General features: G+C 56.9%; 97 protein-coding genes and 1 tRNA gene (1 of these 98 cut by a window edge). 48 read left to right on the top strand and 50 right to left on the bottom strand.

From position 1 onward, the window contains the following. Together IEN85_RS07445 and IEN85_RS07440 are read left to right on the top strand one after the other, a co-directional pair. Window positions 1–438, top strand: the 3' portion of a protein-coding gene (locus tag IEN85_RS07445; protein ID WP_318186592.1) for a SanA/YdcF family protein. Its footprint begins 204 nt before the window's first position; only the last 438 of its 642 coding nucleotides appear in the window; the start codon falls outside the window, past its left edge; its stop codon occupies window positions 436–438. Between the two features lie 15 nt (window positions 439–453). After that, window positions 454–1140 carry a rhomboid family intramembrane serine protease gene (locus IEN85_RS07440; RefSeq protein ID WP_191616452.1) on the top strand — a complete coding sequence of 229 codons (687 nt, stop codon included), beginning with the start codon at window positions 454–456 and terminating at the stop codon, window positions 1138–1140. A 6-nt stretch (window positions 1141–1146) separates the two neighbouring features. Here IEN85_RS07440 and IEN85_RS07435 read toward each other — a convergent pair whose 3' ends face one another. After that, entirely contained in the window at window positions 1147–1575 is a 429-nt protein-coding gene (locus IEN85_RS07435; RefSeq protein ID WP_191616451.1) for an acyl-CoA thioesterase, read from the bottom strand. A gap of 79 nt (window positions 1576–1654) precedes the next feature. On the opposite strand from IEN85_RS07435, the gene IEN85_RS07430 reads away from it, so the two are divergent. After that, window positions 1655–1936, top strand: a complete 282-nt coding sequence (locus IEN85_RS07430; protein ID WP_191616450.1) for a DUF2103 domain-containing protein — start codon at window positions 1655–1657, stop codon at window positions 1934–1936. Window positions 1937–2109: 173 nt separating this feature from the next. Here IEN85_RS07430 and IEN85_RS07425 read toward each other — a convergent pair whose 3' ends face one another. Next, window positions 2110–2304 (bottom strand): cold-shock protein, encoded by a 195-nt coding sequence (locus tag IEN85_RS07425; protein ID WP_191616449.1) that lies wholly within the window; start codon window positions 2302–2304, stop codon window positions 2110–2112. Window positions 2305–2623: 319 nt separating this feature from the next. On the opposite strand from IEN85_RS07425, the gene IEN85_RS07420 reads away from it, so the two are divergent. Further along, window positions 2624–3403, top strand: coding sequence for a rhomboid family intramembrane serine protease (locus IEN85_RS07420; protein ID WP_309027118.1), 780 nt, complete (start codon window positions 2624–2626; stop codon window positions 3401–3403). A 41-nt stretch (window positions 3404–3444) separates the two neighbouring features. Here IEN85_RS07420 and IEN85_RS07415 read toward each other — a convergent pair whose 3' ends face one another. Genes IEN85_RS07415 through IEN85_RS07400 form a run of 5 tightly spaced genes read right to left on the bottom strand, consistent with a single transcriptional unit; the run spans window position 3445 to window position 9502 of the window. Next, window positions 3445–6687: an efflux RND transporter permease subunit gene (locus IEN85_RS07415; RefSeq protein WP_191616448.1), complete on the bottom strand. Its 3243-nt coding sequence runs from the start codon at window positions 6685–6687 to the stop codon at window positions 3445–3447. Between the two features lie 17 nt (window positions 6688–6704). Beyond that, window positions 6705–7751, bottom strand: a complete 1047-nt coding sequence (locus tag IEN85_RS07410) for an efflux RND transporter periplasmic adaptor subunit (RefSeq protein ID WP_191616447.1) — start codon at window positions 7749–7751, stop codon at window positions 6705–6707. Between the two features lie 26 nt (window positions 7752–7777). After that, complete coding sequence (locus tag IEN85_RS07405) at window positions 7778–9106, bottom strand: TolC family protein (RefSeq protein ID WP_224772500.1); 1329 nt, start codon at window positions 9104–9106, stop codon at window positions 7778–7780. Then, entirely contained in the window at window positions 9093–9281 is a 189-nt protein-coding gene (locus IEN85_RS24880) for a DUF6132 family protein (RefSeq protein WP_224772499.1), read from the bottom strand. The genes IEN85_RS07405 and IEN85_RS24880 overlap by 14 nt, the downstream gene beginning before the upstream one ends. Window positions 9282–9298: 17 nt before the next feature. Continuing rightward, the gene (locus tag IEN85_RS07400; protein ID WP_191616446.1) at window positions 9299–9502 is read right to left on the bottom strand and encodes a YgaP family membrane protein; all 204 of its coding nucleotides are present in this window, start codon (window positions 9500–9502) and stop codon (window positions 9299–9301) included. Between the two features lie 95 nt (window positions 9503–9597). Here IEN85_RS07400 and IEN85_RS07395 point away from each other — a divergent pair, with 95 nt between their 5' ends. Then, the gene (locus IEN85_RS07395; protein ID WP_224772498.1) at window positions 9598–9906 is read left to right on the top strand and encodes an ArsR/SmtB family transcription factor; all 309 of its coding nucleotides are present in this window, start codon (window positions 9598–9600) and stop codon (window positions 9904–9906) included. Window positions 9907–10012: 106 nt separating this feature from the next. On the opposite strand, the gene IEN85_RS24650 is transcribed toward IEN85_RS07395, so the two are convergent. The 3 genes from IEN85_RS24650 to IEN85_RS07380 form a co-directional block, all read right to left on the bottom strand. After that, window positions 10013–10378, bottom strand: coding sequence for an RNA recognition motif domain-containing protein (locus IEN85_RS24650; RefSeq protein ID WP_191616445.1), 366 nt, complete (start codon window positions 10376–10378; stop codon window positions 10013–10015). Window positions 10379–10559: 181 nt separating this feature from the next. Next, window positions 10560–11600 carry an RluA family pseudouridine synthase gene (locus tag IEN85_RS07385; RefSeq protein WP_191616444.1) on the bottom strand — a complete coding sequence of 347 codons (1041 nt, stop codon included), beginning with the start codon at window positions 11598–11600 and terminating at the stop codon, window positions 10560–10562. 51 nt (window positions 11601–11651) lie between these two features. Further along, complete coding sequence (locus IEN85_RS07380) at window positions 11652–12545, bottom strand: LysR family transcriptional regulator (protein ID WP_191616443.1); 894 nt, start codon at window positions 12543–12545, stop codon at window positions 11652–11654. A 142-nt stretch (window positions 12546–12687) separates the two neighbouring features. Between IEN85_RS07380 and ahpC the strand changes: the two genes are divergently transcribed. Further along, window positions 12688–13251, top strand: a complete 564-nt coding sequence (ahpC, locus tag IEN85_RS07375) for an alkyl hydroperoxide reductase subunit C (protein WP_191616442.1) — start codon at window positions 12688–12690, stop codon at window positions 13249–13251. A 186-nt stretch (window positions 13252–13437) separates the two neighbouring features. Continuing rightward, on the top strand, window positions 13438–15012 hold the full coding sequence (gene ahpF / locus IEN85_RS07370) for an alkyl hydroperoxide reductase subunit F (protein WP_191616441.1): 1575 nt from the start codon (window positions 13438–13440) through the stop codon (window positions 15010–15012). A gap of 173 nt (window positions 15013–15185) precedes the next feature. Here the strand turns inward: ahpF and IEN85_RS07365 are convergent, their stop codons facing one another. The 4 genes from IEN85_RS07365 to IEN85_RS07350 form a co-directional block, all read right to left on the bottom strand. Beyond that, window positions 15186–16217 carry a 3-deoxy-D-arabino-heptulosonate 7-phosphate synthase gene (locus tag IEN85_RS07365; RefSeq protein ID WP_191616440.1) on the bottom strand — a complete coding sequence of 344 codons (1032 nt, stop codon included), beginning with the start codon at window positions 16215–16217 and terminating at the stop codon, window positions 15186–15188. A 40-nt stretch (window positions 16218–16257) separates the two neighbouring features. Then, complete coding sequence (locus IEN85_RS07360) at window positions 16258–17076, bottom strand: class I SAM-dependent methyltransferase (protein WP_191616439.1); 819 nt, start codon at window positions 17074–17076, stop codon at window positions 16258–16260. 345 nt (window positions 17077–17421) lie between these two features. Further along, the gene (locus tag IEN85_RS07355) at window positions 17422–18471 is read right to left on the bottom strand and encodes a phytase (protein ID WP_191616438.1); all 1050 of its coding nucleotides are present in this window, start codon (window positions 18469–18471) and stop codon (window positions 17422–17424) included. 86 nt (window positions 18472–18557) lie between these two features. Continuing rightward, entirely contained in the window at window positions 18558–21383 is a 2826-nt protein-coding gene (locus tag IEN85_RS07350; RefSeq protein ID WP_191616437.1) for a TonB-dependent receptor, read from the bottom strand. A gap of 515 nt (window positions 21384–21898) precedes the next feature. Between IEN85_RS07350 and IEN85_RS07345 the strand changes: the two genes are divergently transcribed. Beyond that, window positions 21899–22528 carry a hypothetical protein gene (locus tag IEN85_RS07345; RefSeq protein WP_191616436.1) on the top strand — a complete coding sequence of 210 codons (630 nt, stop codon included), beginning with the start codon at window positions 21899–21901 and terminating at the stop codon, window positions 22526–22528. Here the strand turns inward: IEN85_RS07345 and IEN85_RS07340 are convergent. Continuing rightward, on the bottom strand, window positions 22518–23198 hold the full coding sequence (locus IEN85_RS07340) for an RNA polymerase sigma factor (protein ID WP_191616435.1): 681 nt from the start codon (window positions 23196–23198) through the stop codon (window positions 22518–22520). The genes IEN85_RS07345 and IEN85_RS07340 overlap by 11 nt on opposite strands. Further along, window positions 23191–23934: a hypothetical protein gene (locus IEN85_RS07335; RefSeq protein ID WP_191616434.1), complete on the bottom strand. Its 744-nt coding sequence runs from the start codon at window positions 23932–23934 to the stop codon at window positions 23191–23193. The genes IEN85_RS07340 and IEN85_RS07335 overlap by 8 nt, the downstream gene beginning before the upstream one ends. A 139-nt stretch (window positions 23935–24073) precedes the next feature. Between IEN85_RS07335 and IEN85_RS07330 the strand changes: the two genes are divergently transcribed. After that, the gene (locus tag IEN85_RS07330) at window positions 24074–24853 is read left to right on the top strand and encodes an energy transducer TonB (RefSeq protein ID WP_191616433.1); all 780 of its coding nucleotides are present in this window, start codon (window positions 24074–24076) and stop codon (window positions 24851–24853) included. A 123-nt stretch (window positions 24854–24976) separates the two neighbouring features. Next, complete coding sequence (locus tag IEN85_RS07325) at window positions 24977–25723, top strand: energy transducer TonB (protein ID WP_191616432.1); 747 nt, start codon at window positions 24977–24979, stop codon at window positions 25721–25723. Window positions 25724–25803: 80 nt separating this feature from the next. Here IEN85_RS07325 and gcvH read toward each other — a convergent pair whose 3' ends face one another. The 3 genes from gcvH to IEN85_RS07310 all read right to left on the bottom strand — a co-directional run bounded on the left by gcvH (window position 25804) and on the right by IEN85_RS07310 (window position 28291). Next, the gene (gene gcvH, locus IEN85_RS07320; protein WP_191616431.1) at window positions 25804–26187 is read right to left on the bottom strand and encodes a glycine cleavage system protein GcvH; all 384 of its coding nucleotides are present in this window, start codon (window positions 26185–26187) and stop codon (window positions 25804–25806) included. 100 nt (window positions 26188–26287) lie between these two features. Next, on the bottom strand, window positions 26288–27391 hold the full coding sequence (gene gcvT / locus IEN85_RS07315; protein ID WP_191616430.1) for a glycine cleavage system aminomethyltransferase GcvT: 1104 nt from the start codon (window positions 27389–27391) through the stop codon (window positions 26288–26290). 78 nt (window positions 27392–27469) lie between these two features. After that, window positions 27470–28291, bottom strand: a complete 822-nt coding sequence (locus IEN85_RS07310; RefSeq protein WP_191616429.1) for an MBL fold metallo-hydrolase — start codon at window positions 28289–28291, stop codon at window positions 27470–27472. A 74-nt stretch (window positions 28292–28365) separates the two neighbouring features. Between IEN85_RS07310 and IEN85_RS07305 the strand changes: the two genes are divergently transcribed. From IEN85_RS07305 to IEN85_RS07295, 3 genes are all read left to right on the top strand, one after another. Then, window positions 28366–28893: a GNAT family N-acetyltransferase gene (locus IEN85_RS07305; protein ID WP_191616428.1), complete on the top strand. Its 528-nt coding sequence runs from the start codon at window positions 28366–28368 to the stop codon at window positions 28891–28893. Window positions 28894–28983: 90 nt separating this feature from the next. Continuing rightward, window positions 28984–30837, top strand: coding sequence for a DNA topoisomerase IV subunit B (locus IEN85_RS07300; RefSeq protein ID WP_191616427.1), 1854 nt, complete (start codon window positions 28984–28986; stop codon window positions 30835–30837). A gap of 70 nt (window positions 30838–30907) precedes the next feature. Then, entirely contained in the window at window positions 30908–32947 is a 2040-nt protein-coding gene (locus IEN85_RS07295; RefSeq protein WP_191616426.1) for a DNA gyrase/topoisomerase IV subunit A, read from the top strand. Between the two features lie 180 nt (window positions 32948–33127). Here IEN85_RS07295 and IEN85_RS07290 read toward each other — a convergent pair whose 3' ends face one another. Then, window positions 33128–33985 (bottom strand): HDOD domain-containing protein, encoded by an 858-nt coding sequence (locus tag IEN85_RS07290; protein WP_191616425.1) that lies wholly within the window; start codon window positions 33983–33985, stop codon window positions 33128–33130. 331 nt (window positions 33986–34316) lie between these two features. Here IEN85_RS07290 and IEN85_RS07285 point away from each other — a divergent pair, with 331 nt between their 5' ends. Then, complete coding sequence (locus IEN85_RS07285; protein WP_191616424.1) at window positions 34317–34556, top strand: hypothetical protein; 240 nt, start codon at window positions 34317–34319, stop codon at window positions 34554–34556. Window positions 34557–34795: 239 nt separating this feature from the next. On the opposite strand, the gene IEN85_RS07280 is transcribed toward IEN85_RS07285, so the two are convergent. Continuing rightward, a complete protein-coding gene (locus tag IEN85_RS07280) occupies window positions 34796–35536 on the bottom strand; it encodes a M48 family metallopeptidase (protein ID WP_191616423.1) in 741 nt (246 codons plus the stop codon). A 68-nt stretch (window positions 35537–35604) separates the two neighbouring features. Here IEN85_RS07280 and IEN85_RS07275 point away from each other — a divergent pair, with 68 nt between their 5' ends. Continuing rightward, complete coding sequence (locus tag IEN85_RS07275; protein ID WP_191616422.1) at window positions 35605–36126, top strand: FKBP-type peptidyl-prolyl cis-trans isomerase; 522 nt, start codon at window positions 35605–35607, stop codon at window positions 36124–36126. Between the two features lie 111 nt (window positions 36127–36237). Here the strand turns inward: IEN85_RS07275 and IEN85_RS07270 are convergent, their stop codons facing one another. Then, on the bottom strand, window positions 36238–36849 hold the full coding sequence (locus tag IEN85_RS07270; protein WP_191616421.1) for an FKBP-type peptidyl-prolyl cis-trans isomerase: 612 nt from the start codon (window positions 36847–36849) through the stop codon (window positions 36238–36240). A gap of 103 nt (window positions 36850–36952) precedes the next feature. Between IEN85_RS07270 and IEN85_RS07265 the strand changes: the two genes are divergently transcribed. The 3 genes from IEN85_RS07265 to IEN85_RS07255 all read left to right on the top strand — a co-directional run bounded on the left by IEN85_RS07265 (window position 36953) and on the right by IEN85_RS07255 (window position 41490). Next, complete coding sequence (locus tag IEN85_RS07265; RefSeq protein WP_191616420.1) at window positions 36953–38593, top strand: NAD+ synthase; 1641 nt, start codon at window positions 36953–36955, stop codon at window positions 38591–38593. A gap of 36 nt (window positions 38594–38629) precedes the next feature. After that, complete coding sequence (hemL, locus tag IEN85_RS07260) at window positions 38630–39907, top strand: glutamate-1-semialdehyde 2,1-aminomutase (RefSeq protein ID WP_191616419.1); 1278 nt, start codon at window positions 38630–38632, stop codon at window positions 39905–39907. 197 nt (window positions 39908–40104) lie between these two features. After that, a complete protein-coding gene (locus IEN85_RS07255; RefSeq protein WP_191616418.1) occupies window positions 40105–41490 on the top strand; it encodes a Gfo/Idh/MocA family protein in 1386 nt (461 codons plus the stop codon). Window positions 41491–41501: 11 nt separating this feature from the next. On the opposite strand, the gene IEN85_RS07250 is transcribed toward IEN85_RS07255, so the two are convergent. Further along, on the bottom strand, window positions 41502–44828 hold the full coding sequence (locus IEN85_RS07250; RefSeq protein WP_191616417.1) for a ligand-binding sensor domain-containing protein: 3327 nt from the start codon (window positions 44826–44828) through the stop codon (window positions 41502–41504). A 155-nt stretch (window positions 44829–44983) separates the two neighbouring features. Next, window positions 44984–45817: a twin-arginine translocase subunit TatC gene (gene tatC / locus IEN85_RS07245; protein ID WP_191616416.1), complete on the bottom strand. Its 834-nt coding sequence runs from the start codon at window positions 45815–45817 to the stop codon at window positions 44984–44986. A gap of 213 nt (window positions 45818–46030) precedes the next feature. On the opposite strand from tatC, the gene ppdK reads away from it, so the two are divergent. The 4 genes from ppdK (at window position 46031) to IEN85_RS07225 (ending at window position 52463) form a co-directional block, all read left to right on the top strand. Further along, on the top strand, window positions 46031–48850 hold the full coding sequence (gene ppdK, locus IEN85_RS07240) for a pyruvate, phosphate dikinase (protein WP_191616415.1): 2820 nt from the start codon (window positions 46031–46033) through the stop codon (window positions 48848–48850). A 172-nt stretch (window positions 48851–49022) separates the two neighbouring features. After that, entirely contained in the window at window positions 49023–50303 is a 1281-nt protein-coding gene (hflX, locus tag IEN85_RS07235; protein ID WP_191616414.1) for a GTPase HflX, read from the top strand. 66 nt (window positions 50304–50369) lie between these two features. Next, window positions 50370–51755: an alkaline phosphatase PhoX gene (locus IEN85_RS07230; RefSeq protein ID WP_191616413.1), complete on the top strand. Its 1386-nt coding sequence runs from the start codon at window positions 50370–50372 to the stop codon at window positions 51753–51755. 12 nt (window positions 51756–51767) lie between these two features. After that, on the top strand, window positions 51768–52463 hold the full coding sequence (locus IEN85_RS07225) for a hypothetical protein (protein WP_191616412.1): 696 nt from the start codon (window positions 51768–51770) through the stop codon (window positions 52461–52463). A gap of 1 nt (window position 52464) precedes the next feature. On the opposite strand, the gene IEN85_RS07220 is transcribed toward IEN85_RS07225, so the two are convergent. The 3 genes from IEN85_RS07220 to IEN85_RS07210 all read right to left on the bottom strand — a co-directional run bounded on the left by IEN85_RS07220 (window position 52465) and on the right by IEN85_RS07210 (window position 54517). After that, on the bottom strand, window positions 52465–53037 hold the full coding sequence (locus IEN85_RS07220; RefSeq protein ID WP_191616411.1) for a GNAT family N-acetyltransferase: 573 nt from the start codon (window positions 53035–53037) through the stop codon (window positions 52465–52467). 104 nt (window positions 53038–53141) lie between these two features. Continuing rightward, complete coding sequence (locus IEN85_RS07215; protein WP_224772496.1) at window positions 53142–53591, bottom strand: MerC domain-containing protein; 450 nt, start codon at window positions 53589–53591, stop codon at window positions 53142–53144. 77 nt (window positions 53592–53668) lie between these two features. Beyond that, entirely contained in the window at window positions 53669–54517 is an 849-nt protein-coding gene (locus tag IEN85_RS07210) for a ParB/RepB/Spo0J family partition protein (RefSeq protein ID WP_191616409.1), read from the bottom strand. 155 nt (window positions 54518–54672) lie between these two features. On the opposite strand from IEN85_RS07210, the gene msrA reads away from it, so the two are divergent. From msrA to IEN85_RS07175, 7 genes are all read left to right on the top strand, one after another. Then, a complete protein-coding gene (gene msrA, locus IEN85_RS07205; protein ID WP_191616408.1) occupies window positions 54673–55260 on the top strand; it encodes a peptide-methionine (S)-S-oxide reductase MsrA in 588 nt (195 codons plus the stop codon). A 105-nt stretch (window positions 55261–55365) separates the two neighbouring features. Beyond that, on the top strand, window positions 55366–59085 hold the full coding sequence (locus IEN85_RS07200) for a hybrid sensor histidine kinase/response regulator (RefSeq protein WP_191616407.1): 3720 nt from the start codon (window positions 55366–55368) through the stop codon (window positions 59083–59085). A gap of 601 nt (window positions 59086–59686) precedes the next feature. Continuing rightward, window positions 59687–60892, top strand: a complete 1206-nt coding sequence (locus IEN85_RS07195; RefSeq protein WP_191616406.1) for a saccharopine dehydrogenase family protein — start codon at window positions 59687–59689, stop codon at window positions 60890–60892. Between the two features lie 102 nt (window positions 60893–60994). Then, window positions 60995–62158: a carboxynorspermidine decarboxylase gene (gene nspC, locus IEN85_RS07190; protein WP_191616405.1), complete on the top strand. Its 1164-nt coding sequence runs from the start codon at window positions 60995–60997 to the stop codon at window positions 62156–62158. 255 nt (window positions 62159–62413) lie between these two features. Then, window positions 62414–63181, top strand: a complete 768-nt coding sequence (locus tag IEN85_RS07185) for a hypothetical protein (protein ID WP_191616404.1) — start codon at window positions 62414–62416, stop codon at window positions 63179–63181. A gap of 128 nt (window positions 63182–63309) precedes the next feature. After that, window positions 63310–64197: an agmatinase gene (gene speB, locus IEN85_RS07180; RefSeq protein ID WP_191616403.1), complete on the top strand. Its 888-nt coding sequence runs from the start codon at window positions 63310–63312 to the stop codon at window positions 64195–64197. Window positions 64198–64260: 63 nt separating this feature from the next. After that, entirely contained in the window at window positions 64261–64869 is a 609-nt protein-coding gene (locus IEN85_RS07175; protein ID WP_191616402.1) for a peroxiredoxin-like family protein, read from the top strand. Between the two features lie 67 nt (window positions 64870–64936). On the opposite strand, the gene IEN85_RS07170 is transcribed toward IEN85_RS07175, so the two are convergent. The 9 genes from IEN85_RS07170 to ilvE all read right to left on the bottom strand — a co-directional run bounded on the left by IEN85_RS07170 (window position 64937) and on the right by ilvE (window position 78223). Then, entirely contained in the window at window positions 64937–65347 is a 411-nt protein-coding gene (locus tag IEN85_RS07170) for a hypothetical protein (RefSeq protein WP_191616401.1), read from the bottom strand. A gap of 41 nt (window positions 65348–65388) precedes the next feature. Continuing rightward, on the bottom strand, window positions 65389–67104 hold the full coding sequence (locus tag IEN85_RS07165) for a GspE/PulE family protein (protein ID WP_191616400.1): 1716 nt from the start codon (window positions 67102–67104) through the stop codon (window positions 65389–65391). A 6-nt stretch (window positions 67105–67110) separates the two neighbouring features. Next, the gene (locus IEN85_RS07160) at window positions 67111–67596 is read right to left on the bottom strand and encodes a hypothetical protein (protein ID WP_191616399.1); all 486 of its coding nucleotides are present in this window, start codon (window positions 67594–67596) and stop codon (window positions 67111–67113) included. A gap of 46 nt (window positions 67597–67642) precedes the next feature. Further along, window positions 67643–68701 (bottom strand): GTPase ObgE, encoded by a 1059-nt coding sequence (gene obgE / locus IEN85_RS07155; RefSeq protein ID WP_191616398.1) that lies wholly within the window; start codon window positions 68699–68701, stop codon window positions 67643–67645. 57 nt (window positions 68702–68758) lie between these two features. Then, on the bottom strand, window positions 68759–72799 hold the full coding sequence (locus IEN85_RS07150; protein WP_191616397.1) for a S8 family serine peptidase: 4041 nt from the start codon (window positions 72797–72799) through the stop codon (window positions 68759–68761). Between the two features lie 147 nt (window positions 72800–72946). Then, the gene (locus IEN85_RS07145; RefSeq protein ID WP_191616396.1) at window positions 72947–75451 is read right to left on the bottom strand and encodes an AAA family ATPase; all 2505 of its coding nucleotides are present in this window, start codon (window positions 75449–75451) and stop codon (window positions 72947–72949) included. A gap of 6 nt (window positions 75452–75457) precedes the next feature. After that, window positions 75458–76588, bottom strand: coding sequence for a protein arginine kinase (locus IEN85_RS07140; RefSeq protein ID WP_191616395.1), 1131 nt, complete (start codon window positions 76586–76588; stop codon window positions 75458–75460). Window positions 76589–76593: 5 nt separating this feature from the next. Further along, entirely contained in the window at window positions 76594–77103 is a 510-nt protein-coding gene (locus IEN85_RS07135; protein ID WP_191616394.1) for a UvrB/UvrC motif-containing protein, read from the bottom strand. A gap of 253 nt (window positions 77104–77356) precedes the next feature. Continuing rightward, window positions 77357–78223, bottom strand: a complete 867-nt coding sequence (gene ilvE, locus IEN85_RS07130; RefSeq protein WP_191616393.1) for a branched-chain-amino-acid transaminase — start codon at window positions 78221–78223, stop codon at window positions 77357–77359. Window positions 78224–78735: 512 nt separating this feature from the next. Here ilvE and IEN85_RS07125 point away from each other — a divergent pair. Beyond that, on the top strand, window positions 78736–79452 hold the full coding sequence (locus IEN85_RS07125; protein WP_191616392.1) for a type II secretion system protein: 717 nt from the start codon (window positions 78736–78738) through the stop codon (window positions 79450–79452). A 106-nt stretch (window positions 79453–79558) separates the two neighbouring features. Here the strand turns inward: IEN85_RS07125 and IEN85_RS07120 are convergent, their stop codons facing one another. After that, complete coding sequence (locus IEN85_RS07120) at window positions 79559–80212, bottom strand: endonuclease III domain-containing protein (RefSeq protein ID WP_191616391.1); 654 nt, start codon at window positions 80210–80212, stop codon at window positions 79559–79561. A 154-nt stretch (window positions 80213–80366) separates the two neighbouring features. On the opposite strand from IEN85_RS07120, the gene gcvP reads away from it, so the two are divergent. Further along, complete coding sequence (gcvP, locus tag IEN85_RS07115) at window positions 80367–83294, top strand: aminomethyl-transferring glycine dehydrogenase (RefSeq protein WP_191616390.1); 2928 nt, start codon at window positions 80367–80369, stop codon at window positions 83292–83294. A 108-nt stretch (window positions 83295–83402) separates the two neighbouring features. Here gcvP and IEN85_RS07110 read toward each other — a convergent pair whose 3' ends face one another. Further along, entirely contained in the window at window positions 83403–84287 is an 885-nt protein-coding gene (locus IEN85_RS07110; RefSeq protein WP_191616389.1) for an HDOD domain-containing protein, read from the bottom strand. Between the two features lie 257 nt (window positions 84288–84544). On the opposite strand from IEN85_RS07110, the gene IEN85_RS07105 reads away from it, so the two are divergent. The 10 genes from IEN85_RS07105 (at window position 84545) to IEN85_RS07060 (ending at window position 94335) form a co-directional block, all read left to right on the top strand. Next, entirely contained in the window at window positions 84545–85357 is an 813-nt protein-coding gene (locus IEN85_RS07105; RefSeq protein ID WP_191616388.1) for an alpha/beta hydrolase, read from the top strand. Window positions 85358–85380: 23 nt separating this feature from the next. Next, on the top strand, window positions 85381–86082 hold the full coding sequence (locus IEN85_RS07100) for a DUF445 domain-containing protein (RefSeq protein ID WP_191616387.1): 702 nt from the start codon (window positions 85381–85383) through the stop codon (window positions 86080–86082). A gap of 81 nt (window positions 86083–86163) precedes the next feature. After that, a complete protein-coding gene (locus IEN85_RS07095; RefSeq protein WP_191616386.1) occupies window positions 86164–87357 on the top strand; it encodes an outer membrane beta-barrel protein in 1194 nt (397 codons plus the stop codon). Between the two features lie 159 nt (window positions 87358–87516). After that, a complete protein-coding gene (locus tag IEN85_RS07090; protein ID WP_191616385.1) occupies window positions 87517–88167 on the top strand; it encodes a response regulator in 651 nt (216 codons plus the stop codon). Window positions 88168–88412: 245 nt separating this feature from the next. Then, window positions 88413–89060 (top strand): response regulator transcription factor, encoded by a 648-nt coding sequence (locus IEN85_RS07085; RefSeq protein ID WP_191616384.1) that lies wholly within the window; start codon window positions 88413–88415, stop codon window positions 89058–89060. Between the two features lie 35 nt (window positions 89061–89095). Then, window positions 89096–89512 (top strand): response regulator, encoded by a 417-nt coding sequence (locus tag IEN85_RS07080; RefSeq protein ID WP_191616383.1) that lies wholly within the window; start codon window positions 89096–89098, stop codon window positions 89510–89512. Between the two features lie 203 nt (window positions 89513–89715). After that, window positions 89716–89988 (top strand): 30S ribosomal protein S15, encoded by a 273-nt coding sequence (gene rpsO / locus IEN85_RS07075; RefSeq protein ID WP_191616382.1) that lies wholly within the window; start codon window positions 89716–89718, stop codon window positions 89986–89988. Window positions 89989–90274: 286 nt separating this feature from the next. Next, window positions 90275–92494, top strand: coding sequence for a polyribonucleotide nucleotidyltransferase (gene pnp / locus IEN85_RS07070; RefSeq protein ID WP_191616381.1), 2220 nt, complete (start codon window positions 90275–90277; stop codon window positions 92492–92494). A 100-nt stretch (window positions 92495–92594) separates the two neighbouring features. After that, window positions 92595–93365 carry a 5'/3'-nucleotidase SurE gene (gene surE / locus IEN85_RS07065; RefSeq protein ID WP_191616380.1) on the top strand — a complete coding sequence of 257 codons (771 nt, stop codon included), beginning with the start codon at window positions 92595–92597 and terminating at the stop codon, window positions 93363–93365. Between the two features lie 28 nt (window positions 93366–93393). Further along, window positions 93394–94335 (top strand): FkbM family methyltransferase, encoded by a 942-nt coding sequence (locus tag IEN85_RS07060; protein WP_191616379.1) that lies wholly within the window; start codon window positions 93394–93396, stop codon window positions 94333–94335. Here IEN85_RS07060 and IEN85_RS07055 read toward each other — a convergent pair. Further along, window positions 94315–94935 (bottom strand): hypothetical protein, encoded by a 621-nt coding sequence (locus IEN85_RS07055; RefSeq protein WP_191616378.1) that lies wholly within the window; start codon window positions 94933–94935, stop codon window positions 94315–94317. The two genes, IEN85_RS07060 and IEN85_RS07055, sit on opposite strands and share 21 nt — an antisense overlap. 252 nt (window positions 94936–95187) lie before the next feature. Here IEN85_RS07055 and IEN85_RS07050 point away from each other — a divergent pair, with 252 nt between their 5' ends. Beyond that, the gene (locus tag IEN85_RS07050) at window positions 95188–96339 is read left to right on the top strand and encodes a phosphoserine transaminase (protein ID WP_191616377.1); all 1152 of its coding nucleotides are present in this window, start codon (window positions 95188–95190) and stop codon (window positions 96337–96339) included. Window positions 96340–96405: 66 nt separating this feature from the next. Here the strand turns inward: IEN85_RS07050 and IEN85_RS07045 are convergent, their stop codons facing one another. From IEN85_RS07045 to IEN85_RS07025, 5 genes are read right to left on the bottom strand one after another with little or no spacing between them, the layout of a single operon-like run. Further along, complete coding sequence (locus IEN85_RS07045) at window positions 96406–97077, bottom strand: YoaK family protein (protein ID WP_191616376.1); 672 nt, start codon at window positions 97075–97077, stop codon at window positions 96406–96408. 3 nt (window positions 97078–97080) lie between these two features. Continuing rightward, window positions 97081–98550 carry an FAD-binding oxidoreductase gene (locus IEN85_RS07040; RefSeq protein ID WP_191616375.1) on the bottom strand — a complete coding sequence of 490 codons (1470 nt, stop codon included), beginning with the start codon at window positions 98548–98550 and terminating at the stop codon, window positions 97081–97083. A 42-nt stretch (window positions 98551–98592) separates the two neighbouring features. Then, window positions 98593–100113, bottom strand: coding sequence for a murein biosynthesis integral membrane protein MurJ (murJ, locus tag IEN85_RS07035; RefSeq protein ID WP_191616374.1), 1521 nt, complete (start codon window positions 100111–100113; stop codon window positions 98593–98595). Window positions 100114–100167: 54 nt separating this feature from the next. Then, window positions 100168–100845 carry a hypothetical protein gene (locus IEN85_RS07030; protein WP_191616373.1) on the bottom strand — a complete coding sequence of 226 codons (678 nt, stop codon included), beginning with the start codon at window positions 100843–100845 and terminating at the stop codon, window positions 100168–100170. Window positions 100846–100869: 24 nt separating this feature from the next. Beyond that, window positions 100870–101454 (bottom strand): DUF4013 domain-containing protein, encoded by a 585-nt coding sequence (locus IEN85_RS07025; RefSeq protein ID WP_191616372.1) that lies wholly within the window; start codon window positions 101452–101454, stop codon window positions 100870–100872. A 46-nt stretch (window positions 101455–101500) separates the two neighbouring features. Between IEN85_RS07025 and IEN85_RS07020 the strand changes: the two genes are divergently transcribed. From IEN85_RS07020 to IEN85_RS07010, 3 genes are all read left to right on the top strand, one after another. Beyond that, on the top strand, window positions 101501–102379 hold the full coding sequence (locus IEN85_RS07020; RefSeq protein ID WP_191616371.1) for a polyprenyl synthetase family protein: 879 nt from the start codon (window positions 101501–101503) through the stop codon (window positions 102377–102379). Between the two features lie 80 nt (window positions 102380–102459). Beyond that, complete coding sequence (locus tag IEN85_RS07015) at window positions 102460–103311, top strand: glycosyltransferase family 2 protein (RefSeq protein ID WP_191616370.1); 852 nt, start codon at window positions 102460–102462, stop codon at window positions 103309–103311. 83 nt (window positions 103312–103394) lie between these two features. Next, a complete protein-coding gene (locus IEN85_RS07010; protein ID WP_191616369.1) occupies window positions 103395–104594 on the top strand; it encodes an aminotransferase class I/II-fold pyridoxal phosphate-dependent enzyme in 1200 nt (399 codons plus the stop codon). A 39-nt stretch (window positions 104595–104633) separates the two neighbouring features. On the opposite strand, the gene IEN85_RS07005 is transcribed toward IEN85_RS07010, so the two are convergent. The 6 genes from IEN85_RS07005 to recN all read right to left on the bottom strand — a co-directional run bounded on the left by IEN85_RS07005 (window position 104634) and on the right by recN (window position 111998). Beyond that, complete coding sequence (locus tag IEN85_RS07005; protein ID WP_191616368.1) at window positions 104634–105725, bottom strand: glycosyltransferase; 1092 nt, start codon at window positions 105723–105725, stop codon at window positions 104634–104636. A gap of 154 nt (window positions 105726–105879) precedes the next feature. Continuing rightward, window positions 105880–106971, bottom strand: a complete 1092-nt coding sequence (locus tag IEN85_RS07000) for a hypothetical protein (RefSeq protein ID WP_191616367.1) — start codon at window positions 106969–106971, stop codon at window positions 105880–105882. Window positions 106972–107090: 119 nt separating this feature from the next. After that, entirely contained in the window at window positions 107091–108284 is a 1194-nt protein-coding gene (locus tag IEN85_RS06995) for a glycosyltransferase (protein ID WP_191616366.1), read from the bottom strand. A 35-nt stretch (window positions 108285–108319) separates the two neighbouring features. Then, window positions 108320–109498, bottom strand: a complete 1179-nt coding sequence (locus tag IEN85_RS06990) for a glycosyltransferase (protein WP_224772494.1) — start codon at window positions 109496–109498, stop codon at window positions 108320–108322. 23 nt (window positions 109499–109521) lie between these two features. Beyond that, window positions 109522–110331 (bottom strand): SDR family NAD(P)-dependent oxidoreductase, encoded by an 810-nt coding sequence (locus tag IEN85_RS06985; RefSeq protein ID WP_191616365.1) that lies wholly within the window; start codon window positions 110329–110331, stop codon window positions 109522–109524. A 5-nt stretch (window positions 110332–110336) separates the two neighbouring features. After that, window positions 110337–111998 carry a DNA repair protein RecN gene (recN, locus tag IEN85_RS06980; protein WP_191616364.1) on the bottom strand — a complete coding sequence of 554 codons (1662 nt, stop codon included), beginning with the start codon at window positions 111996–111998 and terminating at the stop codon, window positions 110337–110339. Between the two features lie 162 nt (window positions 111999–112160). Here recN and IEN85_RS06975 point away from each other — a divergent pair. The 3 genes from IEN85_RS06975 to IEN85_RS06965 all read left to right on the top strand — a co-directional run bounded on the left by IEN85_RS06975 (window position 112161) and on the right by IEN85_RS06965 (window position 114583). Continuing rightward, window positions 112161–112237: transfer RNA gene (locus tag IEN85_RS06975), tRNA-Val, on the top strand. 580 nt (window positions 112238–112817) lie between these two features. Then, window positions 112818–113909: a sensor histidine kinase gene (locus IEN85_RS06970; protein ID WP_191616363.1), complete on the top strand. Its 1092-nt coding sequence runs from the start codon at window positions 112818–112820 to the stop codon at window positions 113907–113909. After that, window positions 113906–114583, top strand: coding sequence for a response regulator (locus IEN85_RS06965; protein ID WP_191616362.1), 678 nt, complete (start codon window positions 113906–113908; stop codon window positions 114581–114583). Before IEN85_RS06970 ends, IEN85_RS06965 begins: the two co-directional genes overlap by 4 nt. Window positions 114584–115343: the final 760 nt, after the last annotated feature.

Below are 115343 nucleotides of genomic sequence, written 5' to 3'. Positions count from 1 at the left end.
CAAAACAGGATAAAGAAAGCAGCTGAGCTCTACCACTCGAGCCGCGTGCGCAAGCTCATTGTCAGCGGAGACAACTCACGAACCCACTACAACGAACCTGCCGACATGAAAGATGCACTCATAAAAAACGGAGTGCCCGAGGCAGACATTGTTTGCGACTACGCCGGCTTCAGTACACTCGACTCCATGATTCGCGCTCGCGAAGTCTTCGGGCAAACCCAGTTCATCGTCGTATCCCAAGAGTTCCACAACAAGCGAGCCGTGTACATCGCTCGCAGCAAAGGCTTCGAAGCTTACGGACTCAACGCCGCGGACGTTTCTGTCGCCCATTCAACCAAAACACTCCTCCGGGAAGAGCTTGCTCGCATAAAATCCGTCATCGATGTTTGGATACTTAAACGAAATCCCAAATTCCTAGGTCCGACAATCAAGATTTAGCCACCCATCCCGTCCATGAACGCCCCCGTCACTATCGCCATTTGCGCCATCACAGCCGTCGTCACGCAAATTGCCTTTTCCAGACCCGAAATCCTGCAACGTCTCCTCTTCAAGCCACGGGAAATCCTCGTCGACGGCCAATGGGACCGCATCCTTGCCAGCGCCTTGATCCACGCTGACTGGATGCACGCCGGCTTCAACCTCTTCGCTTTCTACTCCTTCGGCAGCGCTATCGAAATTCTCTACGGATGGAAAACCTTAGTAGCGGTCTACCTCTTTTCCGTAATGGGCGGCTCCCTCCTCTCCCTTTTCCTGCACCGCCACCACCAGTACGCAGCTCTCGGCGCCTCTGGCGGAGTCAGCGGCATCATCTTCTCCACCATCTTCCTCGTTCCAGGAACAGGAGTAAGCCTGTTATTCATCCCCATCGCCATTCCAGGCAACGCCTTCGCGCTGATCTACCTCCTTGGATCGTTTTGGGGACTGAGAAAGAAAGTCGGCAACATTGGACACGACGCCCACTTTGGCGGAGCCATCGTTGGCCTAGTATTCGCCTTCGCGATACAGCCTAGTTTCTGTCTCGCCGATCCCTTCTACTTCTGGGGCTCGGTCTGCGTCTCGCTCGCCTGTTTAGCGATCCTATTCCTGGATCCGACCAACTCGAGCGGGAAGCTGTTTCCTTCGCCCAAAAGCAGGAACTAGTTTCAACTACTTTTCATCACTCCGAAAGCGATCGAGAAAAGCCTCCGGCATGCGGATGGGCTTGCCACTGCTAGCGTCGAAGGCCGCCATCTCGGTCTTGGCCAACAGCAGCAGTTCGCCCCTCTGGTTGTATCCACGATAACAGAGATCGAAACGGGTGGGTCGAAGGTTCACGATCGTCATGTCCAAACGCAGCGTATCCGGATAAAAAGCCTGCTTCGTGTACTTAACGCCTAGCTCCGACAGGATCAGCCCGACCCCCTCCACGTCTTTCTCGGTGTAGCCGAAGTTCGCGAGAAACTGTACGCGCCCCTCATGCAAATACTCGACAAACACATTATTCGCCACGTGGTCCCCATAGTTGTGGTCTGTAATGCGAAACGGGATACAGGTTGAAAAGTCGACGCGGCCGAGGTTCTTGATTTCCTTAAACATAAGACTTCCATTCCAAGTTCGCGATCCCAGGCCAAACTGCAACTAGACAATTTCCGCCAAGCTCCTTTACTTCACCACCATGCCCTCGCGCGGTCGCCATCAAAGCACATCCAAAGAATGCCAGCACACCATCAAGAAAATTGAGGGGCTGCCGGGCGTCGTGGGCGTCATCATCGGCCGATCCTACGGCGGCAAGTCCCTAGGCGGCGGCAGTCGTACCGGAAGCGTCAAGATCCAACGAAAGCAACCTGGCGGCCTGAAGGCGGTGACTCAAACCGCCAAGGGCTTGCAGGAGCTCTTCATCCGCACCTCCACCGATGACAACGACGCCGTCATCGAAGCCATCGAAAAACTTCGCTAGGCATAAACAGCTGCGGCCATATTTTCCGAGGGGAAGCATCCCACCAGACACGAAAAACGAGAGAGGTATCCCTCTCTCGCTACTTGGTATTCGTAAATTCGATACCCTCAGAATCCCAGCGAACCAAAAGGCTCAATCGCAAACGCGAACTGGAACTCTATGGCAGAAGGCAGCTATACCTTCTGTACTTTAGTGGCGCAAGGGCCCTTGCGGCCTTCTCCGACCTCGAATTCGACGGTATCCCCCTCGTTGAGAGCATAACCGTCCGTCTCGGAGTGATGCACGAAAAGATCGTTGCCGCCTTCACTCTGCTGAATGAAGCCGTAGCCCTTTTCCTGATCAAACCACTTAATTGTTCCTTTTGACATATGTATTTATTGTATTCTCGGGTCGTCGACGCCCAAAGTGCTTCCTGAGAACCGCGACCCGCAGCAGAAGGTAGACCGCCTCTGCTCAATGTCTAAGGAATTCGGAAACAATCCCCACCTAGGTCCGTAAGCATTTAATGATTAACGTCTAACCGGTCCCCGCAAACCACCTTTTCGAGAATACGATGTGCCTGAGCGGGAAACGAGTGCTCGCAAAGGCAGTTTCGCTAGAGATCAGATCTTACATTTCCGGCTTTAAAAAACCGCCTGATTCCAACATCCCCTTGCTATCAAACGCTTACTGAAAGAATCGCCCGCCGTGGTCGCGCTGCTCGCGACCAACATCCTCGTCTTCGCCGTCAAATGGCTGCTCGCCCCCGAGGTCACTCCCGAGGAGCTCTACCCAGAGAACCCGCTCGATACCCTGCTCGCCCTCCACTTCCCCTACCATGCCGACTTCGGACTCTGGCAGTTTCTGAGCCATATGTTCATGCACGGCAACGAAGCTCACCTGCTCTTCAACATGGTCGGCATTTTCACCTTCGGCAGCCTTCTCGAACAGGTTTGGGGGACGAAGCGCTTCATCGTTTTCTACCTCTCCGCGGGGCTAGGCGCTGGACTCATCTACACCGGCCTCAACGTGTACGAGTTCGGGGAATACATCGACCACCTGAACGCCATTAACGTATCCGCAGAATCTATACACGCATTTCTAGTGGGCAAGCTAGAGCCCGCCGACATAACGAGGGCCCTTACGTACGACGAGCGGGTCGACTTCTATCTCATCTACAACGGCAGCATGCTCGGAGCCTCAGGAGCCCTCTACGGCATCCTCGTAGCCTTCGCAGTCCTATTCCCTAACGGCAAGATACTGCTTCTCTTTCTCCCAGTGCCCATCAAAGCCAAGTTCTTCGTGCCGGCTCTGATTCTCTTCGATCTCTTTTCGGAAATTACCGGCTTCGCCATTTTCGGGGGAGGCATTGCTCATACCGCCCATATCGGTGGAGCAATCATCGGTTTTGTTCTCATGATGTACTGGAAAAAGGACCTGCCTCCCTTGCCGGAGTGGGAAGAGGAGCACGAGGAGGAAGAGCGCTAAACGCTCGACGGTCGATTGGCCGCGGTCAGCCCCCACTTTGCTTATCGACGCCCCTTGGCGTGGCTCATGTAGTAGATCAGCGGCACCGCCAACGGGCTGATAACCAGCGATGCCAACGCCCCGAAGAGCAATGAAATGGCAAGCCCTTGGAAGATGGGGTCAGTCAAAATGACGACTCCCCCAACAACTACCGCCAATGCAGTCAACATCATGGGCCGAAAACGCACCGCGCCGCTTTCCACGCAAGCCTCCGCCAAACCGAGCCCATGGCTCAAGCGCAGTTCGATGAAATCCACCAGGATAATGGAATTACGCACCACGATACCGGCCCCTGCCATGAAGCCGATCATGGAAGTTGCCGAGAAGAACGCTCCCATTCCCCAATGAGCCGGCATGATTCCGACAAGGGAGAATGGGATCACCGTCATCACAATCAAGGGGGTCGTATAGTTTTTGAACCAGCCGACCATGAGCATGTAGATCAAGATCAATACCGCCCCGAAAGCGAGTCCCAGGTCCCTGAATACCTCGATGGTCACCTGCCACTCTCCGTCCCACTTCATGGCTGGCTGGAGGTCGCTGAACGGCATGGAAGCATTGTATAGAGCCACCGACTCTTCCGTTCCGCCGAAATCAGTGCCATTGAGCTTCGCAAGCTTCTTGTTCATCTCCAAGATAGCGTAAACCGGACTCTCAACCACGCCTGCGACGTCAGCCGTAACGTAGGTCACGTTCATCAGGTTCTTATGATAGATGTTTCGTTCTCCCTTCGTTTCCTGCACTGAAACCAGTTCGCGGAGCGGCACAAGAGGAGCCATCGGGTTCATTTCCGAACGCAATTCGAGCGCTAAAAGATCCTCCGCCCGTGCCCGAGCTTCCGGCGGCAACTCGAGCAAGACAGTAACGTCCTCCCGCTCCGCCTCGTCGTGCAAGAGGCCTACAGGGTAGCCTAGAGAACCAAGCTGAATCGCTCGCGCCACAGCCGCCTCCGTAATCCCGTGCAGCGCCGCCTTTTCCTCGTCGAGCACCAGAAGAGTCTTCGCTTGCTCCGCTTCCACGTACCAATCCACATCGACCACGCCTTCCGTGCTTTCGAAAATTTCCTTCACCGCAGTCGCTAACTTCAAGCGAGCCTCCGCGGTCGGTCCATAGATTTCCGCCACGAGAGTTTGCAGAACGGGCGGCCCCGGCGGAACTTCCGCCACCGCGAAAGACGCTCCATGCCTTTCCGCAATCGGTGTAAGTTTAGGACGAATACGCTTCGCGATGTCGTGGCTTTGCGCCTCCCGGTCGTGCTTCGGCAGCAGGTTTACTTGTATGTCTGCTACGTTCGGTCCACGCCGCATGAAGTAGTGACGCACCAATCCGTTGAAGTTAAAAGGCGACGCCGTGCCTACGTAAACTTGGTAGTCCTTCACCTCAGGTTCGTCTTTGAGAGCTGCGGCCATTTCCCGCGCGACTCGCGCCGTCTGCTCCAAAGTCGTGCCTTCCGGAGTATCAATGATCACCTGAAACTCAGACTTATTGTCGAAAGGCAACATCTTCACTTTAACTGCTCCAATGCCCACCAGAGCCATGGACCCGACAGTCAAGCCCGCAACAACCAACAAGAACGCCCACCGCCATAAACGATGCTTCAAAAGCGGGCGCATGACCCCAGCGTAGAGCCGCGTAAAAGCGTTGTCCGGCATCGAATCCTCGTCTTCCTGACCAGACTTTGTTCCATCATCTGAATACTCGTTTTGCTTTGCCTCGCTTTGGTGGCCACGCAATGCCTTCAGGGCCGCCCAAGGGGTCACTACGAAGGCAACCAGCAAGGAGAACAGCATCGCCGCGCTCGAGCCAACCGGTATCGGACGCATGTATGGCCCCATCAAACCGCTTACGAAGGCCATCGGCAAAACCGCAGCGATCACCGCCCAAGTAGCTAAAATCGTAGGATTGCCGACCTCGTCGACCGCCTCCACTGAGATCTCAACAAGCGACTTCTTCCGGCTTCCTGAGAGGCCCATGTGGCGCACTACGTTTTCCACCACAACAATCGCGTCATCGACCAAAATACCGATCGAGAAGATCAGGGCGAACAACGTGATCCGGTTTAGCGTGTATCCATAAAGGTAGAACACGAGCAAGGTAAGCCCTAGCGTCACAGGGATTGCGAGCAAGACTACCATCGACTCGCGCCAACCGAGAAAAAGCAAAATCAATACCGCAACCCCGAAAACTGCGATTCCCATGTGTAGGAGCAACTCATTGGACTTTTCGCTAGCGGTCGCCCCATAGTCTCGCGTTACCGCGACGTCGATGTCCGCTGGGATCAGACTCCCCTTGAGCGTATCCACTTTCTGCAACACTTCACTCACCACATCTACAGCGTTAGCGCCGGGCCGCTTTGCTATGCTCAGAGTAACTGCCGCCTCTTCTGCCCTCTCAGCCGATCCGAACAGCACGTAGTTGCCCGGTTCCTCAGCGGCGTCCACGATGGTCGCTACATCCCGCAAGTAAACCGGCCCCCCCTGCGATACACCTACCACGACGCGTCCGACATCGTCCGCGTTCCCAAAAAAGGAGCCCGTCTGCAGGAGCGTCTCCGTGTTGGCGCTGGAAAGCGATCCAGCATGAGCCTGAACGTTTGCCTGCTGCAGCATCGGTATCAGGTAGCTGACGGATAGATCGCGGGCCGCCAAGGCTTGAGCGTCAAGCTGCACGCGGACCTGCCTTTTCGTACCACCAATCAAGGTGGTTTCCGCAACTTGAGAAATCGGCTTTACCTCGTCCATGACTTGTGCCGCCACCCGCCGCAAGGTCAGGTGGTCGTAGACCTCGCTGTGAAAGGTCAAAGCGAGAACCGGCACATCGTCGATGCCACGCGGCTTCACTAGAGGAGGCGTCACCCCCTGGGGAATTCGGTCGAAGTTTGTCTGCAACTTTTGGTTGAGACGCACCAATGCCGCCTCCAAGTCAGTCCCCACCTTGAACCTCACGATCACCATAGCCCCGCCTGGGCTCGAGGTAGAATAGAGGTATTCCACGTCGGGAATTTCCCAGAGCAGTTGCTCCATGGGCCTCGTGACCCGATTCTCCACTTCCGCAGCGCTGGCCCCGGGCATTCCCACCATCACGTCGATCATGGGCACCTTGATCTGTGGCTCCTCCTCGCGAGGTAACATCAAAACCGCGAACACTCCAAGCAGCAGCGAGGCAACCACCGCTAAAGGTGTGAGCTTAGACTCGATAAACATGCCAGCCAACTTGCCAGCAAATCCGTATTTTTTTGTATCCATCTTTTGAAACGTTTCAGCTAGCGTTTCACGATGAGGGCTTGCCCCTCTCTCAAAGCAGACTCGCCGCCAACGACAACACGTTCACCAGCGTCAAGTCCGCCTAAAACCTCGATATCGCCATCGAGTCGAGCGCCGGTCTTGACGAGACGCAGCTGAGCGGCGCCCTCGTGCGCTACGAATACACGCTCCATCTGGCCCACACGTGAAACAGCTGATTCAGGTACCGTTACAACCCGTTTAGAAGGGCCCAAAACGACGAGCTTCGCAAACTGTCCTGAGCGGGCGGATACACCGCCGGGCAAAGAAAAGCGAGCCGTCACTGTGCGACTCGAAATATCGAATCCCGAGGAAACCTCCTTGAGTACGGCCTGGAGCTGCCCTTCGCTGGCGGGTAGGCTCACGGAATAGTACGCGCCTAGTTCCAATCGGCCAGCGAGAGACTCGGGAATCGATGCCTCCACTTCGTACCCCGCGTCTCCCTGAACCTCAAGCAAGGGCATGCCAGGAGCCGAAAGACTTCCTTCGTCCGAGTAGATGCGCGACACCGATCCGTCGAAGGGCGCCCTCAACTCAGTGTAACCGAGCATCACCTCGGCCTCTTGCAGCACCGCATTCGCGATGGTAACGCGATCTGTCAGGTTCTTAACCGTCTCCGACGTGCTGGCACCTTTTTCCAAGAGCGAACGCTCTCGCTCTAGATCTCGCTTGGATTGGGTCAATTGCGCCTGTGCCTGCAGGACCTTCGCCGAAATTTCTGCTGCTTCTATTCTCACCAAAAGGTCGCCCGCCCTTACATTCTGTCCAAGATCGACAGGAATCGAACGTATCGTTCCCATAACTTTAGGAGCGATTACAGCCCGCTCGCTAGCCCGAACCACACCGGTAATCGCAACTCGACCAGGCAATTCCACGCCATCCGCGACAGCCAGCTCGACGAGAGCGGCAGGCAATGCAGGAGGCGTTTCGACCGACGCTTCGCCTGCGCGCTTCGAGCAAGCTCCCATTCCCAAGAGAACCAATGCTCCCACGCTCAATAAAAATCCTTTATCCAAATTCGTCTTCATCCTTCGAAATAGTTTTAGCTGTAAGTTCAGTTCTGTATCGGAAATAGCCCTACTGCTTTGCGCAACTGGGCAATCGCTATCTTCAAATCGGCCAAGGCAATCGCTCGCCGCATGCGCGCCTCCATCAATCTCCCTTCCACTCCGATCAGCTCGGCAGTGAGCAAGGCCCCCGCCTCGAAACGAGAGCGGCTGAGCGAGGCGCTTTCCTCAGCTTGAGCAAGCGACAGCTCCGTGACCGCGACGCGCTCCTTGGCCAACTCTACAGCGAGTCGAGCCTGTTCGACTTCTAGTCCGATACCGAGTTCGGCTTTACGGATGTATTGCCGCAGCGCGGCCAACTGGGCTTCCGCTTGCTTCACCTTGGACGCCGTCCTACCGCCATCGAAGATATCGATGTTTACCGCAACCCCAGCCAACCAGGAATCTGCCCCTTTCTCCGTCTCCCAGCCTTGATCGTACTGGTAGCTCGCGAAGCCCATGACTTTTGGCCTGCCTCCCCCCGCTGCCAAAGAACGCATTGCTGAGGCAGCCTTTTCTCGCTCGCGCAGCGCTTGCAGCTCAGGGCGCCCTGAATAGTCGTACGTATCAGGTTCCAGGATACGGTTCACGCCGCTATCATCCAACGACAAAACAACCTCGCTTCCATCTGCCGGCAGACCGAGCACGAAAGCGAAACCGCGCTCTGCTAGACGCTTGAAGTGACGCGCCTGTGCAAGCTGCTCCTTGGTCTGAGCAAGTTGCACCTCTAAACTCAGCAAGTCGGACTTCAAAACCTGTCCCGCATCATAACGCAGTTGCGCATTGGATACAGCGGCCTCGTAAGCCTTCACTCCCGCTCGTACCGCCTCAACAGCTTCCGACGCTTTTCGAATATCCAGATAAGCTTTGACCGTTTGGGCGACGAGCGCCTGCCGTGCAGCCTCATCGTCAAAGGTCGCCGCGCTCAACCCAGCTTCGGCAGCTTTTTTGCCAGCGGCAACCTGGCCGCCCGCGTAAAGATTAAGGCCCACTACGGCGCTCGCGTTGAGATTATCGATCCTGCCCGGATTATTGAAGTCGAGGCCAAAATCAAAGGCGCGCTGGTTCAAAATGGAACCGAATGCCATCATTGGGCTGTCCGTCTGCATGTAACTGCTCTTCACCGACAGCTGAGGCATCCCGTAAGACCGAGCCTCCTCCAACATCGCTTCCGCCCCAGCAATGCGCGACTGGGCAACCTGGGCGTCCGGGCTGTTTTGCAAAGCCGTTTCTATGGCGGCCTGCAACGTCCACGGCTGGGTCTGAGGCAGGCCCGTGCTCGCGACTAAAAAGGCCATGCCGACCATCGTCATGTTCATTCTCTTAAGCTTCATCATTCTCTAAGCGCTCGGGCTTCCCAAAGCGTAAACCAAACCGATCGTCCCCCCCGTAAAGCGCGCCACGCCACCATGTCGCGGTCAGCGGACAAGCCCCCGAACTGCATTGGCCAAAATATCCCAGAACCGCCCCTAGCAGCAGTCCCAGTCCTATCGGCAGGAGATAGCGCAACATCTTCGTCCCCCGCTTCCCTACTCGAAGGCGCAACCACTCTTCATGCCCATCTTCTTGAGCATGAATGCCAAAGGGCAGATGCGCGTGAAGGCCGCTTGAAACATGTTGAGGCCGACGAACGCAGGAAGAATGAACCAGAACTGGTTTACCCAAACGCCCAACGCGACCCCGGCCAGGATCATCGTGCCTGCAAATGCGAAAACGATACGATCAATATTCATGAAGCTTTTCTAATTTAGATTTTTCTAATATTGCAAGCTTTACTTTAGAGTTTTCTAATATTTACTTGCAACCGACAGAGAGGAAACCTACCGAAATGCTCGAAGAAATCATGCCGACCGAAAAAGAAATAGCGTCACTGATGCGGGCAGTAGGCACGCTTAAGGCCATGGCCAATCCAAAGCGCCTCGCGATCCTTTGCCGGCTAGGCGAAGGAGAGGTCAGCGTTGGCAACCTGAGCGTCGAAGTCGAATTGAGCCAGTCCGCCCTCTCCCAACACCTGGCCAAGCTAAGGGAGCTCAGTCTGGTGGCGACTCGCCGAGACCAGCAAACCATCTACTACCGCCTCGATTCGCCGGAAATCGCCACCCTCATCGGCACCCTGCGCAAGCTTTACTGCGACTGAGGCATAGCCGGCCAAAGCGACTCGCGTCAAAAACCGGTACACAAAAAAGACTCCGTCCTGATCGGTACGGAGTCTTCGAAAATCTTTATTGGCTTTCGCTCAAAGCTTAGCGTCCACGACCGTATCCGCCGCCACCGCCGCGACGATCGCCACCGCGACCTCCGCCACCATAACCACCGCGGCCGCCGCCGCCGCCGCCGAAACCACGGCCACCACCGCCACTACGGGGAGCGCGAGGGGTTGCTTCGCGAACCGAGAGTTCGCGCCCGGCGATATCGCGGCCATTGAGGCCTTCGATTGCCGCTTTTGCCTGTTCGGCATCATCCATGGTCACGAATGCAAAGCCACGCGAACGTCCCGTTTCACGGTCAGTAATAATCTTCAGCTGCGAGATTGCGCCGAACTCTTCGAATGCGTCTTGCAGGTCGCCTTCAGTTGCGTCGAAGGAGATGTTTCCAACGTATATTTCCATATCTTTTGTATTTAGGCATCACTGTATTCGAAAAAGGGTAATTCGAACAGCGACGCCAAACCGGAAAACACCTCGGGACTCCCGAAACGAAATGGGCTCCCATAAACTAGCCACCCACAAGGCCCACTAATCCAGCAACAGCGAGCTAATTCGTGTCGAAGGAACAAATTTCAGCGAAAAATCACGACAGCTTGAGCGAAAGAGCCCCCAACAACTTGAGAAAATCTGGAGTCGGCGGCTCCACCCAAACCACTTGTTCGCCGGAACGAGGATGAATAAAGCCAAGTCGCTCGGCGTGAAGCATAGTACGTCGAGCGGAAATCAACGCACCTTCGAATCCGCGAACGTACACCTTCTCGCCTACGATCGGATGTCCAATCTCGCTCAGGTGAATTCGAATCTGGTGCGTGCGTCCAGTATCGATACGGCAAGCCACAAGCGATGCGTCGCCTACGCTTTGCACAAGGTGCAAGTGGGTAACGGCCCGTCTACCGAGCTCGTCCCCTTTTTTGTTCTTTGCGCCCTCCGCGACCGATCCGCGCAAACCATCCCCCGCGTCGCGAGCAATTCGCGTCTCGATGGTCTGAGCCTTCGGGCGACCGTGCACGATCGCCAAGTAACGACGTTCGATGGAATGGGAGCGAAACTGCTCCGAGAGAGCCTTCAAGGCAACATGGGTACGGGCAAAAACCACCAGTCCGCTCGTGTCCTTGTCGATACGATGCACGACCCCAAGACTGGCCCGATTGCTGGCCGCCTTCGGATCCTTGGCGCGCAAAAAGTCCAAGGCCAACCGGTCCAGCGTTTCCTCTTCCGGGCTTTCCGGATGCGGTACAGTCATCATCCCAGAAGGCTTGTTCAAAACAATGAGATCCTCGTCGTAATGCACGACAAGACGCGGATCGAGCTTGGGTTCCGCCCTTTGCTTAGGCTGGCTCATGCGGAGCTCGATACGCGTTCCTGCCGTTACCGGAAAGGATTGGTCAGCAACGCAATTCCCGTCGATAAACACCTTGCCCGTATCGATCCAAGCCCTCGCCTTCCCCCAAGGCAACTGGAAGTGCTGCTTCACCGTCTTGTCCAAACGAGCCCCATGGAGATCCTGGGAAATGAAACGGTCCGGCTGCCCCTCCGGCTTGGAATTGTCTGCTTTCTTTTCGATGGCGGAAATCTGGTGCCGGTCTCCCCCTCTGTCGAGCCCAGCGTTACCCCAATCCGCCAAGTTGCTTCCCGTGTCAAAACGTGGCCCTCGCGCCGTCCCGCGGCGCTTCGGTCAACGCTCCTTGACGAAGCCGTTGATACACTTCTCCAGCAATTTCATAAGCTGGCGAACGGAGTCGCTGAGGTAACGGTCCGGGTGATGCACCATGGAGATGTCTCGCCCGATCTTGGCATCCGAAATCTCCCGATAGCACAATCCCTCCGACAATGAGCCCAGCACCGACATCTTCGGCAGCAGGGAAACGCCTTGCCCGCTGTTCACGAGCTTGAGGATCGTGTCGATTTGAGCGCTTTCGAAGGAGGCCTTCGGACGCGTATCCGTATCTTGGATAAATTCGTTGATCTGGCGACCCGCGCAATGAATCTGGCTCAAGGGCAAAAACGGCTCCCGGCGCACGTCCGCCGCTAGCACGCGACGCTTCTTGGCCAAGGCATGACCCTTGGGCACAACCAAGACGAAAGGCTCGCGAGCGATCACCTTGACAAGGAGCCGCGGCTCCTCCACCGGGGTCGACATCAAGGCAAAGTCCAAGCTCCCATCGAGAATGCTGCCCAGCAAACCCTCCGTAAAATTTTCCTGCATGGTGAAAGGCGGTATGTCCGCCTGATTCGCATGGCTCACCACGTAGGGAATCAAGTAGGGAGCGATCGTCAAAGTCGCGCCGAAATGAGCCTCTCCTCCCGATACGACAGCATCCCTCATCTCGTCCAAGGTACTCTGGTGCAAGCGCAGCAACGACTCCGCCTTGCCCTCGAGCTGCTTGCCTACGTTGGTCAGGACGATGGTCCTACCTTGGCGGTGAAACAAGGGCCCGCCCAGCTCCGTTTCCAGCTTCTTGATCTGGATACTCAAGGCCGGTTGGGATACCCGGCACTCCTCCGCAGCGCGGGTAAAATTCCGATGCTTGGCCACTGAACTGAAGTACCTCAACTGCTGCAATTCCATAAATGCAGCTTATCGAAACCATATCTATTATATATTTCAACTATCTTCCTAGCGATGCTAGTATCCGCCTCATCCAAAAACGGAGCGCCCCAAAAACGGGCGTGACAAACCCAGCGAGAGGCCTCACCTCTGCAATCAATTTATGGCAAAGATCAACAGCACCATTCCTGAATTCAAAGCTCAAGCTTTCCACAACGGAGAGTTCGTAACCGTTTCTTCCGACGACGTGAAGGGCAAGTGGGCAGTCTTCTGCTTCTACCCAGCGGATTTCACCTTCGTTTGCCCAACGGAACTCGGCGACCTAGCTGACCACTACGAAGAGCTGCAAGCTGCTGGCGTTGAAGTGTATTCGGTTTCTACCGACACTCACTTCGTGCACAAGGCATGGCACGACGCCTCCGAAACCATCAACAAGATCAAGTTCCCGATGATCGGCGACCCGACCGGCGCCATCACCCGTGGATTCGACGTCATGATCGAAGAAGAAGGCCTCGCGTTGCGCGGCACGTTCGTTGTGAATCCAGAGGGTCAAATCAAGGTTGCTGAAGTGCACGACCTCGGAATCGGCCGCTCTGCCAAGGATCTCGTCCGCAAGGTCAAAGCTGCTCAGTACGTCGCTAACAACGACGGCCAGGTTTGCCCGGCAAAGTGGGAGCCAGGCGAAGAAACCCTCACGCCAAGCTTGGACCTCGTCGGCAAGATCTAAGCCGTATCCAATCTTTCCAAACAATCCCCTTCGCCTCCACGCGAGGGGGATTTTTTTCAGCCAAGCCAGTAGGGCTGTCGCTCGCGACACGCCGCGTTTCCTGACCTCTAAAGAGGCTGCGTGATACGGCGTCTCCCAAGCGTCATCTACTTGAACAGATTCCACAGAACGACCCGCATTTCGAAAATGAAGCTCACTCCGCAAATCATCGACACCCTTAAAGCCTACTCCGAGAAGCTCACCCGCTCGGTGCAGATCAAGCTCTTCGACGGCAAACACTCCAAGCGCCCCGAGCTCGTGGATATGCTCAAGCAAGTCGATTCCGTCTCGGACAAAATCGAGTTCATCTACAGCGAAACCGGATTCAACGTGCGCGAAGGCCTCACCTTCGAAATCCAGGCGGACCACAAGCCGACCGGCATCCGCTTCTCCGGCATCCCCGGCGGACACGAGTTCAACTCCTTCGTGCTCGCCTTCCTGCAAGCCGGCGGCATCCCCGTGAAGCTCGACGACAGCATCATCCGCCAAGTCGCAGCCATCGACACCGAGCTCAGCTTCGAAGTCATCGTTTCACTCGACTGCCACAACTGCCCCGACGTCGTCCAGACGCTCAACCAGTTCTCCATTATCAATCCGCTCATTTCTTGCGAGATGATCGACGGCGCCACCCACAAGAAATTCGCCGAAGAGCGAAACGTACAAGGCGTGCCCACCGTTTTCCTCAACCGAAAGCCCTTTTCGAGCGGACAGATCAACGCAGCAGAAATCTTGGAAAAGCTGAAGAAGATCGTCACCGTCGCTCCCGTGAGGGCAGTCGCCGACCACACGCTCTACGACGTCGCCGTGGTGGGAGGCGGTCCTGCGGCCGCCGCAGCTGCCATCTACACTGCCCGCAAAGGACTGAAGGTGCTCATGCTGGCCGAGAAGATCGGCGGACAAGTGGCCGATACCATGGGAATTGAGAATCTGATCGGCATCACCAAAACGACCGGTCCCGAGTTGACCAAGAACTTGCGCGCCCACGTTGAGGCCTACCCTGTCAAGATTCGCGAGGAAGTCCGCGTCGACGGCCTCAACAAACGAGACGACGGCGACTGGCAGCTCAGCCTAAGCAGCAAGGAGACGATCAAAAGCCGCTCCGTGATCCTCGCCACCGGGGCCAAATGGCGAGAGCTCGGCGTGCCTGGCGAAAAGGAAAACGTAGGCAAAGGCGTCGCCTACTGCCCTCACTGCGATGGGCCCTTTTTCAAGGGCAAAGACGTGGTGGTAGTGGGAGGCGGCAATTCCGGAGTCGAGGCGGCGCTCGACCTCGCCGGGATCGTCAAGTCCGTCACCGTCGTAGAATTTTTGGATACCCTGAAAGCGGACCAAGTATTGGTCGACCAACTACACGGTACCGCGAATGCCACCATCATTACCGGAACTGCTACAGAAAGCATCGAATCCGACGGCAAGAAGGTGACGTCCATGATCTTGAAGGACCGAGCCAGCGGAGAAACGCGCGAATACCCAACCGACGGGGTCTTCGTACAGATCGGCCTCGCTCCCAACAGCGCCTTCGCGAAAGAGGTGGTCGCAACCAACAAGTACGGCGAGATCGAAATCAACACGCGTTGCGAAACGAACCAAAGCGGCATCTTCGCAGCTGGAGACGTCACCACCGTTCCCTACAAGCAGATCGTTGTCTCGATGGGCGAAGGCGCCAAAGCCGGCCTGTCCGCCTTCGAATACCTGCTCAAGCAGGCCAAAACCGGGAAATAGCAAGAGCGTCCCAACCCGTAGCGCCGAGCTTCAGCCAGCGTCCTTGGAATTTGTATTTGTAGGGCTGTCGCTCGCGACACGCCGCGTTGCTTATGCATTGCGGAACGACGCGAGCGCCGACCCTACGAATTTTGCGCTGCGGTCGCGGGCCGACGCTCTACGCTACGCTTCCCTCACCCTCTCCTCAAATCCCAAATCGCTCGGCATTTCTTGGCCAGACGGGCAAAGGCTTCAGGCGTTATCGCTTGCTTGGGATCGTCTCCGAGTCCGCCCATGGGGTCGATGTTCGACTCGATACAGAGCCCGTCCGCCCCATAGGCAACTGCCGCCATGCTGCAGGCCTCCACGTAGGTCGACTTGCCAACGGAGTGAGACGGATCCACCACCACTGGAGCCCAAGTCCTTTCCTTGAGCAAGGGGGTGATGCTCTCGTCGGGATGGTTTCGATAGCCTTCGAGTCCGGGCAAAGTGCCGCGGGGACACAGGATCACGTTAGGGTTCCCGAACGTCACGATGTACTCGGCAGCCGAAATGAATTCGTTGACCGGTCCCAGATGGCGACCTCGCTTCAGGAGAACCACCGTGTCGCGACCCGCGATCTTTTTGCCTATTTGCCTCAACAAGGAATAGTTCAAGGCATTGCGGGTTCCCACTTGCAACATGTGCACGCCGGCATCCAGTGCGAGGTCCAACTGCTCCTCGTCCATCACCTCCGCGTTCACCGGCAAGCCGGTGCGGCGTGAAGCCTCCATCAGGATTTCCAAGGCTTTGGCGTCCCCTTGATACGAGTACGGATTGGTGCGCGGCTTCCAAACGCCTCCCCTGAGGGCCTGCACGCCGGCTTCCTTCAAGGCATCCGCAGTCTCGTAAAACTTGTTCGGCTGCTTCGGATCCACCGTACAGTGTCCGCCTATCAGCAGCAACTGCTTGCCAAGCTCGACTCCTCCAAAGACTACCCGATGGTTGTTCAATCCCGAGCGGATATCCAGAAGCTTGTGGGGAGACTGGATCTTATCGACGCGATCGACGTAAACGAGCCCCTCCAGCCGATTGATCATCAGCTCGTGTCGCTCGTCTCCAACTATCGCATACACGCTTTGCCCTGCCCCGTCGATCACTTGAATCGAGCAATCGAAATCCTGCACAATAGAGAGAATTTCCTTCAGTTGAGCATCGGTGAGCTTGGGCGCTTTAGGGATAATCATGAGCTAAGCCTAAGCGCCTTCCAGCCGATCTCAAATCGGACTACGCCTTTTCGAAAAGGTAAAACTCATATCGCTTCACTTCGCTGAAGCGCTTCGAGTCGAGCAAGGGAAGCTGATCCTCCATCTTCTTGATTTTCTTGCGCCCCAGCCATTTCACGAACTTGAAGCAAACGCTGTGCTTTTCGCGGAACCGCTCCGTGAACATGTCGGCTGCCATCAGGATACGATCTGCGATGAGCTTTCCCATGTCCAAGGTTTTGGCCGCTTCGCGAGTGATATCGCGTTGCTCCACGATCTGGTAGCCCTTCTCTTCAGCTGTCTTCAAAAAGGTCTCCCTGCAGTGTCCACTCTTGGAAAGGATCCCCGCATCGTGATCCACCACGAAATAATCGCAGACCATCAGGTGCCCGCCCGGCTTGAGGGCCAAGGCCGCATTCTCGAACACACGGTCTACCGGGATGTACTGGCAAGACTCGCTCATGATGATGCAGTCGTACTTGCCTGCCTCGGGCTCGAACTCCTCGAAGCGGTAGTGATGGAAGGGAACCTTCAGCTTCTCGGCAAAATAGCGCTTCTGGTTGCGGTCGGGAGACAGGCCTTCCACCTCGTAGCCCCGCTTTTGCAAGTTGACGCACATCTCGCCCGTACCACAGCCGACATCGAGAATCCTGGTGCTTCCCTCCGGAATGCTATCGAGTAAAAAGTTCTCGTAGCGTTCCTGCGCCTCTTTCAAGGCTTCGAACGTCAACTCGTCGTCGTCGTTCCATATTCCGTAGTGAAGACGCTCGAGACCGAGCACATCGCGATAAAACCTCAAGGCGGTATCGTTACTCGCCTTTTCGGACCGGGATTCTGCCATATATTTGGGGATAGTACGTTGTGGGGAGGAGTGCTGCAGGGCGAGGCCCCTACATGTGTTAGCTAATTTTCAAATAGACTAGCAGAAGCCATGCCTTGTAAAGGCTTTTCACCTAGGGCGCTCTCGAAAGAGTCGTTTCCCACAGGGGCCTTCCACCCTAAAACGATCTTCCACCTTCTTCGCTTCGGTAGCGGCAAAATGGCTTCACCTCACCTTCCGGTTTGCTCGAATTTAAGCAGGGAGCAGTTCATTCAAAACGAAGAAAGCCGTATCCTATCCAAGGATACGGCTCCGTAAAATCGCTTTTCACCTGATCGCCGAATCACGATCTCGCCTTAGCAAAGCTTACTCTCTGGTCTTCAGGCCTAGGCGCTTGAGAACCTCTCCCAAATCGAAAGCGGAGATCGCGCGATCGTTGTCGCAGGCGTAGAAAAGCCCGTGCGGGTAGCGTGGCGTAGCCTTCTGGCTTAGCCAAATGCCATCCGTGTTGAGCGTCCGCTCACCCGAAAAGCTTCCGCGGTACTCCAAGCTCTCACGATCGAAAACGTGGAACCAATTTTCAATTTTTCCTTGGTCCGTTACGATCCAGTAACCCGCCTTGGCCGAAACCTCGTACAGGGCGATGCCTTCTACCTGGTTCTTGAAAATCCCTTTCCCGAACGTCTTGCCGGTAAACTGGCCATCGAGGTCGTAGACCTTCACCTGCCGGCCCTTGCTATCATCTTCTAGCTCTTCAGCGACAAGAAGCCTGTTGTGGACGGGATCGCCAAAGACGGATTCGACCACATACAGACGGCCATCTCCCGACGTCGCCCCAAACGCCGTTTCCCATTCCGCATCCGCCGTGGAACCCGCCGTCTCCAAGAGGTAACGATTGATGCGATGGTTCAAGTCGCGGTCGGCTGGGATTTCCTCATCCGCCGTCTCGTAGTTGTCAGCCACATACACGGCATACTCGCCGCCACCGAGCGGTTGCACGTAAAGGCCATAAGGCTTACCTAACTGCTCTTCGCCAAAGGTCGCGATTCCTACCATCGTTGGAAGATACACAACTTGCACGCGGCGGTTGTCGCGCTCGACGACCAGCATGTAGTCATCGACAACCCAAACCCCATTGGGCCTGCTGAACTGCCCGAGCTCGGATCCCAAGCCCCCGAGGCGTTGCACCATCGCGCCGTTTTCCGCATCGAACACATTGACGGAATGCCCCGCCTTGCTGGTCGCAAAAAGCAAATTGCGGCCATCGGCAGCATGCCACACCGCGGGAGAGTCGATATTCTCCCTCGATTGATCGGTGGTGAAGAAGACTTCCTTTACCACTACTTTGTTCTCTTCCGCCTTGCTCGCAGCGAGAAGGCAAAAGCAGGCGCTAACTAATACTAACTTCTTTATCATTACTAAAAAAACAGAAAGGGCCGCCGCACGCGAACGAGGCATACGGCGGCAATTTTAAACGAAACGGTTGAACAAGCAGCTGCCGGCTAGTAGTGCCAGCGGAAGCCGATGTTCGAACTCCAACCATACTCCTCCACTTGGCCGTTGCGATCAGGGCCACCGTTGGGCGACTTGAGGAACACGCGGAATGGCTCGTCCGTGATGTTGAGGATTTCGGTGTAGAAGGTCCAATTGTCCGTAGCGCGGTAACGGAAGGTTACGTCGACCTGGCTGAAGTCGTCGACGTAGAGGTCCTCGAAGGCATTGCCACCGATGGCTTCGTCTTCACGCAAACGCTCGCTGCGCCAGTTCATGGCGACGCGACCGAAGAACTTGCCTTGCTCGTAAGTGAAGGCGAGATTTCCTACCGTATCGGACTGACCGATGAAGGGAATTTCCTCTCCTTCGCGGGTTGGGTAAGTCGCGTCACTGTCAAGGAACGTAATGTTTGCCATCAGTCCGAACGCTTCGAACGCGTCGCCAAAGATGCCGAGCTGCTGCTGGTAGGCCAGTTCCAGTCCCTTGATATCGCCGTCGCTTCCGTTACTAAACGTAGTTATTTCCTCGATACCAGTAAGTGATGGGTTTTCGTTCCAGAAACGCTCAAAGTACTCAGGGTCGTCTTCGCTGTTGTAGCTCTGCTCAAAGGAGAAATTCTCGATATCCTTGACGAAGACAGCGGCCGACACGACGCCTAGCGATGGCAGGTAGTACTCGACAGAAGCGTCCCAGTTAGTCGATTCCAAGGTTTCCAGATAAGGATTACCGATCTCCATTTCATCGCCGTCATCATTGATAAGGCGACGGAAAGCGGTGTCCCCAAATCCTGGGCGAGCCAAGGAGTTGGACCAAGAGGCGCGATAAACGAGATTCTCGGAAGCGTCGTAGCGGTACTGGAAGCTTGGGAGGAAGTTGTCGTAGTCTCGGCTCTCCATAATTGGAGTGCCTGCATCGGAATCTTCGATATACTCGAAGCCACGCGTCTCGAAGTCCGTTTGCTCGAAACGAGCGCCGGCGATGAAGCTAGACTTTCCGGCTGACCAGCCAGCCATTCCGTAAACGGCGAAGATGTCTTCTTCCGAATTCCAGTCGTCGAATACGCTGTCTTCAACGCTCCGGGAGGATTCGAAGGAATCTTCGCTGCCGAAAAACGCGGCGTTTACCTTGGCAGGGTCGATGCGCGGAGCCTTCAAGAAGGGATAGTCAGTGATCGCACCCTGCAAGTTCGCGAAGGAAAACGAATCCGGGCCATCCTCGTACTCGATCAGTTCCGCCTCGCTGCTCTTCTCCTTGGTACGCATACGGAGTCCGAACTTGACGTAGGCACGGTTGTCTCCTGAGAAATCGTAGCGTGCGTTGAGGGCTAGGTCGAGAGAGTCTTCTTCTCCGGACTCGTTGGTGAGCTCGACCTTATCGAACGCGTCGTATGTACCCGCTTCCAAAATGCTTGGGCCAGCGATCTGAGTGACTGCGAAGTCGTATGGATTGGTGAAGCTGTATTCGAAACTTACGTCGCCCTCCTCACGCTCGAAACGAGTCGAGGTTTCATTGGGACGCGTTTCCTCTCCCTTGGAGAGCCCAGCGAAGCCATCGAGCGTCCAGCTGTCGATCAGCTTTTCAAATCCAACGATTGCGCCAAAGACTTCCTGATCCTTTTCGCGTTGGCGCAGGCGACGGGCCAGACCCTCGACATTTTCTACCGTTCCAGCTCCAGCAGCGAGCGCGGTGAGCTCTCCGTCCTCGAATGGAATAATGGTACGATAACGGTTTTCCGTATCCGTGAAGTTGCTGTAGTTTGTTCTTACATACACCTTCGTCTCGTCGTCTGGACGCGTTTCGATAGTGGCAGTCAATCCCTTGCGCTCGCGCTTGATCTCGTACTCGCGGAACTGAACTTCGGCTGGAAAGTAGTGTGGCCCAATGTCGTCGTCCTGATCCCATGCATCCGCGACTTCGTAGTTGTGGGAGCCATACTCGCGGCTCTGGAAAGACGGAGCGACCAAGAAGCCCCACTTGCCGTTGTCCGAGATCCAAGAGGTTTCTCCATTGAACTTGTGGCTCCAGTCTCCGGTGATGTCGGAATAGGTCATCTGCAGGCCGGCCTGAGCTCCAAAAACGTCACCGTCGAATGGACTCTTCGTTTTGATGTTCACCTTACCGGCAATTCCTTCCGCATCCATATCCGGGGTCGGAACCTTGGTAACTTCGATTGAGGAAAGCATGTCAGAAGAGACAACGTCCAACGCTGTCGCTCGCTCACCGAGGTCGGCTCCAGCGAAAGCGGCGCCATCCAACTCGACGGAGGTAAAGGTATAGTTCAGGCCACGCAAAACGACGTAGCGGCCTTCGCCTTGGTCGCGATAGAGCGCAACACCGGGAACACGCTGCAAGGACTCGGCAGCGTTCTGGTCGGGGAAGTTGCCAATCTCGTCCGAAGCAACGATGTTGCTAAGGGAATCGGCAGCTCTCTGACGGTTCAAGGCGCGAGCGGAGCCCACCAGGGTACCCTCGACCCTGAACGAATCCAACTCAACGATTTCTCCACTGGAAAACTTAACGTCGGCGCGAACAGTTCCGCTAGCGGGAACTTCGACGTAGGTCTCCGTTGCGTCGTATCCAAGATAGGATACGCGAAGCATTTTTTCTCCAGCTGGAACGTTTGCCAAAACAAAGTTGCCTTGGTCGTCCGTGTAGGACTTCAGGTCGCTGTTGACGACTTGCACTAGAGCTCCTCCCAGAGCGAGATCAACGTATTCGTCAGTTACTCGACCAACGATTTTCGCGTTTTGCGAGTACGCTACGGTAGCCCCCACGCACAATACAGCGAGGAACTGCCAGAGGCCTCTAAATGTTATCGATGATGATGTTCTCATGTTCGTTGCAGAATAAGATAAGATAGAAAAGCCCATGTGCTGGTCGGGCTGTTTCGCCCTGTCAACCGAGCCAAGGCGTCTGCGCCGTTTCTTAACGTTCCCGCCTTATTTCCGTCACAAACCACACGATTCCGTCACGGCAGGCCCTCCCCCGGCCTCAAAAACAGCAACTTGAAACGACGCTGTCACCGCGGGCCAAAAGCCCCGCAAAGCAGCCTATCCTTTTCCATTCTCTTAGGGGCGTTCAACAAACGCGCTGAGCGCTTTCCGCAGAGCAAATGCCATCCCTCCCAGTTCTCGGGTGCCTTTCCCCGTATCCGCTACGCTTTTACACTCAGATTACCCCGGGAAGGATCGAATTAGCGCTTTTTTCAAACCTGAGCGGCACCGTTTTACCGCTACGAATGCCGTTACTAGAAGGTACGACCGCGTCGTGGATCGGCCTTGTTCTAGGCAGTTGCGCCATGAGCAGCCCCCAGCGACGAAGCGTCGATTTTCCAACCTAAGCTACATCAATGATAGTCGACTTGCCAAAACCCGGAGGCTTCGCCTCCCTCACCTCATCCAGCCCCAAGCTGGACTCAGTGCCGCTCGGCCGAGTCTTGCGCGGACTCGCCGATCGACTCTCAATCGAAGCTCCAGAATCGATAGACCAAACCCTGGAGCTTTTTCTGGACGAACACGAACGCTACGCTAACGCCACCCGTATCGCGAGTCTTTCAGCCGCTCATGCGCTCAAAGCCTGGGCCGCCGAGAGACTTCCTAGCATCGGACTGTCCTACGGCTTCACCAATCGCATCGAGCAAGAAACGATCAAGTCGAACCTGGACGAGACCGCTCCTCTCAAGCTGGTCGAATTCGCGGACGACCTCACGCTCATCGCTGGGTACTGCCGCCGGCTCGAGGAACTGAAGATTGAAGCGGCTCCGCACTCTCACGGCCTCTGCTTCCGCTTCTACTTCCGAGGCAGATGCTCCGACGAGTCGCGTGTACGCATCGAGGAGGAGAGCGTCGCCAAGCTACTGAACGAAGGCAACCGCGACAATTCCCTAAAGAAGCGCGTCTTCACCACCCAAACGCAGGTTGAGGCAGAATGCATCGTGTTGAGAAAGAAAGTGCGACTGGGCTTCAGCCCTACCCACTGAGCGAACAAGTAGCGGTGGAATACGTTTTCCGTACGGCTCCAGCCCTAGGCTGGGCCGTTTTTTTTTGAGTATTTCCGTCCCGGCCCAAGCTCTCGTCCAAGTGGAGCTTCAGCAGCTTGCGAGCTCGGTAGAGCCGCGTTTCCACGCCTCGAACCGAGCAGCCCACCACCTCCGAAATCTCTTTGTAGCTCAACTCCTGGTAGTGGTGCAGCAAGACCGCTGTTCGCAGGTCGTGAGGCAACTCAGCCACCGCGCGCTTGAGCGCGCGCAAGTCTTCGTCTCGCTCCATCGCGTCGATCGGAAGCTCGTCCTCCGCGGGCAAGACCTCCAGGAGCGACCTCCCAAAACCCTCTTTCTTGGACTCCTCCCCCTCTAAGGAAGTCTCAGGATGCCGCTTCCTCCAACGTGCCCGGTTCTTGCAAAGGTTGGCCGCAATCGTGAAAACCCAGGAAGAAAAGGGATAGCTGAAATTGTACTTCTTGCGCTTGGTAAAGACGCGCACGAAGGTCTCTTGCACGATGTCACGCGTCGCGAACTCGTTCTGCGTGTAGCGGTAGATGAAAGCGTACAGGGGCCGCTCCCACTTCTCTATGATCCGCTCCAACGCCTCGGGCGACCCTTGCAAAAGGTCCCGCATCAACTCCTGATCGTATGCCCCAGCGCTACGCATCAGTTGACCCTTCGCTCCCCAAGGAGCCATCCGGATAGAGAGACTGCAACAGCTTGCGATAACGAGCTTTCTGGGAAGGCTCGATCACAGCTTCGACCTTGCCCAACAACTCCGCCGTTAAGCGGGCCGACTGCTCGCTCAAGCGTTTTTGAGACTGGAGCAATTCGTACAACTCGAAGTAGTCGACCACGTCGTTCTTCATTCGCTTGCGGTCGAAGGCCCTGAACCTGCGATGGCTCTCCACTAGTTCGGCAAACAATTCGTCGAAGGCTACCTCGTAGTTGCTGTGCAAGGCGCTCACCTGCCGGTACTGGGGCTCGGTCAAATCGAGTTCGCCCTGCAACCAGCCCAGGCCAGCTAGGAGAACCGGCGCCACCGGAGACTTCCCGCTTCCTGGTCCGATTCCCTCGCTCGCGAATTGTTCCGCCCCCGTCATCGCCTGCAAGCGATAGATCGGATCGATCGACAAGCGATAACTGAAAGTGAGCTGCTCACCCGGGTCCTTGCCAGCGAGCGGCACGAATTGCGACAATCCCATTCCCGCGAGCACGAACAAAGCCGCGAAGCCCGCTGCGAGCCCGGGCCGCGAGAGCGCGTTGCCTATCCACTCCAAGGCAGTCCCTTTGCTTGCGGGACGCTCCGCTCTCGCCCGCACTCGGGCCGCAAGGTCCTCGTCCGGCCGGAAACGGTCGTGCCACCGTTGCATTAGTTTATCGATATGATCGTCTTCGGACATCGTCCATCTTGTTTGGGGCGCTGAAAGGTAAAACGCGCTGACAGCACACTCACATACCCTAGCGACAGAGGCAACCCTTCAGAAAATATGCCTTGAAGGGTTCTCCCGTTCCTTGGAGTAAGTCTAGTCCAGCAACTCAATGAATCGCCATCCGAAGAACGCATTGCTCTGTATCCTGCTGCTTTTGCAAGCCGGCCTCTTGGCTGAACCCGAGCAGGAAATCGTTCGCTACCGAGCCGATTCGCAGGCCCAGCTGGAGTTCCAAATCACCCAGACCAAAGACCCCATCTTTCCAAATTCGCTGAAGCTGAGAGGCTTCATGGAAGGAAACGCTACCTTCGCAATCTTCATCAACCAATTCGGGGAACTGGAAGATTTCCTCCTCGTCGAAGCGAGCCACATCGATTTCGCGAAGGCCGCGGAGAAAGCCATTCCAGACTGGCGCTTTTCCGTACCCCGCGTCGACGGGGAAGTTGCCGCCATCGCGAGCAAGATAAGGATCAACTTCGAACGCGGCAACGGCGTCGTGTACGAGACAATTGGATACGAACCGCTTCTACCGGGAAGCCAGCTCATAAAGCGCGATTCGGAAAGCTATCGCGTCTACACCTTGGACGAATTGGACAGCATCCCTATCCCCAGCTACATTGCAAAGCCGAGCTTCCACGACGAGATGCTTGAGGAACGCAACGTCGTAAACGCGGTGTTCCAGTTCTACATCGATACCGAAGGCAACGTTCGCATCCCTACCCTCAGGGAAGCGGACGACCTCGTGGACGAACGTCTTCTCCTCATTGCCCAGGAAGCCCTGCTGCAATGGAAGTTCGAACCCCCGATGCGAGACAATCGTCCCGTGGTGGCCAGAGCTGCCCAACCGTTTCGCTTCAAGAAAAAGGACAGCCGCCTCCCAGGAAGGTAGCCGGACCTACCCCGCGCCGATTTTCGATTTTGGGGAGCGATGAGCTGAAGTAGCAGCCGCCGCAACGGCGTAGACCTATTGGGCCCAGTTACATTCGATCAACCCTCGACCCAAAGGAATAAGATGAAATTGGCGAAGACATTTCTGCACGCCTGCCTGCTTCTAGCAGCCACCGTCCCCTCCACCAGCGGGAACCCCGGGCAACCGTTTTCGAAGTACCCCGGACTCGATCTGCAATTCAAAGTACTGAAGCTACCCCATTTTCCCCAATCCCTAGAGGAAGAAGGCTACTTGGAGGGCCAAGTGAGAGTTGCCCTCGATATCGACTATGCGGGCGAGCTGCGCGACTGGCTCGTACTGGAGTCCTCCCACCCTGCCTTCACCCAATCTCTCGAGCGCGTGATCGAGGACTGGAGGTTCACCGCCCCCTACCTAAACGGCGAGAACAAGTCCATCGTCACGGAACTGGGAATCCAGTTCCGCTCCGAAGGGAACGTCGTTAGCATGACTTCCGTGGCAAGCGCCCTCAATCGCCGCTTTAACGACTTGACCGGCTACGGCTCCCGCTACAGTGGACTATCAAGTATCAAGGATCTCGATACGCCGCCTTATCCGATTTCCCAAGAACCGCCTAGCGTTCCCGAGGAGCTAATCGAAAAGTATGATGGTTCGCGCGCCGTATTCACCTTCTACGTCGACGAAGCTGGACAGGTGAGAATTCCCGTGCTCAGCCAGACAGACGGCGATCCCGACGTTTTGATGCTGCTCGCGGCGCAGGACGCCATCGCTCAATGGCGATTCGAGCCCCCTACCCAAAACCGAAAGCCCGTAAAAATTCAGCTCTCGCAAACCTTCGTATTCAAAAAGTGAAACATCCTTGCGATTGAGCCAAAAAAAAAAGCCCGGAACGATTTATTTCGGGCTCATAAAATTTTTCGTAAGAGACGCTTCTAGTCCTTGGCAATCTCCTCGTAGGCCGCAGCGTCCAGCAACGCTTCGAGCGCATCCGGATTCGTAAGCTTGATTTTCAGGATCCACCCGTTCTCGTAGGGCGAGTTGTTCACGCTCTCCGGAGAATCTTGCAAATCCTCGTTCACCTCGACCACTTCCGCGTCCACCGGCATGTAGAGGTCCGAGGCCGCCTTGACAGACTCGACCACGCCGAAGCTTTCGCCGGCCTCGAAGCTGTCACCCACTTCCGGTACCTCCACGAAAGTGATATCGCCCAAGCTGTTTTGGGCAAAGTCCGTGATCCCGATGATCGCCTCGTCTCCTTCGAGGAGCTTTAGCCATTCGTGGTCTTTAGTGTACTTGAGGTCTGCTGGGATGCTCATTTTCGAAAGTCAGGTGTTTTAAGAAAATTAGAGAAGGTGCGAATCGAAGTGCCGCATCATCGACAGCGAACTGCCTGCCGACAAGTTTCAAATCCAGAAATCAGGCTTGCGGATTGAGCGGCAAAAACGGGGGTCGCGTGCGCTCGATGGGAAATACCTTTCCGCGGAGGTCAACCGCGAGCGCCTCGGATTTCGCCGCAGAGGCATCAACCAAAGCGGAACCGATCGCCTCGTTGAGGATTGGCGAAAAGGTTCCGGAAACCACCGTTCCCACTTTGGCCCCGTCCAAGACGATTTCCGTTCCTGGGCGAGCGATGCGCCGTCCGCCTGTCTTGAAGAAAACAACTTTCTTGTCTGCCCCTTGGGCCTTCTTTGCTTCGATTGCGGACCTGCCGATAAAATCTCCCTCTTTCTTGAGGCTCACGGTCCACATCAAATTCGCCTCCACCGGCCCGACTTCGTCGTCGATCTCGTGTCCGTAAAGTGAATACCCCGCCTCCAGACGCAAACTGTCTCGGGCGCCCAATCCAGCAAGAACCAATCCCTTGGAAGCGCCTGCATCCAGCAGCGTCTCCGCCAGCTCGGCCGCGCGCTCCGCCGCCACGAAGAGCTCCACTCCCACTTCGCCCGTGTAGCCAGTACGGCTCACGATGCAGGGCACTCCCCCGATTTCGCCTTCCACGAAACGATAGTAGCCCAAGTTCGAGAGGTCCACCGAGCTCAGTTCGTCGAGAATGCCAAAGGTTCGCGGCCCCTGCAGGGCGATTAGCCCGTATTGATCCGAAACATCCACCAGCGACACGTCGAAAGCTTCCGCCTTTTCGCTCAGCCATGCCAAGTCCTTGTCCACATTCGAGGCGTTCAAGCAAAGCAAGTAGGAACCTTCCTTTTTCCGGTAAACGAGCAGGTCGTCCACAACTCCGCCGCTCGGGTGGCACATCAAGCTGTAGAGCGCCTTCCCGTCTTCCATGCTGGATACGTCGTTGGTGAGGACGTAGTTCAGAAAGGCCTCGGCCCCCGGTCCTTCCACCGTCGCTTCGCCCATGTGGCTGACGTCAAACAGTCCAGCCGCTGTCCGAGTCGCCTTGTGCTCCTCCACGATGCTGGCGTACTGCACCGGCATTTCCCAGCCTGCGAAGTCTACCATACGCCCGCCGTGGGCAACGTTGAAATCGTAAAGAGGTGTACGCTTTGCGTCTGACATGCGCGTATCTAGGTTTCCACCGATTTCCAAGGCAAGGACGAACCGCGCCATCAAGCCAGCCCGACTCGATCCAGGTCTTTAAAAAGCGGCGAAACAGTTCATGCGACGCTCCTGCCCGACCGTGGTCAATGGACCATGTCCCGGCGCCAGGACAGTGTCTTCCGGCAGCTCCAAAATCCGTCGCAAGGACCTCAAGCCCGCCGCGTACGAAACGTTCGCCCCACCCATGGACCCGGCGAACAATGCGTCTCCCACTATCGCCAGTTCACGCCCCAGTCCGCCGACGGCGAAGCTCATCCCACCTTCGGTGTGGCCCGGAGTATCGAAGCCTCGCACCCGAAGCCTGCCCACCTCGATCTCGAAGCCATCGGCAATGGAATCGGTAGGAACCGAAACGCTGCCTTCCTTGCCGTTCAAGAAGGCGCGGGCCGCCGGCCAACGGTCAAGCAGGTCCTCCGCCGCATCCACATGGTCCCAATGCGAATGCGTCAGCACGAGGGCATGCATCTCCAGCTTTTTGGAATCCAGAAGCTCGAGGAGCGGATCCGCCCGGGTTCCCGTGTCGAAAACGATGGCCTGCTTGATCCTTTCGTCCCAGACGGCGAAAGCGTTTACCTGCCAGTCGTAAAACGGGGTGCTGGCCATGGCGAAACCTTGGAGTTGGGCAACCGGTTCCGGCTTCCACTCGCCCCTTCCCAACTGAAGCAATGCCTCCACGTTCAAGCCCAAGCCTTTGCCCAAAGCCTCGACCACCTCAGGGTCGAACTCTCCCCGTCGGGCCGCCCGGATCGCGTTTTCCGATACCCCGACTCGCTCGGCCAAAGCCTCCGTGCTGATCCCTTGCCCCTTCTGGGCCTTGCTCAAAACGTCGCTGAACTCGTCTTCTACCTGAAGAATCATAGGCCTGCGTTACCGTTAGGTTAATCTGCTTGCAAGCACCGACCGAGCCGCATCTTCTGTGCCGGATTCCCCATATGTTCGATATCGAATTCAAGAAACTCTCGAGCAGCGACCTGGAGAAGGTCTACGAAATCGACCGTTCCGAAAGCGTCGACACCATGTATCGCACTGCTGGCGACGAGCTCGAAGCCTATGACGATTCGATCGAAATTTCCACCGACCCAGCCATTTGGAAAAAGCTCTTGGTGTGGTGGAGAAGCGAACTAAAGGAGGGAGCCGAAGCATTTGGAGCCTTCGATGGCGAGACACTGACAGGCATCGCCATCATCAAGCACGGCATTCGCGAGGGCGTGGACCAGATCATCGCCATGTACGTTAGCGCCGAATACCGGCTCAGCGGAATTGCCCGCTCCCTTTACTTCGAACTGGAGGATTCCGCCAAGGCCGCCGGCGCCAAGCAACTCTTCGTCTGCACCGAGCCGACCGGCTCCGCAGTCGGCTTCTACCTTAGCCAAGGATTCCAATTCGACGCCGGATCCGCCTGTTCGATCGATCAGAACGAAGAGAGCGAGATCCCCATGGTGAAGCGCCTGAAGCGCTAGAAACCCCTGCGGACGCCTCGGAGGATTCCCCGAAAAAATCTCCGAATTCTCGCTTGAACTTGCGGGACCCTCCCGTTCCTATCTGCCGCGATGGCAGAATCGAACTACACCGAGTCGAGCATCAAGTCCCTTAGCCCCCGCGAACACATCCGCCTGAGACCAGGCATGTATATCGGCAAGCTCGGAGACGGCTCCTCTCCTGACGACGGCATTTACGTACTGATCAAAGAGATCATCGACAACTCGATCGACGAGCACACTTCCGGACACGGCAAGCGTATCGACATCACCATACAAGACGACGTCGTCACAGTCCGCGACTACGGCCGCGGCATCCCACTCGGCAAAGTCGTCGACTGCGTTTCCGAAATCAACACCGGCGCCAAGTACGACAGCGAGACCTTCCAGAAGTCGGTCGGCCTCAACGGAGTCGGTACCAAAGCCGTCAACTTCCTGTCCCAGACCTTTACCGCCGCCGCCTTCCGCGACGGCAAGACGAAGCGAGCCACCTTCGAGCTCGGGGAACTGGTCGAGGAAAGCCGCAAAGTCAAAACGGATGAAAAGGACGGCACCTACGTCGAGTTCGTTCCCGACGGAACCGTCTTCAAGAATTTCAAGTATCGCCTCGAATACGTCGAGGCCATGCTCTGGAACTACGCCTACCTCAACACCGGCCTCACTCTCAGCCTCAACGGCGAGACCTTCAAGTCCGAGAACGGCCTCAAGGACCTGCTCCAGGACAACCTCTCCGGCGACATTCTCTACCCCATCATCCACCTTAAGGGTGAGGACATCGAAGTGGCCATCACCCACGGCACCCACTATGGCGAAGAGTATTTCTCCTTCGTAAACGGCCAGCACACGACCATGGGCGGCACCCACCAGGCCGCCTTCCGCGAGGCCATCGTCAAAACGGTTCGCGAGTTCTTCAACAAGAACTACGATCCGGCCGACATCCGCACCTCAATCGTATCCGCCATTTCCATACGCGTCCAAGAGCCTGTCTTCGAGTCACAAACCAAGACCAAGCTCGGCTCGCAAAACGTCGCCCCCAAAGGCCAGTCCATCCGCAACTTCGTCAATACCTTCATCAAGAAGGAGCTCGACGACCACCTGCACCGCTACCCGGAAACCGCTAAGGCGATCCAGCAAAAGATCGTCGCCTCCGAAAAGGAGCGCAAGGAGCTCTCCGGCATCCGCAAGCTGGCCCGCGAAAAGGCCAAAAAGGTAAACCTGCACAACAAGAAGCTCCGCGACTGCCGCGCCCACTTCAACACCAAGCACAAGCAAGCCGAGGAAGCCACTCTCTTCATCGTGGAGGGCGACTCCGCGGGCGGCTCCATCACCAAGACCCGGGACGTCAACACCCAGGCCGTCTTCTCCCTCAAGGGCAAGCCGCTCAACGCCTTCGGCCTGAGCAAGAAGATCGTCTACCAAAACGACGAGTTCAACTGCCTGCAGTCCGCCCTCGATATCGAGGACGGACTCGATACCTTGCGCTACAACAAGGTCGTCATCGCCACCGACGCCGACGTGGACGGCATGCACATCCGCATGCTGCTGCTCACCTTCTTCCTGCAGTTTTTTCCCGACCTCATTCGCCAAGGGCACCTCTACATCTTGCAAACGCCGCTTTTCCGCGTTCGCAACAAGAAGAAAACGGTGTACTGCTACAACGAACAAGAGAAGGACCGGGCCCTGCAAAACCTCGGCAAAGCTGCGGAAATCACCCGATTTAAGGGACTCGGGGAAGCTTCTCCCGACGAGTTCGCGACCTTTATCGGACCGGACATGAAACTCGATCCCGTAACCATGGCGCACCTCCACAACATCGACGACCTGCTCACCTTCTACATGGGCAAGAACACCCCGCAACGCCAAGAGTTCATCATCGATAACCTCCACGTTGAGAAGGACGTCATCGAGACGGCCGAAGCGAGCTAGATTCAGGTAGGAGCGACCTTGGTCGCGAATCCACAGCCCAATCACCTACCACCACCCTCCTTTCCAAAGAATGTCCGACGACACCCAAGACCAACTAGACTTCGACAACGAACCAGAGGACGAATCCACCGAGATAGTCTCCGCCGAAACAGAGGAGAAGTCCGGCAATACCAAGGCTCCACTCGCCACTTCCTATCAGAACTGGTTCCTTGAATACGCCTCCTACGTCATTCTCGATCGTGCCGTACCCGCCCTCCTCGACGGACTCAAACCGGTGCAACGCCGTATCATGCACTCCCTCAAGGAGCTCGACGACGGCCGCTACAACAAAGTGGCCAACGTCGTCGGCCACTCCATGCGCTACCATCCGCACGGAGACGCCTCCATCTACTCCGCCATGGTGGGCATGGGCCAGCGCAACCTGCTCATCGACACCCAGGGTAACTGGGGCAACACCCTTACCGGGGACGGAGCGGCGGCCGCTCGTTACATCGAAGCTCGCCTCTCGCCCTTCGCCCGCGAAGTCGTCTTCAATCCCAAGACCACCGTGTGGCAACTCTCCTACGATGGCCGCAACAAGGAACCGACCAATCTTCCTGTTAAGTTCCCGCTACTCCTTTCCGAGGGAGCCGAAGGCATCGCCGTAGGCCTCGCCTGTAAAATACTTCCCCACAACTTCAACGAAATCATCGATGCAGCGATCGCCTACCTGAACAAGGAAGAGTTCGAGCTGTATCCAGATTTCGAAACCGGAGGAACCGCAGACTTCTCCAACTACAACGACGGACTCCGCGGTGGGCGCGTCTTGGTACGCGCCGTCTTCGAAAAGCTTTCCAAGTACCAGCTAGCCATTCGCGAGATTCCCTATGGTTGCACAACTGGCTCGCTAATCGATTCGATCATTTCCGCCAATTCCAAGGGAAAGATTAAGATCAAGAAGATCGAGGACAACACCTCTGACAAAGCTGAGATCATCATCACCCTGCCGCCAGGCACCGAGGCCGACGACGCGATCGACGCGCTCTACCTTTTCACGGACTGCCAAGTATCTATCGCTCCCAACGCCTGTATCATCCAGGATGATACACCGCAATTCATCGGCGTCAGCGAGATTCTCCGCCGCAGCGCCGAGAACGTCAAGGGCCTGCTCAAACGAGAGCTTGAGATCAAGCTAGCTGAGCTCGAGGAGAAGTGGCACTTCGACTCCCTCGAACGCATCTTCATCGAGGAGCGTATCTACCGTCGCATCGAAGAATGCGAGACTTGGGACGCCGTCATTTCGGAGATCCATAAGGGACTCGATCCATTCAAGTCCCAGCTCAAACGCGAAGTCACAGACGAGGATGTCACCCGCCTCACCGAGATCCGCATCAAGCGCATCTCCAAGTTCAACTCCTTCAAGGCAAACGAGGAGATCAAAAAGACCGAGAAGGAGATGCGAGCGACCAAGCGAAACTTGAAGTCGCTGACCAAGTTCGCCACCGCCTACTTCGAGGGGCTCAAGGAAAAGTATGGCAAGGGTCGCGAGCGCCGCACCCGTATCGACAATTTCGAGACGATCAAGGCAGCCGAAGTCGCGCTTCCCACCCAAAAGCTCTACGTCAACCGCGAAGACGGCTTCATCGGCTTCTCCCTCAAGAAGGACGAATTCCTATGCGAGGCCTCCCAGTTCGACGAGCTCATCGCCTTTTGCTCGGACGGAACCTTCCGCGTCTCCCGAGCCGCCGACAAGGTTTTCATGGGCAAGGACATCATACACGTCGACCTCTGGAAGAAAGGCGACGAGGAGACCATCTACGACATGGTCTACCGCGACGGCCCACGCGGGGCCTCGTACGTGAAGCGCTTCATCGTCAATGCAGTGACTCGCGACAAGGAATACGACCTGACCAAAGGGACCAAGGGCTCGAAAGTGCACTACTTCAAAGCCAATCCAGACGGCAAGACCAAGCCTATCAAGGTGCGGCTCACCCCGACCTGCAGCGCTCGCGTGAAGGAGTTCGACTTCGATCTCGGCGAGCTCATGGTGAAGGGCCGCGGCAGCAAGGGCAACGTGCTCACCAAGTACGCCGTCAAAAACATCCGCACCTTCTTCAGCACCGAGCTGTAGCTCGCGTATTGCAATGCTCTAGCCCGCGACCGCTTTACAGTACCCGCATTTTCCTTGCAGGGCTGTCGCTTGCGACACGCCGCGTCGCCACAGTTCCTGCATCACGGTGCGGCGCAAGCATCGACCTTACAGGCCCCAGCTTGGAGGTCACGAGCTAATGCTACCTGCGACCGTTTCCCCCTACTCTCCCATCGCCTTGAGAAGCAGCTTCAACTTTTCCGAGGAGGCGCCGGTAGCCGACTTCATTTGACCGCGGCTGATTCCCGCTGCCTCCAAGCTTTCCTCCTCCTCGCTCCAATAGCTGCTCTCGCCAGGCAAGGGCTTACCGATTTTTTCGGCCATCAAACCCGCCAAATTCAGCATGTAGGCGTAACGATTCGCATCCGGAGCCAAGTCAGGCTGGTAGTGGTAACGTATGCCAACCAACAAACGTTCGGGGAATCCCCATGACTCCATGACTCGTTCCACCATCTGCGAATTGGTAGCCCCAAAAACATCCTGCTCCCACATGAGCAGAGGAAGTCCAGCGTCGTGATCGTAAATAGGAGGCTTGGCATGGCTCTTGGCGCAGTGGTCAATCACGAGCTTGCCAAGGGACTTGAGCAGCCCCGCAGTGTAAGCGTCCGACCTATCCTCGCCATTTGCCGCAGCTAGCTGCTCCATGCACAAGCCGACCGCCAGGGCATTGTGCCAAATGGCGTCCCCAGCGACCTTGTAGGCGAGATTCCAATACTTGAAAACGCCTGCCACCGAAGCGACTCCGACAATACGATGCAGCTCCTGGAAACCGATGCGATTGATCCCTACCTCCAAGCTGTCGATCGGTTCTCCGGTATTAAAGTAAGGAGTATTGCAAAGCCGAAAAACGCGAGCCACCAGCGAAGGGTCCTTTTCCACCAGCCGGATCACATCGTTCATTTGCGTGTCCTTATCTTTCAGCATTCGGCCCAACTTAACGAAAATCTCCGGCGCTGCGGGAATCTTCAAAATGGCCGCCTTCATCTCCAGCGAGGTAATATGGTAGGTCTTGTCGATCATGCGTAGTGGTGGAAAGGACTATCCGTTAGTATCGGAATTAATCAGCCAATCGTAAGCGTGGAAGGACATTAAGTGGAACGCCCCTGGACCGGTCCTGAGGGGTATCAAACCGCCGATTCCTTGACATTCGATTAACATTTCGCCGTTCAGGAATCCAATCGAACGGGTCGACTCGTAAAAGGATTGTAAGGAAGGATCGAAAATCTGGATACAAAACGAACTTCACGCTTCTTTCACTGTCCAAGGACTTAACAAATCGATAAACATGGACGATACTGGGGGTAACGAAACCGACTGAGTTTCCCACACAACAAACGACAAGGAGGATACCATGACATTGTGCATCGACACGCAACTTACGCTGAGAGATCTAGAAACCTACATCAAGGTACAGCTAGACGACGCTCGCTATGCGCACATCAGCATGGACCCAGTTCTCGACATCATTCTGCATGCGAAAAAGCGGCTCGTCCGCGGCGACTACATGCCACGCGTCGTATCCGAATCGATGGTCAGCCTCGACGAGTACCTGATGCTGGCAACAGACTGCGAAACCGCCTGCATGATCTAGACTTTCAACGTATCGACTCAATCGATACGCCATATCAGCAAAGCAATCTATCAGCTCCGTTAGTCGGCCTTTAGCAATCAACCGGCAACGGGGCTTTTTCGTATCCAAACGGTTCAGTCGCCCCCCGTTTCATTGATGCCACTCGATGGCGAAACAGCGAGGAACACGCCAGTGATCGGGCGCATCTTCAAAAGGAACCATCACCCGCATCGTTCTCTAGGGTAAAAGGCAAGTGAGCCCTACCAGCTCAGCTCCTCCTGGTGGGCCTTGAGCCAAGCCTCGTGCCTGCGATAGCTTGGACACGCCGCTTCCACTAAAGCCCAAAACCGGGGCGAGTGGTCGAAACGCCTCATGTGCATCAGTTCGTGCACGATCACGTAGTCGCGGGTCGCTTCGCTCGCCAGAATCAGTCGCCAGTTCAAGGAAATCGTTCCGCTGGTCGAGCAGGAGCCCCAGCGCGTCTTCTGGTCGCGCACCACAACCTTTTTAACTCTTTTCTTGATCACTTCCCTCAGCTTCTCAGCGTATCGGAAGACGACTCTCGGAAACTCCTGCTTCGCCAGCTCGTGCAGATGAGCCTTCAGAGGACGAGCAAGGTCCATGCTTTCGTCGGCGATATATATTCGCTCCTTCGCAAAACACAGCACGGGGCGACCAAAATCCTTTTCGAGGCGCAGGGCCACCTGCTTGCCCCGAAACCAAATCAAGTCCCCGACTCTCAGTCCCGGCTTCAAGGTCGCTTCCTGCAGCAGCTTCAGAGCCAGCAAGCGTTGGTCTTCCAGCCACTCGCGGTTCTTGTTGGCGAACGCGAGGGCATCCCGCTCCGTACCCGTTCGTGGGACGGTCAAGACGATGTTACCTTCCTTGTCGACCTTCGCGAGGTAGCTCTTGGCGAGCGGATGGTTGCGAAAAACCACGTCCTTGCGCTTCAACGGAATCGTGGCTTCAAGAGGGAACTTGGCAGCGGCAAAAAGAGACATAGGGCTTGAGCGTGTCCAAAGACTTCGAATACGTTTTTATTTCAAAATGGAACAACCCTGAAAATCAAATGAAGATTATTTCAAAATTCACTTTCCTTGCCTCCGCGGCCACGGTCGCCCTTCTGGCCGGCTGCAGCAAGAACGACTCCCAAGTCGCCGACCTGGAAGAACGCGTCCGTTACCTCGAGTCTCAGGAGCCTACCCTCTCGCACGGTTTCCAAATCGAGGAAATCGGTAAGCTCTACCCGTCCGCAAAATCGACCGAGAGCGGACTCCACTACATCGTCGAGCAAGAAGGCGATGGCGAAACGCCCAGCAAAGGCCAAACGGTCACCGCCCACTACCACGGCACCCTGCTCAACGGCGATGTCTTCGACAGTTCAGTGGAACGCGGAAAGCCCTTCCAGTTTCCGGTCGGCATGGGCCGCGTCATCAAGGGTTGGGACGAAGCCTTCCTCGACATGAAGAAGGGCGAGAAGCGTAAGCTCATCCTGCCAGCCCAAATCGCCTACGGTCTGCGCGGCAGCCCTCCCGTCATCCCGCCCAATTCCGTCCTCGTCTTCGACGTAGAGCTCATAGATTTCAAGTAGAGCCTAGGCAGAGAGATGGGCCGGCCGCTCCGCGGGCGGCAACACAATTTCCAAACGCAAAAAGGACCGCCCACTAGGCGGTCCTTTTCATTTGAAATCTTCGGTGGCCAATTAGTGGCTGCAGCCGCAACCACCCTTGCCATGCTCATGATCGTGGGCGTGACCATGACCACCGCCGCAGCACTCGCCTTCGTCGGCAGCCGCCCGGGCAGATTCTTCGCTGCTGCATCCGCAGCCCCCGCCGCCACCGCCGCCGCAGCAACCGCCTGCGCTGTGGGCATGGCCGTGGGCGAGCTCTTCCTCGGTCGCGTCGCGCTTGCCGACCAGATCGACGGAGAAGACCAAGTCCTCTCCCGCAAGCGGATGGTTCGCGTCGAGCGTTACCTGGTCGCCTTCAACCTTGACCACGCGTACGATGGGAGCATGGCGGTCCTGCCCCGCTTGAAAGTAGTCGCCCACCTTTACCTGGTCGACTGGCAGCTGGGAAATATTGATCGTGTCGATCTGGGACTCGTCGCGGAAGCCGTAGCCCTTTTCTGGACGCACGATGACTTCCTCGCTCTTGCCTTCTTCCATCTTTAGAAGGCTCTCCTCGAGCCCTTCGATGATTTGGCCAACTCCGGAGAGGAACTCTAGAGGACGCCCTTCGGGAGACTGGTCCAAGACCTCGCCGGCCTTGTTGCGCAAGGTATAGTTGAAGCTGATGACTTGTTGTGTCGACATACTCCCCACGCAAAGTCTCCCTCCGCCGCTTGGCAACCTCTAAAAACGCCACCCCGCGCTTGCCCTTTCGCCCGCGTCTGTTCAAGTCTCTCGCCTTGCACCCATGAAGATCGGACTCGCGCAAATAAACACCACCGTTGGCGACCTCGCCGGAAATCAGAAACTTATCCTCGACGCCTACCAATCGCTCGTTTCGCAAGGAGCTGAACTCGTGGTGTTTCCCGAACTGGCCGTCTGCGGCTACCCGCCACGCGACCTCCTCTTCAAGCGCCGATTCGTGCCCGACCAGCTGGAAAGCCTACACGCCATCTCCAAGCAAATCGGGACCGCCCCCGCAGTCATCGGATTCGTCGACCCAAATCCCACGAAATCCGGACGCGACTTCTTCAACGCTGCCGCTTTCTGCTTCGACGGCGAGGTCCGGCAAACCGCGCGCAAGAGCCTGCTTCCCACTTACGACGTCTTCGACGAAGACCGCTACTTCGAACCGGCCGACCTTCCACTCGTCTTCGAATGGCAAGGCAAACGCCTCGGCATCACCATCTGCGAGGACATTTGGGGAAACACTGACGTCTCCCGCGAGCGCTACCCACATGCCCCAGTCGAGTACCTTAAAGAGCAGCAGCTCGACCTGCATCTCAATCTCTCCGCCAGCCCTTGGCACTGGGGCGGGAAAGGCGAACAAAGGGAAGGCCTCGTCTCCGGAGCCTCCAAGTCCTGCGGATGCCCCACCATCTACGTCAACGCGGTAGGCGGAAATGACGAACTTATCTTCGACGGACGGAGCATGGTTTCCGACTCCCAAGGCAACATCGTAGCCGGCCTGTCCGCTTTCGCCGCCGACCAAGCCGTCGTCGACCTCGGCGCCGCGGAGCCTCGCATCGCCAAGACCTTCCGACAAGACCTGCTCGACAACATCGAGCAAGCCCTCGTGCTCGGCCTGCGCGACTACGTTCACAAATCCGGCTTCAAAAAGGCCCTCATCGGCCTCTCCGGGGGAATCGACTCCGCCCTGGTCGCCGCCATCGCCGCCAAGGCTCTCGGACCGGAAAACGTCACCGGCGTCAGCCTCCCCTCCGCCATTTCTAGCGACCATTCCAAGAGCGACGCCAAGGAACTCGCCGAAAACCTCGGCATCGATTTCCACACCATCGCCATCGCCGACATCGTCTCCTCCGCGGAGGCAACCCTCGCCCCGCTCACCTCAGGCTACGGCCGCGACGTAACGGAAGAGAACATCCAAGCCCGTTCCCGCGGCCTACTCTTGATGGCGCTCTCCAACAAGCTCGGCGCCTTGCTGCTCACCACCGGCAACAAGTCCGAACTCGCTGTCGGCTACTGCACGCTCTACGGAGACATGTGCGGCGGACTCGCGGTGATCAGCGACCTGCCGAAGACCAAGGTATTCGAACTTTCGCGACACCTCAACCGCGACAAGCCCACCATCCCGGTCAACACCATCGAAAAGCCGCCCAGCGCGGAGCTTCGCCCCGACCAAAAGGATGAGGACAGCCTACCGCCCTACGACATCCTCGACGGCATCCTCGAAGGCTACGTGGAAAAAGGCATGTCCAGCAAGGAGCTAATCGAACAAGGCTACGACGCGGATGTAGTGAAAGACATGGTACGCAAGGTGGACCTGAACGAGTACAAGCGCAAGCAAGCCGCGCCCGGTCTCAAGCTCACCCCGCTCGCCTTCGGCGTCGGCCGCCGCATCCCCATCGTACAACGCTACGTCTCGTAAATAACCTTCATCCCCTTCTTCATCTTCCTCTTCACCATGTCTATATCATCCGACCTCTTCACCCGCGCCCAAGAACTCATCCCTGGCGGAGTCAATTCCCCCGTCCGCGCCTTCCGCTCCGTAGGCGGAGCCCCCTTCTTCACCAAGAAAGCGCACGGGGCTACCCTGACGACCGCGGACAACCAGGAACTGATCGACTTCGTCTGCACCTGGGGCCCCGCCATCCACGGCCACAACAACCCCGTCATCCGGGAAGCCATTTCCGACGCCCTCTTCAAAGGCACCAGCTTCGGCACGCCCAATCCCTACGAAGTCGAAATGGCGGAACTCATTATCAAGATGGTTCCCTCCGTAGAAAAGGTGCGTATGGTAAATTCGGGTACAGAGGCGACCATGACGGCCATCCGCCTCGCTCGCGGCTACACCCAGCGTAACAAGATCATCAAGTTCGCCGGTTGCTACCACGGCCATGTCGACAGTTTGCTGATCGCAGCCGGATCCGGAGCCCTCACCCTCGGAAAACCGGATTCCGCCGGCATCCCAGAAAGCCTTGCCCAAGAGACCATCGTGCTCCCCTTCAACGACCTCGCCAAGGTCAAGGAGGCTTTCGCCAACTACGGCGACGAGATTGCTGGCATCATCCTCGAACCCTTCCCCGCCAACGTCGGACTGATTTTCCCGCGAGAAGGCTACCTGCAAGGTTTGCGCGAACTCTGCACCAAGTACGGAAGCGTACTCATATTCGACGAGGTCATGACCGGCTTCCGCGTATCCGCCGGAGGCGTACAGCAGCACGTCGGCATCACTCCCGACATAACTACCCTCGGCAAAATCATCGGCGGCGGGCTACCGGTGGGCGCCCTAGGAGGCAAGGCGGAGATCATGGACCACCTCGCTCCGCTCGGTCCGGTCTACCAAGCGGGAACCCTCAGCGGGAATCCCCTCGCCATGGCCGCCGGCATCGCCTCGCTAAAGCTCCTGCTCGAAGGCGACGCCTATGCGACCCTCGACAAGATGGGCCAGCAAATCGCTTCCGCGATCAAGGCGACCGCCAAGGAAATCGGGCTGCCGCTCACCGTGCCGCAGGTCGGATCGATGTTCTGTGTCTACTTCAGCGAAAACACCGTTACCAACTTGGACGATGCCGTCGCAACCGACACCGAACGCTTCAACAAGTACTTCCACCGCTGCCTCGAAAAGGGAGTTTACCTGCCTCCTTCCAAATACGAGGCGAACTTCATTTCCACGGCCCACCAACAAGGCGCGATCGATCAGGCTACGGATATATTGACCGAAACCCTCAAGGAACTGTAGTCCGTTCCTCGTGCCGCCACTTGGACAGAACCTAGATTGATAGCACCCTTCTTTTGTATGAGGGCTGCCTCGACTCTATCGTGTTGAATCACGACTCCGGTCGCGCTAACAGAACTACAGAACCGTGAATGGGCTACTGCCCTCCGGCTCTTCCCCCTGTTCAGCCTCCGGGCCAACCCCTAACCCTAGGAAAAATCGTGGATCAATCTGGAATCAATCGCCGCAGCTTCGTCAAAGGAGCTACCTCAGCCGCTGGCCTCTTCGCTCTTCCCCGCTTCTCAATTGCGAAAAGCAAGAGCTCAGCTAACGGAAAACTGAATATCGCCTTCGTCGGGGTCGGCGGAAAAGGAGCATCGTCCATCGTGCCGCTGCGCGACGAAAATCTGGTCGCCTTCTGCGACGTGGATATGGGCAACGTGGAAGCCTCCTTCACCCACAAATGGACTCCGCCCATCTTCAAGGAGGTTGTTGACGAAGCCAACGAAATGGGGGCGAAGTGGTATTCGGACTACCGCAAGATGTTCGAGGAAATGGCCGACAAGATCGACGGCGTCGTGATCTCCACGCCCGACCACATGCACTACCCGATCGCCCGTAGCGCCTTGAATCTTGGCATCCATGTCTACTGCGAAAAGCCCCTAGTGCACACGGTGCAGGAGGCGCGCTGGATCGACGAAGCCGCCCGCAAGTCGGGACTCGTCACGCAGATGGGCAATCAAGGGCATTCCAATGCGGGCCAGAGACTCGCCCGCGAATGGCTACAGGCAGGAGTCCTCGGCGAAGTCAAAGAGGTAATCTCCTGGACCAACCGCCCGATTTGGCCGCAAGGCATCTCCGAGCCGGACCATTCCAAGATGATCCCCGTAAAACCTTCTACCCTCAATTGGGACGTCTGGCAAGGAGTGGCCCCCCGCCGCGCCTACGATCCCTCTATCTGCCCCTTCAACTGGCGCGGCATGTGGGACTACGGATGCGGCGCCGTAGGCGACATGGCTTGCCACATCATGGACGTCGCCTACTGGGGACTCGACCTCGGCATGCCCTCCAGCGTGGAAGCCATCACTACCAGCTTCAACGACTACAGCGCTCCTTCCTCCGCCGTGGTCACCTTCGAATTTCCACAGCGCGGAAAACTCGCTCCCGTCACCTACAAATGGTTCGAGGGCGGCTTGATACCTCCCATACCGAAGGGACTTGAAGCCTCCGTTTACGATGACAAAAGTGGCGGCACGATCATCATCGGATCGGAAGCCTATCTGTATTCAGATACTTATGGCAAGAACGTGCAGATCCTGCCAGATGCCAAGTTCGCGGAGCTCAAGTCAAGCCTGCCGCCTCGCACCATCCCGCGCGTAAAAGGCTCCCACCAAAAGAACTGGACAGACGGAATCCGCGGCGAACTGGTTCCGTGCTCGAATTTTGAATACGCATCCGGCCTGACAGAAATGGCTCTTCTCGGCAACGTGGCCATGCGAGCTCAACGCCGTATCGAATACGATGCCAAAGCCATGAAGATCACGAACGTGCCCGAAGCGAACCAGTACCTCAGCAAGGAGTACCCAGACGGCTGGATACTGAGCTAGGCTTCCATCCTCTAATCCTCAGCCTCTACGATCAGATCCTTGACAGGCACTCGCAAGAATACGCGAGTGCCTTTTCCTTCTTCGGACTCCAGCTTGATTTCACCACCGATCAAGTCCACCACTCGCTTGACCATTGCCAAGCCCAGCCCCGTCCCGCGGAAGAGCCGCTTTTGCGTCCCTCGAATCTTTCGGAAAAGCGTGAACACCTCGGCCAACTTGTTCTCCGGAATTCCGATCCCCGTATCCGAAACCTCGAAGAAAAGGGCCTGATCTTCCAGTCCGTAGCGGATCTCGACGACCCCCTCGTCCGTGAACTTGGCCGCATTGTCCAGCAGGTTCTTCAAGATTTGACCCACCCTGACTGGGTCCAAGGCTACCAATACCTTGGCCTTCGACTTCCCTTGGAAAGAGAGCTTGGCCTCAATCCCTTTTTTCTCGGCGAGCTGTAGTTCCTTGGCCAGATAGGCATGCCACTTCTGGAAGAAAGCATGGATATCGGTCGCTTCAGAACGCAATTCGCCGGGCGAGGTTTCGAGGATGGAAAGCTCGATGATGTCGTCGATGAGACGCGTCAACGTCTCGCCGTTTTGCTCTACGATACTCAAGTACTCCTTCTCCTCCTCTTCGTCGACATCGCTCGTGCGCAGGATGTTCACGAAGCCCATGATGGCGTTCATCGGGGTGCGAATCTCATGCGAGATATTTTCCAAGAAAGCCGTTTTCAAACGATCCGCCTCCTCCGCTCGCTCCTTGGCGACGACCAGTTCAGAAGTACGTTGCTCGACCAGTTCCTCCAAATTCTCCCGATGGTCAAGCAGCTCCATATTCTGGTCTTCCATCTGGGCTTTTTGCAACTCGAGTTCGCGGAGGGCGCGTTGCAAATCCCGCGTCTTCTCGTCAATCGAGACCTGCAGCAATGCCCGTTGGCGAGCAAGCCCCGCTGTTCGCAGCCTGAGAATGTACACGAACGCTAAAATCAATATCGCAACTACTCCCGCAAGGAACCAGTCCGTTTGCCAAAAAAACGGCAAGACCGTCACCGCAAGCGATACTCCCTCATCGTTCCGAATTCCATCGCTATTGCTTGCTCTCACTCGAAACACATATTTGCCCGGAACGATATTCGTATAAGAACAATCACTACGAGACCCATTGCGTACCCACTGTTCATCGAACCCCTCCAGACGGTATTCGTAGGAAACTCGACCGTCGCTAATGTAGTCCAAGGCGGCGAATCGAAAACCAAACGAGCTCACTCCCGCAGGAAACACGACTTCCTCACTAACCAAGGGAGAGGCCTTCAGAATCGCTCCTTGCTTGGTCTTCGGGTATACCGGCTCCCCATTTACATTGACTCCAGTGACCAGGACTTTGGGTGGAACAAGGTTCAGCTCTATGGACTCTGGCTTGAATCGGACGATTCCCTTTTCGCATCCCATCAGGAGGAATCCCTCATTGTCCAATATCGCTGCCCGCTCCGTGAACTCGTTGGACAAGAGACCGTCGCCTTTGAAAAAGGCCCTGAAGTTCTCCCCTTGGGCATCGAAGCGAGCCAGTCCCCCAGAGGTACCTACCCAAATTTCCCCCTCGAGCGACTCGACAACCGAACGGATCGAAACGCTGGGAAGCCCGTCTGCTCGCGTGTAGCTCTTGACGCTTTTGCGATCCTTGGAGAGCACTTTCAGGCCCTTTCTGGTGCCGATCCAAAGTTGGCCACGAGAGTCTTCACTCAAGCATACAATATGCTCGTCCAGCTCGCCCCCGAGCTCTGAATCGCCATCGGGCGGCCAGGCGACGAAAGCGTTGGCTCCCGGGAGCAAGACGCTGAGGCCTTCCGTGGTCCCTACCCATAAGCAGCCTTCAGCATCCAACAAAAAGTCCTCTCCCCAGTACCGTCCCAAGTTTTCGTAGCGACGAAAGGTCAAACGCTCTCGGTCAAAGTGGGCGATACCCACGCCATGCACATTGAGCCATAGGTTTTCTTCTCCATCGGGCAGGATCCCTCGAACGTCGATCCCAGGGATCCAGTCCGCGCGCGACTCGTCTGGCCGGTAGCGGATAAAAGAAGACGCTCCCGCCTCCAGAACGCTGAGTCCCCCGCGATTGCTGCCGATCCACATACGCCCGTCGCTCGTCTCCGCAATATCCCAGACCGTGCCTCTTCCTAAAGCGCCCGGGCTTTCCAAGTGGGCATCGAAGTACAGACTCTCACCCTTCTCGAAATCCAAGCGGTCGAGGCTCTCGTTGTGGTAGCCAACCCAAAGCCGCGATCGAGAGTCCTGGTACAAAGCGGTCACCTTTTGCTTGGAGAGCGACAACTCTCCTGCATCCGACGAATCGATGCTGCGAAACGCTTTGGTGTTCCTTACAATGCTCAAGCCACCTCTCGAAGTTCCAACCCAAAGGTTTCCCTGCCTGTCGTAGAGCATCGAATACACAGTGCCCGTCGGAATCGACTTCGGATCGTAACGGCTCCACTGATACGATCTCACAAATTCCCCCTCTCGCGAATACACGCTCAAACCAGCGGTCGTTCCCACCAGCACATAGCCACGCTCGTCGACCAATATCGTCCCCACCCGATCCGCATCCAAATTGTTCGATGGCAATTGCCTGTAGTCACCGGTTTCCGTATCCAATAACCAAACACCGTAACGCGTAGTGCCTGCCCATAGCGTACGCCCGTCATCGCCTAGGGCCAAAGCGGTGAAGTAGGTGTTAACCTCGTCCTCCAATATCGCGCTGGCATCGAAATCCCGCAGCAACTCGAACTCTCCCGAGTACTGCCGGATACCGAAGCGCCCGCCCACAAAAACACTTCCTGCGTCCGACACGAACGAGCAGCGAGCCCAATCCTCCTCCCCGCTACTGAGCTCCCTGAAACGTCCCGTGTCATCCAATTCGAGCAGCGCCCCATTCTGGTTCAAAATGTGAAGCCGACCGTCGCCTCGCTCGATGAAGAGAGCGACGCTGTAAAGGAAGCCATCCACCTCATGTTCGACAAAACGTTCCTGGCTGTAGTCATAGTGGATGACGCCACCTTCCATCCCCACCCATAGCCGCCCCCGAGAGTCCTCGAAGAAGCGATTCACCGCATTCTGTGGAATCCGGAAAGGCTCCTCCACATCCGATCGAAATTCAAGGAACCTCTCACCGTCGTAGCGGTAGATGCCTTCTCTCGTCCCGATCCAAACAAAACCGAAGGAATCTTGGTGCAGGGCAACCACCGCAATGCTGCCAAAGCCTTCGCTTTCCTCAAACCAATCGAAACGCAAGCCCTCCGGAGCCACCCGCCGCGCCTCGGCCCGTCCCTCCAGAATAGCGAGGACGCCGCCCAATAGGGTGCAGCAGGCTGGGAGAACGATTCTCCCTGCGACCCTTAACAGCCCTGCAAAAACACTCAACTGCACCCCGACAGTCTAGTGCCTTACGTGTTCGCGTCAATCGCCCGCGTACGGGTTCCAACCCACTTTCCGCGTCGCTGGCTCGCGGCCTAGTCGTCGTACTCCTCTTCCTCTTCCTGTTTCGCCCGCTTGCGCAGCAGCACTCCAGCTACAATCAAAGAGAGCTCGTAGAGAGCAATCATCGGCAAGGCCATCATGATCTGTGTGACAGGGTCCGGAGGAGTAAGCACCGCAGCCAGAATGAAGAAAATGATGATGAGGACACGGCGCAAGGAACGCAGCTTTTCGAGCGTAACGATATCCAGATAAACCAGCACGACCGCGATCAACGGGAATTGGAAGGAGACCCCCATCCCAAGCACGATCCAGGTGATGAACCCGAAATAGCTGTCCGGCGACCAAATGATCTGGAAGCCCATCATCTCGTTGAAGGCCATCGTCACCTGTATCGCTTTCGGGAGCAGTCCGAAGAACGCGAAAGCAGCGCCCGTTATGAACAGGAAGAAAGCGCTAGCCGTACCTGGCAGCAGCAGCTTCTTCTCCTTCTTGGTCAGCGCCGGAGCCAAGAACCTGCCGACATAGTACAAGAACACCGGCGACGCCACCGTCACGCCAATGAGCAAACCGATGTGTAACATGGCGGTGAATACGCCTGTCGGATTGCGAGTCGCCAAGCCAGCGAAGGTCTTCTGCTGCTCCAGCGTGTAGTTTTCGTACAGCGGATACATCAAGATGTCCTTGAAGTGCTGGATGAAGACAACCGTGACCACGAACGCGATGAAGAAGACAGCAAGCGGCTTGATCAGCGTCCAACGCAGCTCTTCGACATGGTCGAGAAATCCCATCTTCTTGGGGTCGTCCGCCCAATCGAAGTCTTCTTCGTCGGCTTCTTCTTCTGTTTCCTTGGGAACGATATCGCTCATTGCAGTCGCTTGAAAGCGGACCTTAATGCGCAAGTGATTCGCTGCGGGCAATCGCAAATCGCGTCGACTTGCCCTTCGCGCGAGCGTGCGCCTAAGCCGCATTCCCGTTGACACCCGCAGCAGCATCACTATGAGGAACCCCTTTTCGAAACTGGGAAGAGGCACTTACGCGTCTTTCACTCAACCACATCGCATAACCCAAGCTATCGAAGTATGGCATCCAAAACCACAGCGAAACGCGCAACCGCAGCTAAAAAGGCTGCACGCAAGCCCGCAAAAAAGGCAGCTAAGAAGGCTCCCCGTAAAGCAGCGGCAAAGAAGAACGTAAAGTACGTTTACTCGTTCGGTCAGCAGACCGACGGCGACGCTACTATGAGAAACCTCCTCGGCGGTAAGGGTGCGAACCTCGCCGAGATGGCCAACATCGGCCTCCCAGTTCCTCCAGGCTTCACCATCACCACCGAAGTCTGTACTTACTACTACGACAACGGACGCACTTACCCCGCTTCCCTCCAAGCCGAGATGGAAGACGCCGTCGCCAAGATGGAAAAGCAGATGGGCACCAAGTTCGGCGCCACCGACGGCATGCCGCTTCTCGTAGCGGTACGCTCCGGCGCTCGCGACTCCATGCCAGGCATGATGGACACCATCCTCAACCTCGGCCTCAACGACGAGTCCGTCGAAGCGCTCACCAAGGCGACTGACAATCCACGCTTCGCATGGGACTGCTACCGCCGCTTCATCCAGATGTACGGAGACGTGGTTCTCGGCGTACAAGCTGGACCGAACGAAGACGTAGAGCCTTTCGAAGCTGTCATCCACGCCTTCAAGCACGAAGTGTACGGCAAGGACGTCATCGACTCCTCCCTCACCGCCGAAGACCAGCAGGAACTCGTCAAGCGCTTCAAGCAGCTCGTCAAGGACCGCACCGGCAAGGGCTTCCCGAACGATCCTTGGGATCAGCTCCGCGGAGCAGCCGGCGCTGTATTCGGTTCTTGGATGAACGACCGCGCTATCGTTTACCGCCAGAAGTACGGCATCCCTGCCGAGTGGGGTACAGCCGTTAACGTTCAGGCCATGGTATTCGGCAACACCGGCGAAACCTCCGGTTCCGGCGTTGCCTTCACCCGTAACCCTGCCAACGGCGAAAACGAATTCTACGGCGAATTCCTCGTCAACGCTCAGGGTGAGGACGTGGTCGCTGGCGTTCGTACTCCAGAGCCTGTCGCCAAGCTCGAGGAAGTCATGCCGAAATCCTACAAGGAGCTGCTCAAGGTTCGCAAGAAGCTCGAGAAGCACTTCAAGGACGTGCAGGACGTCGAGTTCACCATCCAGGAAGGCAAGCTCTACATGCTGCAGACTCGTAACGGCAAGCGCACCGCCGCCGCCGCGCTCAAGTTCTCCATCGACATGGTTAAGGAGCGCCTCATCAACTGGGAAACTGCGGTTCTCCGCAACCCAGCTGACCAGCTCGACCAACTGCTCGCCCCGATCTTCGATGCAGCCGACGTCAAGAAGGCCAAGCTCCTCGCTACCGGTCTCCCAGCAGGTCCAGGCGCCGCTTCCGGCAAGATCTACTTCAACGCTGAGCGCGCGGTTGACGCGGAAGCTCGCGGCGAAAAGGTCCTCCTCACTCGCGTTGAAACCTCTCCTGAAGACCTCCGCGGAATGATCGCGGCGGAAGGTATCCTCACCGCTCGCGGTGGCGTATCTTCCCACGCAGCTCTCGTTGCTCGCCAAATGGGTAAGGTTTGTGTGTGTGGCGCTGGCGAACTCCAGATCGACTACGACAAGAAGACCCTCACTGTTGGTAAGAACGTCTTCAAGGAAGGCGACTTCCTCTCCATCGACGGAACCACCGGCCAAGTATTCGCTGGCGAGATCAAGGCTGCTCCTTCCGAAATCATCGACGGTCTCATCAACGGCAAGAAGGCTGCCCAGAAGACTGAGAAGTACCAGAGCTACATCAAGCTCATGGAGTGGTGCTCGAAGGCGACTCGCCTCCAAGTCCGCACCAACGCCGACACGCCAGAGCAAACCAAGAACGCGATCGCGTTCGGCGCCTCCGGTATCGGTCTGACTCGTACAGAGCACATGTTCTTCGAAGGCGACCGCATCGACGCCATGCGCGAAATGATCCTCGCCGACTCCCTCGAAGGACGCCAGAAGGCTCTCAAGAAGCTCCTTCCTTACCAGCGCAAGGACTTCGCGGGCATCTTCAAGGCGCTCAAGGGCCTCCCAGCAACCATCCGTTTGCTCGATCCTCCACTCCACGAGTTCCTTCCTCACACCAAGGAACAGCAGATGGACCTCGCTCGCACCCTTGGCATCAAGGTCGAGAAGATCATGCAGCGCGTCGCCGACCTCCACGAGTTCAACCCAATGCTTGGTTTCCGTGGTTGCCGTCTCGCGATCAGCTACCCAGAAATCGCAGAGATGCAGGCCCGCGCGATCTTCGAAGCGGCTGCTCAGTGCGAGAAGAAGGGCATCAAGGCCACCCCGGAAGTCATGATCCCGCTCGTCGGCTTCAAGAAGGAGCTCGATATCCAAACCGAGATCGTTCACCGCGTCGCCAAGGAAGTCCAAGAGAAGAAGGGCGTGAAGCTCTCTTACACAGTTGGTACTATGATCGAAGTTCCACGTGGCGCTCTCACAGCTGACGAAATCGCTCAGACTGCAGAGTTCTTCTCCTTCGGAACCAACGACCTCACTCAGACCTGCCTCGGCATGTCCCGTGACGACACTGGTTCCTTCCTCGGAAAGTACCAGGAAGTTGAGATCCTCAAGGCCAACCCATTCGCGTCCATCGACCAAACTGGCGTCGGCCAGCTCGTCGAGACTGCGATCGAAAAGGGCCGCAAGACTCGCCCAGGCATCAAGCTCGGCATCTGCGGCGAGCACGGTGGCGACCCAGCATCCGTCAAGTTCTGCCACAACGCTGGCCTGACTTACGTATCCTGCTCGCCATTCCGCGTACCTGTCGCACGCCTCGCCGCCGCGCAAGCAGCGATCCTCGAGAAGCGCGCCAAGTAAGTGATCAACGTATCCGATAATTAGTTACACAGCCCTGCTTCCGACACCCGGAGGCAGGGCTTTTCATTTTCCTTGTAGGAGCGAGCTTGCTCGCGAAAATCCACGCAAAATCGCGAGCAAGCTCGCTCCTATCGCCCGGGCCATAACACCCGCGCCCCGGAACCCAGACAGAATGTTCGATCTCGAAGATAACAGAAAAAAAGTACAACGCGCCCTGCTCGTCGGCATCCAAGATTCCAAGATGAGCAGCGAAGACGCGGAGCGCCTGCTCGACGAGCTGCAAGAGCTCACCGCCAACCTCGACATCCCCACCGTCGATCGCGTCGTGGTGAAGCTGCGCAAGGCCCATCCCGCCTTCCTACTCGGCACTGGCAAAGTGCAGGAACTCATCGCCCACGCCAAGGAACTCGAGGCCGACGTCATCATATTCGATGACGAACTGACCCCCGCTCAGCAGCGCAACTGGGAGGCGGAGTCCAAGATCACCGTCATCGACCGCCAGGAGATCATCATCGATATCTTCTCCGAACGAGCCCACACCAAGGAAGCCGCCCTCCAGGTTGCGCTCGCCCGCATGGAGTACTCCCTCCCTCGCCTGCGCCGCGCCTGGACTCACCTTTCCCGCCAACGAGGCGGCGGCACCGGAGCCCGCGGCCAAGGCGAAACCCAGCTCGAAGCCGACTCCCGCATGGTTCGCGACCGCATCGCCGTGACCAAGAAGGAACTCAAAGAAGTGATCCAGCACCGCCACGTGCAGCGAGCCAAGCGCCTGCGCAAGCCCGTTCCGACCGTAGCCATCGTCGGATACACCAATGCCGGAAAGTCTTCGCTTCTTAACACCATGACCGACTCCGACGTGTTGGCTGAGGACAAGCTTTTCGCCACCCTCGATCCCACCACCCGTCGCCTCGAACTCGACAACAGCCAGCATGTGCTCGTCACCGACACGGTCGGCTTCGTACGTCGCCTTCCGCACCGTCTAGTGGAAGCCTTCAAGGCAACCCTCGAAGAAGCAGTTGTAGCGGATTTGCTGATACACGTGGTCGACGTTACCAATCCGGACGCCGAGAAGCACTTCGAGACCACCATGGAAGTCCTCAAGGAGATCGAAGCCGACAAGAATCCCATGCTGGTGGTTTTCAATAAAATCGACGCGCTGGAAGACCAAAGCGACAGGGAACGCTTCCTCTTTACCCACAAGGACGCCCTCTACATCAGCGCCAACACCGGCGAAGGCGTGTCCGAACTGAAGGCTGCCATCGCCCACCATTTAAACGCCAAGTACAAGTCGACCCAACTGCTTATCCCTCACGAACGCTACGACGTCATATCAAAGCTTCACACTAGCGGCGGAATTCGCGAACAGACTACAGATGACGACGGCGTCCACATCGAGGGCATCTTTCCACCAGCCCTATCTGGGCTCATCGCGCCTTTTGTTTTGAAGCGTTAACAATTGTCGTCAAAACGTAGCATTACAAAAATCGACTCCCAAGATACCCCAACATAGACAGGCCCCATGTCATCCCGAACAACACGTAGAGACTTCATCAAGGACACTGCCCTCGCGGTCGGTTTCATCGGACTACAAGCCTACATGGCCGGCTGCTCCAAGTCGCCAAGCATTGGCTACGGCCCTCTCCTAGAGGATCCCAACGGCCTGCTTAGGCTTCCCAAGGGGTTCAGCTACAAGACATTCTCCAAGACCGGAGAACGGATGGACGACGGACTCTTCGTTCCCGGCGCTCACGACGGCATGGCCGCCTTTCCGCTGGACGCAGATCGTGTGATCCTTGTCCGCAATCACGAGATGGGGCCGGGCGATCCCGAAAGAGGCCCTTTCAAAGGCGATCCCGGGCTCCTCAAGCAGTACCGAGAAAAGCACTACGACGCTGCCAAAGATACGGGTAACAGCAGCGGCGGCACCTCCACGCTCATCTACAACGTAAAGACTCAGACCCTCGAGCAACACTCCCTCAGCTTGCTAGGGACCATGCGCAACTGCTCCGGAGGTCCCACTCCATGGGGCAGCTGGATCACCTGCGAGGAGACGAACATCCTAGCGGGCGGCGACTTCGAGAAGGACCACGGCTATTGCTTCGAGGTACCGGCGAGCGAGCAGATGGGCCTCGCGCTTCCTGTTCCCATCAAGGGCATGGGTCGCTTCAACCACGAGGCAGTAGCAGTCGATCCTAAGTCAGGCATCGTCTACCTCACGGAAGACCGGGGCGATGGCCTGATCTACCGCTACATTCCAAACGAGCCGGGCAAGCTGATAAACGGAGGAAAACTGCAAGCCCTAGCAGTGCTCGACCAACCTTCGCGCGACACCCGCAATTGGCCCAAGGAGCAACAACCGGAGTTTCCGATCGGAACACCCGTATCCACTACTTGGATCGATATGGTCGACGTAGAGGCCCCCAAGGACGACCTGCGCCACCGCGGATTCATCACGGGGGCCGCACGCTTCGCCAGAGGGGAAGGCATGTTCTACGGAAACGGCTCCATTTACTTCGCCTGCACCAACGGCGGACCGCAAGAGTTCGGGCAAATCTTCAAGTACACGCCAAGCCAGCACGAAGGCACCGACCTCGAGGCAAACGCTCCCGGCCAACTCGAGCTTTTCGTCGAGTCACACGACAGCCAACTGATGCAGGCGTGCGACAACCTCACCGTCGCTCCTTGGGGCGACGTCGTCATCGTGGAGGACGACAACGAATCGAGCGCCATCGTGGGCATCACTGCGAAAGGCGAGCTCTACCATATCGGTCACGTGGCAATCAAAAGCGAACTAGCTGGCGCCTGCTTCTCGCCAGACGGAAGCACCCTTTTCGTTAATATCCAGAAGCGCCCCGGCCAAACCCTTGCCATAACCGGACCATGGAATAGAAAGATTCCATCCTGATTCCCTTAACCTATGTCCTCGCCCCTTAGCTCCCACTCCGCGGAACCTCCCAAGAAAAGCATTTTCGGCAAACCTGTCCTGATTGGCTGTATCGGACTAGTAGCCATCTTCACCTTGCTCCTCGCAGGCGGAGCCTACTGGCTCTTCACCTCGGGGAAAAAGGTGATAACGGACGAAATTCGCAAGGAAGTCATCGCTGAGATCGAGAGGTCCGGGCTTTCGGGCGAGCAACAAGCCGCCCTCAAGGCTGAGATAGATCGCCTGACGGAGGAGTTCCAGCAAGGCGAGATCTCCATCCAAGAGCTGATCGAGATTATCGAGGGGCTCGAACAGAGCCCGGCGATGAGCGTCGTTCGCTACTACCAAATCGAAGGTGACCCCCTGGACCGAAGCTCCATCTCCCAGGAGCAAAAGGATGCAGCCATGCTGACCATACGGCGCTTCATCTACGGCGTATTCGAAGAGAAAATACCAGAATCGGCGATCGGAGAGTTGATGGATCCTTTCATCATCGACCGAGGAACCGACGAAAACTACCAGGACCTCCAGTTCCGCTCGAACATTTCCGACGAGGAGATCTTCGCGGCTCTCGCCAAGGCCAAGCAATACGCCGACAAAGCAGACATTCCCGAAACCGACCTCTCGCCGGACATCGCCCGAGAAATTCGCGAGATAATCGACCGCATCCTCGAGAAGCGGAAACGCTGAGCTAGCGGTTGCTGGCGCTTGCCTGCCTCAGGGCTAACCACTGGTCCCGATTGATAGATAAGCTGTCCTGGGCGATCCACTCGCCATCTTTTTCGAACCCTTCTTCGATGCGGAGCTTGAAGCGGAACCCGTTCCGTTCCAGCACTGCGCGGCTGGCAACATTCCATTCCGCATGGCAGGCTCCAACTGCTTTGAGCCCAAGGCCTTCAAAAGCAAATTCTAAAACACCACCAAGAGCTTCCGTCGCGTATCCAGCCCCTTGGTACCTAGGATGCGTCCAAAACCCAGCATTCCAACCTCCGCAGCGCCTTTCGAGCACGATCCTGCCCAGAGGCTCGTCCTTTGCCTTGTCCCGGAAAGTGAAAAGGTATCCGTCACCGGAAAGCCAACGCTCCGGCACGTTTCCCACGAATTCGTCGAGCTCCTCCTTCGACTCCGGCATGTTCCAAAGCATCCCGTCATTGAAGCCCGGATGACGCGTCGCGTCCCAAACAAAGTCCGTCTCCTCCTTGGCAGACATCCGCAGAACGAGCCGCGGCGTTTCGATACGATAGTCCAGCGGTACTGAATCCATAGCAAACCTCTCGGAGCCAGAGGATGCGTAACAATCGCGGCACGATCAAGTACGAGAATCCACCCAGGACTGGAAATTCGTTCGGTTTGCTCCCGAGGCTAGAGCTAGGCGTGCGTCTCGTGGGAGCAACAAGGCTTGTGACAGGACGGCTTGTGCCAGTGCCAATTCTTCCAATGCCCGAGGACAAAGACCAGGCCGCCCACTACGGTAGCGATATGATGCAGGTCGTTGACATGGACGTGATCGTGATGGTGGTCATGCCCCAGCAGAGGACGAACGACCGTAAAGATGACAACGCCGGCCACGAAAAAGGCAAATATCGCTTTCCTCCCGTGGCGACGGAACCCGTTCACGTAACTGATTCCGGCCACTAGGAAAATGATCCCCATCATCACCCACTCGAACTCGTGATTTCCTACGAAATCGAGTCCGAACATAGGCAACACACCCATCAGAAACGGAACGGAGAGGCAGTGAATCGCGCAAAGGACAGACAAACTAATCCCCGCGAGGTCCCACTTTTTCGTCTCCGCTCGATGCATAACCGCTTCCATTCGCTAATCCAATCCACTGAATCGAGGGCTAACGCAAGCCCTTTGCATCAGCTAATGCGAAAAACTTGCGTTATTCCTTACGATTGGGCCCCTACGAGCAACTCGGCCTTGCGCTGCATCACCCACTTTTCGAGCCGCTCGATGGCCGCGGGGTACTTGGGGTCTTCCTTGTTCATGCGATCGAGAATCCCGATTGCCGCTACCGCATAGTCGTTGGGAATCGCGGTCGGCAGCGTGTCCAGCTCGCGAGGGTCCATCTCCCCATTGCGGATCATGCTGCGGGCTTCTTCCTCGATTTCGTTTCGAGTTCCGCCGGAAGTATCCGAGTAGTTCGCGTTTTTCTTGGAAGGGGCGCCGCCTCCGCCGCCCGCTCCCGCACCTTCGCCGGAGCTGCCGTCGTTCTTTTCGCGTTCCTCGCCACCATGACGAGCCGTCTTTTCAATCCCTGCCGGGTAGCTCTTGCCATCCTTGCCGATAACCTTGTCGGGATGGTCCAAGCCCATCGCCTTGCGCACGCGGCGCACGAGCTCGATGGAAACTTTGCAAATGTCTGCCAGGTATGCGTTTGAATGGCCGGTCCACTCCTCGAGGGCGATTTCGACGGCGTGGCGCTTGTCCGCGTTGGTGCGGTACAGCCCATTGGTCGCATTGGCGCCCAGAGCCGCCACCAAGGCGTCCGTACGCGAGCCTTCGCGAACCTCCGCCTCGATATCCCTCTCCTCGATACGCTTGGCGGCTAGAAACCGGTGGAATCCATCCGCTAGGTAGTACTTCGAACCATCGTAGTAGAGAATAATCGGAGGAAACTGGGCTCCCTGCTTCATGTCCTCCGCGTAGCCGGAAACGGCTTCGTCGTTGGTCGCGACGCGGGTCTGCGTGCCGGAGTAAATATCGATCTGATCAAGGGCTATTCTCTGCAAATTCATGTAGTTAAATTCTTAATACTTTTTCCCGTCAAAAACGGTGGAATTGCTGAGACTTGCGGAGTGCGATTTTGTGGCAATGAAATTCTCTACGGATTCGTTATCCGGGAATAAACGGGCTTACAAATCGCTCCCTCTCCAAAGACCCACTATTCACTATGAGAAAACGAATCGCCTTGGCCCTCGGACTTCACCTGATATCTAGCACCCTTATGGCTACCGATCCGACAGAATCCAAAGAACTCGAAACGATCACCCTCGGAGCTGGTTGCTTCTGGTGCGTCGAAGCAGTCTACCAGCGACTCGACGGGGTGGAATCCGCCGTCAGCGGCTACATGGGCGGCCACGTCGAAAATCCGACCTACAAAGCAGTTACCACCGGCAGGACCGGCCACGCAGAAGTCATCCAAGTTAAGTTCGACCCCAAGGTGACCGATCTCCGCACCCTCATAGACTTCTTTTGGGAGGCGCACGACCCCACAACCTTGAACCGCCAGGGAGCGGACGTAGGAACCCAGTACCGATCCGCCATTTTCTACGAAAGCGAGGAGCAGAAACAGGTCGCGGAAGCCTCTCTCGCTGCTGCAGCCAAAAAGTTTTCACGCCCCATCGTGACGGAGATAACCCCAGCTAGCACCTTTTACGAAGCCGAGGATTACCACCAGGAGTACTACGAGCTCAACAAGAGCTACCCGTACTGCCGCGCCGTCATCACACCTAAGCTGAAAAAACTCGGACTCGAGTGATCCGCATGGATTGCGACTAAGGGTTCCGGCCGAGGACAATCGCTTGCTGAGCCTTGCCCCGGTTTCCCAATTGCATAGCTTTGGCGGAGTTACCCCTCGCGCCGAATGCCAAGTTTCCTCCCCAGACTAGAAGATTCGCTCGCTTCCAGGACCGTTTTTCTCGTCCTGGCCTGCCTTCTCATACCGCTGGCCACCAGCGAAACCGATCCTTCAACAGTCGTTGAGCCCAAACGCAGCGAGCTCGGCCTTCCAGAATTCCGCATCCATTCAACCCAAGAAATTGGGACCACACGCGGCAGCCGATTTGTCGCCCTGGACACCAATGGGCGTATCCTTTATTCGAGCGAGGGCGAACTGTCCGCCTTCGACGGCACCGAATGGAAGCGCTTGAGCACACCCAAGCGCCGCTCCAACGAGGACCTGATCGCCGTGCAGGAAGGTCCAGACGGCGTACTCTACGTAGGCGGTCTTGGCTACTGGGGACGGCTCGATGTCGACAACAGAGGCCGGTACGAAATCGTGCACTTCGCGAACCAAGAGGAGCAAATAAAGACCTCCATCGAGTATTTCGACCATATAACTTTCCTCGACGGCTACGTCTACTTCAAAGGAGTAAACCACCTCGTGCGCTGGCATCCGGACGAAGGCAGCAAACTTTTCAACAGGATCAACATCGACCTCGTCTTCCCTCTCGACGGCAAGCTGTTTGTCAGCTCCAACCACGGATTCCAGCGCCTAGAGGGCGACGAATTTATTACGCTGCCCATCCGGGGCAGCTCCCTCGGCCAAGGAAGCCGAAACATCAGCTCCACCCAGTGGGACGCAGATCGAGTCGCCATCTTCAATACGCAACACGGGCTCGTCCTATTCGACGGCGAGCGCTTCGAGGACATTCCGGACGATTTCCAGAAAGAGCAGGAGATCGTATGGGTCAACGACATGGAACGCCTGGACGAGCAGACCATTGCGATCACCAGCGTGCAAAGCGGACTCCACCTGGTCGACCACAACGGCAGGTCTGTCCTCAACCTCGACAAGCAGCTAGACCATCGCTTCCTCGACTGCGGAGTGATCACCGTCGCTCCGGACAAAACCCTGTGGGTCACCCTTTCCGACGGCGTCGTGCAAATACAAGCGACTCGACTCATTTCCTACATCGACCAGCGGCTGAACGTACCTCTCAACTACTTCGACTTCGGACGCATTGGCGGGGAGATGATCCTTCGCTCGAACGGGAAGCTGTACCACGCCGTCTACAACGACCTGAACCACCTATCTCACTTCGAAACCTTCAACATACTCGCCGACCAGACCGTCTACGAGACCCTGCAGTATGGAGACGGCCTGATCGCCTCCACCGACCAAGCCATCTACCTCCTAAAAAAAGACCAGCCTCCCCAAAAAATATCGGACATCCCCTTCGTCTACCGTATCCAGACGACCCGCTTCGCAGAGCCTCCCCTCGTCATCGTCGCGGACCCGGAGCGGACCTACATCACCGAATTCAGGGACGGCCAACTCAAGCTCGAGGCAAGCCTGGAAACAACAGGCCTCTACAACAAGATCCTGGACGACGAGCACGGCGACTTCTGGCTCGAAAGAGGAATTTCCAACATCGGCCGAATCGTTCGCTCCGGAGAATCGTATTCATACCTCGAATACGATCCAAGTTCTGGAATTGCAGCCGACCAGTGGATTCCCATATGGCGCAATGGAGGAGAGGTCTACTTCTCTTCGCGCGCCGGAGCGCTTCGCTTCAATCGAGAGACGGAGCGTTTCGAAAAAGCGAGCGAGCTCAACGCCTTGATCCCCCTGCGCACTCAAAAACTGACTCGCCCTGCTTTCTCCCCCAAAGGCGACCTCTGGGCCATCGCCAACCAACATCCCGTGGTCTTGCGAAAACAGGAGGACGGAAGCTTCGACCCCGACTACCAAACGCTGCAACAGATATCCAACCTGCAGATCGACGAGATCCAATTCGAGGACGATGGCGACACCGTGTGGCTGATCAGCCGAAAGGTGCTGACCCGCATCGACGACTCCACTCCACACCTCCAACAAGCGATCCCGCCCCCTCAGATCGATTCCATAACCGACCTGAAGAGCGGAAAACTCCTGCAACACTTCGCCCGAGCCGACCTCGGTCTGGCGGCGCGACTTCCCTTCTCCCAAAACAGCATCCAAGTCCAGCTGAGCACCCCCTACTACCAAAGCACCGGAGGAATTAAATACGCCTACCGGCTAGCCGGCGAAAACGAGCAATGGAGCGATCCCGTGAACAGCTCGGTCATCAATCTCGACCGCATCCCTCCCGGAGACTACCTGTTCGAAGTAAAAGCTATCCCTGAAAGCGCTTGGAGCAGCGAGGCGACAAGCCTGCCTATCTCAATCGCGACACCGATCTACCGCACGATTCCAGCGTTCATGCTTTACGCTGTCCTGTCTGCCTTGCTCGTCGCCCTCCTCGTCCGGATCAGGCACGCCAAGCTCGTCGACCGACAGCGAGCCTTGGAAGAAAAAGTCGCCGTTCAGACACGCGCCCTACGAGAGAAGAACATCCAGATACATGGAGCCTTCCTCAGCGAACGAGAGCTCAAGAAACGGGCGGAAAAAGCCAACCTCGCGAAAAGCGAATTTCTGGCCATGGTTAGCCACGAAATCAGAACGCCCATGAACTGCATCATCGGCATGGCCGACCACTTGCTCGCGACTCCCCTAGAGCGAGAGCAATTCGAGATGCTGAGAGCCATCCACTCCAGCGGCCAGTCGCTAGTGGCCATCATTGCCGACATCCTAGACTTCTCGAAGATCGAAGCCGGCAAGGTAGAACTGGAAAGCATCCCTTTCTCGCCAGCCCAGACCGTAACCGACGTATTCAAACTCTTTCTACGCTCCTGCGAGGAAAAAGGCCTCCTTCTCAAAAGCGACATAGCGGAAGGCCTACCCCCGGTGGTCGTGGGAGACCCCACCAGAGTTAAGCAAATCCTCATCAACCTGATTGGAAACGCCCTCAAATTCACCGAGCATGGCGAAATCGTCATCCGGCTCGAGGGCGAGAAAACCGGCGATACGCAAACGCGACTTCACTACACCGTATCCGACACCGGTCTAGGAATTGAAGCCGACAAAATGGAGCGACTCTTTAAGGCGTTCAGCCAAATCGACTCCTCCAACACCCGGAAGTTCGGAGGCACAGGCCTCGGACTTGCGATCAGCAAAAAACTCGCGAACCAAATGGGAGGAGACATCGACGTATCCAGCCAACCCGGACAGGGATCCAGCTTTGCACTGACCTTGAGCGCAACGCTCGCTTCCCCCGAGGAAGTCGAGGCCTTCGAAAAAACGGTGCCGCAGTTCAGCGATTCCTCTCCCCTGCCTCTTCACCCCTTCACGCCTAGCTACTCGAGCAAAAGTTCCGTGAGCGAGGAGGAAAAGGACGTCTTGCTCGTGGAGGACAATCCCATCAACCAGCAGGTAACCGCCATGATGCTCCGCCGCCTGGAATACAGCTACGACCTCGTCAACAACGGCGAACTCGCCTGTCGCACCGTGGCCAAAAAGCGCTACCGCGTAATCCTGATGGACATCCAAATGCCGGGAATGGACGGGATCGAGTGCGCCAAGCGCCTGCGCGAGGAAAATGGAGACGCCACGCCACCTATCCTAGCCGTAACTGCCAAAACTTCCGATTCCGATCGAGAGGTCGCCCGCGAAGCCGGCATGAGCGACTTCCTCACCAAACCCCTAGAGCGACGCAAATTGCGCGAGGCCATAGAAAAGGTCTTGCAGCAAGAAGCCCCCAGACGATCCCGCACACTGCGATAAAGCCGCCTAGCTGGAACGAAAAATGGAGCCGCCGGCAATAATCGCCGACGACTCCCTTATGTGACAAAAAAGACGTTTCTCGCTTCAGGCGACCGTATTCAAAAAAGCGCCCACGCGTTGCGTTTCGGCGGTCGCCGGCGAGCTAGGCCCTAAGCTTTCCGGGCTCACCGCCGCGTTTCCCCGATTCCGGCCTGTTTCAGGTACCGGTTCCGGGCTCTCCGGCCGCTTGTTCTCAAACGGATCGAAAGTGACCCCTAAAAGTTGACCTACAGGTGGAAAATTCATCTATGCCGTCCTTTCATGCATCTGATCGGACGCCTCAACCGCAAACCGTCCCAGTAAGCACAGAATAACATTTCCAACGAGCTTCGGTAAATAGAGTCCTCGACCCTTTTTCGTCCAGACTTCACTCAGGCCCACCTTCCCTCCATAGAGGGAACCCTTCAAGAGCCAAGGGGACGCCACGGCGAAGCGTCACGGGCGACGGCGAAGCCCGCGCCTGCACAAAGCGCTTGATCCTTCTGCATCCTTCCATGAAAAACGACGAAACCAAGCGACGCTTTCCTCCGGCGAACCGCGTCAACCCAACGATCTCTTCACTATGAGCAAAAAAGTCCTAATCATCGGCGCCGGCGGCGTCGGAAGTGTTGTCACCCATAAGTGCGCGATGAATCGCGACGTTTTCGGCGAAATCTGCCTGGCCAGCCGTCGCAAGAGCAGTTGCGACAAAATAGCGGACCAAATCGACAGCGAGATTCACACCGCGCAAGTCGACGCGGACAAGACCGAGGAAACCGTCGCTCTGATCAAGGACTTCCAACCCGACCTCGTCCTCAACGTCGCCCTTCCCTACCAGGACTTGGCCATCATGGACGCCTGCCTGGAAACAGGTACCGACTATCTGGATACAGCCAACTACGAACCGCGCGACGAAGCGAAATTCGAGTACAGCTGGCAATGGGCCTACCACGACCGCTTCAAGGATGCCGGAATCATGGCGCTGCTCGGGTCCGGATTCGACCCCGGCGTGACCAATATCTTCACCGCTTACGCCGAAAAGCACCACTTCGACACGATTGATACGCTCGACATCATCGACTGCAACGCCGGCGACCACGGCAAGGCTTTCGCCACCAACTTCAATCCGGAAATCAATATTCGTGAGGTAACCGCCAACGGTCGCTACTTCGAAAACGGCGAGTGGAAGGAAACGCCTCCTCTTTCCGAGAAGCGTGTATTCGATTTTCCGGACGGAATCGGCCCCAAGGACATGTATCTCATGTACCACGAGGAGATGGAGTCTCTGACAAAGAACTTTCCCGAGATCAAGCGCATGCGCTTCTGGATGACCTTCGGCCAGCAATACCTCACCCACCTGAAGGTTCTGGAAAACGTCGGCATGACCCGTATCGATCCGGTCATCTACAACGGCCATGAAGTCATTCCGCTCCAGTTCCTCAAGGCCGTCCTCCCCGACCCTGGATCGCTTGGCGAGTCCACCAAGGGGCGTACCTGTATCGGCATCGTCGCCGACGGCCACAAGAACGGCGAACGCAAGCACTACTACATCTACAACATCTGCGATCACGAAGCCTGCTTCGCCGAGGTCAACTCTCAAGCGATCAGCTACACCACCGGCGTTCCCGCCATGATCGGAGCCAAGATGATGCTCACGGACAAATGGCGCGGCAAAGGGGTCTTCAACGTGGAGCAATTCGATCCCGACCCCTTCATGGAACAACTCAACGTACAAGGCCTCCCTTGGGTCGAGCAGTGGCTCGACAAAAAGCCAGAGGTTCTCGTCTAGTACTGATTACGCCACAAGGGGCGCAAACTTCGCGAGAGGCCGGGGAGTCATACTCTCACTCTCGAAGGACTTGCGCCTTTCGTGGCTAACACCAAAGCCTGCATGGATCACATCATCCACTACGATCCGGAGCTACCGCCGGAGACCCCTTCTCCCGCATACGTCGTCGATCTCAAGCGACTGCGCTCAAACATGGAGATCATCAAATCGGTCCAAGAGCAAAGCGGAGCCAAGATTCTCGCCGCGCTCAAAGGCTTCGCCATGCACAGCGCTTTCCCCCTCATGCGCGACTACGTAGCGGGCGTTTGCGCGAGCGGCCCCTGGGAAGCCCAACTCGGCGCTGAAGAATTCGGCAAGGAAGTGCACTGCTTCGCGCCTGCCTTCACCGATGAAGACATGCAGGAGGTGTTGCAGTTCGCCCACCACATTTCGTTCAATTCGATCGCCCAATTCCAAAAACACCAGGAAGCCATAGCTGGGTCTTCACGAAAAGTGTCCTGCGGCCTGCGCGTAAACCCGGAATACAGCGAAGTGGAGACCGACATCTACAATCCTTGCGTCGCCGGATCTCGCCTTGGGATTCGCCGGGCTGCGCTCGAAGGCCAAGACCTGGCAAAGGTCGAGGGTCTGCACTTCCACACGATGTGTGAGCAAAATTCGGATACGCTGGAACGTACGCTTGTCCATTTCGAGGAAAAGTTCGGCGACCTTCTTCCACAAATGCAGTGGGTCAACTTCGGCGGCGGCCACCACATCACTTCTCCCACCTACAACCGGGATCGTCTGGTGCGCATTCTCAAAGACTTCAAATCCCGCTACCCGCATCTCGAAGTCTACCTCGAGCCAGGTGAAGCCATGGCTATCAATACCGGGGTGCTCGTCGCAACCGTGCTCGACATCATAGAAGAGGCTCCCCCGATCGCCATCCTCGACCTTTCCGCAACCTGCCACATGCCAGACGTGCTGGAAATGCCTTACCGCCCCGAAATCGTAGACGCAGCGGAAGCTGGCGAGAAGCAACACACCTACAGCTTAGGAGGATTGTCTTGCCTCGCTGGCGACATGATCGGCCACTACTCCTTCGACCAGCCTCTCCAGCCCGGCAACAAGCTCTATTTCTTGGACATGGCCCACTACACCATGGTCAAGACTAGCACCTTTAACGGTATTAAACATCCCGCCATCGCAACTTGGGATCCAGACAAGGAAGAACTGACAATCGTCAGGAAATTTGGATACACCGACTACCGGGACCGATTGTCTTAGAAGCTTCGAGAATGAACATCCCTTCCTCTTCCCGGGGCGAGGGACGGTTCGTCCGGATTTTTGACGTACGTAACAATACGTTACGCTATCCCGCTTTTTGCCTTACGGTACAACAAGTTAAGGCAATTCCATAAGCTATTCATGGAGAATAGCTTCGGCGGATCGCTTCCGTTACAGGGGCGGCACTGGCGCAGCAAGTGCCTGACTTCGATTCGTGCCGCGTGGCACGAATCGAAACTCAAAACCCAAAACAACATGATGAGAATATCCCACATTGCCTCAATCGCATTCGCTGCAACCTTCGCCTGCTCGGTATTGGAAGCTGCTGTAGTGACTGTTACTCCAAGCTCAACGAACTGGGCTAACCCGCCCGGCGAAAACGGAGCAGGAGGTTCATCAAGCATTACGAATACAAGCCCAAGATCCGGAAACGGTTCGGTTGAAATGTTTGGAGACCGCACCCGTTTCGTAGGTCTAGGAAACTTCTACGACTCCTCCTCAAACATAGGACTCCTATCGGACCTGTCTTCCTTTACCTTCGATTGGAGCGTAGCGCTCGACAGCATTTCCGCGCTGGGTCCAAACTACACCCCCGCCCTCAGGCTCCACCTATGGGACGGCCTCCAAAGAAGCGAACTGATCTGGGAAGGCGCCTACAACGCGCTCGGAACCATAACCAAAGGAGATTGGTACACCACCGGAGCATCCGACAACTTTTGGCAGTTCCAGTCTGGAATCGGAGTAACGGCTGTTTACGATCGCGACATCTCCGACTGGCAATCGATCTATTCGCAAAACGCCTATATTGCGGGCATCAGCGTGGGAGCGGGATCCTCGGTTGGATCCGACTACCATGCCTTCGCCGACAACGTGACCTTGACCTGGAAAAACGGCGACAGCTCCACCTACAACTTCGAGACCCAAAAGCAGCAGGTATCCGACACCGGATCCACTTCCCTGCTCGGCTTGCTAGCCTTGAGTTCGCTCATCGCAGCAAGACGCTTCAACTACTGGAAAAGGTAGTCCCCAAAAACGTACCTGCCACCTGCGAAAGCCTAACGTTTCCGTTAGGCTTTTTTCGTAGATTCTCTTTGCTAGTGACCAATGCATTTCGCAATTTCGAAGCGAGCAGATAGAACGATCCCAACCACATGCCTAACGATCTTTACGAGAACCCTCCCGCGTTTCATTCGGATGACATCGAACCATCCAACCAGCACGACGCTGCGTTTCATATTATCCCCGTTCCTTGGGAAACAAGCGTATCCTACGGAGGCGGTACCGCGAATGGACCGAACGCAATTCTCCATTCCTCCGTTCAATTGGAGCACTGGCTCGATGGATCCTTTCCCGGAGACGCCGGCATCTACACCGCCGACCCCGTACGCTGTGACGCCCCCGCTCCCACTGTTATTGAAAACATCAAAGTCGCGACCCGAGCGGCTCTCAACATAAACAAGTGCCCCATCCTACTCGGCGGTGAACACGCGATGACCCTCGGCCCCGTCCAAGCTTGCGCTGAGCTAGACATCCCCTTTGGCATCGTCCAATTCGACGCCCATGCCGACCTTCGCTATGCGTATCAAGGAAACCTATACAGTCATGCAAGCGTCATGGAACGCTGCACCGACATGGGTATCCCCCTACACCAAATCGGAGTTAGGGCTCTTTGCAAAGAGGAGGCAGACCGTCGCATAGAGCGCAAGGTTACCTACCTGGACGCCGCCGACCTATACTGGAAAGGATATCCCGAGCAACTCTTGCCAGACGACTTTCCGGAGCACGTATTCATTACATTCGACGTCGATGGACTCGATCCATCGATCATGCCTTCGACGGGAACTCCAGTTCCGGGCGGGCTCAACTGGTATCAAGCTATCGATGGACTGGAACGCGCGCTCAAGGGCCGCAAGCTGCTTGGAGCCGACTTCGTAGAACTCGCCCCGCAAGCGGGACAGCATGCGCCTGACTTCCTGGTCGCAAACCTGATCTACAAGTTCATGGAAATAGCCCAGCGACTCGACTGCCTGAGAAGCTAGCTCGCGCCCGCAAGATTTTTGGAATAAACACCGGCTTCGTTCGTTCTTCTCCATACAACCAGCATGAAAAAGATAAGCTTCCTACTCTCGCTCCTGTTCATTCTTAACTTCGCCGGCGCGCGCACGGCCGACGAAGTCAGCCCGCTCCTCATCGGACAAAAGGCACCGAAGGTCGACGTCGTAGACGAAACTGGGACAAAGCAATTCCTGCCCGCGCTCCTCAAAGGGAAACACAGCATTATCGTTTTCTACCGAGGAGGCTGGTGTCCCTACTGCAGCACTCACATGCAGGAGCTCGCAGAAGCGGAAGCGGAATTCCTGAAACTTGGCTACCAGATCATTGGCATCAGTCCCGACTCCCCCGAAATGCTGGCAAGCATCGAGAAAGACGGAGACCTCCCCTACAAACTGTATTCAGATAGTGGATTCGCTGCTATCGAAGGCTTCGGAATCGACTTCACTCTCAACAAGGCCACTGTGCTCAAGTACAAAGGCTTTGGAATCGACCTGGCTAAAAACTCAGGCGGACTGAACAAGGACCGACTTCCAGCGCCCGCAGTGTTCATCGTAACGCCGGACAACGAAATCGCGTTCTCCTACGTCAACCCGAACTACAAGGACCGCATCCCCGGCAACCTACTGCTGGCCGCCGCCAAAGCGATCAAAGAGTAGCCAGCCTAGCTGCCAAACGCTCTTGAGTACCTTGGCCGATTGACCACGGCCAAGGCTCCCCGGACTCTTAGCGGAGATCCGGTACGATCGGCGTGACGCCGCGCACCTTCGGAATCTCGCCCGGGCTGAGCACGAAGTGAAGCTGCTTCATTTGCGGGCCGTAGTTGATCTGCAGATCAACGAAAATTTGCCATTCGCGAGCGTAATGCTCGTAACCCGTTTTCATCACCTTGGTTCCTGTCGGGCGGCGCTCGAAGAAGTAGTCCCTGCAACGCTCGAAGTCCGCGATGATGTAGTCAGGACTGTCGTCCGTCAGGGCTTTCGCCTTTTCTTCGTCTCCTTGCTGCAAGGCAGTCAGGAAGGAGGTTACCACCATCGCGGCCTTGTCTTCACCCTCCAGGTATTCGGGTTCCGGACCGCTTCCACAGGCTGAGAGAAAAAGTGCTGCGAGAAGGGAGACGGCGGGGAAAAGCTTCATGAGGGGCAAACTAGTATCTATTCCATTCCGCTGGCAAGGCCCTAGAACATATCGACCGGTACCGTCGACAGGGCTTCTTCTAAGGTAGAAATTCCATCCTTCACCTTAAGAAGGCTGTCCTGGTGCAAGGTCTTCATTCCCGACTTGACCGCAGTACGCTTGATATCAGCGGTCTCGCGGCCCTTGTTGATGTCTTCCACCAGCTGCTCGCAGCTTGTCATCAATTCGTGAATACCAACTCGTCCTTTATAGCCCGTATTCGAACAACGGGGACATCCCTTCGGGTTGTGCCTGAAGATCGGTCCGCTCCAGCCGATGCCAGCCTCTAGAATCTCGCGTTCACGTCCTTCCGGCTCGTATTGAATACGACAGGTCTTGCAGACCCGACGCATCAGTCGCTGAGCGCAGACGCACAGTAGAGACGAGGAGATCATAAACGGCTCGATTCCCATGTCCGTCAGACGCGCGACCGTGCTGGGCGCGTCGTTGGTATGCAAGGTACTGATAAGCAAGTGACCGGTGAGCGCCGCTTCAACCGCGATGTTCGCAGTTTCCTGGTCACGAATTTCCCCCACCAAGATGATGTCCGGATCCTGGCGCAGGAAGGCGCGCAAGGCGCTGGCAAAGGTCAGCCCGATTTGACGGTTCATCTGCATCTGATTGATGCCGTTAAGCGTGTACTCGATCGGGTCCTCCGCCGTGCGGATCACCATGCTCGGATCGTTGATCTCGTTGAGCGCCGAGTACAAGGTCATCGACTTGCCGGAACCGGTCGGTCCACAGTGCAATATCATGCCATAGGGCTGCTTTATGACTTCCCGGTAACGAGTAAGATTTTCTTCCGAAAAGCCCAAAGCCGGCATCGGCAGAGTCGACTTTTGCTTGTCAAGGATACGCATGACGACCCCTTCCCCGTGGTTGAGCGGAGCGGTCGAGACGCGAAGGTCGATATCGACGTTTTTCTTGGTGTACTGCTTGAATACGATACGGCCGTCTTGTGGGAGGCGGCGTTCCGCAATGTCGAGGTTCGACATGATCTTCAAGCGAGCCACCAGAGAGCCCGAAACTTTGGGCGGCAACTTCAACTTTTCTTGGCAAACCCCATCAATGCGGTAGCGAACGACAAGCTCCTTCTCCCGGGGTTCGATGTGAATATCCGAAGTGCCTGCAAAATACGCGTCCTCGATGATCCGGTTGGCGAGCTGGATGATCGGAGCGGAATCCTCGTCGTCGAGGCCTTCCTCCACATCTTCCATCTCCCCTTCCTCAAACTCCATGCCGACGGCTTCGACGACATCCTCAAAGTGGGTTTCTTCCCGCTTCTGGTCCTGCTTGAGGACCTCTTTGATGTCGCTCTCCGGAGCCAGCAACGCCACGACCGTCTTCTTGCTGATCTCGGAAATTCGAGAGGTAACCGTCAGCTCGAAGGGGTTAGCCAAGGCGACCGCAATGTAACGGCCGTAAGCGCTAACCGGAACCACTTGGTTCTTTTCGCAAAACTCTTGGTCCAGCAGCTCCCAAGTTCCCTTGTGGATGGCTACGTTCTTTACGTTGATCGGAGTGACCCCGTAGGTCTTGGCCTTGGCTATGTTGAGCTGGTGCGGCGAAATGCGATAGTCCGCCTGCAGGAGATCGTCGAAAGCGCTTCCGTTGAGCTCCTCATCCCGGGCCTTGAGAATATCGGACTGTTCCGCATCGAGATACTTGAGCTCGTGCAGATGGTCTACGATCCCTGCCTGTAGTCGACCTAACGCCATAAAGGACTAGCTCGCCACCATCGCGGCCTTGGCCTCCTCTGCCTCTTGAGTTTCCAGGTAGTCCGTAATCGTCTCCAAGGGAGCCGCGAACCAGACAATGTTGCCTGATACTTTCTGCTCCCAAAAAGCGCGAACGGCTGGACTCATGTAGTAGGCAGTCGCGATGTAGCGGGTGTCCTCTACCAAATCGAATGGTACCGACCAAGTGGCCCAGCATTCGGCGCGATCCGTGGCCGATACCAGTTCTTCCGGCACCTCCATGTTTCGCACGTCTATAATGCCAAGCCCCTCTTCTTCAACGAGGTGTTCCATGAGCCTGCCTTCTTGCACGCTCTCCTTCTCGTTGATCAGGATTGATAGCAGGCTCAAGCGCAACTCGCCCGAGGCATTCGAAAGAAGCTCGAGAAAGCGCTCATTGGCTGCGTCGAGGGCCTCGATGCTGACGAGGCCGCGCTCCACCAAGCTCGCTCCGAGCAGGCGGTTTGCACGCATTATGAGTGGCTTGAGACTGGCCATTGTTAGGTGGGAGATGCTGGTACTAGTGAGATTCCGAGTCGTCGTTCGCGGATTCGCTCTCAACTATCTCGGATTCTTTTTCACTAGCTTTAGCTTCTGCCACCTTTTCCCAGAGAAGTTCCTTGAATTCTGGGATACCTTCCTCCGACAAGCAGGAGATCGGCTGAACCACCACGTCGTGGCGCTTCCGGAACTCCTTAAGGTTCTCCACCGAGACCTCTTCATCCATCTTATTGGCCAGCACGATACGGGGCTTGTCCAAGAGGCTCTTGTCGTAGGCCCCGAGCTCCGCGATCAACTGGGCGTAGTCGTCCCAAGGCGCCCGCTCGTCGATGCCCGACATGTCGATGATGAAAGTCAGCACGAAACAGCGTTCGATGTGGCGGAGAAAGCGGTGGCCAAGGCCCTTGTTCTCGCTCGCCCCTTCGATGATCCCGGGAATGTCCGCCATCTGCAAACGCTCGTAGCGATCCGGGTACTCGATCACGCCGATCCCGGGATGCAGCGTGGTAAAGGGGTAAGGCGCCATCTTGGGGCGGGCGTTGGTGATCATGTTCGTCAAGGTGGACTTGCCAGCGTTCGGGTACCCGACTAGCCCCACGTCCGCGATGCTCTTGAGCACCAAAGTGAACTCCCCCTTCTCGCCAGGCTCGCCAGGATTGGCTCGCCGCGGAGCGCGGTTGACCGAGCTCTTGAACTTGGCGTTGCCCCAGCCGCCATTTCCGCCCTTCAGCAATCGCACCCGTTGCCCAACTTCCATGATCTCCGCCAAAACCTGCCCCGTCTCGTTGTCGATCACGATAGTGCCTAGGGGCACGAGCAAAACGGCATCCTTCCCGCACTTTCCAATCCGGTCGGATCCCATGCCGTGTTGGCCGCGTTCCGCGTTCCAGTGCTGCTGGTAGCGATACTTGATGAGGTTGTTTTCGTTGTTGGTTCCCTCGAGAATCACGTCGCCGCCTTTGCCGCCGTCCCCTCCATTGGGGCCGCCGAAGGCCTCGTATTTCTCACGGCGGAAGCTGATACAACCGTTTCCACCGTCGCCTGCTTGGGCGATGATTCTAGTTTCGTCTACGAACATGCTGCGAAACCCATACGGCTAAGCGCAAAGAATGCAACACCGCCGCGCCAGCGCTTTCTACAAGGCCAAAACCTCTATCAGAGCGCTGCCAGCCTCGCCTTCGGCCACCTGGATCAAGACAAGGTAATCTCCCGCCTCAAGCCAAACGCGCTGAGCGGCATCCTTCGCGTCGTCCGCGAGCGGAGACAGGCCCAGCGCCTCGAACCCCGTAGCCAACGCCCTGAATGCGCCTTGAGCGCTTTCGCCTTCACCCGCAAACAAGGCGCCATCCCGCCAGTTGTCGTTCGGCGAGAGAGCGAAGGCTTCCCCATCCTGCAGCTTGTAGATGACGATCTTCGGATCCTCGGCTCCAAATTCGGAAAAGGAAGGTCCTAGCCCCCTCACCAACAGTTCGAGGGGAACCGGCCCCGCAACGGCAAAACCAACGAGTCCAGCTGCCGCATCCCCGATCGGAACTTGCAGGCGCACACCTCCTATTTCACTGCTCCCCAACTCCAGAGCGCCTCCCGCGATCGCCGCCGCTACTGCATCCGCAAGCGCTTCGCCTCTCTTGTCGCCCGCCATCAGCAAGGACTTTCCCTTCGCTCCCAAAAGGATGAAAGGACCCGCCTCCGGCGAACTGCCAAGCCCAGAAAAACCGCCCCGCTCCAGGGAACTACGGCCCGCCTCTCCTTTCGCCAAGAACTCCGCGTACAAACCAGTTCCCCCGCTTCCACTTGGAAAACCGCCTACAACTCCCGCCATCAAGCGAGCAACCCTAGCCGCCGTGGCATCCCGCAAAAAGACCTTCTGATCGCCCCAAAAGCCCTGAGCCGTTCGATCCTCGATATCGAGTGACAGCTCGAGGCCAGTTCCAGAGGCCGCTATGATCGACACTTCTCCCCTAGGAGTAAGCGCCCCTAATGCGAGGTCGGCATGAGGCCCCTCGCGCCAGAGGAAGACACGTCCGTCACCGAGCGCCTTCATTTCGATGCTATCGCCAGGGACTCCAATGCCGCCGCCACGATAATCTCCCGCAAAATCGGACACGGAGCTGGGGGTCGATTGCTGATCGCCAGTGAACAGCAAGGCTCGCCCCGGAATCTCCAAACTGAACCCTCCCAAGACGAATCCCTGAATTCGACCTGTTCCTTCTTCCAGTGAAGAAAAGGCTCCGTCCGGTTCAATTGTCACCGGCTCACGAATACGATAAAAACCTGACTCTACATCGAAAACCGTGACAAAGCCCGTTTCCAAAGATGCTTCGACCTCGAGCCAAGCCACACCACCGCCAGCTGAAGCGCCCACAAAATGGCCCGCAGCAACCGTCTCCTCCCTGACGTCCACATCTGCCGCTAACACGCGAGTGGCTAAGCCATCCGAAACATGGGCCGTGACACGGTAACGCCCCGCTACCTCGAATCGCATTTCCGCCGACACCCCGCTTTCGCTCAAGATCGAGGCTTCCGAAGCGGACTCGACATTCCAATCTACCACCACCGCAGCATCATCGATCCCCGTATCCAAAAATCGGAACCTTCCCACTTTCCCAACTTCGATCAAATCAGGAACCTGCAAACTCGCCTGCGACCAACGGCTTTCTAAAAGCGAAGCGCCTAACTGCATAACTTCTTCCGAGCTCAGCTCTCGATTGTAGACTCTCACATCCGCCATCAGCCCTTCGAAAGCGCGATTCCCGATGTCGCTATTTCCTACATAGGAAAGTCCACCCTCCCGATTCATAATCCCCTCCGGGGGCTGCTGCAGCCGCACCTTTTGCCGGTCGCCATTGATATACAAACTCGGCGTATTCATAATATTGCGACTATCGTAACTACCGACTACGTAATACCATTCGCCATCGCGAACAGATCGAGGGGGCGTATTCCAAACCCCGAATCCGGTGTAGTTCGCGAGAAACTTCAATGTCTGCCGATTCCCATCTGGGACGTCCAAGTTGTTGCCCGACGAAAAATAGAGATAATAATACGGCATGTTCACGATGCGCGGATGCGGGCTCGCCAGCAGATCGCCGGAACGGACCAAAGCAGCGATCGTAACGCGATCGCTGAAGGCCCCATCAAAGTTCATATTCTCGCTCGCCGCGTCCAGCGACAAGCTACTCCCATAGTCGCTAGCGACCCGACTTGCTCCTACGATCGAAGCGCTTCCACCGCCTCCCAGATCCGGTTCGGCGTTTCCACTCCCGTCGAAAGCGAAGTGGTGCGACAAGCCTTGATCCGGACTGGGAACGCTTCCCACCACCACCGTTTTCTCGATCGATTTCCTAAGTCCACCCAGCTGAGCAAAAAAGCGAATCGTCGCTTGCCCGTTCGCCTTCGTCTCGAAACGAAACCTGCGATCCCCCAAGTCCAGCAACTCCCCCACTTCGCTTCCGCTGACTAACTGCGCCGCAACGCCCGCGCTTTCCTTCGCGTCGACTTCAAAGACCACGTCCAATCCCGAAACGCCTACCAATACGATAACATCAGGGACGTTCTCAACTGCTACAAAGTGGTCGCTTAATTCTGGGCGGAGGGCCGCCAGCAAATTGAGGCGTTTCCCGGTAACCGTAAGCCCCGCCTGAGAATCCACAGCATCAGCCGTTTCCAAAATCCGCGCCTTAAGCTGGACCGCCGCTAACTCTGGCCGTGCCTGAGCGAGCAGCCCAATCGCCCCTGCCACCATCGGAGCAGCCATCGAGGTACCCGATAGGAACTCGTATGAATTCGTCGGATACGTTGAATAGATATCGCTGCCAGGAGCCGATAGATCGACGCTAACGTTTCCGAAATTGGAGCTCTGGTTCAGCGCGTCCTCCTGATTCGAGTTCCCAACCGAAATAATGTTCTCCAAATTGTAGCCCGCTGGATATTCCAAGGAGTCCGCAGAAGTATCCAAATTTCTGCCCTCGTTACCCGCAGCTGCGACAAACAAAATTCCCAGCTGCTCATGCTTTGCGATTTCCGCCCTGGTCGTTACGCTGGGACTGCTCGAGCCGTAAGAATTGTTTGTCGCCACAATGTTGATACCCGCTTCCTTGAGAGTAGCGACATATGCGAGCGCATCGTTAATCGAGGAAGTTCGGAGCCCATCCGCGCCTCCCGCTTTCAATGGCAAGATTCGAACACCCCAGTTGACGCCAACCGCCCCCTGCCCGTTGTTACCCACCGCTCCCACGATGCCGGCAACGTGCGTGCCATGCCCGTCAAGGTCTTCAGGATTCGCGTCACCATCGTAGAAATCCCAGCCACTTACGTCGTCCCGCAAGCTATTTCGGTCGTTGTCGACTCCGTCGTCGGTCGAATCCCTAGGATTCACAAACAGATTCGCCGCTAGGTCCGGATGCGACCTCTGGGTCCCCGTATCGATAACGGCGACAACCACTTCGTTGTCGGGGTCGCCCGCCTCGAAAGTCCAAGCGTCCTCCGCCTTGATCTGGTCCAGTCCCCACATCCTCGACGGATCCCATTCGCTCGGTGTAGCGCTGGGAAAGCTGAGCGTGTCAAATTCCCCAACCGCACCCGGAAAGCGCTGCTGAAACGCTGCAAGCAAGGCCTCGATCTTACCCAACTCGGGATCCGCAAACCCAAAGCACACATAATTCGCGACAGTGGACTCGCGTTCCACAAAAAGCCCGTGATCACGCGCGAATTCCCCGAGTGCCTCCTCGGGAACGAGAAGCGGGTCCGCATCTACCAGAAAAACGTTTCCCATGTGAGCGATCGAACCAACGCTCGCAATTTCTCCCCCGTCCCGAATCTCGAGCTTTTCCTCCCAGAGGATCCAAGGCATCCGCTTGCTGTTGCGGGACAACAAGAACTGCAAGCGCGGAAAACCGCTTCGCGAGGTCGCGAGTCGGGCTTCTGCGACGACCGCGTCGGGATACCGGTCAGTCCAAGCTCCCGTAAACTCCTCCAACAAAAGCTCCATCGAGATCTCTGAGAGAGGTCCCATAGAAGCCCCATCGCCAAGCCCAGGGGAAGTGGGTTTCCCAGATGCTAGCTCCTTCGCCTCCTCGCTCTCAATCGGTTCAAGTGAGCGTTGCTCGATCCAAGTTCCCACGAACGCCAACAGCAAAGCTGCGCTCAGGATCAAGATTGTGCGACGGGCTGTCATTTTTGACTACAGAAACCTAAACTGAAAATCGGAGGAGCACTTCGTCCAATCTACATACGACGCGACAAGGGGGATCGTATTCAAAAAAGACCGCAGCCCCCCAAGGAAGCTGCGGTCTTGCGCAAAAATTTGTGTTCTCGAGGTTGCTTACTTTTCAGATTCCGAGGGAACTTCCTCCGTCTCGCTATCCGCAGCCTTGGTGAACTTCAGCTCGTTCCCGTCGCGGATCACCAGAACGTTGTCGCCCTCCTGGACCTGGCCGCCAAGCAATGCTTCGGCGAGCGGATCTTCGAGGAAACGTTCAATGGAGCGACGCAAAGGGCGAGCGCCGTACTTTTCGTCGTAGCCTTCGTCGATGAGCAGCTCCTTAGCGTCCGGTTCCAGAGTCATCTTGATTTCCTTGTCGTCGAGACGCTTCTGCAACTTAGCGATTTCGAGGTCCACGATCTTCACCAGATCCTTACGAGCAAGGCTGTGGAAGACGATCAGATCGTTGATACGGTTGAGGAATTCCGGCTTAAATACCTTCTTCGCCTCGTCCATGACCTTAGCCTTGGTGCCTTCGAAATCGTCCGACAAATTCGTCGCCGCGCCGAAGCCCATAGTCGTTTGCTTCTGGATCACGCTCGCGCCCACGTTAGTGGTCATGATGATGATCGTGTTGCGGAAGTCGATCACGCGTCCGAGGCTGTCCGTAAGGTGGCCTTCCTCGAAGATCTGCAGCATGATCTGCACGACGTCCGGGTGAGCCTTTTCAATTTCGTCGAAGAGCACCAGCGAGTAAGGCTTGCGGCGAACCTGCTCGGAAAGCTGTCCGCCCTCCTCGTGCCCGACATAGCCTGGAGGCGAGCCGATCATGCGAGAAACGGAGAACTTCTCCATGTACTCGGACATGTCGACTTGGATAATCGCGTCACGGTCGCCGAACATCTTCTCAGCGAGCGTGCGAGCGAGAAAAGTCTTACCCACGCCGGTCGGGCCGAGGAACATGAAGGAACCGATCGGACGCTTGGGATCCTTGAGGTCCGCGCGACTCCGCCGCAGGGCCTTGGAGATCGCCACACAGGCTTCGTCCTGGCCGATAACCGACTCCTGCAACTCCTTCTCGAGCTGGAGCAAACGCTCGGTTTCCTTCTTCTCCAGACGCTGCAGCGGCACGCCGGTCCAGTCGGAAACGACCTTCAGCATGTCCTCTTCGTCGATGGTGATCCGGTTTTCCTCGCGGCTGGTCTTCCATGCTTCGAGCACGTCTTCCTGCTGCTTGCGGAGGCGTTTTTCCTCGTCGCGGAACTTGGCTGCTTCTTCGAAATGCTGTTTGCTGATGGCGTCTTCCTTCTTGGCGCAAACCTCGTCCACTTCCTTCGCCAAAGTCTCGATTTCCGGTGGGCGATTGAGGGACGCGATACGAGCGCGCGAACCAGCTTCGTCCATCACGTCGATCGCCTTGTCCGGCAAGAAGCGCGAGGTGATGTAACGCTCGGAGAGCTTGGCTGCGGCCAATAGCGACTCGTCAGTGAACACCGCCTTGTGGTGTTCCTCGTACTTTCCGCGGATGCCCTTGAGAATGAGAACCGTGTCCTCGATGCTGGGAGCCTCGACCTTCACGCTTTGGAAACGGCGATCGAGGGCGCTGTCCTTCTCGATGAACTTGCGGTACTCGTTGAGCGTAGTCGCTCCGATACACTGCAGCTCGCCACGGGACAGGGCCGGCTTGAAAATGTTGGACGCGTCCATGGCGCCTTCCGCCGCGCCGGCGCCCACGATAGTGTGAAGCTCGTCGATGAAGATGATCACGTTTCCAGCCCGCTTGATCTCGTCCATCACCGCCTTGATACGCTCTTCGAATTGGCCGCGGTACTTGGTGCCGGCCACCATGAGAGCGAGGTCCAATGTAATGACCTTCTTGTCCAGCAGGATCTCAGGAACCACGCCGCTGGAAATTTCCAAGGCGAGGCCTTCAACGATGGCGGTCTTGCCCACGCCCGCTTCACCGATCAGAACTGGATTGTTCTTGGTGCGGCGACAAAGGATCTGGATCACGCGGCGAATTTCCGCCTTGCGGCCGATCACCGGATCGAGCTCTCCCTTGCGAGCGAGCTCCGTCAAATCGCGTCCAAAGGCCTTGAGCGCCGGAGTCTTGGCTTCCTTCTTCTCCTCTTGGCTTTGGCTGCGACCTGGGGAAACCGCTTCTTCGGTTTCGCCGGAAAACTGGGGATCGAGCTCCCGGAGGATCTCGTTGCGAGTGCGCTCGATATCGACGTCGAGCGACTTCAGTACGCGAGCCGCCACGCCTTCGCCTTCGCGAAGGAGTCCGAGCAAGATGTGCTCCGTGCCGACGTAACTGTGGTTGAGGGCTTTCGCTTCCTTGCCAGCGAGGGCCAAAACCTTTTTGACGCGAGGCGTGTAAGGGATGCTGCCGGCAGCCTTTCCTTCGGGACCGGAACCGACTTGCTTCTCTACCGCGCTGCGCACCGTCTCGAGATCGAGACCCATCTTTTGCAGCACGCTAACCGCTACGCCTTGGCCGAGTTTGATCAGCCCCAGCAGGATGTGCTCCGTGCCGACGTAGTTGTGGTGAAAGCGATCTGCCTCCTTACGGGCCAGGGCAAGGACTTGCTGGGCGCGCGGAGTGAAATTGTTCATTGGTTCCATAAAGCGTTATTCTGCCTCCTGTTCGGGATCTGGTTTGGGGGTATCGTCCTCTGAGGACATTTCGTGAAGGTTAAATATGGGACGGGCAACGTTTTCGAACTGCTTGCGCATGTAGGCCGCCCTGAATTCGTCTCGAGCGCTGGACTCGATCTCGTGGCCCGCGTGGTACTGCACGTGGCCCGGCTGACATTCGATGAACATACGGTCCACAATGTTCCGCGTCTTCTCGGGAAACATCTCCAAATCAACGCCGAACCGGACCAGCGAAGCGAGGTTCATGCATTCGGAGGAAGTCAGCAAATGGCTGTTTTGCAAAATCCCGTACGCGCGGCCGATCTTGTCGTACAGCTTGTTCGGATCTTTCTCCAAGATCTTCTCCCGCGCGTTCATCTCCTGGTCGATGATGGTGCGAAGCACCGAAGAGAGTCGCTTGACGATCTCGCCCTCGGATTCGCCAAGGGTGGTTTGATTGGAAATTTGGAAGATGCTGCCGCTCGCGTCCGAGCCCTCGCCGAACAAGCCGCGCACCGCGATCCCGAGCTGGTTGACCGCCCGTACCACCTTCTCCATCTGGCTGGAGATGACCAAGGCCGGCAAGTGCATCATGGTCGAAGCCCGCATCCCCGTGCCCACGTTGGTCGGGCAAGCAGTGAGGTAGCCCAGCTTCTGCGAAAATGCGAAGTCGAGCTGCTCTTCCAAGGCCGAGTCGATCGCATCGATGGCGTTCCAGGCGCTCTTGAAGCGGTATCCCGACTTGATTACTTGGATGCGGAGGTGGTCCTCCTCGTTGATCATCACCGAAATCGACTGGTCCTTGCTGATGACCACTCCGGCAGCGTCCGCATTGCTCGAGAGCTCGCGGCTGATCAAGTGGCGTTCCACAAGGATCTGACGTTCCAAATCGGAGAGTGAGGAAATTTCCGCGCTGATGCCGCGCTTCATCTGGCTGAGCGAAGCGACGGAGGGCAAACATGTCTCAAGTACCTCCTTGCGGCGCGTCTCTTTGGCCCACCCTGGAAAGGGCGTGTTGGCGATGTTGCGAGCCAGGCGGATGCGCGTCATGAGCACAACCGGGCATTTCTTGGAGCCCGCTTCCGTCATCTCCGACTTTCCGCCAAATATGCTTTTGATTAACATTGAGTTCAGTCCTCGAGGGCGGCGGCTTCCATCGCCTTTTTAAGTTCAATAATCTCGTCCCGCATGCGAGCCGCGTCTTCGTAGCGCTCCGAGGAGATCGCTTCCTTCAAGCCGTCCTCCAAGGTTCCCAAGCGGTCGATGAACGTCGCCCTTTCCAAGGCTCGCTGCGGAACCTTGCCCTTGTGGGAATCTCCCTTGTGCATGTTGAGCAATGCAGGGTTTACCACGCTGGCAAAGGTTTCGTAGCAGGCGCCGCAGCCCAGTCGGCCAGTCTTTTTGAACTCCCTTTGCGTGCAGCCGCACTCCGGGCAGGAGAGAGCGGCGACCTCGGGAGCAGACTGCGATTCCGGCTTTACCAGCAGGTCCGCCAGAGAGTAGCCGCTAGGATCGGTGATGCCCTTTTGCTCGGCACAGCTTTCGCAAAGGTCGATCTTGTGAATCTGATTGTTGATAATCTGCGTGAGATGAACCGTGGCCGGCTCGCTGCAGACATCGCATTTCAGTGGCTTCGCCATTTAAAGAAGATAGGTGTTTGGTTTGGTTAACTAGGCAGATTGCGCCGTCCACTCGTGCGCGAGCGAGACAATGCAAACCCCATGCCATCTTTGCTGGAAGGTTTGTGAACTGTCCAACATTAATGCGTGAGGAATCGCTTCGTCTCAAAACAAGACTAACGATTTCCTTAAATTTTACGAGAAGCGGCAGCAGATTACTGCAGCCTCCGCAAAGGTGGTCCGACTTCGGAGAAGCCGGACGCATTACCCCCAATCAAATCATCGTTCCATGCGTGCTCACCTCCTGGTGAAACGCTGCATGCAACTTCTGCGTGATGGGCCCTGGCTTGCCGTCTCCGATCGCCCGGGAATCCAAGCCTACCACCGGAATCAGTTCCGCAGCGGTACCGGTCAGAAAACACTCGTCCGCGTTCCAGATTTCGTAGCGCGTCAAGTTCACTTCCTTGACCTCGATTCCCTCAGCGTTGGCCAGATCGATCACCGCTTGGCGCGTGATGCCGCGCAGCGCTCCATTTGAAGCGTGCGGGGTGAAAATTACCCCCTTGTGCACGATGAAAATGTTGTCGCCCGTACACTCCGCCACGTTGCCTTGGTCGTTGAGCAAAATCCCCTCCAAGGCGCCGGCCTGAGCGGCCTCCACCTTGGCCATGATGTTATTCAAGTAATTGAGCGACTTCACCCCGGGATTCAGAGCTGCCGCATTGGTGCGGCGCGTCGGTACCGTCACGATCTTGAGACCCTCCGTGTAACACTCTTCCGGATACAAGGCGATCTTGTCGGCGATGATGATCAGCGAAGGCTTCGGGCAAGAATTCGGCGAAAGGCCGAGGCTTCCCGGGCCGCGGGTGACGATCAATCGAATGTAACCGTCGCTCAGACCATTGACGCGGCACGATTCGCACACCAAGTCGGACAATTCCTGCCGCGACCAGGGCATGTTGAGAAGGATCGCCTTGGCCGAGTACTCGAGGCGCTCCAAATGCTCGTCCAAGCGGTAGACGCAGTTCTTGTAGATGCGGATTCCCTCGAAAATCCCGTCGCCATAGAGCAATCCATGGTCAAAAACCGAAATCTTCGCATCTTCCTTCTCAACAAACGCTCCGTCCAAATAAATCTTCATAGGCCGCGTATATCTGTAAGCCCCTCCCCCGCTGGCAAATAAATTGTGCCGCGGGAACGAGAAACGGACAAAAGGAAGCAAGCTCCCGTAACGCGTGATACGCCAACCCAAACCAAGACTGGCTCCACTTCATCGCGGCTCATAGATCGCGCCTGACAGGTAGGGTCCGCTGTCCCAGCGGACCGCCCACCGACCGCAACCCGCAACCCTCAACCTAGCTCCCCCTGCCTCGCGGCGTGCCGCAAGCGGCAGCCCTACAAATTGAAAAGCAAACGGACCCGCCCAGCCAAGCTGGGGTCCTCGCCCCAGGCCAGATCTAGCAGGAGCAACCCTATCAGGCTTTCCATTACGTAGGCATAATGCCCACCATGAGAGCCTCCTAGTATCAAATACGCTGATAACCCTTACACGCCATTGTAACTTGAAGAAAGCGTTCACGAAGGCTTTTAATGAGACTACAAAAACCACCCCAACCAACTAAGAGACAAACGATCCGTAACCCACATTTTGCCATGAACCATAAGATCAACACGAAGAAGGGCTTCACGCTCATCGAGGTCCTGACGGTGATCGCGATCCTCGCCATCTTGGGAGCCATCATCTTCCCGACCGTCGGTCAGTTCCGCACGCTCGCCAAGAAAAGCAGCGACTCGAGCGACCTTCGCGACATCGTGCAAGCCTCCCTCCTATTCGCCTCACAGAACGGGGAGCGCTTGGTCGGGCCGGAACAGACGCTAGAAACTACGGGCGTGGAAACAACGGGAGAAAACGACCTAGTCGACGTGGCTGCTGTGTTGGCTTTTGCCGCAGATTTGTATGATCCCAAGGTTTGGGTCAGTGCCAACGAGACGGATCGCCTGACGGGCAACGGAGGTTTGTACACCGGAAATTTGGCAGATGGTAATCTAACAACAAGCTTACAGTTCAGCCCCGACCAATTTTCCTACGCCTACGTTGTCGGTCTCAACACATTCGACTCTGCCACAACCCCCGTTGTCTACACCCGACAATCTGGCACCGGTGGCCAATGGGGGCCGGGTGACCCATACTCAACAGAGGGCGGTCATGTAGCCTTCCTCGGAGGCAATGTCAATTGGTACGAAGATCTCGCCAATCAATTGATTGACCCAAATGGAGGCGCCGTTGGCACTATAGACGCAGCGGTAGGCGCAACTGAAACGTCGACCCGAGCCATCCGAGAGCCAGTAGCAACAGGTACCGGCGGATAGCCTGAACAACAAACCTTTTCCACAACCCCAGCCTTTACCGGCTGGGGTTTTCTTTTGCTCCAATCCTCGTGGGAAGCGGCCTTGAGCCGCGATATCCATTCCCGACTCACGCCTTGCGCGTCACCTTCGCTCGCTTGCGATCCGGGTACAAGGCCCGGCAGATCGGACACACCGTTCCATCGCATCCGCGAGCCGTGCAAAACTCGCGCCCGTAGTAAATGATCTGCAGGTGCAGGTGATTCCATCGCTCCTTGGGAAAGAGCCGTTTCAGGTCCGCTTCCGTTTGAGCGACGTTCTTACCGCTGGTGAGCCCCCAACGTTGGCCCAGCCGGTGGATGTGCGTATCGACCGGAAAGGACGGGAAACCGAAGGCCTGCGACATGACCACCGACGCCGTCTTGTGCCCCACCCCTGGCAAGGCCTCCAGCTCCTCAAAACTTTGAGGCACTACGCCGCCATGCTTGGCCATCAAGATCTCCGACAAATCTCGGATCGCCTGCGACTTGCGCGGCGAAAGTCCGCAAGGACGAATCACATCCCGAATGGAGTCCACCGGCACCCGCCGCATGTCGTCCGGATTGTCCGCCAGCTTCCAAAGCTCCGGCGTGACCTTGTTGACGCGCTCGTCCGTGCACTGAGCCGAGAGCAGCACTGCCACCAATAACGTGTAAGCATCGACGTGGTCCAAGGGAATCGGCGGATTCGGATAGCGTCGTTCCAACTCAAGATCCACGTATGCAGCTCGCTCCTTATTCGTCATGAAAGATGTAGGAGCGAGCTTGCTCGCGAAACTCAACCCGAAAAGTAGGGCGCGGGCTTTATGCCCGTCCCGCATGAGCAATAAAGTCCGAGCCCTACAAAATTAACCGAATTGCCGCATTGATTTGCGCGCTTCGATTTCTAGTCTGCCGCCCATGCCAAACAGCACCGCGGCCACACCATCACGAAGCGCTTCTGCACAAGCCCAAGCCAACCCGCTCGCCAAGCTCGACCAATTCGCTCCTCGCCACCTCGGCACCAGCGGCCCCGCCGCCGACGAATTGGCCCGCGCGGTGGGCTTCGATTCCGTCGACGCCCTCGTCGACCAAGCGGTGCCGGCCTCCATCCGTAGCAAGGGCCTGAAAAACCTGCCCGAACCGATCGGCGAGCACGACATGCTGGCCGAACTCAAGACCCTCGCCTCTCGAAACAAGGTCAACAAAACCTACATCGGCCTCGGCTACTACCCAACGATCACCCCGCCGGTCATCCAGCGCAACATCCTGGAGAACCCAGGCTGGTACACCCAATACACGCCTTACCAGGCGGAAATTTCCCAAGGCCGCATGGAAGGCCTTCTCAATTTCCAAACAATGGTTTCGGACCTCACCGGACTCGAAATCGCCAATGCATCCCTGCTCGACGAAGGTACCGCCGCTGCCGAGGCCATGGGACTAGCCTTCTCCCAAGTGGGACGGGCCGGCAAAAAGCAAAAGATCCTCATCTCCAAGGATTGCTTCCCGCAAACCGTAGAGGTGGTCACCTCCCGAGCCGCTCCCCTAGGAATAGATTTCGAGATCGTCGACCTGGAGGATTCGCTGGATTTCGAGGGCGTATTCGCGGTTCTACTACAGTATCCAGACGCCAACGGTATCGCCAAAGATTTCTCCGCCATCGCCGCCCAAGCGAAGGAAAGCAAAGTGCTGACCATCGTAGCGACCGACTTGCTGGCCCTCACTCTTCTGAAATCTCCCGCCGCGCTGGGTGCCGACGTGGCGGTCGGCAGCGCGCAGCGCTTCGGCGTTCCGATGGGATTCGGAGGTCCCCACGCTGCCTTCTTCGCAACCCGCGACGCATACAAAAGAAAGATCCCCGGCCGCATCATCGGCATCTCCAAGGACAGCGCGGGCAACCCAGCCCTCCGCCTCGCCCTGCAAACGCGCGAGCAACACATCCGCCGCGACAAGGCTACGAGCAACATTTGCACCGCCCAAGCGCTGCTCGCCAACATCGCCGCAGCCTACGCAGTCTACCACGGCCCGGTGGGACTCCGTAACATCGCCAGCCGTATCCAATTACTCACCACACTGGCCACCGATGCCTTGGAAGCATCCGGCTTCAACGTCGCCCCAGGCAAGCGCTTCGATACCGTGGTGGTGGACCTTTCCGAAGAAGCTGCAGCCGATGCCGCAGCTCGCGCTGGAGACGCCGGCATCAACCTGCGCTCCGTATCGCCCGGCTCGATTGGCTTTTCCCTCGACGAAACCACCTCTCCCGCGGACCTCGTGGCCCTCCTCCAGGTCTTCGGCATCGAAACCGACGTCGCTGCGCTCGTGGAAAAGGCCCAAGCTTGCTCGCCATCCGCCGAAGATGCATTGAACCGCGAAATCGACTACCTCAGCCACCCGGTCTTCAATTCCTACCATACGGAAACCGAGATGCTGCGCTACCTCAAGAGGCTGGAGAACCGCGACCTTTCGCTTACCACCTCAATGATCCCGCTCGGCTCCTGCACCATGAAGCTCAACGCGGCGGCCGAGATGCTTCCCATCACTTGGCCCGAGTTTTCCAGCATCCACCCCTTTGCCCCCAAAGAGCAAACCAGGGGCTACTTGGAATTGATCGAACAACTCGAAGGCTGGCTCTCGGAAATAACTGGCTTCCAAGCGACCTCCATTCAGCCCAACGCGGGATCCCAAGGCGAATACGCTGGGTTGCTGGCCATCCAAAAATACCACGCCAGCCGCGGCGACTCGAACCGCAACGTGTGCCTGATTCCCCTTTCCGCCCACGGCACCAACCCCGCTTCCGCAGCCATGGCTGGATTGAAAGTCGTGACCGTGGCTTGCGACGAGCAAGGCAATATCGACGTGGAAAACCTCCGGGAAAAAGCGGAACAGCACGCTGAAAACCTGGCCGCCCTGATGGTCACCTACCCGTCGACACACGGCGTATTCGAATCTTCCATACGAGAAATTTGCCAAATCGTCCACGACAACGGAGGACAAGTCTATATGGACGGCGCCAACATGAACGCTCAGTGCGGACTCACGAGCCCGGGCGAAATCGGAGCGGACGTTTGCCACCTCAACTTGCACAAAACCTTCTGTATTCCCCACGGAGGAGGCGGTCCCGGCATCGGTCCCGTTTGCGTCGCCAAACACCTTGCCCCCTTCCTACCGGGCCACCAGTTGAGCGACTCGATTTCCGGCGACGAACGCATCGGAGCCATCTCGGCCGCTCCTTACGGCAGCGCCAGCATCCTGCCAATCTCCTGGGCCTACATCCGCATGATGGGGGCGACAGGAATCACCGACGCCACCAAGATCGCCATCGTCAACGCAAACTACATGGCGAAGCGCCTAGAATCGGAATTCAAAATCGTCTACCGCGGCGAGAGCGGCCTCGTCGCCCACGAGTTCATCATCGACTTCCGCGACTGGAAGGAGCAATCCGGCGTTGAGGTCGAGGATGTCGCCAAGCGCTTGATGGACTACGGATTCCACGCGCCCACCATGTCCTTCCCCGTACCGGGAACCATGATGATCGAACCCACCGAAAGCGAATCGAAAGCCGAGCTCGACCGGCTCTGCGACGCCCTGATTTCGATCAAGGGCGAGATGCTCCGCATCGCTAGCGGAGAATGGCCCAAGGACAACAACCCACTCAAGAACGCGCCGCACACCAGCCAAGCGGTGACCGCGACGGATTGGAGCTCTCCCTACACCCGTGACGAAGCGGCCTTCCCAGCGTCATGGACTCGTGAATACAAGTACTGGCCAGCTGTCAGTCGAGTCGACAACGTGTTCGGCGACAGAAATCTCGTTTGTTCCTGCCTGCCGATCGAGGCCTACACAGAATAAACCCAGGCAAGCGAAACAGACTTAGGCTGCTCCCAACCTGAAGGTGGGACGGCCGCTCCGCGGGCGTCGAGCGCCCTGCACTTAGAAGCCCCCTCGGAGGCAAACCTCCTAGTTGGCTTGCTGGTGTCCGGCTTCTTCTTCCACCATCGCAAGCGTGTATTCGAAAACTTCGGACAAAGTCTTGCCACGATAGACCGCGCGCCCTTCGCCGCGCAGCGGATCCTTAACGCCATTGAACGACTCTAAAACGCGATCCGCCATGAAACGGGCGATCGCCAAGCTCTGCGTCCAATCATATCGGTCCTTCATCGGGGGATTTAAAAATTGCGAGGACACAGGGATATGCACCTCCTTGGAAAAGCCCCAGATCTTAAGCGCAAGCCCGCCGACTTCGGCATGAGTCGTTCCAAACTCCCGCAACTCCGCTTCCGCAAGCCGCCTCGAGGTTTTCTCTAAAAAAACCAGCTCGTCTCCACTGATCAATCGGACCGCTTCGTCCACGATCACCCAGCCGATCGCATGCAGCAATCCGATCGCGTAGGCGGTTTCCGCCCGCTCGGTATCGCCTTGGTAGATGAAGCGCATCGCGGAGCCGCAGGCGAAGGAGCGACGGATGAAGTTGCCGCCGTCGATGTTGTATACCGAGAGATGGTGCGGGATCAGGTTCCGCAGCCAGAGCCTCAGGGCGATTCGCCCTAGTCGTTCCAATCCTATCGCCTGAACCGCATCCTTAACGGAATTCGCCCCGCGTGATCCGTAGACCGCGGACTTAGAGCTCCGCACGATCTCAACCGTTAAAAGTGGATCCTTGCCCACCAGTTCGGTCGCACCCTGCGTGGTCGAGTGCTTTTCCTGCAAATAGAAGTACAGCTCGCGACAGACCTTGCCAAGGGTAGGCAGCTTCTCGACGCGGGCGATAAACGCTCGCTTCCAGTCGGGCTCTTCAAGGGGGCCTCGTTGCGAGTCGAGACCCCTGTTCGTTGTCGTTTGCATGGGAATTCGTTGGCCGTTGCGCCGGACATGAGGCAGATGCCTTCCGACTGGCACCCCTTACTATCGGATTCACCCTTCTGAAAAAAATAGGGTCGGTCCGCATTTTTCGCAGCGCCGGCGCTCATAGCGCTTAGAGGATCTGCGCAATTCCGCTCAGCCCATCCGTCTGCGACCGCTCAAAACGTAGCCTACGATTCATCGTACAACTGCAAGATAACGCCATTGATCTCTGCAAAACCACCCCTAGGGTTCGCGGGATGGCTCTGATCCACTTCGACTTCTTTTCCGAAACCTTGCGCCTCTCCTCTTCGATCAAGGTGGCCTTCAGCCAGCGTATCAAGCAACAGAAAGGCAGCGACCACAGGAGCCCGGTGCTCTACCTCCTGCACGGCCTGTCCGACGACCACACGACCTGGACGCGCCGCACCAGTATCGAACGCTACGCCGAGGCCTACGACGTTACCGTTGTCATGCCCGCCGTCCATCGAAGCTTCTATCGGAACACCCACGCCGGACACCGCTACTACGACTACGTTGCTCACGAGCTTCCCGAAATCTGCCAGCGATACTTTTCCATTTCCGAAAATCGCGACGACACATTCGTGGCAGGCCTTTCCATGGGAGGATACGGCGCCTTCAAACTAGCCCTTTCCAACCCTGACCGCTACGCTGCAGCCGCCAGCCTCTCCGGCGTTCTGGATATCGCAGCCTTGGCTGGGGACAGGGAGGAACGGCTGCCGGATTGGCCCTCTATCTTCGGCCCCGAGGCGGTAATCCAAAACAGCGAGGACGATTTGCTTCATCTCGCATCGAAACTGAAAGCGGAAAACCGCGCCGACATCCCCGCCCTCTACCAGTGCTGCGGAACGGAGGACTACCTGTACCTCGCCAACCAGAGCTTCCTCGCCCACTCCCGTTCCATCGGGCTCGAGCTCGATTACGAGGAAGGTCCTGGCGCCCACGAATGGGGATACTGGGACGCAAGCATCCAACGCGTCTTGAATTGGCTGCCGCTGCAACAGCTCGAAAGCGATCTTGCCACCGCGGCGAACGCCACCGAAACAAAATAGCTCATTCCTTTTCCACCTTCGTCATGAACAAGAGCCTCGTCACGAACCTCATCGCTGTCGCTTTGCTAATCCTGGGAGCAGCCCTACCCGATTCCGCTGCCAAGCCTTTCGTGCTGAACGCGGGCGTCTTCGCCCTCGCCGGCGCCGTAACCAACTGGATCGCCGTTCACATGCTGTTCGAAAAAGTCCCCGGCCTCTACGGATCGGGAGTGATCGCCGCGCGTTTCGAGGAGTTCAAAGCAGCCATCCACAAGCTCGTGATGGAAAGCTTCTTCACCGAAGAAAATTTCATGAAGTTCGCCGACACGGCCCTGCACCAAGGGCTCGACGCGGAAACCTTGGAAAAGTCCATCGACATGGACGAGCTCTTCGAAGGCTTCCTGCAAGTAGTGGCCCACTCAAAATTCGGAGGCATGCTGTCCATGTTCGGCGGGGCAAAGGTACTCGAACCCCTGCGCGACCCCTTCAAGGAGGAGTTTCGCAAACGCCTAAAGCAAATCGTCGATTCGCTCGATATTAGCCAATCGCACAGCTCATTCGAAAAAGTACAACCCATGATCGAGGGACTCGTCCGCGGGAAGCTCGACGAGCTCACCGCGCCTCAGGTGAAACAAATCCTCTCCGACTTGATTCGCGAACACCTCGGTTGGCTCGTGGTTTGGGGAGGCGTGTTCGGCGCTTTGATCGGACTGCTTTCAACCAGCCTGCAAACCGCCTTTCTCTAATCCCACTCACTCCAAGAACGCCCAGCTCAAGCTTGTAATCCGAGCCAGCCCCCGGCATTTACCCAGACACAGAATCCTGAAATGAAGCCTCTCAGCCTGACATCCCTCGCCTTGATCGGCGCAGCCCTCCTCACGCCCGCCACGCCCCTGCTAGCCGGACCTCGATTCGCGGGCGGAGACGTGACAGTCCAAGGGACTGTATCCATCACGGAAAGCAGCCGCGTGAGTCCAAATTCGAATGCGGGATCCGACACCATCTACGGGTTCACGCCAGCAATCAGCTACACGCGAGAATCGAATAGGATGAACCTAGAGGGCAGCTTGAGCTTTCCCGTACGACGTTACGACAACAACGACTCGCTCGATTCTGACTCCATCAGCTTCAACCTAGGCGGAGAGATTCCCTTCGGCGCCGGTCCGAAACTATCGGGCAACTGGGGGGTCAACTACTTCGACGGCGTGCGCGAGAGCTTTCTCACCAACCAAAACCTCGACTCTGAAACCTTCTCAGTCAGCGCCTACGCCGACTACCTGCTGCAAAGACGCCTCAGTTTCCGCACTCGAGCATCTTACAACGACCGGTCAAACGACGGCGTCTTCGGCTCGTTTTCAAGCGCCAACACAACGACCCTTTTCGCAGCGGGACTGCATGCCCGCGAACTGATCCGCGGACGCATCGGCATGTATGCGGAATACCAAATCCAAGAGCGCAAAACGGATTTCATCACTATCGGGGACGAGGCCGTGGACGATACCGACGACGGCCTAAACTTCGGCATCACTGGCCAAATCCTCCCCGAACGCCTCTTTCCAAAGCTCGATGCTGACCTGTCCTTCGGATTCACTTCCACGAGCGTCAGCGATCGCGTGAACTCCCGTCCCAATAGCGGCAACAGCAACCGCCTCACCCTCAACGGAAAGCTAGGCTACCCGATGAACGCCAAAACAAACGTGGCGCTCACCTACAACCGAAACCTGGAGGTCACCGACGACGATCGCACGGTTGAACGAAGCCAGGTGAACCTCGCTGTCGACTACACGCCCCAGCCCAAGCTAGGCTTCGTCGCCTCTATCGGCATGAGCAGCAACGACTACATCTACGATGTCGACTCGCGAAACGACGACGTCTTCACCGCGACCTTCAGCACGCGCTACTCGATTCGCTCCAACTGGTCAGCCAATCTCTCCTATAACTACCGCGATTCCTCCTCCAACCAAGCCATCAGCGACTACGATTCTTCCCAGATCACACTCTCCACTACGGTTTCCTACTAACGTGTACTCACGTAATCCAAAACCTAAAGGAACGGCATACGTGACCGAATTGATAAATAAGCGCCTAATAATCAGCTAAATGGCTTGCCAGCACAGCGGGCTCAGCAATCAATTCTAGGTAACCTTTCCAACCGGTTTGTACAAACGAGAATCCAGAACATGTCGATAAGAGTATTCATCGTAGACGATCACCCCCTCGTCCGTCAGGGCCTCACCCAAATCATCGGCGGACAAGAAGACTTCGAAGTGTGCGGGGAAGCCGAGGATTCACCTTCCGCGATGCGGGGTATCGACAACACGAAGCCCGACGTCGTCATAGTCGACATATCCCTACAAGGGAACAACGGGCTGGAACTCATCAAGAACCTTAAGGCCATCCACGAAAAGCTGCCGATCCTCGTTTTCTCCATGCACGACGAGTCGATCTACGCCCAACGCGCATTGCGAGCTGGAGCCAAGGCTTACGTGATGAAAAAGGAGTCTTCCGAAAAGATCATCGAAGCCATCCGCAAGATTCTCAAAGGCGAAATCTATGTAAGCCCTCGCGTCGCCGACCAGGTGCTGCACCAGATCGTGAACGGTCCCAGCAACGCCTCCGCCTCGCCGGTGGACCGTCTCACCGACCGCGAACTGGAAGTCGTGCAACTGATTGGACGCGGACTCTCAACCAGAGAGATAGCCGAAAGCCTGCACTTGTCGGTCAAAACCATCGAGTCCCACCGAGCCCACGTGAAGGAAAAGCTCAACCTCCGCAACGCGACAGAACTGGTTCAGTTCTCCGTCCAGTGGGTCGACCAGCAAGAGTCCTGATTCAAGCGAACAGCTGAATAGAATTTCAAAGGGACGACCGATTCGCGGTCGTCCTTTTTCTTTGTCGATATCCGGCAAGTCTCCCCTAGCAAGAAACACTCAGGGGAAAATTCAGGGCAAACCAAGCCGGTCCCCTAAAACCACCCGCCAATACTCAAGCCCTTTTTCTACTCTCGGCGCAGCGTCGGCCCGATTGTAAAAATAAAACGCAAAATGCTAATCTGTGGCAGCTTAATAACTGCCTCATGATCCTAGTAAATCCTCCCAAAGAAATTCTCTACATCGACGAACACCCCGTCTGCCACGCCGGCCTGCAAGCCTTTATCGAAGCCAGTCCAAGCCACGTGCTCGCATACGCCGCTCCATCCATCGACGACCCTGACTTGCCGGACTCCGTCGACCTGGCCATCATAGAGATCACTTCCACCCACCCCCGAGGCATCGCTGCCGTCCGCGAGCTGAAGCAAAAGTACCCGCATGCTCGCGTGCTCGTGCTCAGCAGCTACGACGAATGCATCTATGCCGACCGCTGCCTCAAGGCCGGCGCCAACGGCTTCATCATGAAAGCCGCTCCGCTCTCCGAGCTAAAGCACGCCATCGAAACCGTAACCGAAGGGGAGCTCTACGTGAGCGAAAACGTAAAGTCACTCATGATCAATCGACTGGCAAATCCCGGGGCCAGCGAAGGCTCCGCGTCCTTTCATAACCTCTCCGACCGCGAGCTTTTGATCGTCGAGCAAATCGGCATGTCAAAAAACAATAAAGAGATAGCTCAGGCGCTGCAAATTAGCGTAAAGACGATAGAGTCCCATAGATCTCGAATCAAAGCGAAGCTTCGCTTGGACAGTCCGCAGGACCTCATGCGGTACGCCATGCGAATGCACTACCTGTAAAGTCCCTCAACCATCCCAACGTCCTTCTCTTAAAAGTGAACTCATCAGCATCCTCCCGAAACGAATGTCAAAAAGCGCTCCTCGCGGAGGATGACTCCCTGATTCGGGAACTGGTCGCCCACTACCTGCAAAAGCTAGGCTACGAAGTCTGCGAAGCGCCAAACGGGGCGGTCGCCTTGGAACTGCTCGAGGCAAACGCTGGGAATTCCTTCGACTTGATCGTGACCGACTTGCTCATGCCAAAAGCCAGCGGCGAGACGGTAGTCAAGCAAGCGAAAGCCAAGGGCGCCTGCGATCGCTTCCTTATCATGTCAGGCAACCCTGTCGGTCCGCAGGACAAAAAACTGGGCATCGGCGCCCATTCCCGCTACATCGAAAAGCCCTTTACCTTCGGCGATTTCGAATCGAAACTTCACGCCTTGGTGGAAGAACCGATCCCTCAGGGAGCTTAGAGCGCATTTTGTTATTGCGCCCCCGAAGAATTCCCCTCTTTTAGACCGCTTTCACGTCAGAGTCTAGCGGCTACACCGCTCTACTCCGCGGAAGCTTCTCCCCTGAGAAGTCAGCGTCTAACCCAGCGAAAACTTGGTTAGGGACCGGCCCAACTGCCTGTCCGAACTTCCGTGCTCATTCGAAACACAAAACGAACACACAAATGGCTAACAGCAAATCAATCGACAAGGCCCAGATCATTGGCGACTTCAAGACTCACGACTCCGACACCGGATCCTCAGACGTTCAGATCGCCCTTCTGTCGGCTCGCATCAACCACCTGACCGAGCACCTCCGCACGAACCGCAAGGACTTCCACACGCGCCGTGGTCTCCTCGCCCTCGCCGCTCGCCGTCGCAAGCTTCTCAACTACCTGAAGAAGACTGACCTCGAGAAGTACAACGAACTTCTCCAGCGCCTCAACCTCCGCAAATAATTGCGGCCACCAGCGAAGAACCAAATCACCGGTCAGACATTGCAAACACAGCGATGATGATCCCCTTTCAAGCCTGCGAATTTCCGTTCGCGGGCTTTTTCGCTTTCCCAAATTTAGAACCAACTAAGTAAAACACCCGCGACGACCCGGCAGAACCCGATCCGTTTGAGGAAATTTCTGCATGTCGCGCCTCGCCCCTCGCGTGGTCGCCACATCCCGAAATCTCTTCAGATTTAGACCGATCCCGTTCGCCGAGTCGTCTCACACAAAGACGTAAAAGAAATAAATGATACAGAAACATAGCATCACCGTAGACGACCTCGACATCACATTCTCCACCGGCGACGTAGCGAACCTCGCCTCCGGCGCCGTGACCGTCTCCACCGGCGAAACCAGCCTCTTCGTTTCCGCTACCGTCGCCAAGACCGTGCGCGAAGGCCAGGACTGGTTCCCCCTCACCGTCGACTACCGCGAAAAGTACACCGCTGCCGGCCGCATTCCAGGCGGCTACTTCAAGCGCGAAGGCCGTCCTTCCGAAAAGGAAATCCTCACTTCCCGCCTCTGCGACCGTCCTTGCCGTCCGCTCTTCCCGAAGGGCTTCCTCAACGAAGTACAAATCATCGGTTTCCTCCTCTCCGCTGACCAAGTAAACGACGCGGACATCCTGATGGTTAACGGCGCCTCCGCTGCCCTCGCCATCTCCGACATCCCTTGGAACGGCCCCATCGGTGCCGTACGCGTCGGGCAAATCGACGGCCACTTCGTCGCCAACCCAACCATCGAAGAGCAATACGCTTCCGACCTCGACCTCATCTACGTCGGCACCAAGGAAGAGATGCTCATGATCGAAGGTTCCGCGGACCAGATCCCAGAAGACCGATTCCTCGAAGCCCTTCAGTTCGCCCACGAAGCCATCCAGCCCATCATCGCTGGCATCGAGCAACTCCGCGCCGAAGCCGGCAAGGAGAAGAAGACCTTCCCGCTTTGCGTCCTCGAAGACGAAGTTCGCCAGATCGTCAACTCCCTCGTTGGCGGCCGCATCGGCGAAGCGTGCGCCGCTGGCGACAAGCAAGAGCGCAACGCCAAGATCGACGAGCTCAAGGTTCTCGCCGAAGGTGCCCTGCAGGAAAAGTACGGCGACGACTACAATCCCGCCCAGCTCAACATGGCGATGGAAGAGCTCCTCGAGCACACCTACCGCAAGTCCATCCTCGACAACGGCGTCCGCGCCGGAGGCCGCAAGCCAAACGAGCTCCGCGAACTCAAGTCCAAGGTCGGCGTCGTACCTCGCGTACACGGTTCCGCCCTCTTCTCCCGTGGTGAAACCCAAGGTCTCGTCCTCACCACTCTCGGTCCAGCAAATCAGGCCCAGTCGCTCGACGCCATCACCGGCGGCCCGACCACCAAGTCCTTCATGCTGCACTACAACTTCCCTCCCTTCTCCGTTGGCGAAACCGGCCGTTTCGGTTCCCCTGGTCGTCGCGAGATCGGACACGGCGCCCTCGCTGAGCGTTCGCTCCTGCCCGTCGTTCCTTCGGAAGACGTATTCCCGTACTCGATACGCATCAGCTCCGAGATCATGGCTTCCAACGGATCCACTTCCATGGCATCCATCTGCGGCGGCTGTCTCTCCCTCATGGACGCTGGCGTGCCCATCACCGATCCCGTCGCCGGTATCTCCGTAGGCCTCGTTTCCGAGTTCGACGAAAACGGCAAGCCCGGTAAGCACCACATCCTCACCGACATCCTCGGTGAAGAAGACCACTTCGGCGACATGGACTTCAAGATCGCCGGTACCAAGAACGGTATCACCGGCTTCCAGCTGGACCTCAAAATCAACGGTCTCCCCTTCGACATCGTCAAGGCCTCCGTCGCTCAGTCCCGCGAAGCTCGCCTGCAAATCCTCGAAAACATGGCCACCGCGATCGCCGCGCCACGTGAAGAAGTTGCAGCAACCGCTCCACGTATCACCACCGTCCAGATCAACCCTGAGAAGATCGGCGCCCTCATCGGCCCAGGCGGCAAGAACATCCGCCGTATCGTCGAAATCACCGGCGCTCAGGTTGATATCAACGAGGACAACTCCGGCCGCGTGAACGTCTACGCCACCAGCGAAGAGTCCATGAAGCGCGCCCTCCACGAAATCGACCTCGTTTGCGGCGAAATCGAAGAAGGCAAGATCTACCGCGGTATCGTCAAGGCGACCAAGGAATTCGGCTGCTTCGTGGAAGTGCTCCCCGGCCAAGAAGGCCTCGTGCACATCTCCGAGCTCGCAGACTTCCGCGTCCGCAAGACCGAAGACGTCTGCAAGCCAGGCGACGAAATGGTCGTCAAGTGCCTCGGCGTCGACGAGCGTGGACGCGTTCGCCTCTCCCGCAAGGCCGCTCTCGAAGAGCTCGAAGCTCGCCGCGCCGCTAAGGAAAAGGCCGAAGCTGGCGAAGAAGAGCCAGCTGCCGAAGCTCCCGAGGCAGCTGAAGAGCCAAGCGAAGAAAAGACCGAAGCGTAGTCTTCAATCAATTACAGCGCCCAAGGCCTCACGCCTTGGGCGCTTTTTTGTTGGTAGGAGCGAGCTTGCTCGCGATAAGACTACAAGCTAAACAACCGACATGCCAAAAATCCTCATCGTAAACGACGACGGGATAGACTCCCCGCTCCTGCTCGCTCTCGTATCCAGTTTCCAACGACTTGGCGAAGTCGTGGTCGCCGCCCCACGCTACGAGCAAAGCTGGGTCGCCAAATGCATGAGCCGCTTCAAGGACGTCGACGTCATCGAGCGTAAAGATCTACCTTGCGAAGCCTACTCCATCTCCGGCTCGCCCGCCGACTGCGTCAATCTCGCCCTCGGACACCTCCTTACCGAAAAGCCCCTCTGCGTCGTCTCCGGCATCAACGTCGGCCACAACGCCGGCCTCGCTTACCTGCTCTCCTCCGGCACCGTCGGCGCCGCCCTCGAAGGCGCCCTGCACGGCATCCCCTCGTTTGCCGCATCCCTCGGGCTCGACCGCGGCGATTACGACCGGCTAAAGGACAATCCCCAAGCCCTCGGCGAATCGCTCGGCGGCAAAGCGGAACTCGCCGCCGAGATCCTCGCCAACTTCGTGGAGAAGACCTTGGCGTCCACCGAGCCCAGCTACGGCGTGGTGCACAAGATAAATTTCCCCTCCGCCCCTATCGAAGAAAATACGGAAATCGTCCGCTCGAATCCAGCCCGCACGGAAGCCGGCAGCTTCTTCGCCCAAAAAGGAAACGCCTATCGCTTCACCTACTGCGAGCTCGGCGAAAACGAACCTGCTACGCCTACGGACCGCGAGACGCTCATCTCCGGCAAGATCAGCTACTCGCGCCTCGACTTTTCGCAACTCGGACGCATTGTGTAGGCACAAGCATTGCTTGGCTCACTTCACGATGCCACAAGTCAGCCGCGCCCTCAAACGAGTCTTCCTGAGCCTGATGCCAGAAGCCAAGCTCCTCGCATACCTCGAAAAACACCCAAACGCCCGCAAGGCTGCTCCCAAAGGCATGCAATTCGTCTTCGACGGCTACCTCGGGAAATTTCGGGTAAACATCGATACCAAGTACAAGGTCGAGCGCATCATGTGGACCGGCAAGTTCGAGGAAAAGCTCGTCGCTCTAGCCAGCCAACGCGTGAGCGAAGGGTCCGTCTGCTTCGACGTCGGCGGCAACGTGGGAGCCATCTCCATCGCCTTGGCCGACAAAGTTGGCGACAGCGGACGCGTGCACACCTTCGAGCTTAATCCCACCAATTTCGGCCGCCTATCCGCGAACCTAGCCCACAATCCCGAGCTAGAGAAGCGGGTCACCCTCAACAACGTGGGCATTTCCGACCAGCCCGGCACCCTATTCTGGAGCGAAGATCCCGGCAACCCGGGCAACGGCATGCTTGGCGAAAAGGGCGACATCGAGTCCAAGGTCATCAGCCTCGACTCCTACTGCGTGTCCAACGCCATCGAAAAAATCGACTTCATGAAAGTCGACGTTGAAGGGATGGAGCTTCAAGTGTTCAGAGGAGCCGAGAACGCTCTCAAGAGGTTCAAGCCAACTATCTATTTCGAGACGCTCAGCCGCTTTTCCTCCGACGGAAACGAACAACTTCGACCGCATCGAAACCTACCTCGTGTCCCTCGGCTACGTGATGAACAAACTGCACGCCGACGGAACCGTCTCCCCCGCCAGCATTCGCCAAGCCGGATCCTATACCGTCGCGGTGGCAAAATAAAAACGGCAGGCGACCGGCGTACCCGTCCTTCCTGCCGCTCAGAGAACGCCGCACCAGTCGAAGACTCGCCCGGCAGCCATTTGCTGAGGCTACATCGGCTGGTCGGATAACGCCTCGAATCGCTCCGCCAATTCTGCCCGCTGCGCCAGCAAGTCAGCGGTCTCCGGTTCCAGCTCCTTCATTCGCGCCAACACCGTGTCTTGAAATTCTTGATAGCTCTCCCGCACCGCCGGGTCCGAGCTTACACTTTGCACAACGGGATTGATCTCGTTCCTTAGCCCCTTGAACTCGTCAAGCTTCTCGACGAATTCGGGAGATCGCTCCTCCGGAGCCATGCGCAGCTGAGGATTGCCGCTCAACGCTTCGATCAACTCGTCCTGGCGCTCGAACTTATCTTCGATAGCGGGCGACTTTTCGATCGCAGCCTTCTTCAACTCCTCGACGTAATCCGCCTCAGCAGCCTTCGGCCCCGCATGCAGCATCGCTTGCTTCTCCACAGCATCGATCCGCTGATCGATTTCCAACAGCTGGCGACGCACTGCGGCTAATTCGCTTTCGGGCTCGCTAGCCACGCGCTCGATCTCCAAATCCTTCAGGCTCTTCGCCCTTGCCGAACCTGCCAGCAAGGCAAGCGTGGCTGCCGTAAATCCGGCGACTCGGGACAGGCGAGAGATTCTCATCAGCGTTCCGCTGCTTGTTTTAGTCAACATAGGTACAGTACTTTCTATTTTTGGGTTAACTGGCAGCGAACCTCTACGTTCGAAACGATCCTCATGACCCCATTCGGAACAACAGAGGAACTGCCGCTTGGCAACGACTAGGAGCGATCTCCACTGTTCCAAAAAAGTCGGAATCCATCCGTGGCCTTCCCCATGCATGGAAAAAAGTCGCCCCGTGGCGCCTGCCATTGACAGCTTCGCCCGCCGCACCTAGACAAGCCGCTCCTTTAACCTAACACGCGAATGAAACCCGCAATCAAACCGAATCGTCCTTACTTCTCATCGGGCCCCTGCTCGAAGCGTCCGGGCTGGAGCCTCTCCGCCCTCGAAAACGCGTTGGTCGGGCGATCCCACCGCGCTAAAAACGCGAAGGCTCGCATCGAAGAAGTGATCGACCGCTCCAAGAATATCCTCGGACTGCCCGAGGGATACGTTTGCGGCATCGTTCCAGCCTCCGACACAGGTGCCGTCGAAATGGCGCTCTGGTCCCTGCTTGGCGCCCGCGGCGTCGACATGATGGCCTGGGAGTCCTTCGGTTCCGGCTGGGTGACCGACGTCATCAAACAGCTCAAGCTGGAAAACGTCACCAAGCACGAAGCCGCCTACGGCGAAATTCCCGACCTCGCAAAAGTCAATTTCTCCAACGACGTGGTCTTTACTTGGAATGGCACCACTTCTGGCGCCAAGGTTCCCAACGGCGACTGGATCCCTAGCGACCGCGAAGGCCTCACCATCTGCGATGCGACCTCCGCCGTATTCGCGATGGAACTACCTTGGGAGAAGCTCGACGTAGTAACCTACTCTTGGCAAAAAGTCATGGGCGGCGAAGCAGCCCACGGCATGCTTATCCTCAGCCCTCGCGCCATCGAACGTCTCGAGTCCTACACGCCCGCATGGCCGCTACCTAAGATTTTCCGCCTCACAAAGGGCGGCAAGCTGATCGACGGAATATTCACCGGAGCTACCATCAACACCGTATCCATGCTTTGCGTGGAAGACGCTTTGGATGGACTCAAGTGGGCCGAGGAAATCGGCGGACTTCCCGCCCTGATCGAGCGTTCCGACGCCAATCTCGCTGCCATCGAAAAGTGGGTTGAGCAAAGCGACTGGGCTGGATTCCTTGCCGAAGACAAGTCCATCCGATCCAACACTTCGATCTGTCTCAAGATCACGGATACATGGTTCACTTCCCTACCTGCTGAAGAGCAAGCGGCGGCGGCGAAGAAGATCGTTTCTCTTTGCGACGCTGAAGGCGTAGGCTTCGACTTCGGAGCCTATCGCGACGCGCCAACCGGATTCCGCATCTGGGGCGGCGCCACCGTGGATACGGCAGACATTGAAGCCCTGCTGCCTTGGCTAGACTGGGCATACGCAGAAGTCAAAGCCGGCGCCTAACCTCAAGGGAGGCCACAAAGTCGCTTTAAATCAACAAAACGGTCACTCGCTCGAGTGGCCGTTTTTTTATGCCTCCTTAAGCCGACGCTTAACAACACTCCAAACCAGTCCGCCAAAGAAATAAGCTCCACCTGCCACGGCCAACCACGGCAAGTCATATTTCAGGACGGCAAATGCGCCTATCAACGATCCTACGAAGAATGACAGGCAGAGAAAAAGCGGCACCATCATCCTCCAAATCTCTAGACGATGCCCCCTGATCCACATTCCAGTCATAACCCCCAAGTCAGTGAGAAGCCCTGTCATATGAGTGGTTCGAAGAACCAAACCGCGATACTTCGTCGCCAGAGCGTTTTGCAAACCGCAAGCAAACCCCGCGATTCCAATCGCAAACACCTCACTCGCCGACGCAACGAGATACGCCGCGACCAGAAGTATCCCAATTCCCGATACGATTCGGCCATAAGGCTTCGCCAACTCCAATTGCGGATGATGCAGCAGCATGCCCGAGACCAAAGCGCCGAGCACGAATCCCAAAGTCGCCATGCACACCAAATAAAAGCTGTGTCGATGGACAGCGTCGACGCTTGCAAAATCCGCAGCCAACCGAGAGATATCTCCCGTCAGGTGGCTGGCAGAGGCCCCGGTATTCAGCAAGAAACCGACATTAACGAAGGCCGCACCGAAAGCTAATATGCAACCGCCGAGCAGCACGTAGCGCGGTGGTACTTGATGCATCGCCTAGGACTCTTTCTTCGCAATCGGTTTCTTGTCCCAAGGAAGCTTCACCTTCTCAAGCGCCTTGTCCCAAACTTCATAGGGCTCGAAAATCTTGCCGGGATTGAGGATCCCCTTCGGATCAAGCGCTTTCTTGATCGCCTTCATGGCACCGATCTCCGCCTCGTTGCGAGCCACCGTCATGAATGGAGTCTTCGCCAAACCAATGCCATGCTCTCCAGAAATAGTGCCTCCAAGCTCGCAAACCTTCTTCATGAGATCCGCTACCGCTCCCTTGGCCCGCTTGCACTCTTCCTTGTCGCTGCGCGTATACATGATGTTGACGTGGAAATTTCCGTCCGCCGCGTGGCCGAAAGTCGGAGCGTTGATCTTCCACTTCTTTTGCATCTGCTTGAGGAAACGGGCAAACTTGGCCTGACTCTCCAAGGGGACGACGATGTCCTCGTTGATCTTGGAATCGCCCATGGAAAACATGGCCGGCGAACAGGCGCGACGCGCAGACCAAAGCACCTCCGTCTCCTTTTCCGTCCTCGCCTCGCGATAGGCTAGACCGGTCGCTTTCGCCCACTCGATAGCCTTCTTCTTGTCAGCGCGCAACTGCGCCGCATTGCCATCGAACTCCACGAGGAGCAGCGGCTTGAGCGACAGACCCTTGAATAACTTAACTCCAGCTATTTCTTCCGCGCAGTATACCGAATTGCTGTCGAGAAACTCTAAAATCGACGGATTGTGCCCGTCTCCCAGGAGCTTCTGCACCGCTTGCAGGGCCTTGAGATCGGAATCGAAAGCCACGAGGATCGTCCACTTCTTCTCAGGCTTCGGAAGCAAACGCAGCACCGCTTTCGTCACGACTCCCAAGGTTCCCTCGCTGCCGATCCACAAATCTCGAATATTGTACCCGGTAGCGAATTTCTTGTATTCGCCGCCCCATGACACCTTTTCTCCAGTCGGAAGAAACCCTTCCAACGCCAAGACGAAATCACGGGTTACACCATACTTCGCGCACCGCATGCCTCCCGCATTGCAAGCGATATTGCCGCCAATTGTACTGTATTTAAGAGACGACGGATCAGGTGGATAAAAGAGCCCTAACTCCTCGGCAGCCGCTTGAATCTGACCAACAACTGCGCCCGGCCCCACGATGGCCATCGACTTCGTCTTTTCTATCTTGATTCGATTCAGGTTCGATACGTCCAAAACCCAGCCTCCTTTGGCTGGAGCCGCTGATCCAGTAAGAGACGTGCCAGCTCCGCGCGTCGTAACCGGCACCCTGAATTCGTTAGCAAGTTGCAAGGTAGCGCCTACATCCTTTTCGCTGCGAGCGATCACCAAAGCATCGTACGCGAAGGCGAGCTTGAGGCTATCAAACGATGCCATGTACTTGGCATCGCCTTCAAGCTTCACCTTCCTAGTGCCCAAAGCCTCCAGAAGCTTTTCTGTTGCCTGCTGACGTTTCTTAGAAATCCGTGCCATAACCCGCAGCACTAGAGCAGACCCACGAAGAATCGCAATCGTCTAGTTCAACAGCCGCTTCAGCTTCGCGCCCATAAGCTGCAATCCTAGGAAATACACGGAAATGCCTGCTAAAATCGGCGCCATTACCATGATTAGATTTCCGACTAAGCCATCCTCGCAGCGAGTGGACAACCACCCAGACACTGCCACCACAATAAAGCCCATTAGAGCCGCCGCCATCGCGATGCGGGCTACGTCCCCAGCAAGCGACTTCAGACTCGTATCCAAATTCTTGCGACCTAGCTGCATGTGAAGCATCACCGTTTGCACGATCGCGGCGAAATTAGTAGCCACTGCAAGGCCAACCGCCCCGTAAGGACCCATCAAAAGCAAACTCAACACAACGTTCACACCAAAGGCCACCCCAGCCGCAACAACCGGCGTTTTGGTGTCTTTCAAAGAATAGAACGCCCGCGTCTCCACCGATACGAAAGAGTAAAACGGCATCCCCACCGCAAAGACCCAAACCAGCGGCACCGTCGCGCCCGTGTCGTTCTCCGAAAAAAGCCCACGCTCGAACAGCAATCCCACGATATCCGGAGCCAAGGCGCAAAGTCCCACCGCGGAGGGCACTGCCATGAGCAAGCACAACAAAATGCCACGACGGTAGGTCTGAGAAAAGTCACCCATCCGCTTTCCCGCGACCGCGGCGGTCAGGCTTGGAAATACCACGGTGGAGATTGCGATCGCGAAAACCCCGACCGGCAACTCCACCAATCGATTCGCGTAGTACAGCAAGGCCGCCGCGGAATCGCTGACGGAAAAGGCGAGTCCGCGACTCACCATGATATTGATTTGGAATACGGCCGCTCCGAAGATTCCTGGAATTGTCAAGATCGCCACTTCTTTCACCCGCGGCGATATTCCCAAGTCAAACGTCGGTCTCCACCCCTCCTTCATCAGGGCGAAGGCTGGGACCAACATTTGCAAGGAGCCGCCCACCATAGCCCCGCCACAGAGCCAATAGGTCTTCGTCTCCAAGTCGCCACCAAGATACCAGCCCGCGATTCCCAGCGAGAGAACGATGCTCGTATTCAACCAAACAGCAGTAAGAGCCGGTATTCCGAAGCGGGAAAACAGGTTCAGGGCGGCCGACAAAATAGCTGCTACGCATATCAGCAGGATATACGGAAATACGATCTGCCCAAGCTTGGCGGCAAGTCCCCACTTTTCCGATACATCGGACCGCAGCAATAATTCCAAACCGCCCAGCACGACGAAGGTGATTGCGAGGCAAACGAGCACTAGCCAGCTAAGCGTCTTGTTGACCAAGTCATGAACCGCCGCGCGCCCTCGCTCTTCCAACTCCTCGCTCAGGTTTGGCATCAACGCCGCCGTCAACGCCCCTTCTCCCAGCAAACGCCTGAAGAGATTCGGCAGCGTGAAAGCGGTGATGAAGGCGGAGTTCCAGACGGACGCGCCCAGCATGTAGCTGGTCGTCATGTCACGCAGCAGCCCCACCACACGAGAAAGCATGGTAAACGCCGAAACCAGCCCGATACGTTTAGCGAGAGCAGCCATCAGCTTTTGTCAGCGAACCGTTGCGGCAAACCGAGATTCGCTGCGATTCAAACTCTAGGCGCGGCGCAGGCCGACTTCCGTGATGAGCTTGCCCGACTCGACCTCGATCGCTCGGATGTTTTGCCACATCTCCAGCACTTCTTCCGGCCACGGGGTTTCCGCGATCTTCGACTCGATCATAGAGCTGACCAAGCCTGCCATGCCTGGGATAGGGAGCGAATTGATGCGCAAGGACTTCACCTTGAATTCCGGCCCTTCATCCGTGTTGTCGAACCCCACATTAGCCATCACCATGAACTCGACCGGGCTCCCGCTTTGATCGACCACGATCTTGAGCGAGGTGTAGATTTGATCCCCCTCGATCCGTACGTTGAACGGACTGACCTTGACCGGAGCCCCTTCCCCATCGACTGGCTCCCCGAAATCCAAGCTCTTGAAAAAGTAGTTCACTTCCCCCTCGGAGAAGGAAACAGGCCCCGGAGAGCGACGTTGGATCCGTCCTTTGCCGCTCCTCAGGTTTGGCGACTCGCCTCCATCCACGCGACCCGCCAAGTAATAAGTGTTGTAGTTGCCAGGCTTGGACAACAGAGCCGGATCCGGCACGCTAGAAGCGACGCTCACATTCTTGGAGAGCAAGAGGAACGCACCGAGAGCTATTCCGAGCGCAATTCCGGAGCACGCCGTGAAAATCAGAGTAGAGAGCTTGGGCTCCTTGGACTTCAGTTTTTTCATACGAGAGGTTAAAGGATAACGAGGCTAAGAACGGACGCGCTTTTCGAGATCTTTAAACGCGCAAGCCATTAAGTAGAAATAAAAGACCCCACCAAAAAAGAAGGGAAACGGAAGCAAAACGAGGCCCAACATGCAAAGACCGAGATAGGCTAAGGTCGGCACCGTGTAGCTGATCGCGCCCTTCTTGAGCATAATGCTGAGGGCTTCGGCGTTGAAGCAGTCCGAGATGTCCTGCTTCACTGAATACAAGTAAAGAGCGGCGCTCATAAGCGGACCCGCCATGAAGAGCACAGGTATCAATGGAATGCTCGCGATCATGCCATCGAAGGCAAACTCCGCGCAGAGCGTCACCACCGCGATAGGGAGCACCGCAAAAATCAAGCCGATCACCAAAAAGCGCAAGCCGTCCAGAAACAGGCCCTTGAAGTCTTCCCATTCAGGTAGCGAGATGCCCTTCTCGCTGCGACCTTGCTGGAAAATCTGGTAGAGATAACCGAGGGCGACGATGTTCACAATCGGGATCAGGCTGAGTACCCCGCCTAGGGCGCACTTCTTTAGCCAATTATTGTCTGAAAAGACTCGTTTAGATACTTGCTCGATTGTGGGCATTCCGGATGCTTTGGTTCTTTAACTGCCTGTAATACGCACATTTAAGATGGAGTTCAAAGAGAAATTACGAGCCTACCAAAGCGAAGTTGAATCCGCTGTAGAGCAATACCTACCCGCAGAGGTAACACGCCCCAGCCGCATCCACCAAGCCATGCTCTACAGCATGCGGGCCGGCGGGAAGCGCTTACGCCCCGTCCTCGTGCTGGCAGCCAAGCAGCTTTTCGGTGGGGACTTGAACGCCATGCCCGCCGCCATCGCGGTAGAAAGCCTGCATACCTACTCCCTTATCCACGACGACCTTCCTTCTATCGACAACGCCGATCTGCGCCGCGGCAAGCCCACCAGCCACAAGCAATTCGACGAAGCCACCGCCGTTCTCGCCGGCGACGCCCTCCTGACCTATGCATTCCAGCTGCTGGCCCGCCATTACGGAGACTCCCCTCAAATCTGCGCCAAACTGGTTGCCGAGCTCGCCGAAACCGCCGGCAGCGAGCGCCTGATCGGCGGCCAAATGGAGGACATTCTCGGCGAGGGCGCCCCGCTCTCCGAGGACACCCTAAATTTCATCCACCTCAACAAAACCTCCGCCCTCATCGAGTGCTGCCTCGTCATGGGAGGCATTATCGGAGGCGCCAGCGAGGCTCAAATCGACTTGCTGCGCTCCTACGGGCGCGAGATCGGGATCGCCTTCCAGATCATTGACGACATTCTCGACGCCACCAGCGACGAAGAAACCATGGGCAAGAGCATCGGTTCCGACGCCGAGCTCGACAAAACCACCTACGTCAAGCTGCACGGTCTGGAAAAGTCCCGCGAGTTCGCCCACGCCCGCACGCAGGAAGCCATCCGCATCTGCAGCACCTTGCCAGGCGATACCCAGTTCCTAGTCGGCCTCGCCAACTACCTCGAAAACCGTCTCCACTAAGCCCGCACCCATCAGTAGGGCTATCGCTTGCGATACGCCGCAACTTGCACGGTGCCCATCCGCATTTCGAGCCCCCAAAGATGTCGTCCCCGCAAGTCACCTTCGTTTCCTCGCTGCACGATTGCTTGAGCTACACTCAGGCCATGCTGCGCAGCTTGGAGGCGAGCGTCGACCTCGCCCGCCACCAGCTCGTCCTCATCGACGACGCCTCAAGCGACGGCACCTCCGACTTTCTCGACTCTCTGGAAAACCGGCCGGAAATCACCATCCTGCGAAACTCGGAAAACCTTGGGTTCGCCGCTTCCAACAACAAAGCCGCTGCCGCCGCTCGCCATCCCATTCTCGTGTTCATCAATAACGATCTCGAGTTTTCCGAGGGCTGGCTGGCTCCCATGCTAGAGGCCCTTTCCCACGCCCCCCAAGCCGGAGCCGTGGGAAACGTGCAGCGAAATTTCGCGACAGGACTGGTCGACCATGCCGGCATTTTCTTCGACTTGGACGGCCTGCCAACCCATGCCCACAAAAACCGCCGCCAGCCTCCTCGCGGAAAACTGCTGGAACGCAACGCCGTCACAGCCGCTTGCCTCGCCATCCGCGCCGAAACCTTCCGGAGCGTAGGCGGCTTTGACGAATCCTACCGCAACGGCTGCGAGGACGTGGACCTCTGCATGAAACTGAAAAAGGCCGGCTACCGCCTCTACGTCGCCCTCGACAGCGTGATTCGGCACCACATCAGCATCTCTCCCGGCAGAAACCGGCACAACGACCGCAACACGGAAACCTTTCGCCGGCGCTGGTCTTCCTACTCCAGGCAACTCGGAGAGAAAGAGTGGCCGCGTGAATACTTCCGGCGCTACGCCCGCTACTGGTGGCGTATGAACCCCAAGCTCGCCGCCAAAGCCTTGCTCATGCGCGCCGGCCTACGACACTAGTTCGCTTTTGCCTTCAATTCCCGCTTCAAGCGCGCAAGCTCCGCCCCCATCCACAAGCAGACCGGCCTTTTCCTAAATTCACGATGATCCGCAAGTTCCTCAAAACCAAGGCACGCAGCCCAATCGCCCGTCGCTGCGAGGACGACAAGCTCACCACCCTGCGACAAAAGTACGAGCTCTACTACCCCATCGCGGAGGCTCAAAACGGAACTCGTGTCACCATCGACGGCCAAGAACTGGTCATGCTCGCCAGCAACGAATACCTAGGACTCTCCCAACACCCGAAGGTCTTGAAAGCCGGTAAGGCCGCTCTTGAAAAATGGGGCAGCGGGACCATGGGGGCACGCTCGGCCAACGGCGGCCGCGGCTTCCATCGAGAACTCGAGGAGGAACTGGCAAGCTTCCTCGGAAAAGAGTCCTGCCACGTCTTTGCCGCAGGCTACCTCGCCTGCATGGCATCCATCACCGGGTTCGCCCAGCGGGGCGATATCATACTCGCCGACAAAAACCTGCATTCAAGCCTCTGGGACGGCATCCGACTCTCCATGGCAGAGGTCGAGCGCTTCAGCCACAACAACCCGCAACGCTTGCGGGACTTGCTAGAACAGCTCGACCCCCAAGCGCCCAAGCTCCTTTCCATCGAGGGAATCTACTCCATGGAGGGCCATATCGCCGCCCTTCCCGAATTCGTGGAAATCGCCAAGGAATTCCAATGCTTCCTCTCCCTCGACGACGCACACGGAATAGGCGTATTGGGAAATCAAGGACGCGGCACCGCTAACTACTTCAGCCTAACCGAAGAAGTCGACATAATCGCTGGCAGCCTCTCCAAGTCCCTCGCCAGCACCGGCGGATTCGTAGCTGGCGACGCCAGCTCCATCGAATATTTGCGAACCCATTGCAAGCAGTCGATATTCAGCGCCGCGATCAGCCCTTCGCAAGCGGCCTGCGCCCGCGCCGCCCTGGGAGTCATGCAAGACGAGCCCGAATGGAACGAGAAGCTGTGGTCCAACACGAAACGCTACAAGCAACTGCTCGAGGAACTGGAGCTCGATACCTGGCAGAGCGAAACCCCAGCCGTGCCGATCGTGCTCGGCGACCGCGAGCGGGCCTACTACTTTTGGAAACATCTCCGCGAGAAGGGCGTTTTCACCGTCATCTCAACGGCTCCAGGCGTTCCCCCTGGCAAGGATCTCGTGCGCACCGCCATTTCCGCGCGGCATACCGACGAAGACTTCGAACGCATCGAAGCGGCCCTACGCTACGCGAAGAAGAAGCTCTGAGTCCCCTCTAAGCACGCCCCATACCAGCGAGCGCGTGGTTCAAGCCTCCACTTCGACCCGCGGCTTGATGGTATCCAGCACTTCCTTGGCGGTCATCTGCCAAGTCGGCAATATCGAGGACTGAATCCCGTTCTTCAAATCGTCGACCAAATGGCGGTTCTCGATCAAACGACGCAATTGCGAGGCAAGATCCTCCGAATCCTCTGGCTTGAAGAAACTCACCCCGCCGAAGCGCGAAGTCTCCCGCACCGGCTGCAGCTTCGAGCTGAGCACCGGCAGCCCGCTCCAAAGCGACTCCAGCACCGGCAAACCGCAGCCCTCCGAACGGGACGTGAAAAGCATCAGGTCCATGGAAGGAATCAAGCGCTTCAGTTCCTCGTCCTCGATATGGCCATGCAATTTGATCGTACGCCCCGACTTGACCATGCGCTTGATGCGGCGTTCGATGTCCTTGCCGAAATACGGATTGGCGCGGCCGACGATATGCAAATTAAACTCGAGACCGTCGTCCCAGAGCCGACTGCACGCGTCCAGCGCCAAATCCTGCCCCTTGCGCTTTTCGATGATTCCCAACATGAGAACGTCGAAACTTTCTCCGCGCGTAGCCCTCGGAATCATCGGTTCGCTGAAAAGTCCGTCCGCTCCCAGCTGGATAGACTTTACCGAGGGCGAGTACTCGTAGCCCAGCCATTCCCAGTACTCCTCCAAGACGATGGAACTGTGCTGGGAAACCCCAAACACTCCATCGAAAAGGCTCAGCATCTTCATGTAGCTAGGGTGGCGCTGCACGCTGTGCGGCCAAGTAAACTCCGGATGGCGCAAAGGAATGGCATCGTGGAAGATCGCATAAGCCCGGCAGGTCGACGACTTGAGAAAGGCTTCGATTCCGGGACGTTCGAAATTGTTGAACAACTCAGCCGTCAAGAGGACGTCTTCGGGTTCGATGCTGAAAGCGCGGCCTAGGACCGGCGACCGAAAGCTCTGCTTCCGCTCGCTCCAAACGACTTCCACCAAATCATCCCCAAGAGCTTTCAACAGCTCCATTTTGAGGCAGTTCGAAACCCGTAACACTCCTGAATAATGGGACTGCTTGGATGCTTTGGTTACGTCGAATAAGAGGCGTCCTGACATGGGGGTACTTGCAAAATTGAAGCTTCCGTTTCCCTAACATGAGAGCCAGCCGCAATCTCTCAAGTCTCGAGCCTCATTTGTTATCCTTTTTTCCACGTCAGGCCCGAATCCCAAGGCGACTTCGTCTAGCGAAAACCGATGCTGGACAGGCCGCCTAATCTTCGGCGATCCGCAGGTAAAGGGAAGCCTTCCCCTGCGTCTCAGGAACCCTAAAGCTAGAACGCTCAGCAACCGCCTCCGCGCTTTCCACGAAAGTCCAAGAGCGGAGGTCCTCACTCTTCTCAACCCGGTAGAAGACGCCTGGTATCGACTCGAACTCCACTTCCAGGCCGATCCCAGGAGCGTAAGCCTTGCCTGTGATTTCCAGTTCCACAACTGCAGCTGCGGCGGGATCCCGATTGGCTCGATCCCCGAACAAATCCAAAACCTGCGCGTCCGACACCTCGAACCGATCCGAAAAGTCTGCCTCCGCCAAGGCTGACGGCACGCGTGGGCGGCGGAACCGAAAGTAGTCAACCGCCGCATTCAAGTCTGGGTTGTGTCCATCGATCGAGCTTCGGTTGTGCTCGAATGGATCCATCAACTCAATCGGACTCCAATCCGTGTAGGCCGTGATTCCCACCTGCAAAGTATCCGGCATGTCACTACGCCGGTAGCGACGATGCACTTCCCAATCCCTCCCCTCCAGCTTCCGAAGCACGAGAAAGACCTCCCCTATGCGCGCCACCTGTATGATCGCTCGCTGAGCCCCCTCGTCGATCTCCAAATGGGAAGAGCTGTTAACAGTGGACTTCACCTCAAATTGGTAGTGCCCCGGATTGTTGGCGGTGCCGAGGGACAGAAAAATATAGTTCTCGCCGTTGGCCGTCCACTCAGATGGTTGCGTCAGAGTATCACGCGGAGCGCGGGCCATGATTCCTGCCAGCGAGTAGGAAGAATTGGGAGCTCCCTCAAGGTTTCGGCCTCGCGGCTCTACCTCCATGGTGACAACGAAGTCGCCGGTAACCCGCTTGAACATAAGGATCCCCCTCCAGTCCCGATACCAAGAGCTCGTCTTTGGGACCATCGTCAGGTAGCCGCTGCGCGAAGCGTTGATGTCAAGCGACTCCATCTGGTCCGCCCCCCAACCTTCCACCTCGAAGATACGACTCCAAGCCGCTAGGGAGGACGCGTTGTCGAACTCGTCGCTCAAAGCCCTCAAGTCGTCGGCTAAGGAGCGAGTTGGACACGAAACAAGAAGTGCCATGAAAGAGAGAAGGATGAAGGAGCGCACAATGCACTGCCCTTCGGCAGCAAGCCGTTCCCCTAAGCAACCCCAAGCTAATTTGAGCTACTTCCCCAGTTTATCCCGACAAAAGCTCCGCGTCATCCTCCACGGGCCGTCTCCAAACACCGAAGCAGGTAGCCGGTATTCCTATCAGCCACGAATTCACGCTCTACCCACTGGCGAGCCGCCTGAGCGAGGCGAAGCCGTAAGTCATAGTCCTCTTGCAGGGCCCGACAGCGCTGTACCCATACCAGAGGCTCCCAAGGGGGGCAAAGATACCCGGTAACGCCCTCTTCAACCGCTTCGACCACCCCTGATACGGGAGACCCAAGAACGACAGCTCCGCTCGCCATCGCTTCCGGCACCACGTTCGGCAGCCCGTCGCGATCCCCGCTCGACGCGACGATTCCCGTATGAAACAAAAGGTCGGCCCAAGCGAGTTCGTCCAGCACTGCATCCTCGGAAAGCCTTCCAGTCAAACGTACCTCCGCTTGCAAGCCTAGCTCGCCGATCTCCGCCCGGATCTGCTCCTCCATCGGTCCGTCGCCAATGATCTTGGCTTCGAAACTCAGACCTGCGACCTTCAACTGACGATAGATTTCCAGCTGATAAGGAAAACCTTTCTTCTCCACCAGCCGCGCCACGCAAACGATCCTCAAAGGATCGCACTTGGCCCGCGGCTCTCGCGAGGCTGGCAACGAACTCAGGCCTCTACGAATGAGCTGCACCTTCGCCTCTGGGCACAATGCTCGTATCCGATTTTCCGCTACCTTGGTCGAGACGTGAACCAAAGCAGATCGCTGGCATTTCATCTCCAGCAACCAATCTCCTCCATGTTCAAAAATATCGTAGGCGTGAGCGCCCGACGAATAAGGAGCGCCCGATAAGGCTTGCGCCATCAAGCCGAAAGCTGCAGGTGCGCTCGACCAAACGCAGTGAACCACGTCAGGAGAAAACTCGCGTATACGGTTTTCCAATACAATCGCCGCTCCCAATCCAAGAAGGTTCTCGAAAAGGTTCAATGCCGACGCAGGTCTTCTGGCGTTCATCTCACGCACTAGCGGCATGAGCTCGGTTCCTCGCCGCCACAACGCCGCCGGGAGACGATAGAACAGCCTCAGGAGCTGCCATTTGGAGAAACGATGCACCGGATGCCCCTCGAAGTCTCCTTGACCGGCATGCAGAGAGACGATTTCCAGTGTCACGCCGGCCTTCATCATAGCCCGAGCTTCCCGCTGCAAAAAAGTCTCAGAGTAGACAGGGAAGCTTGTGGTGACGTATAGGATTCGCATGGAGGCTTTCGCAAAACCGCGAAACTAGGCGAAGGCTACGCTCCCACAACCTTTAAAGCAGGACGATTCTCCCCTCGCGCCGCATCCCGAGCCAAATCCACTAGCAAACGGATCGTATCGCGCGGATCGTCCTTGAAACGCATCTTGGAAAACCGCCGTTTCAGTTCGCTAAACTTCCCGGATGAGCGGAACCAGTCCGCCAGCAAGGCCTCGAAATCTTCTGCCTTGCTGATCTTTACCGCAGCATCGTCCTGCATGAAGTACTTTACCGTCAGCTTTTCCTGCGGCATGACACCGCCAAATCCATTGAAGACGATTGGACACTCGAAGTGCAAAGCCTCCGCGCAGGTGGTCGTTCCCCCTCTGGTCACCACGAAATCAGCGGCCTGCATGTAGAGGTGGATTTCGTTGGTGAACCCGGTAATGTTACAGCTGAAGTCAGGATTGCGCTCTTTCCAGCGCGAAGCTTCCAAAAAGACTTTCTGGTTTCGCCCGCAAACGACCACCGCTTGGTACTTGTCGGAATGCCGCTTCAAAACTTCCAACAGCGCGATGTGATTGTTCGCCCCAGCTCCGCCTGTAGTTAGGAATACGATACGGCGATCCGACCTTAGCCCCAAACGTTCCGTTATGAAGCGATGGCGTTCGATCGGCGTTAGCGCTTCGCGATAAATGCGGGGCATCAAGAACTGTCCGCGTACTACGATCTTCTCCTCAGCCAGCTTCAGGGCTTTGATCGCGTAATTCTTCGCCGTTTCCGTTCGCGATATGTACAAATCAACCGAGGGCTCGACCCAATTGCGGCTGTATCCGTACCCGCCGGAGAACTCCGAACAATAAGTCGCGCAACGAACGTGCTTCCCGAGCACCTTGCGAGCGTGCTGGAAATAGCCCCGATTCAGGCAGTCATGCACGCTAAATACCAGATGCGGACGGTAGCTGCGCAGCACTTGATCGTAATACGGCCGCCCAAGCGAAACCTCGTTCTTGTTCAGGAAACTCAAGCCCTCCACCAGCAAGTAGTAAGGATGGTGAAACCAAGGAGCGTGGCGCTGGATAAAGTTGTAGAAGTTCACCCCGAATCGAGCCACTCGCGAGGAATCTTCCAACATGCTTTCAACCCGCACGTCCACCTCCCAACCGTAGAGCTCGCGGACCCAGCGACGGAATGCCGTCGCCCGGGCGTCGTGTCCGCCGCCCGTGCTCGAAGTCAAAACCAGTATCCGTAACGCCTCCACTATCGATCGTTTCCTACGTTGTAATACCGAAGGTTTGCGGCCTGTTTCGTCTTTTGCGAGACCATTCTATGAAACAAAGAGGCAACAAACGCCTGAAAAAAGCCGCCTACACGCACCACCCCTTGCTTGTCTGAGCCAATGTATTTCACGAGTTGCTTCGCAACGTGTTCGGCGCTGGGACCATTCGCCACGTGCCGACACATAGCAGCCCAAACCCGTTCTTGGCGGGTGCCCTTCAAATCAACCTGCATGTAGTCGTTGAAACGCGTATTCACATCGCCAAGACGCAGCTCCAGGACACGAGCCAGTCGCGGATCACGCTCCAAGCGCAGCGACTCGCAAAACGCTGCCAACCCCGCCTTCGCAGCGTTGTACCCACTCATGTAGGGGATCGGGTACTCGACCGCGAGCGAGCCTACGTTCACCAATACTCCGGGACGCTCTTCCGTCCACTGCTTCATTGCGAGGTGGGCCAGCTTCATGCTTCCCAACAACATGGATTGGACCTGCCCCTCCCATTGCTCGAAGCCGCTTTCGCCAAATCCGCCGAAGACCCCTGCCCCCGCGTTGTTCACCAAGACGTCGCATCCAATTTCCGATATCCGTCCTTCGCCCCAAGCTGCCTCGACCGACGCGGAGCTGGACAAATCCAAGCGCAAAGGACTGATACTCTGCGGCCACTCGACTTCGCCCGGATTTCGAGAGGTTCCAAAAACCTGCATGCCAGCGGCCGCCAAGGCTTCAGCGATGGCGCGGCCGATTCCACGACTTGCCCCCGTCACCAACGCCTTTTTTCCCGCAAGCCGCATCTAACCTAAAGCGCCAACAATTCCCGGGCGTGCGAAAGCGCCGACTTGGCTTGACGGTCTCCCAACATGCGAGCGAGCTCTTCCACCCGGCTTTCCGATTCCGTATCCATCCTGCGGATCTTCACCGCAGCTCTATTTCCGCTCTGGTCCTTTTCCACAAGGAAATGCTGCTTCCCGAGAGCTGCGACTTGAGGCAAGTGCGTGATGCAAATCACCTGATGGTTGTCGCCGATCCCCTTGAGCTTTTGTCCAACGATGCGACCAATCTCGCCTCCGACGTTAGCATCGACCTCGTCAAACACCAGCACCGGCACGCTGTCGACGTCAGCTAAGATCGTCTTCAGAGCCAGCATCACCCGAGCGAGTTCGCCGCTGGAAGCCACGTCGCTGAGCGACTTCATCGGCTCGCCCACGTTCGGCGAAAAAAGCAAGTCAGGCAGGCTGTCACCGTGGGACTTGAGACTGGTCTGATCCAACATCTGGATACCGAAACGCCCCTTCTTGAATCCGAGCTCCAGAAGCATTTTTTCAGCCTTCTTCGCCAAGCTCTTGCCCGCGGTCAGTCGCTTCTGCGTCAAGCGTGAAGCTAAAGCTTTCAGCTCGCCTTCGACCTTGTCCGCCTCCGCATGCAAGCGTTGCAAGCTTCCCTGAATGTCGCCCTGAGACTCCAAACGCTTGGCCATCTCCTCGCGAGCCGACAAAACCGCTTCCACGTCGCGACCGTACTTGCGGCGCAGGTCCTGCCAGTCGTTCATCTTCTGAGTCACCTCCTGAGCGAATTCGGGCTCGAATTCCAATGAAGACCCCAGCTGCTCATACTCCGCTCCCAGCTCTTGAGTTTCGATAATCAAGCTGTTGAGCCGCTCCGCCAGATCGGACAGGCTCGGATCCAGCTCCGCCGCCTGCTCCGCAGCCCGCGAAAGCTGCGAGATCAAGTTCAAAGCCCCCTCGTCCCCGCTCAGGCCATTGCTCAACTCCGCAGTCAGTTCCAAGAGCTCCTGGGCGCCAGACACTCGATTGAAGTCCTGCTCCAATTGCTCGATGGACTCGTGCGACAGCTCCAAAGAATCGATGACCTGCAACTGGGCCTTGATAAAATCGATTTGGTCGGGAGCCAACTGGGACGCTCCCTGCAGCTCCTCGATTTCCCCTAGGATCGCCCGCCAAACGCGATATCGCTTCCCGTACTCCTCGGCCTCCTTCTCAAGACCTCCGAACAAGTCGATCAACTCCAGCTGGCACTCGCTCTTCAAGAGCCGCTGCGGCTCGCCCGGGCCATGAAAATCGATCCAGGTCTCGCCCAGCTCCTGCAAGTTCGTGAGCGTCGCGAAGCTGCCGTTGATGGAAATGCGAGACGGCTTGGAAATGTGCAGGGAACGCTTCAGCACCAGCATGCCCTCCTCGCAGGCCGGCAAGTCCATGCCACGCAACATGTCATCTATCGCTCGGGAATCCTCGAACCAGAGGGCAGCTTCCACGTCGCATTGCTCCGTGCCCGAGCGGATCACCGACTTGTCCGTACGCGCTCCGGAAAGCAGACTCAAGGCGCCCAGCAGAACGCTTTTACCCGCTCCCGTTTCACCCGTAACGACAGTGAATCCCGACTCGAAATCGATCGAAGCAGACTCCAGCAAAGCAAGATTGGCGATTTTCAGGTATTGTAGCATGGCGGCACTATAGTGGGACACCTCAGAAATTGGCTGTCCTACCCCTGAAAATCACGCCTGAAATTTAGCGAAATTTGTTCTTGCCCAAGAATTCGATCGATACCAACTTCTGGCCTTCAAATTTCGGACCGCCAAGCGCGGATTCGGAAATGGAAACGAAATGGGGGATTAGCTCAGTTGGTTAGAGCGCTACCTTGACATGGTAGAGGTCCCGAGTTCGAATCTCGGATCTCCCACCATTTTAACCGAAGGAAAACAGACGCCTTCGGTCTTTTTATGTCCAGATCTCAGGAAACGCCCCGGATCCGAGGTGAGAACGACCCGAGTGTCAGGCCTTCTCGTTTCACTCGTGAACGACGGAGCGAAGCGCAGATGGGCAATGCGCAGCATTGGGACGAAGTCCTGATGAGCGAAGCGAAGAACCAATCTCGGATCTCCCACCACCTAGGCCATTGTTTAAGAACGACTTATATCGTATCGGTAAGCAATTAAGGAATTTGCTTTCATGTGTCACGACAACACCTGTCGACACCTATTTCTGCTAATATTGGAGTCCTTTCTCTTCCAACTCGCTTCCGACTCGCACAACGAGCCCGAATTTTATTGCCCGCATCGCCCCACCGAGAAAGCACGACCTGTACCGCGTGCCCGAACCGAAGAAGAGCAAACGAGGCGAATGGCTAGCCCCGGCAATGGTAGGACAAGACCCTAGCGCCAAAAGCTCGCAAAGAAGCATACCCTAAAATATAAGAATCACTACATGCCCGTTACGCCCGCCACAGCCCTACCACAGCAGCCCTGCCTTCCAGCCCCCGTCCAATGAAAACGAAGGCAGAAATCACCAGCGAATCCTTCGCGAGCGACTACCGAAGCGAGCTGAGCGAGTGCCTTGGCACTCAGCGATCGAGCAAATCCGCAACGCAATCCGCAACAGACCTCGGCAAGCGAGCCGCAGAGAGGGGCATGCCCGTCAACAAACTGCTTTCCCTCCATTTTTCCGAGCTCGAGAAACAGTGGCTCGCCTTGCCCAATGCTGGCTTGCAGCCTGACCTTTCAACCAGGAAGCTGAGGAAAGCCAACCGTTTCCTATCTAACAGCCTCGCCCCGCTTGAAAAGTCGACCCGCCAGGAGCTCAAATCACTCCGATCTGAACTCCGAAGCACTCATAGCCAATTGACAAAGGAAAATTCCCGCTACCAAGACTTGCTCAAAAAAGCCACGCGGGACCAGGAGCGGGCAAAGCTCACCAACCGCCAGTTCCTCCTCGCTCAGGAAGCGGAGCGCAAGGAGATCAGCCGAGAACTGCACGATCAGGTCGCCCAGATACTCGCTGGCATCAACGTCCGGCTCTCCACACTCAAAAAGACATCCAGCATCGACCAGCAAAGCCTCGAAAAGCGCATTACAAAAACCCAGCTTCTCGTGGAGCAATCCGTCAAACTCATACACAGCTACGCCCGCAGGCTGCGGCCCGCCATGCTGGACGATCTCGGACTCCTCCCGTCCCTGCGCACGTTGATAAAGGACGTCTCAGAAACCGTAACCCTCGACATCCAGCTCGAAGCTTTCCCGACCATCGAAACGCTCGACAACCGCAGCCGCACCGTTCTTTACCGCGTAACGCAAGAGGCTTTGACCAATGTCGTGCGCCACGCGAATGCTAAAAACGCCACAGTGCGGATCCACGAGGCAGACGGCAAAGTCCATCTCACCATCAGCGACGACGGCAAGTCCTTTAGTGTCGGACGTATCCTCACTTCCCATACAAATAATCGGCTCGGCCTCATCGGTATGCGGGAGCGAGTGGAAATGCTGGGCGGATCCTTCGCCATTGAATCAAAAGCCGGCGAAGGCACCGAAATTATTGTCGAAATACCCACAACCCTCGACGACGAAAGAACCGATCAATGACTCACACTAGAATACTTCTCGTAGAGGACCACGCAATCGTGAGGGAGGGCTTCCGTAACTTGCTCGAACTCGAAGAAAGCTTCGAGGTAGTCGGAGAAGCCCCCGACGGAAGGACAGCGATCGCACTCGCCCACAAGCTGGCCCCCGACGTCATCGTCATGGATATCGCCATGCCCGGACTCAACGGCTTCGAAGCGACGCGCCAAATCCTCCAGGCCGCACCCGATGCTCGGATCCTCGCCCTTTCCGCGCACGGTGACGACGAATACGTTTACCACATGAGGGAATTGGGCGCCGCCGGATTTCTTCTCAAGCAAAGCTCCGGCGAAGCCCTGACCTGCGCCATCAACGAAATCGCAGCCGGACGCTCCTATTTCAGCCCAGCCATCCAACAACGCCTCAGCAGAGCCGAACACAAAGACAGGCAGGACGGGATCCGCTCCGGCAAGGCAAAGCGTTCCCTCACCGCTCGTGAAGCAGAGGTGCTTCAACTCGTCGCCGAAGGAGCGGCCAACAAGCAAGTCGCCGCTGAGCTGGGCATCAGCATCAAGACCGTCGAAAAGCACCGCCAAAAACTTATGGACAAGCTCGACATCCACGACACCGCCGGCCTCACCCGCTACGCCATCGCAAACGGTGTCATCGAAAACAGGATACAAGCCACTACAACCTAGAGCATTTTCCAAGTTTCTAGTCGCAAGGAGGCAGGCCGGAACCTGCTCTGCAAGGCCAGATAGGTTCGGGGCCGCCACTCCGTAGGCCACTGCAAGCTTGCGCACGGGACGAGGCTAAACCAACACGCTCATACCTCTGCAGATCCCATCTGTAGGTGGTACAACGCCCCATATCACCAGAGTAATGTTTAGTATAGTATAGACTCTTGCTTGCCGAGAACCGCCATCATCAACTCACATTTCCATCAACTGTGTTCGGCAGCGAGCGACGACACGCAACAGTAGCAGTGTGAAAGAGGTAATCGTAATTGGCATCGGAGCATTGTTTTTTATGCTAGCCTCGATTGTCGTCACCTTTCTCTACGCGTTCTACAACAGCCCGAAATACGAGCGTAAAGAACACAAGAGAGGGAGCTAGAAAACCAATAGCTCCCCAGCTGCTCCCCAGCTGCCAAGCGAGCCCATCAAGGGGGTTAAAAGCCTCTGGGACACGAAACAAGAGCCTGAAGCCTGAGGAGCGAATCTCCCAGATGCGGCTGCAACCTAGTCCTCAAGCTCTTTCCTTCCGATTTTTCGAATAGTAATGGCACATCCGTCTAAGGCCCTATTCTGCATATCGCGGTCCGACTCACCCGTCACATCGATCTTTGCCTGCTCGTAATCGGATTGTGTAACGCTCGCCGACGTCCGCCCTGAAAGACGAGCCAGCTCATGAGCCCGCTCGTTCACTCTCGCGCGACCAGCGCCGCTCGCTCCCGTT

The sequence above is a fragment of the Pelagicoccus enzymogenes genome (assembly GCF_014803405.1).
Taxonomy (GTDB): Bacteria; Verrucomicrobiota; Verrucomicrobiia; order Opitutales; family Opitutaceae; genus Pelagicoccus; species Pelagicoccus enzymogenes.
This window is presented reverse-complemented; position numbering and strand designations above follow the sequence as displayed.

Bases quoted from the DNA above. Each gene is read 5' to 3' on its own strand.
- IEN85_RS07415 (WP_191616448.1), bottom strand. From the start codon at position 6,687: ATGGATACAAAAAAATACGGATTTGCTGGCAAGTTGGCTGGCATGTTT.
- IEN85_RS07435 (WP_191616451.1), bottom strand. From the start codon at position 1,575: ATGTTTAAGGAAATCAAGAACCTCGGCCGCGTCGACTTTTCAACCTGT.
- IEN85_RS06970 (WP_191616363.1), top strand. From the start codon at position 112,818: ATGAAAACGAAGGCAGAAATCACCAGCGAATCCTTCGCGAGCGACTAC.
- IEN85_RS07295 (WP_191616426.1), top strand. From the start codon at position 30,908: ATGTCCGACGACACCCAAGACCAACTAGACTTCGACAACGAACCAGAG.
- IEN85_RS07210 (WP_191616409.1), bottom strand. From the start codon at position 54,517: ATGAATTTGCAGAGAATAGCCCTTGATCAGATCGATATTTACTCCGGC.
- IEN85_RS07340 (WP_191616435.1), bottom strand. From the start codon at position 23,198: ATGCGTAGCGCTGGGGCATACGATCAGGAGTTGATGCGGGACCTTTTG.
- IEN85_RS07215 (WP_224772496.1), bottom strand. From the start codon at position 53,591: ATGGAAGCGGTTATGCATCGAGCGGAGACGAAAAAGTGGGACCTCGCG.
- IEN85_RS07270 (WP_191616421.1), bottom strand. From the start codon at position 36,849: ATGTCGACACAACAAGTCATCAGCTTCAACTATACCTTGCGCAACAAG.
- IEN85_RS07160 (WP_191616399.1), bottom strand. From the start codon at position 67,596: ATGCGTGCAAACCGCCTGCTCGGAGCGAGCTTGGTGGAGCGCGGCCTC.
- IEN85_RS07050 (WP_191616377.1), top strand. From the start codon at position 95,188: ATGAAACCCGCAATCAAACCGAATCGTCCTTACTTCTCATCGGGCCCC.
- IEN85_RS07015 (WP_191616370.1), top strand. From the start codon at position 102,460: ATGTCGTCCCCGCAAGTCACCTTCGTTTCCTCGCTGCACGATTGCTTG.
- IEN85_RS24880 (WP_224772499.1), bottom strand. From the start codon at position 9,281: ATGTTGCGCTATCTCCTGCCGATAGGACTGGGACTGCTGCTAGGGGCG.
- IEN85_RS07110 (WP_191616389.1), bottom strand. From the start codon at position 84,287: ATGCAAACGACAACGAACAGGGGTCTCGACTCGCAACGAGGCCCCCTT.
- IEN85_RS07410 (WP_191616447.1), bottom strand. From the start codon at position 7,751: ATGAAGACGAATTTGGATAAAGGATTTTTATTGAGCGTGGGAGCATTG.
- IEN85_RS07380 (WP_191616443.1), bottom strand. From the start codon at position 12,545: ATGGAATTGCAGCAGTTGAGGTACTTCAGTTCAGTGGCCAAGCATCGG.
- IEN85_RS07020 (WP_191616371.1), top strand. From the start codon at position 101,501: ATGGAGTTCAAAGAGAAATTACGAGCCTACCAAAGCGAAGTTGAATCC.
- IEN85_RS07200 (WP_191616407.1), top strand. From the start codon at position 55,366: ATGCCAAGTTTCCTCCCCAGACTAGAAGATTCGCTCGCTTCCAGGACC.
- IEN85_RS07010 (WP_191616369.1), top strand. From the start codon at position 103,395: ATGATCCGCAAGTTCCTCAAAACCAAGGCACGCAGCCCAATCGCCCGT.
- IEN85_RS07440 (WP_191616452.1), top strand. From the start codon at position 454: ATGAACGCCCCCGTCACTATCGCCATTTGCGCCATCACAGCCGTCGTC.
- IEN85_RS07345 (WP_191616436.1), top strand. From the start codon at position 21,899: ATGATAGTCGACTTGCCAAAACCCGGAGGCTTCGCCTCCCTCACCTCA.
- IEN85_RS07185 (WP_191616404.1), top strand. From the start codon at position 62,414: ATGATGAGAATATCCCACATTGCCTCAATCGCATTCGCTGCAACCTTC.
- rpsO (WP_191616382.1), top strand. From the start codon at position 89,716: ATGGCTAACAGCAAATCAATCGACAAGGCCCAGATCATTGGCGACTTC.
- IEN85_RS07395 (WP_224772498.1), top strand. From the start codon at position 9,598: ATGCTCGAAGAAATCATGCCGACCGAAAAAGAAATAGCGTCACTGATG.
- IEN85_RS07090 (WP_191616385.1), top strand. From the start codon at position 87,517: ATGTCGATAAGAGTATTCATCGTAGACGATCACCCCCTCGTCCGTCAG.
- IEN85_RS07325 (WP_191616432.1), top strand. From the start codon at position 24,977: ATGAAATTGGCGAAGACATTTCTGCACGCCTGCCTGCTTCTAGCAGCC.
- IEN85_RS07055 (WP_191616378.1), bottom strand. From the start codon at position 94,935: ATGTTGACTAAAACAAGCAGCGGAACGCTGATGAGAATCTCTCGCCTG.
- gcvT (WP_191616430.1), bottom strand. From the start codon at position 27,391: ATGTCAGACGCAAAGCGTACACCTCTTTACGATTTCAACGTTGCCCAC.
- IEN85_RS07275 (WP_191616422.1), top strand. From the start codon at position 35,605: ATGAAGATTATTTCAAAATTCACTTTCCTTGCCTCCGCGGCCACGGTC.
- IEN85_RS07030 (WP_191616373.1), bottom strand. From the start codon at position 100,845: ATGAAAAAACTGAAGTCCAAGGAGCCCAAGCTCTCTACTCTGATTTTC.
- IEN85_RS07360 (WP_191616439.1), bottom strand. From the start codon at position 17,076: ATGGCAGAATCCCGGTCCGAAAAGGCGAGTAACGATACCGCCTTGAGG.
- hemL (WP_191616419.1), top strand. From the start codon at position 38,630: ATGTCTATATCATCCGACCTCTTCACCCGCGCCCAAGAACTCATCCCT.
- recN (WP_191616364.1), bottom strand. From the start codon at position 111,998: ATGCTACAATACCTGAAAATCGCCAATCTTGCTTTGCTGGAGTCTGCT.
- gcvH (WP_191616431.1), bottom strand. From the start codon at position 26,187: ATGAGCATCCCAGCAGACCTCAAGTACACTAAAGACCACGAATGGCTA.
- gcvP (WP_191616390.1), top strand. From the start codon at position 80,367: ATGCCAAACAGCACCGCGGCCACACCATCACGAAGCGCTTCTGCACAA.
- IEN85_RS07145 (WP_191616396.1), bottom strand. From the start codon at position 75,451: ATGGAACCAATGAACAATTTCACTCCGCGCGCCCAGCAAGTCCTTGCC.
- IEN85_RS07045 (WP_191616376.1), bottom strand. From the start codon at position 97,077: ATGCATCAAGTACCACCGCGCTACGTGCTGCTCGGCGGTTGCATATTA.
- IEN85_RS07125 (WP_191616392.1), top strand. From the start codon at position 78,736: ATGAACCATAAGATCAACACGAAGAAGGGCTTCACGCTCATCGAGGTC.
- ahpF (WP_191616441.1), top strand. From the start codon at position 13,438: ATGAAGCTCACTCCGCAAATCATCGACACCCTTAAAGCCTACTCCGAG.
- IEN85_RS07140 (WP_191616395.1), bottom strand. From the start codon at position 76,588: ATGTTAATCAAAAGCATATTTGGCGGAAAGTCGGAGATGACGGAAGCG.
- IEN85_RS06965 (WP_191616362.1), top strand. From the start codon at position 113,906: ATGACTCACACTAGAATACTTCTCGTAGAGGACCACGCAATCGTGAGG.
- IEN85_RS07085 (WP_191616384.1), top strand. From the start codon at position 88,413: ATGATCCTAGTAAATCCTCCCAAAGAAATTCTCTACATCGACGAACAC.
- IEN85_RS07400 (WP_191616446.1), bottom strand. From the start codon at position 9,502: ATGAATATTGATCGTATCGTTTTCGCATTTGCAGGCACGATGATCCTG.
- murJ (WP_191616374.1), bottom strand. From the start codon at position 100,113: ATGGCTGCTCTCGCTAAACGTATCGGGCTGGTTTCGGCGTTTACCATG.
- IEN85_RS07290 (WP_191616425.1), bottom strand. From the start codon at position 33,985: ATGATCGACAAGACCTACCATATTACCTCGCTGGAGATGAAGGCGGCC.
- IEN85_RS07330 (WP_191616433.1), top strand. From the start codon at position 24,074: ATGAATCGCCATCCGAAGAACGCATTGCTCTGTATCCTGCTGCTTTTG.
- IEN85_RS07170 (WP_191616401.1), bottom strand. From the start codon at position 65,347: ATGAAGCTTTTCCCCGCCGTCTCCCTTCTCGCAGCACTTTTTCTCTCA.
- surE (WP_191616380.1), top strand. From the start codon at position 92,595: ATGCCAAAAATCCTCATCGTAAACGACGACGGGATAGACTCCCCGCTC.
- IEN85_RS07120 (WP_191616391.1), bottom strand. From the start codon at position 80,212: ATGACGAATAAGGAGCGAGCTGCATACGTGGATCTTGAGTTGGAACGA.
- IEN85_RS07105 (WP_191616388.1), top strand. From the start codon at position 84,545: ATGGCTCTGATCCACTTCGACTTCTTTTCCGAAACCTTGCGCCTCTCC.
- IEN85_RS07430 (WP_191616450.1), top strand. From the start codon at position 1,655: ATGCCCTCGCGCGGTCGCCATCAAAGCACATCCAAAGAATGCCAGCAC.
- IEN85_RS07350 (WP_191616437.1), bottom strand. From the start codon at position 21,383: ATGAGAACATCATCATCGATAACATTTAGAGGCCTCTGGCAGTTCCTC.
- IEN85_RS07175 (WP_191616402.1), top strand. From the start codon at position 64,261: ATGAAAAAGATAAGCTTCCTACTCTCGCTCCTGTTCATTCTTAACTTC.
- IEN85_RS07000 (WP_191616367.1), bottom strand. From the start codon at position 106,971: ATGGCACTTCTTGTTTCGTGTCCAACTCGCTCCTTAGCCGACGACTTG.
- IEN85_RS07095 (WP_191616386.1), top strand. From the start codon at position 86,164: ATGAAGCCTCTCAGCCTGACATCCCTCGCCTTGATCGGCGCAGCCCTC.
- msrA (WP_191616408.1), top strand. From the start codon at position 54,673: ATGAGAAAACGAATCGCCTTGGCCCTCGGACTTCACCTGATATCTAGC.
- IEN85_RS07355 (WP_191616438.1), bottom strand. From the start codon at position 18,471: ATGATAAAGAAGTTAGTATTAGTTAGCGCCTGCTTTTGCCTTCTCGCT.
- IEN85_RS07165 (WP_191616400.1), bottom strand. From the start codon at position 67,104: ATGGCGTTAGGTCGACTACAGGCAGGGATCGTAGACCATCTGCACGAG.
- IEN85_RS07265 (WP_191616420.1), top strand. From the start codon at position 36,953: ATGAAGATCGGACTCGCGCAAATAAACACCACCGTTGGCGACCTCGCC.
- speB (WP_191616403.1), top strand. From the start codon at position 63,310: ATGCCTAACGATCTTTACGAGAACCCTCCCGCGTTTCATTCGGATGAC.
- IEN85_RS07225 (WP_191616412.1), top strand. From the start codon at position 51,768: ATGTCCTCGCCCCTTAGCTCCCACTCCGCGGAACCTCCCAAGAAAAGC.
- tatC (WP_191616416.1), bottom strand. From the start codon at position 45,817: ATGAGCGATATCGTTCCCAAGGAAACAGAAGAAGAAGCCGACGAAGAA.
- IEN85_RS07405 (WP_224772500.1), bottom strand. From the start codon at position 9,106: ATGATGAAGCTTAAGAGAATGAACATGACGATGGTCGGCATGGCCTTT.
- IEN85_RS07230 (WP_191616413.1), top strand. From the start codon at position 50,370: ATGTCATCCCGAACAACACGTAGAGACTTCATCAAGGACACTGCCCTC.
- pnp (WP_191616381.1), top strand. From the start codon at position 90,275: ATGATACAGAAACATAGCATCACCGTAGACGACCTCGACATCACATTC.
- IEN85_RS07425 (WP_191616449.1), bottom strand. From the start codon at position 2,304: ATGTCAAAAGGAACAATTAAGTGGTTTGATCAGGAAAAGGGCTACGGC.
- IEN85_RS07365 (WP_191616440.1), bottom strand. From the start codon at position 16,217: ATGATTATCCCTAAAGCGCCCAAGCTCACCGATGCTCAACTGAAGGAA.
- hflX (WP_191616414.1), top strand. From the start codon at position 49,023: ATGTTCGATCTCGAAGATAACAGAAAAAAAGTACAACGCGCCCTGCTC.
- IEN85_RS07195 (WP_191616406.1), top strand. From the start codon at position 59,687: ATGAGCAAAAAAGTCCTAATCATCGGCGCCGGCGGCGTCGGAAGTGTT.
- IEN85_RS07100 (WP_191616387.1), top strand. From the start codon at position 85,381: ATGAACAAGAGCCTCGTCACGAACCTCATCGCTGTCGCTTTGCTAATC.
- nspC (WP_191616405.1), top strand. From the start codon at position 60,995: ATGGATCACATCATCCACTACGATCCGGAGCTACCGCCGGAGACCCCT.
- IEN85_RS07305 (WP_191616428.1), top strand. From the start codon at position 28,366: ATGTTCGATATCGAATTCAAGAAACTCTCGAGCAGCGACCTGGAGAAG.
- IEN85_RS07150 (WP_191616397.1), bottom strand. From the start codon at position 72,799: ATGACAGCCCGTCGCACAATCTTGATCCTGAGCGCAGCTTTGCTGTTG.
- obgE (WP_191616398.1), bottom strand. From the start codon at position 68,701: ATGTTCGTAGACGAAACTAGAATCATCGCCCAAGCAGGCGACGGTGGA.
- IEN85_RS06995 (WP_191616366.1), bottom strand. From the start codon at position 108,284: ATGCGAATCCTATACGTCACCACAAGCTTCCCTGTCTACTCTGAGACT.
- IEN85_RS07025 (WP_191616372.1), bottom strand. From the start codon at position 101,454: ATGCCCACAATCGAGCAAGTATCTAAACGAGTCTTTTCAGACAATAAT.
- IEN85_RS07285 (WP_191616424.1), top strand. From the start codon at position 34,317: ATGACATTGTGCATCGACACGCAACTTACGCTGAGAGATCTAGAAACC.
- IEN85_RS06985 (WP_191616365.1), bottom strand. From the start codon at position 110,331: ATGCGGCTTGCGGGAAAAAAGGCGTTGGTGACGGGGGCAAGTCGTGGA.
- IEN85_RS07300 (WP_191616427.1), top strand. From the start codon at position 28,984: ATGGCAGAATCGAACTACACCGAGTCGAGCATCAAGTCCCTTAGCCCC.
- IEN85_RS07310 (WP_191616429.1), bottom strand. From the start codon at position 28,291: ATGATTCTTCAGGTAGAAGACGAGTTCAGCGACGTTTTGAGCAAGGCC.
- ahpC (WP_191616442.1), top strand. From the start codon at position 12,688: ATGGCAAAGATCAACAGCACCATTCCTGAATTCAAAGCTCAAGCTTTC.
- IEN85_RS24650 (WP_191616445.1), bottom strand. From the start codon at position 10,378: ATGGAAATATACGTTGGAAACATCTCCTTCGACGCAACTGAAGGCGAC.
- IEN85_RS07040 (WP_191616375.1), bottom strand. From the start codon at position 98,550: ATGGCACGGATTTCTAAGAAACGTCAGCAGGCAACAGAAAAGCTTCTG.
- IEN85_RS07220 (WP_191616411.1), bottom strand. From the start codon at position 53,037: ATGGATTCAGTACCGCTGGACTATCGTATCGAAACGCCGCGGCTCGTT.
- ppdK (WP_191616415.1), top strand. From the start codon at position 46,031: ATGGCATCCAAAACCACAGCGAAACGCGCAACCGCAGCTAAAAAGGCT.
- IEN85_RS07060 (WP_191616379.1), top strand. From the start codon at position 93,394: ATGCCACAAGTCAGCCGCGCCCTCAAACGAGTCTTCCTGAGCCTGATG.
- IEN85_RS07335 (WP_191616434.1), bottom strand. From the start codon at position 23,934: ATGTCCGAAGACGATCATATCGATAAACTAATGCAACGGTGGCACGAC.
- IEN85_RS07135 (WP_191616394.1), bottom strand. From the start codon at position 77,103: ATGGCGAAGCCACTGAAATGCGATGTCTGCAGCGAGCCGGCCACGGTT.
- IEN85_RS07005 (WP_191616368.1), bottom strand. From the start codon at position 105,725: ATGTCAGGACGCCTCTTATTCGACGTAACCAAAGCATCCAAGCAGTCC.
- ilvE (WP_191616393.1), bottom strand. From the start codon at position 78,223: ATGAAGATTTATTTGGACGGAGCGTTTGTTGAGAAGGAAGATGCGAAG.
- IEN85_RS07280 (WP_191616423.1), bottom strand. From the start codon at position 35,536: ATGTCTCTTTTTGCCGCTGCCAAGTTCCCTCTTGAAGCCACGATTCCG.